Genomic DNA, 110,805 nt, shown 5'->3' with positions numbered 1-110,805 from the left:
CCCCGCGACGCAGGGCACGGGCAAGGCCACATCGCGTGCCAGCCGCTCGACCAGGTGATATTCGGCAGCGCTCAGGGCATTGAAGTCCGCATGCTTGAGCACACTCAGGTCGCTGGCCGTCATCGCCGCGTCGAAATCCACTTCCTTGTCCTGCATCTTCGGCGCCTGCCGGCCGAGGGACTGCTGCGGCGACAGCGCCTCGCGCACGCGCGGCCTGCGCTTGTCCGGCTCGGCCTTGCCTTCGGCGCTGGGTAGCAGTTGCGCCAGCAACTTGCTGGCGACCTCGGGATCGCGGAAGTACGCGTCGAACAGCTCTCGAAAGACGCCACGGTCCTGCTCGCGGCTGACCAGCACGGCCTCCAGCGCGGCGCCCAGGTCGGCCTTGCTCGCCACGCCCACCAGTTGCGCGGCTTGCTGGGCCAGCGCGATGCGCGCACTGTCCATGCGCACGCCGGCGCGGCGCAAGGCACGCCCGAACCCCGTGATGTTGCCGGCCAGCTTGCCACTGCGGGCATCGCCCAGCTGCACGGTCAATTCCCCTCTTGCGGCTTGAGCAGATCGGCGACCAGCTCACGCGAGAGTGCAGCCACGTCTTCCCGCTGCTTGAACAGGATGCCCACGGTGTCGGCCACCACCTCGGGGTCCACCACCAGCGTGTCCAGCGCGACCAGAGCCCGGGCCCATTCCACGCTTTCGGCGATGCCCGGAGCGCGCTGGAAACCGTGGGCGAAAGGCTGGCTGCGCAGCCGCCCGACGAAGGTCGCCACCTGCTGCGAGAGCGCATCGCCCGCTTCCGGCACCTGGGCCCGCACGATGGCCAGTTCACGCTCGCGCTCGGGATAGTCCAGCCAGTGATAAAGGCAGCGCCGCTTCACTGCATCGTGCAGTTCGCGCGTGCGGTTGCTGGTGAGGATGGTGATCGGCGTCGCCAGGGCGCGCACGGTGCCGATCTCGGGAATGCTCACCTGGTATTCGCCCAGGTATTCCAGCAGGAAGGCCTCGAAGGGCTCGTCGGCGCGGTCCACTTCATCGATCAGCAGCACCGCGCCGGGTTCGGGCGTTTGCAGCGCCTGCAGCAGCGGCCGGCGGATCAGGTAGCGCTCCTGGTAGACCTCGCGCTCGACCTGATTGGGGTTGACATGCCCCGAGCCGCCGGCGCCGTCCATCTCGGCGGCGCGCATATGGAGCAACTGCGCCGCGTAGTTCCACTCGTACAGCGCCTCCCGCAGCTCCATGCCGTCGTAGCACTGCAGCCGCAGCAGTTCGCGCTGAAGCGCGGTGGCCAGCGCCTTGGCCAGCTCGGTCTTGCCCACGCCGGGCTCGCCCTCCAGCAGCAAGGGGCGCTTGAGCTTGAGCGCCAGGAACACCGCCGTCGCCAGCCGCCGGTCGGCGAAATAACCCACCCCCTCCAGCGCCTGCGACAGCGCGTCGATGGAGGCGAGTGCCGGGATCACCTCGGGCTCAGGCCAAGGCCTTGGCGACGGCGCGCTGCGCCATCACGCTGATGAGATTGGCGCGGTATTCCGCTGATGCATGAAGGTCGCTCGATAACCCTTCAGCATCGATCTTCACCGCCTCCGCCGCGGCGGGCGTGAAGCTGCGGGTGAGCGCGTCTTCCAGTCCGGCGTGGCGGAACACGCCGTTGCCACCCCCGGTGACTGCCACCCGCACCTGGCCATTGAGCTTGCCGCTGTCGAACTGCGCGACGAACACGCCGATCAGCGGGAAGTTGCTGGCTTTCTGGCGAAACTTTTCGTAGGCCGCCCGCTTCGGGATCGAGAAGCGGATCGCGGTGATCAGTTCACCCTCCTCCAGCGCGGTGGCAAACATGCCCTGGAAGAAGTCGTCGGCGCCGATCTCCCGCTTGTTCGTGATCACTGTCGCACCCGAGGCCAGCACCGCGGCCGGGTAGCAGGCGGCCGGGTCGTTGTTGGCGACCGAACCGCCGATGGTGCCGAGTGCTCGCACCTGGCGGTCGCCGATGTGCGCTGCGAGGTCTGCCAGTGCGGGATAGGCGGCCCGAACCTCGGCGTTTTCTCCGACCTCGCAGTGGCGCGCCATGGCGCCGACGATCAGCGTATTGCCGTCCTTGCGGACGGCGGACAGTTCCTTGATGGCGCCCAGGTCGGCCAGTTGCCCGGGCTGCGACAGGCGCAGCTTCATCGAGGCCAGCAGTGTCTGGCCCCCGGCCAAGGGCTTGGCGCCGGCAGCGGTGAGCCGGGCGGCGTCGGCCAACGTGGAGGGACGTTCCAGGGTAAAGGCATACATGATCGGTTCCTTCCTGTTTCAGGGCGCCGGCCGGCCTTGCGTGGCGGCGGTGGTGGCGGGTTGCTGCGGCTCCTGCACCGGGCTCACGCTGCCCTTGCGCATCGCTTCCCATACCCGGTGCGGCGTGGCCGGCATATCGAAGTCCTTCACGCCCAGCGGTGCGAGCGCGTCGAGCACGGCGTTGATCACCGCCGGCGGCGAACCGATGGCCCCGGCCTCGCCACAGCCCTTGGTGCCCAGCGGGTTGTGGGTGCAAGGCGTGCAGACGGTGCCGATCCTGAACATCGGGAAGTCTTCGGCTCGCGGCATCGCGTAGTCCATGAAACTGCCGGTGAGCAGCTGCCCGGTCTCGCGGTCGTAGACGCAGTTTTCCATCAGGGCCTGGCCGATCCCCTGCACCAGCCCGCCGTGCACCTGGCCCTCGACGATCATCGGGTTGATGATGGTGCCGAAGTCGTCCACCGCGGTGAAGCGGTCGATCTTGACCTCGCCGGTCTGCTTGTCAACTTCCACTTCGCAGATGTAGGTGCCTGCGGGGAAGGTGAAGTTGGTGGGGTCGTAGAACGCGGTTTCGTTCAGGCCCGGCTCCAGCTTGTCCAGCGGGTAGTTGTGCGGCACGTAGGCCGTGAGCGCCACCTGGCCGAAGGGGATCTTCTTGTCGGTGCCCTTCACCGTGAACTCGCCGTTGGCGAAATCGATGTCGGCATCGCTGGCCTCCATCAAATGCGCCGCGATCTTCTTGGCCTTGGCCTCGATCTTGTCCAGCGCCTTCATGATGGCGGCGCCGCCGACCGAGATCGAGCGCGAGCCGTAGGTGCCCATGCCGAACGGCACCCGGCCCGTGTCGCCGTGCACCACGTCCACGTTCTCCACGGGAATGCCCAGGCGCGCCGCCACCACCTGCGCGAAGGTGGTTTCATGCCCCTGGCCGTGGCTGTGCGAGCCGGTGAACACCGTGACGCTGCCGGTGGGATGCACGCGGATCTCGCCGCACTCGAACAGCCCGGCACGCGCGCCGAGCGCACCGGCAATGTTGGAGGGCGCGATGCCGCAGGCCTCGATGTAGCTGGAATAGCCGATGCCGCGCAGCTTGCCCTGCGCCTCGCTCGCCGACTTGCGCGCGGCGAAGCCGTCCACTTCGGCCAGTGCCTGCGCCTTATCCATGCAGGCCTTGTAATCGCCCGTGTCGTACTGCAGCGCCACCGGAGTCTGGTACGGGAAAGTGGTGATGAAGTTGCGCTTGCGGATCTCGTCCTGTGCCAAGCCCAATTCCCAGGCGCAGCGCGATACCAGCCGCTCCAGCAGATAGGTGGCCTCGGGCCGGCCGGCGCCGCGGTACGCATCGACCGGCGCGGTATTGGTGAACCATGCATCCACTTCCACGTAGATCTGCGGCGTGGTGTACTGCCCGGCCAGCAGGGTCGCGTAAAGGATGGTGGGCACCGCGGTGGAAAAGGTCGACAGGTAAGCCCCGAGGTTGGCGTCGGTATGGACCTTCAGCGCCAGGAATTTCCCGTCCTTGTCCAGCGCCATCTCGGCGTGGCTCACGTGGTCGCGGCCATGCGCGTCCGACAAGAAGCTTTCCGAGCGATCGGCAGTCCACTTGATGTTGCGATTGAGATGCTTGGCCGCCCAGGTCAGGCACACGTCCTCGGCATACAGGAATATCTTGCTACCGAAACCACCGCCGACGTCCGGTGCGATCACCCGTACCTTGTGCTCGGGCAGGCCGAGCACGAAGGCCGTCATCAACAGCCGCTCGACATGCGGATTCTGGTTGGCGACATACAGCACGTATTCCTCGTTCGCGCGGTTGTAGCAACCGATCGCCACGCGCGGCTCGATCGCGTTGGGAATCAAACGGTTGTTCACGAGGTCGAGCTTGGTCACATGCGCGGCGTTCGCGAACGCGCCGTCCACCGCGGCCTTGTCGCCCAGCGCCCACTTGTAGCACTGGTTGTCCGGCGCTTCATCGTGGATGTTGACCCCGCTCTGCTTTTTCGCGGCATCCGCGACGTTGACGACAGCGCCCAGCACCTCGTAGTCCACGACCACGGCCTCGGCGGCATTGCGCGCCTGTTCCACCGTCTCGGCCACCACCATCGCAACATGGTCGCCCACGTAGCGCACCTTGTTGATCGCGAGGATCGGGTGCATGGGCTCCTTCATCGGCGTGCCGTCGGGGTTGTTGATCAACCAGCCGCAAGGCAGGCCGCCCATCTTTCCCTCGATGTCCTTGCCGGTGATGATGCCGACCACGCCGGGCATCTCATTCGCGGCCGAAGTGTCGACCGAGTTGAGTTTGGCGTGCGCGTGCGGCGAGCGCACGAAGATGGCGTGAGCCTGGTGGGCGACGCTCACGTCGTCGGTGTACTGGCCGGCGCCGGTCAGGAAGCGATAGTCTTCCTTGCGCCTGAGGGCCTCGCCGATGTGCGGCAGGCCTGCGAAGTCGGGTGCGCCCATGATGCTCTCCCTTTTCAAGCGCTGGCGGTGGCGACGGAAGCAGCGGCGCTCATGGCCTTGCCGCCCATCTGGACCGCCTTGACGATGTTCTGGTAGCCCGTGCAACGGCACATGTTGCCGTCCAGCAGGGCGCGGACTTCGGCCTCGCTGGCGTCGGGGTGGTGCTCGCACAGATCGATCGCGCTCATCACCATGCCCGGCGTGCAGAAACCGCATTGCAGGCCATGGCATTCCTTGAAGGCCGCCTGCATCGGATGCATGGTCCCATCTGCCGCGGCGACGCCTTCGATGGTCGTGACTTCCGCGCCCTGGTGCTGCACCGCCAGGGTATTGCACGATTTGATGGCGCGCCCGTTGACCATCACGGTGCAGGCGCCGCATTGAGCGGTGTCGCAGCCGACGTGGGTTCCGGTCAAGTGGAGGTGCTCGCGCAGCGCGTGCACGAGCAATGTGTTGGGAGGGACATCGAGCGACCTGTCTTTGCCGTTCACTTTGAATTGCACCTGCATGGCTTGTCTCCTGGAAAGTGCCGCGAATCATTGTGAACCCCGCTTCGGCCGAATACCTAGGCGAAACCCTAGTCCGCCGAACGGCAACCCACGAAATTCTCAAAATGGAACAATAGGTACTTGTGCGACTGATTCAAACTCCCGCCACCGCTGGACAGTCATGAACACCCTCCTCCCTCCGCCTGCCGAGCAACGCCTGCGGCAAATCGGCCTCGCGCGTCGCGCCGTGCTGGTGGAGGGCCGCCACGCTGGCGAAGCGATGCTGGACAGTGGCCCCGAGTTCGGCTGGATCGAGCGCTCCTGGCACCGTTGCCTGGCCAACGGCCAGCGCCCGGATCAACGCCTGGCGTTCGACGTGATCCCCGCGCAGGCGGCACGCCGCACCGAGGAAGCCAATCACGCATTGCTGCAGGCCGCGCGACCGGTGCTCGAGAAACTCGGCCGTGCCATTGCGAATAGCCGCTACTTTGCGATCCTGACCGACGCACAGGGCGTGGTCATCGACGTCAATGGACTGATCGACCGCGGCGATCCCCGTGCCCATCTGATCACGCGCATCGGCGTGGACCTGTCCGAACGGGCCGTGGGCACCACCGCCATCGGCGCGGCGCTGGCCGAATTGCGGCCCGTCTGGTTGCACCGCGGCGAACATTTTTTCGACGACACGGGCATGTACAGCTGCGCGGGTGCGCCGCTGTTCGGCCCCGAAGGCGAATGCGTCGGGATGCTGGACCTGACGGGGATCGATGCCGCCGAGCGCCCAGAGCTCAAGCATCTGGTGTCGCAGTGGGCGCGCAGCATCGAGAACGCGCTGGCGCTCGCCCGGCCGCACGCCCTGCTGTTGCGCGTCAATTGGCCGGGCCGGACCATGGGCGGTGACGGTGACGGCCTGGTCTGCCTGGACGGTGATGGCCGGTTGGCCTCGGCCAACCCGACAGCCCGCCAAATGATCTCGCAGCTCGCGGCCCCCGCTGCTGCTGCGCAGCATTGCGCAGACCTGTTCGCCATGCCCTGGGAGATGCTGTTCGATGCCGCCGGCCGCAAGGGCCCGATGGAAGTGCCGCTCTGGTCGGGCCTGACGCTCCAGGTCCTGGCGGTGCCCTGCGGCACGCCGGACGATCAACTTGCGTTGGACGCCAAGCGGTTGCCGCTGAAGGATCTGCAGACTGCGCTGATCCGCAAGGCCGTGGACGAGGCGCGTGGCAATGTCATGCAGGCGGCGCGCGTGCTCGGCATCAGCCGGGCCACCGTGTACCGCAAGCTTGGGCAAAAAAAGGGCCGGTAATTCGCGGCGCATGTCATTTCAAGGCGTTGGGAAAGAATAGCTGCTCGCCGCCGATCTTGTAGCCGGCGATGGCGGACTGGCCGGCCGGTCCCGTGACCCAGTCCACGTACTTCTGCGCATCCGCGACTTTCACGTGCGGATGTTTGGCGGGGTTGACCGCCATCACGCCATACTGGTTGAACAGCTTGGTGTCCCCTTGCACCAGCACGGCCAGATCCGCGCGGTTCTTGAAATTCAGCCAGGTACCGCGGTCGGTCAGCACATAGGCCCCCGACGAGGCGCCGATGTTCAGCGCCGGGCCCATGCCGCAGCCGCACTCCTTGTAGCCCGTACCCTTGTTCGCGGCCAGGCCGGCATTGTTCCAGTAACGCTGCTCGGCCGCGTGGGTGCCGCTTTTATCCCCGCGCGAGATGAACGGCGCATTGGCGGCGGCAATCTTTTTCAACGCCGCGCCGATGTCCTTGCCCCGGGTGGCTGCCGGATCGCCCTTGGGACCGACCAGCACGAAGTCGTTGTACATCACCGGATAGCGCTTGACGGCAAAGCCATCGGCCACGAACTTCTCCTCGGCCACCTGGTCGTGCACGAACAGCACGTCGGCATCGCCGCGCCGCGCCATGTCGATGGCCTGGCCGGTTCCCACGGCCACCACCTTGACGTCCAGACCGCTCGCCTTCTTGAATTCGGGCAAGAGGTGGGTGAACAGTCCCGACTGCTCGGTGGACGTGGTCGAGGCCATGGTGATCGTTTGCGCCTGTGCTCCGGCGAGCGTGGTCCCCAAGACCAGCGCGGCTATCCATTTCATGCCAATTCCCCCTTGAGGAAGAGATCGGCCTCGCGCGAAGTGCGCGCCAACAGCGGGCCGTCGAAGAATTCGTGCACCGGCAGGTCGGCCAGCACGCGTCCTTGCTCCAGGTACACCACGCGCGTTGCCAGCCGCCTGACCTGCCCGAGGTTGTGACTGGCAAAGACCAGTGTCATGCCGTCTTGCGCGAATTCAGCCAGCAGCGATTCCACCTCGCGCTTGGCATGGGGATCCAGGCTGGAAGTGGGCTCGTCCAGAAACAGGACATGAGGCTTGAGGCTCCAGGCCCGCGCCAGCGCCAGGCGCTGCTGCTGCCCGCCGGAAAGCCTTCTCGCAGGCCGCATCGCGACTTCGCCCAGTCCCACGCGGCCAAGCGCCAGCAGAGCCCGCTCCCTGGCCTGTCGCCACGGCGTGCCCCGAATCCACAGACCCAGGGCGACGTTGTTGAGCGCGCTGGTCATCAGCATGTAGGGACGCTGGAACACCATGGCCTGGCGCGCCGCGCTGTCGCGCAATACGGAGCCGCTGCTGGGCGCCAGCAGCCCGTGCAACACGCGCAGCAAGGTGCTCTTGCCGCTGCCGTTGGCGCCGACCAGCGCCAGCCGGTCGCCGGCCGCCACACGCAAGTCCACACCCCCCAGCGCCGTGACGGCGCCGAAATACACGTCCACGGTTTTTAGTTGCATCAGGCCACTCATCCGCGCGCTCCCTCCAGCAGCGGCACCCGGTCGTCCCTCCCGAGGCGCCAACGCCGCACCAGCGCGATCAGGGCATTGAGCGCCAGCACCACCCCCAGCAAGACGATGCCCAGCGCCAACGCCAGCGGCAGGTCGCCCTTGCTGGTTTCCAACGCGATGGCCGTGGTCATCACCCGTGTGAAGCCTTCGATATTGCCGCCCACGATCATCACGGCGCCGACCTCGGAGATGGCCCGGCCGAACGTGGCGATCACCACGGTGAGCAGCGCGTAGCGCTCGTCCCAGGCCAGCAGCAGGCTGCGCATGGCGGGGCCCGCGCCCAACGAGCGGAGTTGCTCGCCATTGGCGCGATCGACGTCCTCCACCACCTGCCGCGTCAGAGCCGCGGCCACCGGCAGCACCAGCACGGCCTGGGCCAGCACCATGGCCTTGAAAGAAAACAACCAGCCGAGAAAGCCCAGCGGCCCGGAACGCGACAGCAGCAGGTAGACCACCAGGCCGACCACCACCGACGGCAGGGCCAGCGCCGTATTGAGCAACGCGAGAATGGCGCCGCGCCCGGCAAAGCGCGCCACTCCCAACCAGGCGCCGAGCAGCAGGCCTGCGGCACAAGCCAGCACGCAGGCCGTGGCGCTGACGGCCAGCGAGCGCGTCACGATGGACCATAGAAGCGGGTCGGCCCCGGCTATGAGCTGGAAAGCCGTGGCGGCACTCTGCGAAAACGTATTCACGCAGCGATGCTAGCCGCTGGCCGCGCCAAGGCCTATTCGGAATCACGAGCTATGAAGCGGCGTGCATAGCGGCAGTCCGTGCGACATACTCGGCGCGTGCGCAAGATCCAACTTTCCTACACTTGGAACGGGCAGCAAGGCGATCGGCTGATCCGAAACGCCTTGATGGACCTGCTGTATTCGGTCAGGGAAAGCGGCTCGATTTCCGCTGCGGCCAAGGCACTGGGATTGTCTTACCGCCACGTCTGGGGCGAGCTCAAGCGCTGGGAAACCGCACTCGGCCAGCCGCTGATCGTCTGGGACAAAGGCCAGCCGGCCCGCCTGTCGCCCTTCGGCGACAAGCTGCTGTGGGCCGAGCGCCAGGCCCAGGCACGGCTGGCCCCGCAGATCGAGTCGCTGCATGCGGACCTGGAACGCGCCTTCGCCGTGGCGTTCGATCCGGCGGCCCATGTGCTCACCCTCTTCGCCAGCCACGATGATGCGCTGGCCGCATTGCGCGAACATGCGGCCTCCAACGCGCAGTTGCACCTGGACGTCCGCTTCTGCGGCAGCGTCGACGCGATCAGCGCACTCAACGAGGGCCGCTGCGCGGTGGCGGGCTTTCACACGCCGCCGCAACCCGCCGCCGGATCGCTGGCGCAACGCGCGTACCAGCCGCTGCTCAAACCGGGCCTGCACAAGCTGATTGGTTTTGCCCGCCGCAGCCAGGGCCTGATGGTGGCGCGCGGTAACCCCTTGGGCCTGGCCTCGATCGGCGATCTGGCCCGATCGCGAGCGCGCTTTGCCAACCGCGCACTGGGCACCGGCACGCGGGTGCTGTTCGAGGAATTGCTGGCCCAATCGCGGCTGACTCCCGGCGATATCACGGGCTACGGCAACACCGAACCCTCTCACGCCGCCGTGGCGCAGGCAGTGGCCTCCGGCGCGGCCGACGCCGGTTTGGGCATCGAGGCCGCGGCGCGTTCACGCGGGCTGGATTTCGTCCCGTTGCTCAAGGAGGACTATTACCTCGTGTGCCTCAAGGCGGCGTTGGACGAGCCGCCCGTCGGGGCCCTGCTTGACGTGCTGCGCAGCGGCGCGTGGCAGGCGAAGCTCGCGGCCTTGCCGGGATACGAGGCCAGTGCCTGCGGCGAGGTGCTCAGCTTGCGCAGGCAGTTGCCTTGGTGGGACCTTCCGGCTCGCTAGAGCGCGCAGGTACGGAAACCCACGAAGCCATCGTCGCGGTCGGGCAGTGCGAAGCCCCGGAACTTCGGATGCTTCATCCGCGAACGCGCCGCAAAGGATCCGCCCCGTTGCACGCGGGCCAGGCCGAGGCGCGGTTGTGCGGCCAGGTCGGTGTGTTCGCTCCAGGCATCGGGCTCGAAACCGGGCCAGGGCCGCAGGGTGCTGGCGGTCCACTCGCGCACATCGCCCCAGCGGAAACCCCGGCGCGAGGCGGTGTGCGCAGCCATCTCCCACTCCACCTCGGTCGCCAGCCGCCGACCCGCCCAGCGCGCCCAGGCGTCGGCCTCCCACCAGGTCACATGCATTGCGCTCTGGCTGGAGGACATCCGCGAGGATTTGCCGAACAGCGTCCGCATGACGGCGCCGCTCGCCGATCCGATCTGCTCCACGTAGCGTGGCCCGCGCCGGCCCTCCTGGTCGGCCTCGCGCTGCAGCCATTCCCAGCCCTGCGGCAACCAGAGCTCGGGGCGGTCGTAGCCACCATCGTCGACGAACTCCACGTACTGGCCCCAGTTCACCGGCTGGGCGTCGATCTCGAACTCGGGCACGTCGATCTCGTGCGCCCACTTCTCCGCATCGAACACGAAGCCGCCGGGCGATGAGCCGAGCAGCCAGCGCCCGGCGGGCACCAGCACGGGGTCGCGCGCCTGCACACCCACGGGCAGCGCCAGCTTGAGCGGCAGGCCGAGCGTCTGGGCCATCGTCACCAGCTGTTCGCAGCGAAGGTCTTCGTGAAAAAGGGCGACGCGGAAGAAGTACAAGCCCTGATCGTCTTCCGCCGTCTTGTCCAGGAGCTCGAGCGTGCTTTCCAGCGTGTCGAGCAGGTAGGCCCGTATGGCCTGGAAATCGGGCAACTGCAGCTGCCAGCGCGCCGCATGGGTTGCAATGGCCGGGTTGAACCACTGGTCGGCCATCGGTTCGATGGAGGCCAGCCGCACTGCGTCCGGCGGGCAGGCCGCCCCCAGGCTGCGCTGCGGGTTGCGGCCTATCCAGTACTCGGCCAGCCAGCCGATATGCCCGGCCAGCCACTGAGGCAACTCGAGTTCGGGACGGCAAGGCACGTCCAGCTTGCCTTCCGCCGCCGCCTGTTCATAGTGGGAGAGCAAATGCAAGCTGTGGTTGCGCGCATCCATCAATGCCAGCGACAACAGCTCGCGGCCGGCGTTGCGCATCGCCGGCGCGTCTATGGACGTAGGGGGTGCGTCCGGTGAAACGGTGGCCATAAGGCATTATGACTAGGCGATTCACCGGGAATACACCGTCAAAAAGCTGTCAGCTTGGCTTTTATAGTCAACACTAGAATTTCCTTACTACAAGACGGCCGGCGAACGACTGAAAAATCAGTCGGTGATCGACTTCGCGTGCGCAGGGAACTTCTTCACGGAGACAACATGCAGGCATTACTAAAGTTTTCCAAAGGCGTCGATTGGCTCAACGCCCAGATTGGCAAATACGTTATCTGGTTGATCCTCGCCTCCACGGTTATCAGCGGGGTCAACGCGGCGGTACGCAAGGGCTTCAACTACAGCTCCAACGCCTTCCTCGAGGTGCAGTGGTATCTGTTCGCGGCCGCTTTCCTGCTGGCCGCCGGCTACACACTGCTGAATGGCGAACACGTGAAGATCGACGTCATCTCCAGCCGCCTGTCCAAGCGCGGCCAGATCTGGATCGACATCATCGGCTTTACGCTGTTCCTCACTCCCGTCTGCCTGGCCATCCTCTGGTATGGCACGCCGTTCTTCCTCCAGGGCCTTCGCTCCGGGGAGATGTCCTCCAACGCCGGTGGCCTGATCCGCTGGCCCGTGTACATCATGATGCCGCTGGGCTTCGGACTGCTCATGCTGCAGGGCTTCTCGGAACTGATCAAGCGCGTCGCATTCCTCAAGGGCCTGATCGACGATCCCACGGCCAAGAAAATCGAGAAGACGGCCGAAGAAGAACTCGCTGAATCCATCCGACGCCTCGCCGAGCGCGAAGGCAAGGCCTGAACTAAAAGAACGAGGAATAAAAGATGGAGTTCTTCATTGCAAACCTGGCCCCGATCATGTTCGCGGGCCTTATCGTTTTCCTGCTGTTCGGCTTCCCGGTGGCCTTCAGCCTGGGCGCCTGCGGCCTGTTCTTCGCCATCATCGGCATCGAGCTCAACGTCCTGCCCGAATCGCTGCTGCAGGCCCTGCCGCTGCGCATCTTCGGCATCATGCAGAACGATACGCTGCTTGCCATTCCGTTCTTCACCTTGATGGGGCTGATCCTGGAGCGAAGCGGCATGGCCGAAGACCTGCTCGACACCATCGGCCAGCTGTTCGGTCCGGTGCGCGGCGGTTTGGCCCTGGCGGTGATTTTTGTGGGCGCCCTGCTTGCTGCCACCACGGGCGTGGTCGCGGCATCGGTGATCTCAATGGGCCTCATCTCCCTGCCCATCATGCTGCGCTACGGCTACGACCGCCGCCTGGCGACGGGCGTGATCGCGGCTTCGGGAACGCTAGCACAGATCATCCCGCCCTCGCTGGTGCTGATCATCCTGGCCGACCAGTTGGGGCGCAGCGTGGGCGATATGTACAAGGGCGCGTTCGTTCCCGGCTTCATCCTCACGGGCATGTATGCGCTTTACGTCGTCATCCTCGCGTTTATCAAGCCCCACTGGGTTCCGGCACTGCCGCTCGAAGCCCGGACCATTCGCGAGGACAGCGGCAAGGCGGGCCTGCCATCGCTGCTGGCGCTGACCGTGATTTCGACGGCCCTGGCCGTCACCCTGGGGAAAAACTACGCCGCTGTCGTCAGCTGGTGGACGGGCACGAAAGTGGACACCGTCGCCACCGACGAAACCATCGTGGTGTCCATGTGTGCCGGCGTGTTGTTCGCGTTCCTGATCGCGCTGATCAACAAGGTGACCCGCATGGGCCTGCTGTCGCGCATGGCCGAGCGCGTGACTTTCGTGCTGATCCCGCCGCTGCTGCTGATCTTCCTGGTGCTGGGCACCATCTTCCTGGGCATCGCCACCCCGACTGAAGGCGGAGCCATGGGTGCCCTGGGCGCCATCGTGATGGCTCTGGCGCGCAGGCGCCTGAGCTTCTCGCTGCTGCGCCAGGCACTGAACACCACCACCAAGCTGTCGTGCTTCGTGGTGTTCATCCTGATCGGCGCCACCATCTTCGGCCTGGTGTTCCAGGGCGTGGACGGGCCCAAGTGGGTGGAGCATCTGCTGTCAGGCCTGCCGGGCGGTCAGCTGGGCTTCCTGATCGTGGTCAACATCCTGATCTTCGTGCTGGCCTTCTTCCTCGACTTCTTCGAGCTGTCCTTCATCGTGGTGCCGCTGCTCGCGCCGGTGGCCGAAAAGCTGGGCATCGACCTGGTGTGGTTCGGCGTGCTGCTGGCCGTGAACATGCAGACTTCGTTCATGCACCCGCCCTTCGGCTTCGCGCTGTTCTACCTGCGCAGCGTGGCGCCCGATAAGGAATACAAGGACCGCGTCACCGGCAAGATGATCCCGCCCGTCACCACGATGCAGATCTACTGGGGGGCCGTACCCTTCGTGCTGATCCAGATCATCATGGTCGGCCTCATCATCGGCTTCCCCGGAATCGTCTCGAGCGGGCTGGACAAGGCGGAGAAGGTGGACCTGGAGAAAGTACGCATCCAGATGGAGGGCGACATGCTGCGCCAGGATTCACCCGGAAAGCTGCCGGAGGCCGGCGCCTTGCCCGACCCGGGCGCGGCACCCGGAACTCAAACGGACACCGACAAAGAGATGGACGAGCTGTTCAAGCAGCCGCCCGCCGACAAGAAGTAACCGAGGGGGGTTCGAGCCCCCCCAAAAAAGACAATGCCCCTGCCGCAGCGATGCGGGCCGGGGCATTTTTCTTGGGCGAACGCTTAGAACTTGACGGTGCTCATGTAGCTGTCATAGCGGAATTCGGAGAAGCGCGCCCACAGCAGCTGGTCGCGCTGGAAGGCCCGCATGTCCTGGTGGATCTTCTTGAACTCGGGTGATTTCGCCTCGTGCTCGGCAAAGACTTCCATCGAAGCCTTGTAGCCCGCATCCATCAGTTCCTTGGAGAAGGCCTTCAGCTGGGTCTTGGCGGCCACCAGGCGCTTCAGCGCCACCGGGTTGAGCGCATCGTACTTCGCGGTCATGTCACGGGCCGCCACACTGGTCGCGGCATCGACGATGGCCTGGTTCTCGGGCGACAGCGCCGCATAGGCCTTGGTGTTGACGAAGAACTCCAGCTCCGCACCACCTTCCCACCAACCGGGGTAGTAGTAGAACGGGGCCACCTTGTTGAAGCCCAGTTTCTCGTCGTCATAGGGGCCCACGAATTCTGTCGCATCGAGCGTGCCCTTCTCGAGCGCCTGGTACACGTCACCGGCAGGCATGTTCTGTGCGACTACGCCCAGCTTGGCCATGGCCTCGCCGAACAGGCCGCCACCCAGGCGCATCTTCAGACCCTTCAGGTCGCCCGGCCCCTTGATTTCCTTGCGGTACCAGCCGCCCATCTGCGTGCCGGTGTTGCCGGCGCTGCGGCTCTTGATGTTGTAGTTGGCGTAGAACGCGTCCATCAGCTTGCGGCCGTTGCCGTGCTCCATCCACGAGTCCATCTGGCGGGCCGTGAGCCCGAAGGGCACGGCGCAGCCGAAAGCGAATATCGAATTCTTGCCCGTGAAGTAGTAAGGCGCCGTTTGCGCCATTTCGATGGTGCCGTTCTGGATGCCGTCCACCACGCCGAAAGCGGGCATCAACTCACCCGCCGCATGGACGGACACCTCGAACTTGCCGCCCGACAGCGCGCGCACGGTCTTGGAGAACATTTCGGCGCTGCCGAAGATGGTGTCCAGCGACTTCGGGAAACTCGAAGCCAGCCGCCAGCGAACTGCAGCCTGCGCGTGTACGGCGGGTGCAATGCCGGTCGCCAGCACGCCGGCGATGCCGGCATTCTTGATAAGGGAACGACGATCCATGGATGAGTACTCCTGTTATTGGTGCCGCGGATAATGCTGCGCCTGGGATCGCGAAGCTTGCAAAAGGCTGGCACGCACATGCAGTGCTTGTACTTAAGAGGAAGCACTGACCAAACAAAAAGCCGCACAGTGTGCGGCTTTTTGCATGAGCTTAGAGCTTTGCCCTACAGTTTTTGCGACTGCATGAAGCGATCGAAGGTCGCCTCGGTGAAACGGAACCACAGGTTCTGGTCCGAGCGGAATTTCTGGTAGTCGGCATACACCTTGCGCCAGTTCTCGTTCTTGGCCGAAATCTCATCGTACAGGGACATCGACTGCTTGAACGCCGCAGCCATCACATCGGCCGGGAACGGGCGAAGCTTGGCGCCCGAGCCCACCAACTGCTTGAGTGCACCGGGGTTCTTCACGTCGTACTTGGCCTGCGTCTCCACGTGGGCGAAGGTGCTGGCCATTTCAACGATGGCCTTGTTCTCGGCCGACAATGCGTCGTAGGCCTTCTGGTTGACGTACAGGTCGAGCTGCAGCCCGCCTTCCCACCAGCCGGGGTAGTAGTAGAAAGGCGCAACCTTGTTGAATCCCAGCTTCTGGTCGTCGTAGGGCCCGATCCATTCAGCTGCATCGATCGTGCCTTTTTCCAGGGCTTGGTAGATTTCGCCGCCGGGGATGTTCTGCGGCACGCCACCCAGGCGCTCCAGCACCTTGCCGGCGAAGCCGCCGATGCGGAACTTCAGGCCCTTCAGGTCGGCGACGCTCTTGATTTCCTTGCGCATCCAGCCGCCCATTTGCGCGCCCGTGTTGCCGCAGGGAAAGCTGGTCATGTTGTACTTGGCATAGAACTCGCGCATCAGCTTCAAGCCGTTGCCCTCATAAGTCCACGCGCTCATCTGACGGCTGTTCAAGCCGAAAGGAATGGCGCCGCCGATGGCGAATGTCTCGTCCTTGCCGAAGAAATAGTAGGGGGCCGTGTGCGCGGCTTCCACGGTGCCGTTCTGGACGCCGTCCACGACGCCGAAGGCGGGCATCAGTTCACCGGCGGCGTGCACCGAAACGTCGAACCGGCCACCCGAGAGTGCCTTGACCTTCTGCGCGAACACTTCCGCCGCGCCATAGATGGTGTCGAGCGACTTCGGGAAGCTCGAGGCCAGGCGCCAACGCACCGCTGCCTGTGCATGCACGGCAGGCGCGACTCCGGCCGCGAGCACGCCGGCGATGCCGGCATTCTTGATGAGGGAACGACGATCCATGTATATCTCCTGTAAGTTCTAGGGCTGCAGTGCGTATGGACGCCGCGCGATGATGCGACGGCCCGCACTCTAAAGCCTTTCAAGCCACTTACGAAGAACTGCGTATGCGCGGCCGTGTCAGGAAATTGACACCCAAAAGAAAAGGGCCCCCGCAGGGGCCCTTCACATAGGCAAGTTGTTTACAACTTCTGCGATTGCATGAAGCGGTCGAAGGTGGCTTCGGTGAAGCGGAACCACAAGTTCTGATCGGCGCGGAACTTGGAGTAGTCGCCGTAGATCTTTTTCCAGTCCTCGTTCTTCCCATTGAGCTCTTCGTACAGGCCCATCGCTTCCTTGAAAGCAGCAGCCATCACGTCCTGCGGGAACGGACGCAACTTGGTGCCGGCGCCCACCAGCTGCTTCAGGGCAGCGGGGTTCAAGGCGTCGTACTTGGCCTGCATCACCACGTGGGCGTGGGCAGATGCCGACTCCACGATGGCCTTGTTCTCCGCCGACAGGGCATCGAAGGCCTTCTGGTTGATGAAGAAATCGAGCTGCGGGCCGCCTTCCCACCAGCCGGGGTAGTAGTAGTACGGAGCGACCTTGTTGAAGCCCAGCTTCTGGTCATCGTACGGGCCCACCCATTCGGCCGCGTCGATGGTGCCTTTTTCCAGCGCCTGGTAGATTTCTCCGCCGGGGATGTTCTGGGGCACGCCGCCGATGCGCTCAAGCACCTTGCCGCCGAAGCCGCCGATACGCATCTTCATGCCCTTGACGTCCTTGAGCGACTTGATTTCCTTACGGTACCAGCCGCCCATTTGGGCGCCCGTGTTGCCGCCGGGGAAATTGATCATGCTGTACTTGGCGTAGAACTCGCGCATCAGCTTCATGCCGTTGCCTTCATACATCCAGGCCGACATCTGGCGGCTGTTCAGGCCGAAGGGAATGGCGCAGCCCAGGCCGAAGGCCTCGTTCTTGCCGAAGAAGTAATAGGGAGCGGTGTGCGCAGCCTCGATGGTGCCCTGCTGCACGCCATCGACCACGCCGAATGCCGGCATCAACTCGCCGGCCGCGTGCACGGACACTTCAAACTTGCCGCCCGACATGGCCTTGACCTGTTTGGCGAACACTTCGGCCGCGCCGAATATCGTGTCAAGCGACTTGGGGAAGCTGGATGCCAGGCGCCAGCGAACTGCCGCTTGTGCGTGCACGGCCGGGGCCACGCCCGCTGCCAGCACACCGGCGATACCGGCGTTTTTAATGAGTGATCGACGATCCATGGATGCGCTCCTCTGCTAATGGATAAAACTTCTGAGAGACGAAGATCGGTGACAACTAAATGCTTGTCGCAATCTGCAGCCATTCTAGGAAGCGAAGCACTTAGGTATTCAGGGGTTTTCCCTTGCGCAATCTTTAGTGTCGTCGACGCCGTCAGCAAACTTTCAGGAACCGAAGTGTCGGCCTCGAGTCCGACAGAAGGGCCCGTCATCCCGGGCTTGACCCGGGATCCATGTTGGCGCGCCTACGCGGTGGATGCCGGATCGAGTCCGGCATGACAAGCAAGGCTGCCCGCTACGCGTCTGACTTCTAGCCGACGATCTTGAGTGCCGGCGGCGTGCGTTCGACCAGATCGCCGAAGCGTTGCAGCACCGAGGCTTCGATCCCCGCCGCATCCAGCCCCTGCAGCGCGAGGAGCTTGGCAGGATCGCCGTGCGCGATGAATTCATCGCGCAGGCCCAGTTGCAACACGGGCTTGGCCACGCCTGCGGCGTGGAGGGCCTCGCCGACGGCGCTGCCGGCGCCGCCCATCACGGCGCCCTCTTCCACCGTCACCAGCCCTTCATGCCGCGCCGCCACCTGCAGCAGCAACTCGATGTCCAGGGGCTTGGCCCAACGCATGTTCACCACCGTGGCATTGAGCCGCTCGGCGGCGGCCAGGGCCGGGTACAGCAAGGTGCCGAAGGCCAGGATGGCAACGCCTTTGCCTTCGCGCCGCACTTCGCCTTTGCCGAACGGCAGGGATTCAAGCCCCCGCTCGACCGCCACGCCGACGCCGGCACCGCGCGGATAGCGCACGGCCACAGGATGGTTCTGCTCGAAGGCACTGGTGAGCAGCTTGCGGCATTCGTTCTCGTCGGCGGGGCAGGCCACGCTGACGTTGGGGATGCAACGCAGATAGGGGATGTCATAGGCCCCCGCATGCGTGGGCCCGTCCGCGCCGACCACGCCCGCGCGATCCAACGCGAACACCACCGGCAGGTTCTGCAGGGCCACGTCGTGAATGAGCTGGTCGTAGCCGCGCTGCAGGAAGGTGGAGTAGATCGCCACCACGGGCTTGAGCCCTTCGCAGGCCAGACCGCCGGCAAAGGTCACGGCATGCTGTTCGGCGATGCCCACGTCGAAGTAGCGTTTGGGGAAGCGCTTGTCGAACTCCACCATGCCGGAGCCTTCGCGCATGGCGGGCGTGATCCCGACCAGGCGCTCGTCTTTCTCCGCCATGTCGCAAAGCCACTGGCCGAACACCTGCGTGAAGGTGAGCTTGGAAGGTGTGGCCGGCTTGACCAGGCCCACAGCCGGGTCAAACTTTCCCGGTCCGTGATAGGCCACCGGGTCGGCCTCGGCCAGCTTGTAGCCCTGGCCCTTGCGGGTCACCACGTGCAGGAACTGCGGCCCCTTCAGGTGCCTGATGTTTTCCAGCGTGGGGATGAGCGATTCCAGGTCGTGGCCGTCGATCGGCCCGATGTAGTTGAAGCCGAACTTCTCGAACAGCGTGGCCGGCACAACCATGCCCTTGGCGTGTTCCTCGAAGCGCTTGGCCAGCTCGAACAGGGGCGGTGCAACCTTCAGCACATTCTTGCCAACGTTCTTGGCTGCCGCGTAGAACTGGCCGCTCATGAGCTGGGCCAGGTAGCGGTTCAGCGCGCCCACCGGCGGACTGATCGACATGTCGTTGTCGTTCAGCACCACCAGCAAGTCGCAATCGGCAACGCCGCCGTTGTTCAATGCCTCGAAGGCCATGCCCGCGCTCATCGCGCCGTCGCCGATGATGGCCACGGCTTTGCGGTTCTCGCCCTTGTGCTTCGCGGCCAGGGCCATGCCCAGCGCCGCGGAAATGCTGGTGGACGAATGGGCCGTGCCGAATGTGTCGTACTCGCTTTCGCTGCGCTGGGGGAAGCCGGAGAGGCCGCCCAGCTGGCGCAGGCTGCTCATGCGATCGCGCCGGCCGGTCAGTATCTTGTGCGGATAGGTCTGGTGGCCCACGTCCCACACCAGCCTGTCGTACGGCGTATTGAAGACGTAGTGCAGGGCAATGGTCAGTTCCACCGTGCCGAGGTTGGAGCTGAGGTGGCCGCCGGTGCGCGACACGCTGTCCAGCACGAAGGCGCGCAGCTCGTCCGCCACCGTGCGCAGCTGGGCACGCGGCAGCTTGCGCAAGTCCGCGGGGTCGTTGATCGTTTCCAGCAAGGTGGCCATCGCTATCCGTTTTCCGTCAATTGTCCCGATTCACGACCATCATCGCCAGCGCCTGTAAAGCTTGTGTGTCGCGCAAGCTACTGGACGCGAGCGCCTGCAGGGCCTGGGCCAGCAGTTGCTGCGCATAGGTGCGCGAGCGCTCCAGGCCCAACAGGGAAACGTAGGTGGGCTTGTCCTGGGCCGCGTCCTTGCCGGCCGTCTTGCCCAGCGTCGCCGAATCGGCGGTGACATCCAGGATGTCGTCGATCACCTGGAACGCCAATCCCATCGCCGAGCCGTACACACGCAAGGCCGCGAGCTGCGCTGCGGTTGCGTCGCCGCAGGCCGCACCCATCATCACGCTGCCTTCGAGCAGCGCGCCGGTCTTGAGCCGATGCATCTCGCGTAGCTGGGCTTCGGTCAACGCGCGTCCGACGCTGGCGAGGTCGATGGCTTGGCCGCCGGCCATGCCCGCGTGGCCCGCCGCGCGCGCCAGCAGCCGGCACAAGGCCGCCTGGATCGCCGCCGGGATGCTTGCATCCTCGGGGGCGAGCAACTCGAAAGCCAGGGCCTGCAGCGCGTCGCCTGCCAGCAAAGCCTGGGCCTGGCCGAACTTGACGTGGACCGTGGGCTTGCCCCGGCGCAAGACATCGTTGTCCATGCAGGGCATGTCGTCGTGCACCAGCGAATAGGCATGAATGAGCTCGGTCGCGCAGGCGGCGCGCAATGCCGCAGCCTCGTTTCCATTGACGGCCTCGCTGGCCGCCAGCACCAGCAGCGGGCGAAGCCGCTTGCCGCCGTCGAGCACGGCATAGCGCATGGCCTCTCCCAGGCCGGCCGGCGCATCGGCCACCACCCACTCGGACAATGCCTGCTCCACGCGGTCCAGGCGAGCGGCGCTCCAGGCCCCCAGATTGAAATTCACTCCTGCGTCCACGGCTTGAGCGTGCCCTCGTCCAGCACCTTGATCTGGTTTTCCACGGCCTGCAACCGGTCGCGGCAGAACTGCAAGAGTTCGGCGCCCCGCTGGTAACCGGTCAGCAGCTGGTCCAAGGGCAACTGGCCCGACTCGATAAGGCTGACGAGCTGCTCAAGCTCTTCCAGGGCAGCTTCATAGCTGGCCGGGGTTTGGAAGGGGGGCTTGGGCATGATCATGAACGTGCAAAACCCTCAATTCTAGGGGACGGCACTGGCAGGGCTCGCGCAATGCGGACTTGATAGCCCGTACAACGCCCTCAACTCAAGCCCAAGGGTACAATCCCCTTCCCCTCCATCCGGCGGGCCACCCCGCTCATTGCTCTTTACACCTTCCTGCGCGAATCCACGGATATAGCGCTTCCCTGCCCCTTAATAGGGGGAGTCTCTAGGTCAGGTCACCCATGTCTGATTTAAGTCTTCAACTGCAGCAGGCCGCAAGCCAACTACCAGTTTCCAGTTACTTCGACGAGGCGCTTTTCCGGCGCGAGATGGAAGCCATCTTTCAGCAAGGGCCCCGCTATGTGGGGCACCAGCTTTCCGTTCCGAACCACGGCGACTACTACGCCCTGCCCCAGGAGGGCGAGGGCCGCGCATTGCTGCGCACGCCACGCGGCGTCGAGCTCATCTCCAATGTCTGCCGGCATCGCCAGGCGGTGATCCTGAAGGGCCGCGGCTCGATGCAATCGAACCCGGCCTCGGGAGGCAACATCGTGTGTCCTCTACACCGCTGGACCTACAGCGGGGGCAGCGCCAGCCCGGCGGGCACCTTGCTGGGCGCGCCGCATTTCCCCGAAGACCCATGCCTGAACCTCAACAACTACAAGTTGCAGGAATGGAACGGGCTGCTGTTCGAGGCCAATGGCAGGAACATCCAGGCCGAGCTGGCCGGGATGGGCCCGCGCGCGGACCTCGATTTCACAGGCATGGTGCTCGACCGGGTGGAGATGCACGAGTGCAACTACAACTGGAAGACCTTCATCGAGGTTTATCTCGAGGACTACCACGTCGGGCCGTTCCACCCGGGCCTGGGCAGCTTCGTGGCCTGTGACGACCTGCGCTGGGAGTTCAAGGACAACTACTCGGTGCAGACCGTGGGCGTGGCCAACCGCCTGGGCAAAGCCGGCAGCCCGGTGTACGAGCGCTGGCAGAACGCGCTGCTGCAATACCGCGACGGCAAGCAGCCCAAGTACGGCGCAATCTGGCTCACCTACTACCCGCACATCATGGTGGAGTGGTATCCGCACGTGCTCACGGTGTCCACGCTGCATCCGATGGGGCCGCAGAAGACCATGAACATGGTGGAGTTCTACTACCCGGAAGAGATCGCCGCTTTCGAGCGCGAATTCGTGGAGGCCCAGCAGGCGGCCTACATGGAAACCTGCGTCGAAGACGACGAGATCGCCCTGCGCATGGACGCGGGCCGCAAGGCCCTGATGCGCCGTGGCGACAACGAGGTCGGCCCCTACCAGAGCCCGATGGAAGACGGCATGCAGCACTTCCACGAGTGGTACCGCGACGCCATCGGCGCCAACGCCGCCCGCTACTACGCGTAGGGGGATGAGTCCCGGCGCGAAACGGCCTGACTGATGCAGGCCTTATGGATGGTTCTCGGCTCGTTGCTCTTCGCCACCATGGCGGTGTGCGTGAAGTACGCTTCGGCCTGGTTCAACAGCTCCGAACTGGTGTTCTACCGCGGCGTGCTGGGCATGGTCTTCATGTGGCTGCTGGCGCGCCAGCGGGGCGTGGCGCTGGCAACGAAGTATCCCGGCATGCACGCGTGGCGCAGCATAGTGGGCGTGATTTCGATGGGGGCATGGTTCTACGCCATCGCCTGGCTTCCGCTGGCCACCGCCATGACCCTGAACTACATGAGCAGCGTCTGGGTCGCGGCCTTCCTGGTGGGCGGCGCCCTCCTCGCCTGGAATCCGCGGACCGGCTCCGCCACTCCCAGGCAAGGCCCGCTGGTCCTCAGCGTGCTCGCCGGTTTTGCCGGGGTCATCATGATGCTGCGGCCCACGATAGAGCAGAACCAGGTCTTCGCCGGCGTCGTCGGCCTGATGTCGGGCCTCATCTCCGCTTTCGCCTACATGCAGGTGATGGCACTCGGCAAATTGGGCGAGCCCGACTCACGTACGGTGTTCTATTTCGCCGCCGGCTCAGCCGTGGCCGGCGCCATCGGGATGGCCATCACCGGGATTTCGCCCTGGGACTGGAAGCACGCCTTGTGGCTCCTGCCGGTGGGCATCCTGGCCTCGCTGGGCCAGCTGTGCATGACGCGGGCCTACCGGCAAGGGGCTACCTTGGTGGTGGCGAGCCTGCAGTACTTCGGGATCGTGTTCGGCGCCATCTACAGCGTCACGTTGTTCGGCGACACCATCACACCGTCGGGCTGGGCCGGGATGGCGTTGATCGTCGCCAGCGGCGTCGCCGCCACAGTGCTGCGGTCGCGGGCCGTGCCCAGTGCGCCGGCCGAAGAACACTGACGAGCGCAATCGCAGGATAATTCTGCGCATGTACAGCACGCTCATCTCCGTCGACCAGCTCAAATCCCTGCAGGCCAGCGGCGCCCCGCTGATGATCTTCGATTGCAGCTTCGACCTCATGAATCCGGCGGCGGGCGAAGAGCAGTATCGCAAGGCGCACATTCCCGGCGCCGTGTATGCCAACCTCGACACGGACTTGAGCGACAAAGGCGTGATCGACCCCGATGGCAAGCATCATCCGCATCCCGACGCAGCATCGGGCGGGCGCCATCCGCTGCCCAGCCGCGAGAAGTTCGCGATGTGGCTGTCGAGCGTGGGTTTCTCCAACGAGATGCAGGCCGTGGTGTACGACCGCAACGGCGCCAACTATTGCGGCCGGCTGTGGTGGATGCTCAAGTGGGCCGGCCACGAGGCGGTGGCTGTACTCGATGGCGGCCTGCAAGCCTGGGAAGCCGCGGGCGCTGAGCTGAGCGGTCGCGAAGAGCCGTCGCACTTCCAGTCGAATTTCGCGCTCGGCCGCGAGCTGCGTTCGCTCGCCACCACCAAGGACGTGCTCAGAAGGCTCGGCAAGGGCGGACAGACCGTCGTCGATGCGCGGTCCAACCCGCGCTTCAAGGGGGAGGTGGAGCCGTTCGACCCCGTGGCGGGCCATATTCCCGGAGCGTTGAACCGCCCGTCCACCCAGAACATAGACCCCGACGGCAAGTTCAAGCCCGCGGACCAGCTCAAGGCTGAATTCGAACAGCTGCTCGCCGGTCGTGACCCGGCCACGGTCGTACATCATTGCGGCAGCGGCGTCAGCGCCCTGCCCAACTTGATTGCGATGGAAGTGGCCGGCCTGGGCCCCACGGCGCTGTATGCGGGCAGCTGGAGCGAATGGTGCAGCGACCCCAAGCGCCCGGTGGAAAAAGGCTAGGCGTCTGCCCTACTCTTTGATATTCGCGGCTTTGACGATGCGGGCATAGCGTTCCTGCTCGCGCTGCACGAAGCGCGCGAACTCCGCCGGGCTGCCGCTGCCGCCGATCGCGCCCTGCTCCTGCATCTTGGTCCGCACCTCGTCCGAGCTCAACACCGCGTTGAGTTCGCGGTTCAACCGCTCCACCACGGCGGGCGGGGTCTGCGCCGGAGCGAACAGGCCGGTCCACGCCACCACGTCGAAGCCCTTGAAGCCGGGCGTCTCGGCCACCACCGGCACTTCAGGCAGCGCGGGCAGGCGCTTGTCGTCCGTCACGGCGATGCCTTTGATCTTCTTCGCCTGGATCTGCGGCGTGGCCGTGACGCTGACCAGCACCGCCAGGTCCACCTGGTTGCCGGCCACATCGGTAACGATCTGCGCGCCGCCGCGGTAGGGCACGTGGGTGATGAACACCTTGCCCTGGTCCTTGATCAATTCCATCGCCAGGTGCAAGACGGTGCCTATGCCCGAGGTGGCGTAGCTGAGCTTGCCCGGCTGCTCCTTGGCGAGCTTCAGCACCTCGGCCAGCGTATTGGCCGGCAGGCCGGGCCGGGCCACGAGAACCATGGGCGCGGTATTCACCAGACCGACCGGAGCCAGGTCTTTCAAGGTGTCGTACTTCACCGCGGCCGGATTCACGAGCCGGGCGATCGCCACCGGGCTGTCGGCTCCCATGACGAGCGTGTAGCCGTCCGGCGCGGCGTTCACGGCCTTGGCCACGCCGATGGTCCCGCCGGCGCCCGTGACGTTCTCGACCACGACCGATTGCTTCAGCCGTTCGGACAGCTTCTGCGCCACCAGCCGGGCCGATACATCGACGCTGCCGCCCGCGCTGAAGGGCACGATGATGGTGATGGGTTTGGCCGTCGGCCACGGCGCCTGGGCCTGGACGGCCCCAGGGCCAGCCAGGCCGGCGGCGGCGGCAAGGCTCAGGGCGATTCGTTTGAACATCATGAGGCTCCAGTTGCAGATTCCATGCCGGCACGCAGACTGTCGAAGCGCGCGCCCCATTCGGCGCGCATGCTTCGCCGTTCGCCCTCGTCGATCCAGGCCGCGTCGATGCCGTTGAGCATGAAGCCGCGCAGGTCGTCCAGGCCAAAGCCGAAGTCCCGCACCATCATGTGCCAGGCTTGCGTGGGCGTCACATGGTGCAGCGTGGGGTCGTCGGTATTGGGGTGGATGCGCAGGCCCAGCCCGGGCATGCGGCGTATCGGGTGGTCCAGCGCCCAGCGTTCGGGCGCCAGGGTGCGCAGATAGTACGAATTGGTCGGCACCACCGTGAAGACGATGCCGCGCTCGGCGCAGCGGGCGGCGAATTCCGGGTTGTCGATGACCGTGTAACCGTGGTCGATGCGATCGACCCCCAGCAGTTCCACAGCCGTACGCACGTTCGTCCAGGGCATGCCGAACTCACCGGCGTGCGCCGTGGTTTTCAGCCCGCCGGCGCGGGCATCGGCATAGGCTTGCGCGAACAGCTCCGGCGGCCGGTCCACCTCGCGGTAGTCGATGCCGATGCCGGGCACCTCCTCGCGGCGATTCGCGAGGACCCATCGGACCATTTCCACCGCCGCCTCGGGCGAGGCCTCCCGGTCGATGGCGGGCACCAGGCGTGCCGTGATGCCGAAGTCCACCTGCGCATCTGCAACCGCCCGCAGGATGGCTTGTTGCGCCAGCGGATACGCCATCCCGGACTGGCCCACGGTACCGGTCGGATTCCAGAAGAACTCGGCGTGGCGCACGTTGTGCGAGGCCGCGTCCTGCAGGTATTCGTAAGTGATGCGGTGCAGGTCGTCGGGGCCGCGCAGCAGCCATGCATCGAGCGCCCGCAGCACGCGCAGCACCCCCACCGGTTTCTCGCCACGCGTGTAGAAGGCCTCGATTTCCTCGGCGCTCAGCGGCGCCTTCTCCCGCCGCGCCAGTTCGGCAAACGTTTCGCGCCGCACCGTGCCCAGCAGGTGGCAGTGCAGCTCGGCCTTGGGGATGGCGCGCAGGAAGTCGGGCAGCGTCGGCATGGCGCCATCGTACCGAACTGCGGCCGCTCTAATGCGGCATGGCGGGCCGCGTGAGCTCCGGTGAACGCACATGTTCCGGCCGCGCGCCGACGCCCACGGCGTACGCCGGCAAGGCGCGCAGCGCCGGCCAGCGGTCCAGCAGCTTGAGCACCCACGGCACCTGCGGCGGCTGCGTGCTGTCCAGCAGCGGATTGATCAACCGGCTCTGGGCCGCCACCTGTACTGCCTGCGTCAGGCGCGTGGGCAGCATGCGGCGCCGCTGCACTTTGGCCAACAGCGGCGTGAGTCTCTCCGCCGAAACCCGCGCATCCGCAAGCGGTTCCGCCAGCACGTTCGCCGCCGCCACGGCGTCCTGGATCGCCAGGTTGATCCCCACGCCACCGATCGGCGACATCGCATGGGCTGCGTCCCCGATGCACAAGAGGCCGGGACGCCACCACCGCGTCAGACGGTCCACGCTCACGCTCAAGAGCTTGACGTCGTCCCAACTGGCCACCTGGGCCTTGATGCGATCGGCGAACAGCGGCACCAGCGCCACGATGTCGGCGCGGAACGCGTCGAGCCCGCGCTCGCGGATGGCCTCGCTGCCGCCCTTGTGGATCACGTAGGCGCACTGCCAATAAGTGCCACGGTCGATCATCGCCATGAAGCGCCCCGTGCCTATGCGCCCGCCACTGCCCGAGGGATCGGTCCGCAGCTTGATGATGCGCATCCACAGCACGTCGATGGGCGCGCCCAGGTCGCGTACCTGCAAGCCCGCCGCTTCGCGCACGGCGGATTTGCGGCCGTCGGCGCCGATCACCAGGTCGGCCTGGATCAGGACTTCGCCGGTGGTCGTGCGCGCCCGCACCCCGGTGATCCGGCCTGCCCGCTCGATCAGCCCAACCGCCTCGGTTTCCATGGAGAGCTGAAAGCCCGGGTAGAGCGCCGCCTCGTCGCGCAGGAAATCGAGAAATTCCCATTGCGGAACCATCGCTATGAAGCGGCAGCGCGTGCGCAGCCGCGAGAAGTCGGCGATCACCGACTCCGTGCCGCCAATGACCGCGCGAATGTCGTGCGCCTTGTCGTGCGGCCGCTGCAGGAAGGATTCGAGCAGCCCCAGTTCGTGCATCAACTGCAACGTGGAGGGGTGAACCGTGTCGCCGCGAAAGTCGCGCAGGAAATCCCCGTGCTTCTCGAGCACGGCGACGTCGACACCGGCGCGCGCGAGGAGGAGGCCCAGCATCATTCCCGCCGGACCGCCGCCGGCGATGCAACAACGAGTGGAAGACGGCGGCGAGAATCTCACCGCGCCAGCGTAACCGAAAGGAAGCGCTAGCGGGTAAGGGCGCGGGTATGCATCAGCGAGTCGGAGTGGTCGTGCTGCTGGTGGAGCCGGTCACGCCGCCGGTGCCCGAGCCCCCCATCGAACTGGTGCTGCCCGAAGTACCGCCACTGCCGGCCGTGCTGCCCGATCCGGAACCGGAACCCGTGCCGCTGCCGGACGGGCTGGTCGTGCTCGAGGAACTGCTCGAGCCCGTACCGGCGCCGGAACCGGCCGTACCCTCGCGCTTGTCGCAAGCACTCAGCGAGAGCGCGGCGACGACGGCCAGGGTTGCGGCGGCGCATTGAGTCAGAGACGTCTTCATCAGGAAACTCCTAAGAGAGAGGTTGTTAGAAATTCGAACGCAAACAACGGGAAACGGGCATGCTCAGCGTTTGCGCCCGCTCTCGGCTTTCGTCTTGCTCGTCTGTTTCATCGCGCCCTCGGCCGCTGTGCCGCGGCCGGTGTTGCCGCTTTCCTGAGTGCCCGCATCCTCGGCCTGCATGTCGGTGTTGGGGGTCATCTTGTTCTTGGTATCGACTTCCTTGGCACTGTCACGCGGCTCGCGGCCGCCGGATCGGGATTTGCTGCCCGGGTTCATCGTGGACTCCTGTGAAAGATGGGAGCACGTACTCTAAGCAGCGGGCCCAATCGCGGCTGTTATCACCTGTAAAGGTTGCCCATCCGCCCGCCTCGTCCTAGTCCACCGGAGGAGCTTCCCTGGGTCGGCGCTTCACCGTCCGCTCGTAAGCAGCCATCAGCGGCGTCACGGAAATCCCGTGCACGATGATGGAGGTCACGACCACGGACAGCGTCAATGCCGTCAGCTGATCGGCAAGCTCGCCGGACACGCCGTGGTTGATGGCGTACAACAGGTAGTACAGCGAGCCGATGCCGCGGATCCCGAACCAGCCGATCAGCCAGCGCTGGTTGCGGGAGCTGGACGACCTGAGCAGCCCCAGGCCCACTGCGGCCGGGCGGATCAGCAGCAACAGCAAAGGAACGAACCACCAAACAGCGTCGTGCCAACGCACCGACCACAGCAAGGCGCCGATGGTGATCACGACGGCCAGTTCGCCGATGCGCTCCACCTGCTGGTTGAAGCCCAGCACCGCCTGCGCCATGAACGCCGGTGCGTGCTGCGGATCCACGGCCACGGCTTCCGCGACGCTCTGGTCGGGATCGATGTTGGCTCGTTCTACCGCGTGCTGGCTGGCCTTGCCCGAGCCTTCCGATTGCTCCAGCTGACGCAGAGCCACGCCGGCCGCGAACACCGCCAGGAACCCGTACGCATGCAACAGCAGCGCAACACCGTAAGAGAGCGCTATCAAGCCCATCGCCAGGAAGTCGTCCAGGCCTACGGCCTCCTTGTGCTGGCGCCGGAGATAAAGCACCAGCCGCCCCACGGCCAAGCCGAGCAGCGCGCCGACACCCAGGCCGGCAAATGTGGCCCAGAGGCCATCCACGAGTACCCAGCGCCAGCCGAAGTCACCTATTTCATGCAGTCCGAGCAGACCCAGCCCGAGCATCACGAACGGAAACGCCGTGCCGTCGTTGAGTCCGCCTTCGCCGGTAAGCGCAAAGCGAAGCCGGTCGCGGTCGCCCGGGCGGTTCACCTGCACGTCCGACGCCAGCACCGGGTCCGTCGGCGCGAGGATGGCGCCCAGCAGGATGCAGGCGCCCAGCGGCAGGCCAAGAAAGAAGTAGGCGGCCGCCGCGATAGCCAACACCGTGAGCACCATCGAGGTCAGGGCGAGCCGCAGCGGCAGCACCCAACGCCGGTCGCGCAGCCCGGGACTGAGTTTGAGCCCGGCGGTGAACAGCGAGATCAGCACGATCACCTCCGTCAGCCGCTCGAGCAGCGCGGCGTGCTGCCGGACGTCCGCCCTCATCAGGTCCAGCCCCCAGGGGCTGACCGCCAGCCCCACCATCAGGTACAGCATGGCGGTGGAAAGCGGCAGCCGCGCCAACACCGTGGCGCTCAATGCCATGAGGACCAGCAGAAAACCGACGATGACCGACCAGAGGGCGAATTCCATACCCTATTGTTGGGCTGGAGCGCTCCGCCGTGTGTGAGGATTTGCCGCGACTTGGGCGCGCGTACTCAGAGGCAGCCCAGCGCGCCTGCCAGCGCCTTGCGGAAACTGGGGAACTTGTGCACATCGCTGTGCCCCGCGCCTTCCACGCAAAACAGTTGAGCTGCCGGTGCGGCTGTGCGCAGCGCGTGGCTGTGATGGATGCCGATCAGCTCGTCCTTGTCGCCGTGCACCAGCATCAAGGGCCCCTGCACGAGTGCAGCGTGTTCGGCAGTGTGCAGCGGATAGCGCAGCACCTGGCGCGGCACCCAGGGGTACAGCTCTTCCGCCAGCGCCCGCATGCTGCTGTAAGGCGAGACAAGCAAGGTGAGGTCGGGGGCGTGCCCCGCGGCGCACAGTTCCGCAGCCAGGCCGGCAGCCAGCGCGGTCCCCAGCGACTGGCCCGATATCACGACCCGCTTGCCTTCGTACTGGCTGGAAAATTCCTTCCACACGGCGCGCACGTCGGCGCGCAGCTGGTCTTCGCTGGCGATGCACCCGGTGCTCTTGCCATAGCCGCGGTAGTCGAACATGACCACGTCGAAATTCACCTCGCGGAAGGCATCCAGCTCCACCAGGCAATCGGTGAGATTGCCCGAATTGCCGTGCAGGAAGAACATCACGCCGCGCGGATCGGGCATGCGCAACTGGGCCGCTGAAAGCCTGGCGCCAGGCACTTCGATGGTAAATTCGTGCACGTCGGCATCGTCCACCAGCTTCTGGTCGGCCGGCAGCGGCGTGGGCTCGAACAGCAGGCGTTCCTGCCGGAACCACAGATACCCGATAGCGGCCGTGTACACGGCGGCGACGGCGGCTGCAACGCCAAGGGAGAACAACGCGTAGACCATGCTGTTCCCCCTTTTCATGATTTTGCAAGCTCCTTTACTACTGTGATGTGAGGATGCGCCGCGACAAACCTCAACCTTGTAGGAGTTCGGCTGCGAACGACGTAGGAACGTCGCGAAACGTTAACCCTGCATGGACTTGTAGAAATCTAAAGCAGCGACCCGAACAACGCCAAAGTGTGCTCGTGCAGCTTTTCGGTGATGGGGCGCGTCTTCCAGGCGTCATGGGTGACGCGCCGCGACTGCGCGAGGTCGGCTTCGAACACCCGCTTCTGGCGCGCCGCGAAGGCCGCGTCGTAGATATTCAGGTTGGCCTCGTCGTTCAAGCGGAACGAGCGCACATCGAAGTTGGTGGAGCCCACCGAGGTCATGAGGCCGTCTACGATCATCACCTTGCAGTGATACATGGTGGGCTGGTATTCGTACATCTGCACTCCCGCCTCCAGCAGGTCACCCCACAAGCCGCGGGATGCGCGCCGCACCGTTTCCGCGTCGATGTTCTTGCCGGGCGTGATGATGCGCACCTTCACGCCGCGTTGGACAGCGGAAATCAGCGCCTTGCGCGTGACGTCGTCCGGAACGAAGTAAGCGCTGGAGAGATCGATGCTGCGGGTGGCCGCGGTGATGGCCAGCAGGTACATCATCATCATGCTTTCGCTGCCGCCATTGGGCGAGCTGGCGAACATCTGTGCGCTCTCGGTGCCCACGGGCTTGAGTTCGGGAAAGTACTCCTTGCCGTGCAGCACCTTGCCGGTGGTCTTGCTCCAGTTGTCCAGCATCACGCTTTGCATCTGCGCCACCACCGGCCCTTCGACGCGGAAATGCGAGTCGCGCCAATGATCCGGGTCCTGGGCGTTGCCCGTCCAGATCTGCGCAATGCCGACGCCCCCGGTGAAACCCACTGCGCCGTCGACGATGAGCAGCTTGCGGTGGGTGCGGTTGTTGAGCCGGCCCAGGTTGTACCAGCGCAGAGGGTGGTATTTCTCCACCTGGACGCCAGCCGACTTCATCTTGTCCAGGAGCTCGTCGTCCATCTTGGCGCTCCCCACCCAGTCCAGCAGCACGTGGACCTTGACGCCGCTGCGCGCCCGCTCCGACAGCGCTTCGGCGAAGGCGTCGCCGATCTCGCCCGACCAGTAGATGTAGGTCTCGAAGAGGATGGTTCGCCTGGCGCCGCGAATGGCTTCCAACATCGACGGAAAGATGCCGTCGCCGTTGATGAGCTCGGTGGCCTTGTTGCCATCCACGATGGCCGGGCCCAACATCAGGCCCATCGCGCGCTTGAACTGCGGGTCGTCCACCGTGTACAGGTGGGGAATCTCCGTTTCGACCTTCCTGTCGGGCCCGCTGAAGTTGATGAAGACCAACACCACGAGGATGGTGAAAATGACGGTGGCGAGAATCAACTTCTTGTGCTTCACATGGCTTGGCGTTAGTGCCTGCCGATGCTACTTCGCCCGGCCGCGCCGTGGGGCCGGGCGGCTCATGAATGGAAATCGGCCTACAAGGGGAGGTACAAATCCCTCATCCGCTTGCGCTCCGCATCCCCCAGTCCCAATCCCTTCCGGAAGTACCCCTCCAGCCCGCCGTACTCCTCGTCCACGGCTTCGAAGGCGGCTTTCAGGAATTCCGGCTGCACTCGCCAGAGCACGGCCGCGACCTCCGGCGCCAGGCCAAAGCGCGAAGCATCCGGCATCCGCAGCCGGTCGTTGGTCAGCAGGTAATCCCGCATCACGTCCTCTTCGCCCACGCCCAGGCTGCGCAGGATCAGCGCCGCCGCGAAGCCCGTGCGGTCCTTGCCCGCCGTGCAATGGAACACGGTGGGCTCGTTCGATTCGAGCAAATGCCGGAACAGTTGGGCAAACTGGTACGAGTTGTGGCGCACGAAGCCGCGATAGGTGTCCTGCATGTGCCCCGCGACCTCGGCCGCGGTGAGCTTGTGGCCGGCTGCCATGAGATCACGCAGGACCTGGACGATCGTGGGCTCGATGGCCAGGGAGTGGACGGTGACGTCGGGGACGAGGCACTCGGCGGAGACACGTTCGTCGACCCCGCGCAAATCGAGAACGCGGCGGATGCCCAGGGACTGGATCTGCCGGGCGTCCGCTTCGTCCAGGGCTCCCAGGTGGTCGGAGCGGTAGAGGGACCCCTGCCGTACGTACGGCAGGGCGCGGAAGTTGCTGGCACCGTCGATGCTGAAATTTGGGGGCATGGGACCTATTCTAGGTAGCCCGGCAAACCCACAAAAAAGCCCGGCCGCTTTCGCGCCAGGCTTTCTTGTTCGAGCCTCGAAGGCTTACTTGCTGCTCTTGCTGCCGCTGGACTTCTTTTCGCCGCCCATGCTGCTGCGCTTGCTGCTGGCGCCGCCGCTGTTGCCCTTGGCGCGTTCGCTCTTCATTTCATTGGCCTGCATGCTGGCCTTGGCACCCTTGGTGGGGGCTTCCGGACGGCCACCGCTGCCGGCCGAGGACTTGGAATTACGCGATGCCATAGAGATGCTCCTTGGATAGTGATTCGCGGCCGGCGCAGAGTGCCCCAGCCACAGGTTGACTCTAGGAGGGGTTCGCGGGCTTTCTGTCGGCTGTGATTGCGCGTCGCTGTAGGACATGCCTTGTGCAGCCCTTTATCCCTCCAGTGTCCCGGCCAAGCTTTGCGCGGCGGCCAGGTGGTTGCGCAGTGTGAATAGCGTCCTGTCGATCCAGGCCAGCAGGTCGCGGTCCTTGGTCTCGCGCTTGGCCCTTTCGAACACGGCGATGTTCGTGCGATGGTCCTCTATGCCCACGACGCGGACATACCCGCTGTCGAAGGCCGCGCTAGGCGGCAGGCTGGCCAGGCGGTGCAGCTTGGTCTTCTTGTCCGCGGCAAGGCCCTTGGGCGGGGCCACGCCCTTGGCGCTCATCAACGCGACGAGCTCATTGTTGGCCTGGATGTGGTGGTTGACCATCATCTGGGCGTAGGCGCGCACTCCCGAATTCACCGCGCGTTCCGCCGCCAGCTTGGAGACTTCGACTTCATAGAAACCCTGGGTGGCGGCCTTGATCGCGAACTCGCGCTCGGCCGCGCTCAGGCGGGTCGAGGCCACGACAGCCGGCGCACCCGGACCCGCCCCCATGCCGGTCCGCATGCCGGGATAGCCGGCGCAACCTGCGCCGAGGACGGCGGCCAGCCCCAGGCTGGAAAGCAACACGGCCCGCGCCGCCGGATTCTTGCTCATTCATTTCTCCCTTGTTAGGCCCTGACCAATTTAGCCCTGCGCTGTGCTCGCGGTTGTTGGCAAATGTTTCCTTCTGGGGCATATTGCCGAGCTTGGGGAGGAAGCACATGACAGGCACGATCGCCACCGCCAGCGGCGGCAAACAGGTCGAGCGCAAGCTCAACGTTCGCCGCGACACGCTCGATTTCCGCGACCGCATGTTCGAGGCCACGCTGATCGAGGTACCTACCCACATCCCATTGGCCGCCTGGCGCAAGTTGCGCGTGCCCTTGCTGGACCAGGGGGAAGAAGGCGCCTGCACCGGCTTTGGCTTGGCCACGGTCGCCAACTATTTACTTTTACGCCGCAAGGTCGTTCCCGACAACGCCCCAGTGAGCGCGCGCATGCTCTACGAGATGGCGCGCCGGTACGACGAATGGCCCGGAGAGAACTACAGCGGCTCCAGCGCGCGCGGCGCCATGAAGGGGTGGCATAAGCACGGCGTCTGCCAGGAAGACGGCTGGCCGTACGGCCTGGGGCCCAAGGATCCCAAAGGCCTGACGCAGGCCCGCACGGCGGACGCGATGCGCAGGCCTTTGGGCGCATACCTGCGAGTGAACCACCGCGACCTGGTGGCCATGCACAGCGCCCTGGCCGAAGTGGGCGTGCTGTTCGCCTCGGCCACCGTTCACCAGGGCTGGTCGCAGGTGGACAGCAAGGGCGCCATCCCCTACCCCGCGCCGCTCTCGGGCGGCCACGCCTTCGCCATCGTCGCTTATGACAGCGAGGGGTTCTGGATCCAGAACTCGTGGGGGACCGGTTGGGGCATGGGCGGGTTCGCGCGCATCTCCTACGACGATTGGCTGGCCAACGGCACCGACGTCTGGGTGGCGCGGCTGGGTGCGCCCGTGGTGCTGCGGCTGAGCGAGTCGGCGGCCATCGCGCATTCAGTGGGAGCAGGCCGCTCTGCCGCCTACTCGTACAGCGACCTGCGGCCGCACGTGGTCAGCCTGGGCAACGACGGCGCGCTGCGGCCCGGAGGCGACTTCGGCACCTCGCCGGTTGAGCTTCAGCAGATCTTCAACGACGACATGCCGCGGGCCATGGCCGATTGGCCGGAGAAGCACGTGCTGCTCTATGCGCACGGCGGGCTGGTGGCCGAGCGCGATGCCATCCAGCGCCTGGCGGAGTACCGCGGCGCCATGCTCGACGCGCACATCTACCCCATCAGCTTCGTCTGGAACAGCGACTACTGGTCCACCATCACCAACGTCCTGCAGGACGCGATGCGCAGGCGCAGGCCCGAAGGAGTGCTGGGCGCCGCCAAGGACTTCCTGCTCGACCGGCTGGACGACACCCTGGAGATCCTGGCGCGCTCGCTGACCGGGAAGGCTTCGTGGGACGAGTTGAAGGAAAACGCGCTCGGCGCCACGCTGGACGGCGGGGGCGCGCTGGCGGCCATGGACCAGCTGGCTGCCCTGTTCAAACGCATGCCCTTCAAGCTGCACGTGGTGGGCCACAGCGCCGGCTCGATCTTTCATGCGCCGCTGGTGCGCCTGCTGACGGCGCCCGCCGGCCCCATCGCCTCGGGCTACCTGAAGGGCAAGACGGGCTATGGCATCGGGCTCGACACCTGCACCTTGTGGGCGCCGGCGTGCACCACCGAGCTATTCAAGCAGGCCTACCTGCCGGCGGTGCGCGAGCGCAGCATCGGCCGCTTCGCCCTGTTTGCGCTGGACGACAAGGCCGAGCAGGACGACAACGTCGCGAAAATCTACAACAAGTCCCTCCTGTACATGGTGTCGCGGGCGTTCGAGCAGAGCGCTTTCGGGCCCGGCACGCCCATCCTGGGCATGGAGAAATGGCTGGCCGCGGACGCGGAGTTGACGGCCCTGTTCACCAGTGGCCAGGCCGATCTGGTGTTCTCGCCCAACAGCAATCCCGAAGGGTCGATCACGGCCTCTCGCTCTACCGAGCACGGAGCGTTTGATGACGATGGCGCCACCGTGAAGGCGACGATGGCGCGCATGCTGGCAAGCGGCGCCGCGCAACCCGTCGCTGCACCCGCGCCCGATCTGCACTTCCACCACGGCAGCGGCTCACTGCGCAGCCGGCGCGAACAGATCGATCGCCAGTCGGCTGTGCGGGCTTAGCCGCCATGGATTGCGGGTCAGGCCCGCAATGACAATACTTATTTCCACGCCGCGCGAGCCCGCGCGCGCACTTGCAGCAGTGGCGTCTGGGGACGGGTTGGGTCCGTGCCCGGCGCCGCTTGCGGCCAGGTGATGCGCTCGAACTTCTCGGCCATGGCTTCGGTGATGAAGCGGGTTCGGGCGGCGTACATGTGCTTGTCTCCACCGCAGCCTTGCTGCGTGACGTAGAAGCGGTGCGGCACGATCAGGTGCAGGTGCTCCTTGGCGCGGGTCATGGCGACATACAGCAGGCGCCGCTCTTCCTCCAGTTCGTCCGCACTGCCGGTCGCCATGTCGCTGGGAATGCAGCCGTCCACCACATTGAGCACGTGCACCGCTTTCCACTCCTGGCCCTTGGCGCTGTGGATGGTGGACAGGATCAGGTAGTCCTCGTCCAGATGCGGCACGCCCGATTGGTCGCTGGTGGATTGCGGCGGATCCAGCGTCAGCTCGGTAAGGAAACGCTCGCGGCTGGCATAGCCCGCGGCCAGCCGCACCAGCTGGTCGACATCGAGCTTGCGTACCTGCGCGTCGTCGTGGATGCGCTCCAGCTGCGGCAGGTACCAGGCCTTGGCGAGTTCCAGATCGGCGGGCCAGGCCACATCGGGATTGCGCAACTGCGAGTAAAGCTGCACGAATTGCGCCCACTCCTGCTTCGCCTGCGCCGGCGCCTCGAACTGCTGCAAGGTCTGCGTAGGCTCTGCCGCTTCGCCCATCGCATCGAGCAAGCGCGTGGCCGTGGCCTGGCCGATGCCGGGAATGAGTTGCGCGACCCGGAAGCCCGCCATCCGCCCGCGCGGATTCTGCGCAAAGCGCAGGACCGCGAGCATGTCCTTGACGTGCGCCGCCTCCAGGAATTTCAGCCCTCCGAATTTCACGAAGGGAATGTTGCGGCGGGCAAGTTCCAGCTCGAGCGCCGCACTGTGCGTGCTGGTGCGAAAGAGCACGGCCTGGCTCTTGAGCGTGGAGCCCGCCTCCCGGTGGCGCAGCACCTGGTCGGCCACCCAACGCGCCTGTTCGGCCTCGTCCGGAACCAGCAGCAGCTGCGCCCTGTGGCTGGAGGCCTTGTCGGTCCAGAGATTCTTGGCGTGGCGCTCGCGCGCTTCGCCGATCACGGCGTTGCTGGCATCGAGAATGGCTTGGGTGCTGCGGTAATTGCGCTCCAGCGTGACGATGCGAGCCGGCTGGGTGAACTGTCCCGGAAAGTCGAGAATGTTGCGCACCGTGGCGCCGCGAAACGAGTAGATGCTCTGCGCGTCGTCGCCCACCACCGTCACGCCCTGTCCGGTCGGCTTCAGCGCCAGGATGATTTCCGATTGCAGGCGATTGGTGTCCTGGTATTCGTCCACCAGCAGATGGTCGAACCGCGCTCCCACTTCCTGCGCCAGCGTCGGCTCCGCCATCATCTCGGCCCAGAACAAGAGCAGGTCGTCGTAGTCCAGCACGTTCTGCTGCTGCTTGGCCTCGACATAGGCGCCGAAAAGTTTTTTCAGTTCGCTTTCCCACTGGCTGCACCAGGGGTAGGTGTCCTGCAGGACCTTGTCCAGCGGATCGCGGGTGTTGAGCACGCGCGAGTAGATGCCCAGGCACGTACCCTTCAGGGGAAAGCGGTTCTTGGTTTCCGAGAGGCCGATCTCATGCCGCACCATGCCCATCAGGTCCTCGGCGTCGCCGCGATCGTGGATGGTGAAGGATTCCTCCAGGCCTATGCGCCCCGCGTACTCGCGCAGCAGCCTCGCCCCGATGCTGTGGAAGGTGCCCGACCACGGCAGGTTGGGAAGCGACTGCGTTTGCGGCAAACCCAGTGCGCGCTGCAACACACCGCCGACGCGCCGCTCCATCTCCTGGGCCGCACGGCGGCTGAACGTGAGCAGCATCATCCGCTGCGGATCGGCCCCATGGCGTATCAGGTTGGCGACGCGGTGCGCCAGGGTATTGGTCTTGCCCGATCCCGCACCGGCGATGACAAGCAGAGGGCGGGTGTCTTCTGCGCCCTCGCCCGTGCCGTGCGCTGCCGCATCGCGCTGCTGCGCGTTGAGTTCGGCCAATGGATCGTTGGTGGGTGGCGTCGCTTGGGGGTACTGCATTTCAAGTCCGTCCCCTGTATATTAATACAGTGGACAACATCCTCGTAGGTTCCGCCTCCTGGACGGACAAGACCCTGATCGATTGCGGGCGCTTCTATCCCAAGGAATGCAAGAGCGCCGAGGCGCGGCTGCGCTACTACGCCACGCAATTTCCCATCGTCGAAGTCGACTCCAGTTACTACGGCATGCCCACGCCATCGAATGCGCAGTTATGGGCCGAGCGCACGCCCGCAGACTTCGTTTTCAACGTCAAGGCTTTCCGGTTGTTCACCGGCCACCAGACTTCGCCCATCGTCCTGCACAAGGACATCCAGCAGGCGCTCGGGCCCGACATGCCCAAGGCCCTCTACTACAAGGACGTACCGGCGGAAATCCGCAGCGAGTTGTGGCGCCGCTTCAGCGAGGCACTGGAGCCTTTGCGCCAGGCGGGCAAGCTCGGTGCCGTGCATTTCCAGTTCGCGCCCTGGCTGCTGCGCAATCGCGAAGGCCACGCCCACGTGCAGGAATGCGTAGCTCGCATGGAGGGCTTCTTGCTGGCCGTGGAATTTCGCAACCAGAGCTGGTTCGATGGCGCCCATGCAGGGAGCACCGTCGCCTTCGAGCGCGAACTGGGCGTGGTCCACACCATCGTGGACGGCCCCCAAGGTTTCGCGAACAGCGTGCCCGACGTCTGGGAAGTGACGCATCCCGAGCTGGCGCTGGTTCGCCTGCATGGACGCAATTACGAGACCTGGAATCACAAAGGCCCGGCGTCCTCCAGCCGTTTCAATTATTGGTATTCCGGCGAAGAACTGGCCGCGCTCAAGCCCGAAATACTCAAGGTCTCGCGCAAGGCCCGCAAAGTCCACGTGCTTTTCAACACCAACTACGAAGACCAGGGCCAGGTCAATGCCCGGCTGATGAGGCAACTGCTGAGGTAAACGGTAGGTAAAAGGTGTACAGCTGCCCGACAGGGAACTTGGGGACGCTAGACTTCTCGCAATCCTTTTGCATTCGGAGTCCCGATGAAGTTTTCGTATTCCCTGTCCGCTGCGCTGGTAGCCCTCATGTTCTCCGCAACGGCGGGCGCCCAGTTGAAGGCACCCAAGCAGGCCGCAGCGCCCACCAAGCCGGCCGCCGCCGCATCTGCCCCCTCGGCTGAAAATCCGAACGCCGAGAAAGAAAATGCCGGGAAACTTGCAGCTGCCGGCTGGCTGCTGCTGCTCGACCGCCGCGACTGGGGCCGGGCCTGGGAAACATCCAGCGCCATGTTCCGCAGTTCCGTGCCTCTTGCCGCCTGGATGGACGGCGTCCCGAAGGTGCGCGAACCCCTGGGCACTTTCGTTGAGCGCGCCCCGGCCAACTCGTCCTACAAGACCACGCTGGAAGGCCGGCCGGACGGCGAGTATGTGAGCGTCATCTTCCTGTCCAAATTCGACAAGAAGGAACTGCAGGAAGTGGTGACCACCGTACGCGAAGGCGACGGCAAATGGCGCGTCACCGGCTATTCGACGCGATAGGACGGGCTGCGACGGCTTTCGTCACGCCCAGTTGCATGGTGCCACCCGGCTGCTGCATGCCCAGCTTCGCCGGCCCCGCGCCCATGGACTGCGTGGCCTTGTTAACGGGCTGCGCCGCCACCTGACGTACGGGCTGCGCCGCGACAGCTTTCGCAGGCGCAACCGGTTTTGCCGATTTGACCTCGGCCGGCGTGCTTCGCTCGGCTGTGGCGAGGTGGTAGCGCAGCGTCGGGAGGGTTTGGTCAATCCACGCCTTGAGGGCCGGATCCCTCACCGTCTGGCTGGCCTTCTCATAGTGCTCGACCTCCTGCTGCTGGCTCTTCAGGGCCACCTCTTCCATGAACTCGCGGTCGAACTTCCTGCCATTCAACTTGCCCAGCCGGTTGAGCGTTTTTCTCTGGTCATTGTCGAGCATCGGCGGCGCCATGCCCCGCACATGCAGCATGTGCTGCAACGTGGTCGTGGCGGCGGCTTGATGGTTGACCTGCGCAGCGGCGAAGGAGCGCACGCCGGCGTCGTTGGACTTGCTCAGCGCCATGCGCGCGGCGTCGCCCTGGAAACGGCTGGCAGCCGCCGCATCCTTGAGGAATCGCCGTTCCTCGCGATGCTCCAGCGTCATTGGTTTGATGTTGACGGCTGCCGCTGCGGCGAAGAATGCGGGGCGCGGAGGCGCCGTCTTGGTCTCGGTTACTGCCGTGGCTGCGGCGGTCCACAGCATGGCCGACGCGGCGGCTACGACGCTAACGCTGACGCATTTCATGTGGGTTCCCCTGCAAGGTGCCCGCTCCGACTGATCGCAGGCGAGTACTTGATCTTGAGCAGCCGAACTGAGCAGGCATGTCGGAATCCGCCGGGTGGCGGTGTAGGACGGCCTGCCCAGGCATGGTGTAGGACTGCCCAGCCTTACTGAACGCGCAGGTCTTCACACACTGTTAGCACTCGGACCACAACGGCTTTACGTGCGTCGCCAATGATGAAATCACGCACAGGAGGTTGCTATGGGAAAGAGCATCTGGATCTCGGCCGCCGCTGCCGTCGGGCTCGGTTGCGGTGCAGCGCTGATCGCCACGCCAGCCTCGGCCCACGACTCGGTATACGTCGCGCCTCCGCCCGCCTATTACTACTCGCCCCCGCCGCAAGCCGTTTGGGTGCCGGGCCATTGGGAATGGGATGGCAACCGCCATGTCTGGGTGCATGGCCAGTATTGGCGCGGCGGTGGCGACCGCTGGGCCCATCGCGACGGCTGGTCGCGTCGCGACCGCGACCACGACGGCATCGCGGATCGCTACGATCGTGATCGCGACGGCGACGGCGTGCCGAACTGGCGCGACCGCGCGCCCAGCAATCCTTATCGCCGCTAAGCGCCTCTTCCGGCGCTCACTTTTTCTCGCTGCTCCACTTGAGCACGCTCAGCAGCGAACTGTAGTCATCGCGCCAGACTTGCACCCCGGGGTCTATTGCAATCTGCCTGGCAACCTCCTTGATTTCAGCCTTGTCGAAGAAGCTGGGATCGGCACTCATCAAAACCCACTTCGACTCGACGACTCGACGATCGGTTTTCTTCGGCAGCACCAGAGAAGCGCCATAACCAATGCTGTCTGCGGCGGCTTTCACGACCTGATCGAGATTCAGGTACCTGTTGGAGACGTGAACAGCGAGCGCGCCGCCAGGTTTCAGGTGCTTCAGATAATTGAGGAATGCCTCCCGCGTCAGCAGATGGATTGGCACCGCATCCCCGGTAAAGGCATCCACGATAAGCAAGTCGAATTGTTGCGACTCCTCCTTTTCAAGACTGAGTCGGGCATCCCCCAGGATCACATCGGAGCGAGCGGCAGTCAGGTCCAGATAGCTGAAGTGGGATCTCGCCACATCCACCACGAGGGGGTCAATCTCGTACATGCGGAAATAATCGCCGGTCCGGCCGTAGGTCAGCAGCGTCCCCACGCCAAGACCGATAATGCCCACCCTCATGGGCCTTTCGTTCTGCAGGGCGAGCAAGGCACGGCCGACACCACTCTCGGGGACGAAGTAAGCCGTGGCCTCGCGTTGCCGCTTGGGCGTGGTGAATTGCCCGCCATGGACGATTTCGCCGTGCTTCAGAACCCGGATCGCTTCTTCTCCTGTTCCGCCGCGGACGACTTTGAGCCTTCCGTAAAAGTTTCTCACAACGAGTTCTGCACGTTCATGTTCTGTCCAATGGAGCGTCACGCGTATAGCGACGAGACTGACCATCAGCAGGCCTACAAAGCTCCAGGCCAGCACTTTTTGGTGGCGCTGCACATGTTTCTCTTCGCTGGTTGCCAGTGACCACACGACGAATGCCGTCAGAATCAAGCCGATCGACAGCTCGTACTTGTCATTGAACCAATAGGGCGCCAGTGCACCGATGAAAACCCCGCCCATGGCGCCGCCTGTGGCGAGCAGCAGGTAGTAGCTCGTCAGGTGCTCCGGATGGGGCTGCTTCATGGCGAGTTCACCATGGCAAACCATGCACACGACCAACAATGCGGCCAGGTGGATCGACAGGTTGACGAGCACCGGAATGTGACCGGCGAGGAACGGCATGCCCGCCACGGCAAATAGGCTCAGCAAGAGGAGCGGCCTAAAGATTCTGCGATCATAAATTTGCCGCTGCCCGAAGCAAATGACGAACGATAAAAGATATAAGGCCAGGGGAATGACCCAGAGCAGCGGGACGGGCGCGATGTTCTCGGTCAGGTGACTGGTGATTGCCAGGAGCAGCATCGAAGGACAGGCCGCAAGGCCAATCCAGACCATGCGGGTGCTGATGGTCAGCTGCGTCTTGGGCGGGCCAACTCGTAAAGGCGCTGCGCTCAAGCGGCTGCCACGCCAAGCCAACAAGCCCGATGAAACGATGAAGGCAAGAAAAAGCAGTGACCACAGCCAGGCTTGCCAACGCGTGGGCATGAGAGGCTCCACCGCCACGGGGTAGGAAAGAAGAGCAACCAATGAGCCCAAATTCGACAGCGCAAAAAGGCGATAGGGAACTGCGTCGGGTCGCTCTCTGGCAAACCATGCCTGGACCAGAGGCCCCGTGGTCGACAAGACGAAATAAGGCAAGCCAACGCTGAATGTCAGAAGAAGCAGGATGCGAACCGTAGGGTCCTCGGCACCGGTGGGCCGGAACGCTTCGTTCAGGCTGAGCGGAAGAAGCAACAGGCTGAGTAGCAGCAGGCCGATATGCACCATCGCCTGTCCACGATGGGACAGATAGGTCACGATCCAGTGCGAGTACAGATACCCGGCGAGCAGCAGCACTTGGAAGAAAAGCATACAGGTGGTCCACACCGATGCCGAACCGCCAAACCAGGGCAGAATCATTTTCCCTACGATGGGCTGCATCTGAAACAACAGGAAGGCGCCCAGGAAAATGGTCAGCCCGTAATGCACCGCCAAAATATGGGTCGAGAACGCGCCCGCGACTCGCGCGTAGGCCCATTCGTTGGTTCTTGTCGTCATGCGTTTCTCCAAGACTTTGCGATGCCGGTTCGCATCACAAGTATTGGGCACTCGCCGTCCGAAAAGAAGGGCGATGGGTCCCAGACCGGGAAGACTTTTGTCCCGTCCGAATGGGTGACAAACTAACTAGGGCGCGGATTCAAGCTCGACAGTTGGCGCGCGATCGCGCAGCGACTTGATCATGTCGTGGTTTCGCTGGGCGTCCTCGAACTGGCGCTGCACCATGGCGTGAATCTCGGGCGGCAGGTTCTGCTTGAGCGCCTTGCGGTATCGCTCGAGCGCGGCGTCTTCGCCCCGTTCACATTCCGTCAACATCGTCTCGTCGCTGGCTCCACCAAACAGCCCGCGTAGTTGAATCCACACCCGGTGCGCTGTACCGCCCACGCTGCCGCCTTGTTCGACCTGGCCGCCCAACCGCTCGATTTGTTCCTGCAGTTCGGCCGCGGCCTCGCGGCAATCCTGGGCCCGGCGCCCAAACAAGGCACTCAAGGCAGGTGTCTTGGTGTGCTCGGCTGCCTCGCGAAATCCCAGTTCTCCGTCGCGCGCGTTTTCCAGCAACTCATTGAGCGCGCCAATCACATCCTCGGGAGTGGCGCTGCCATCCGTCGTGAACTCTCGCGCGTTGTGCGCGCGCTGCCACGCTGCACGGCTGGCCGCACGAGCCTGCTCCCACGAGAGGCTCGAGACGCCCTTGCGCACGGTCCAGTCCGTGGCCATGACACATTCCGCGGTGTCGAATTCACCGCCATAGTCGTGATAACCGGTCCATCCGATTTCGTAGGCGGGGCTGTAATCCTCGAAGTGACGGCCCTCTTCGAAGTAGGGCTCGCGGATATGCATCTCCCGCCAATACTGAATCTCGCTTTCCGGCATGCCGGACAAGCGATTGCTGGGGGCGTGCGTCAATGGTCTCTCGTCGGCCATGGCTGCTCCTCTTGCCTTTGCGCACGGCACATGGTGCCTCCGGCAGCCGACATGAAAGCCGGAGAAAGCCTCGCCCCCGTGTAGGACTCGTACGACTCAGTGGGAGTGCGCCAATCCGCTTACCACGGTGACAAGGCCGATGCCGACCAGGAGCCACGCAATCTGCGCGGCAGTCTCGCGCGCTGTCAGGCGTTTCTGCAGCTGCGGAATAAGGTCGGCGAGCGCCACATATATAAAGCTGCTGCTGGCCACTACCAGGAAGTAGGGCAGATACTCCTGCAGCCGGTCCACCAACCACCAGCCGATCAGCCCGCCCAAAGCGGTGACGGCGCCGGCCAGCGATACCTTGACCAGGGCCGCGCGGCGGTTGCGGCTGCTCAAGCGCAGCACCGCCAGGTCGCCGATGTGGTGGGGCACTTCGTGCGCCAGCACTGCCAGCGCCGCCACCAGCCCCAGGCGTATGTCCGCCATGAACGCCGAGGCGATCAGGATCCCGTCGCCGAAGCAGTGGACACTGTCGCCGGTCAATACGGCCCAGCCACCCGAGCGCACCGGCGCGTGGGCGTGGTGGTGGCCATGGTCATGGCCGTGGTTGTGGCCGTGCTCGTCGTCATGATGGTGTTCGTGCCCGTGGTGCCACAACTCCGCCTTATCTAATAGGAAGAAGAACACCACGCCCACCAGCAAGGTGGAAAACAACTCCTTGGCGCCCGCCTGGCTCTCGAAGGCCTCGGGCAGCAGGTGCATGAATGCAGTGGCCAGCAAGGCCCCCGCCGCCAGACTGAGCAGGTGCTGCGGGCCGACGCCCCCGGGGCCGGTGTCGGGCCGGGCCAGAAAGCCCAGGCGCATCAAGCCGGCGGCCAGCCATACGCTGCCGATGCCCGCGGCCAAGGTCGCGATCAGGATTGCTATCAAAGTCATGGCTTGCGGACGCGCACCGGGACGGTGCGGCCTTTTCCCTCAAAATTCTTGCCGGCAAGAGGCCGGTTCTGGCTTTATCTTAGCAATCGTGTCAAGGCTGGCAGAATCCCGGCTTCATCACAGGAGCCAAAACATGCCGACCTTGCGCGTAGAACTCATGGAAGGGCGCACGCCCGAGCAGAAGAAGAAGCTGGTGAAGGCGCTCACGCAAGCAGTCGTGGAAACGCTTGGCAGCAGCCCCGAATCGGTGGACGTGCTGCTCTACGACATCAAGCGCAGTGACTGGGCCACCGGCGGCGAGCTCTGGTCCGAAAAGAAATAGGCGAAAGCCGGATCAGACCGCCTTGTCCAGGCTGTGCCTGGTGGCGAACGCGTAGAGATCGAGGCGGCTGGACAGGCCCAGCTTGCTGTAGATCGACGTCAGATGATTGCGCAGCGTGTGCTCGCTGATGCACAAGCGGCTGGCGATGACCTTGCCCGGCGCGGAGGCATCTCCGGCCACGGCCGCGATGGTTTGCCGCTCCCGGCTGGTGAGTGTCGCGATCTTTGACTTCTGCGGGTCGTTTCTCTGAGCGGCCTTCTGCCTTGCCATCTCCAGGAATATCCGGCCGGCCGCGCCGCGGTCGATCCACAGTTCCCCCTCGTGCACTTTCTCGATGGCCTTGAGCAGGATCTGAGGCGGCTCACACTTCTTCACGACTCCACGGACACCGGCCATCACCACCCGATCCAGCAGAGCCAGGTCGTGCGAGGCGGTCAAGACGAGTAGCTTGGCCCGCACGCGTGCCTGAAGGTCTGCCACGGCCTCGACGCCATCGACTCCATCGAGATCCAGCACCACCACGTCGACCGGCTGTCGTTCCAGCAGAGGCAGGCTTTCCGCCACGACGGATGCAGTGGACACCACCTCGAACTGCGGATGCGCGCCTCGCACCATTTGCTCCAAGCCCCACCGTATCAACGGCAAGGCAACTAGATGAACCTTGATAGAGTGAGCGTGACCAACTGGCATGCGGAGCCTCATGAGTTAGTAACAGAAGGTCCTGATCGTAATGAGCTGTGCCCGACCATGCGCAAATGTCGAGCACTTTTTTCAATTATTTTCATAACGCGCAAATAAAAGCAGGTAATACGCAATACCTTGCTACCCATTGCTAAAGGTTTCGTATGGAAGAGCCACAGGCCTCCTAGGACATTCGTCACGCAAACCCCGCGGCGGCTCCCGCCGCACGACTAGAAAATCAGGCGAAACAACCCAATACGCTAGACGGGCCGCGCACCACACTGATACGCATGTTCGAAGAACAGCGTATTGAACCCCGTGAACGCCTGGCACTGCCGATCAAGCTCGGCGATGGGCTCCGCGCCATCACACGAGACATCAGCCCGACAGGACTGTTCTTCGAATTCGAAGGCGAGCGCCCCATGCGGGGCCTGGTCGATTTCGAGATGCACCTCATCGAGGCGGGCATGAAGTTCACCTCCGTTGGCGAAATCGTGCGCATCGAATATCGCGCGGGCAGGACCGGGGTTGCTGTCCGGCTGATGGCTCCCCGGTTGGAGCTCATCAATGACGGCAAGGCGGGGGCCGACAGTGTCTGACTCACCTATGTCATTTGTCCCGGCCGCACCAAGTTGGCAAGGGCGCATGTACTACCCAAATCGGGACCGAAAACCCATGTCGGCCAAGACCTCGCCGCGCATATTTGGTTCTCGGCCAAACAACAACGAGCCTAACCAATGAGAACCGTGTCTGTCGATTACCTGCACCCACTGCTGGGCGGCCTGGCCGCCAATCCGGGCATCGCGCTGGTCGTGCTGGTGATCGCAGCCGCAGTCATTGACGTGCGCAGCTACCGCATCCCCAACTGGTTGTCCGTGGGCGGGATGCTGATAGGCCTGGCCTGGAACACTGCCGTGGCCCCGCAAGCCCTTACTGGCTTGCTGTGGGCTCTCGGCGGGCTCGCGCTGGGCTTGGTGGTGCTGCTGCCCTTCTACGCCTTGAAGGTGATGGGCGCCGGCGACGTCAAGTTGATGGCGATGGTCGGTGCGTTCCTTGCATTTCCCGGGATCCTGTACGCCATCGTGTTCACCTTCATCGCCGGCGGCGCCGTCGCCGTGGCGTTCGCACTCGCGCACAGGTCGGCCGGACGAATGGCCGGCAATGTAGGCGAGATCGCCCGCTATATGGCGTTCGGAGCGATCAGCGGTGTTCGGCCCACGGTGTCTCTCGCCGGGGGCCCGTCCATCGGGAGACTGCCTTACGGCATCAGCATCGCCATAGGAACCATCGCATACGTGGTGGCACAGCAACTGGGTTACGCATAAGGCCGCGACCCAAATTTCATGGAGTTATTGAAATGAAAAACATGAAGGCCATTGGATTGTTGATCCTCGCGATCATCACGGGCCTGGCTGCGGCCGTCTACGCGGCAAGCTGGATCGCCCAGCGCGGCAACATCGCCTCGACCAAGGTGGTGGTAGCGGCGGTCGACATGGAGCTCGGCAGCAAGATAAATCCGCAGATGGTCCAGACCGTGGATTGGCCCAGCAGTTCCCTGCCGGACGGCGCCTTCAAAGACGGGAAGGATCTGGAGGAGCGGGTGGTGAAGGTCAGCGTGCAGCGCGGAGAGCCCATTTTGGAGCGCAAGCTGGCACCGGCCGGCACGAAAGGCGGACTGTCGGCGGTCATCGCCGACGGCAAGCGGGCCATGACCGTACGAGTCAACGATGTGGTCGGCGTCGCAGGCTTTGCGCTCCCGGGCAACTATGTGGACGTGATGGTCAACACGCAGCAAGACCGCGGCAATGGCCAGCAGGCGAGCCAGATCAGCATGACCGTCCTGGAAAAGGTGCTGGTGCTGGCCGTCGCCCAAGAGGCCGGCCGCGACGACACCAAGCCCAAGGTTGTCAGTGCCGTCACGCTGGAACTCGCGCCCGGCGACGCGGAGAAGCTCGACCTCGCCCGGAGCGTTGGCACCCTTTCCCTGGTGCTGCGCAACCAACTGGACAAGAACAACGTCGTCACAGCGGGCATCACCCGCGACCAGTTACTCGGCCTCAAGCAAACGGCCATCACGCCGGTCGCTGCGACGGCCCGTCCGATCCCGGTGGCCACGCGCCCTGCTGCGCCCTCCCGGCCCATCGCGGTGGTCAAGGCGAACTGCGTCGAAGTGATTCGCAACGGGACGCTGGCGATGAGCTGCTTCTGAGCGGCACAACGCCCCTTGAAGAACAACAACCCAGGGAGAACCCAAGTGCCACTCAACTACCGTCAATCGGCTATCGCCTTCGCGGCCTCCACGGCCCTCGCAGTTTCCGCGTTTGCCCAGACACCGCGGCCCAGTAGCCCGCAAGCGACTGCGTCCGCAAGAGCCGCCACGACCGCGACACCCGCGCCGACGGTAGCGTCGACAGCGCTCAAGCCCTGCACCTCGGTTGCGGTGGATCCGCCCACGTATCTGACGCTCGGCAAATCGCAGGTCGTCCGGCTCAATTTCCCGGTGGCGCGGATCGTGGTGGGCGGAGGCGCAGGAAGCCGGGCGGGACGTCCTGTCCAGGCAGGAGCGCCGGCCGGCACGCCGGGCGCCGCACCGCCTCCCGCCCCCGAGCGCGGTGGCGGACAGTCAGCGGATGGCGTCGCCGATACCGAGATCACATTGCTCAGCCCGACCGAACTGTTCTTCCTGGGCCGCAAGACGGGGTCGATGAATATCGTCTTGCAGAGTGCTGAGGGCCGTTGCGTCGTCAAGGACATCATCGTCACGATCGATCCGGACACGCTGCAGGCCAAACTCGTCGAGTTGATGCCCGATGAGAGCCGAGTCAAGGTGCGGGGTGCGGAAAACTCGCTGGTCCTCACGGGCAGCGTCACCGATCTGGTGAAGCTGGACCAGGTGCTGAGCCTCGCCGCTTCCTACGCGGACACGAAGAAGGTGGTGAACCTGCTTCGCATCACCGCGCCGCAGCAGGTGATGCTCGAGGTAAAGATCGCCGAAGTCAGCAAGAGCCTGCTCGACAAGCTGGGCTCCAGCGTCAATGTATCGCGCACCGCCAGCGGCGGGCTCAATACCTACTCGCTGATCTCCGATTTCCTGAGTGGCGGCAGCGGCCTGGTGCAGGCCTTGCGGATCGGCCGCGGCGTCCTCAACATCGACGGCCAGAAAAACGACGGGATTGTGCGGGTTCTGGCTGAGCCCAACATCATGGCGATCAGCGGGCAGGCGGCAAGCTTCCTGTCGGGCGGAAAAATCTTCATCCCGGTAGCGCAAACTCCCTCCGGCACCAACGGCATCACAACCATCACGCTGGAAGAAAAGGAATTCGGCGTGGGCCTCAAGTTCACGCCCACGGTGCTGGACGGCCGGGTCAATCTCAAGGTCATTTCGGAAGTGTCCGAGCTGTCGCAAACCGGGACGCCCTTCACGACCTTCGGCGGCGTCACCGCAGTCCTCCCGTCGATGACGACGCGCCGGGTGGATACCACGGTCCAACTAGGCGATGGGCAAAGCTTCGTCGTGGCCGGCCTGATCAAGAACAACATCACCGAAGCGGTCAACAAGTTTCCCGGCCTGGGCGAAGCACCGGTGGTTGGCGCGCTGTTCCGCTCTAGCGAATTCCAGAACGACCAGACCGAGCTCATGTTCGTGGTCACACCCCGGCTGGTCAAGCCGATTGGGGCGACGAACATCATGGTCCCCACCGACAACCACGTCGTCCCCAGCCGCACGGACCTGATGCTGAACGGCAGGGTCGAAGGAACGTCACCCACTCAACCCGTGACACCGTAATCAGAGAGAACGCCATGAAAAAACTCTTCATTGCTCTTGCACTCGTCCTGTTCGGCGGCTGCGCCAGTTCGCCGACACCCAACTACGACGCGAAGTTCGGCCAAGCGGTACGCCAGGCGCGCCAGATGATGATCATCAATCCGAACGCGGGTAGCAACCCGGACCCGATCGCCGGCATGGACGGCGTAGCGGCGAAGGAGGCAGCAGGCCGGTACCACGAATCGTTCAAGGCACCGCCTCCTGTCACGAACGTGATCAACATCGGCGGGGCTATCGGCGGCGGCGGCCGTTGACCGAACGATATTCCCAGCGCCTAACTTCAACCCCAGGGACGTCGCCCACAGACGGCAACAACCCAGAAAGGAGAGAAAGCACCATCCAAGACGACTGCCATACCCCCTTCTCTTTTCCCTTCACTTCAACCATTTTTTTTCAATTCAAGGTGAATCAATGAACAAGCTTTTCAACTCCATCCGCTCCTTTGCCATCGAAGAAGACGGCGCCCAAGTGATCGAGTACGCGCTGATCATCGCAGTGGTATCGATCGCGCTGGTGATCTTGCTGAGCGCACTGAACAACTCGGACATGAACACCTTCATCGACCGCGTTGGTAACTGCCTGACGATTGTGAACGGCTGCAAGTAAGTGTCCGGCTCGTGAAGGGGGTCCGCCTGACGACAGTCGGGCTCCCAACACGACTCACCTTCAACAAAAAACGTATCGCCAGCTTCATGTGACGGGTGACCCAAATGATGAAAGTCCTCAAATCCATCCGTTCCTTCGCGACCGATGAAGACGGCGCACAGGTTCTCGAGTACGCCCTGATCATCGCGGTCTTGTCGGTTGCGTTGGTCCTGACGCTGAAGCCACTGGTGAATTCCGGATATTTCGGCACCTTCCTTGCCCGCTTGGGCGCTTGCCTGACGACTGCTACCTGCATCTGAGAGACGCACACCCCTTTTGGAGCACCACAATGAACAACACCAATCGCCATCGCCAAAGGGGCGCCGTGATCATCACGGTGTGTCTCATGCTGCTGTTCCTGCTCGGCTTCATGGGGATCGCGCTGGACTTTGGTCGTCTGTTCATCGTGAAAACCGAGTTGCAGACCGCCATGGACAGTTGCGCCCTGTCGGCGGCCGGTGAGCTCGACGGACTCGCGGATTCGATCAATCGAGCCGGTAGCGCGGGCGAAACCGCAAGCAGTGTCAACCGGGTCAACCTGCAGTCGGGCAACTGGGACGGCAAGACCAAGCTCGCCGCGGCCGACATCATTTACCGGGACACGGCCTATCAGGTCACCACCAATCCCGCTCTTGCCAAGTACGCCGAGTGCACCCATACCCAGCCAAGCGTCCAGATGTGGCTGCTCCATATCCTGGGCGCCGTTTCCGGCAACACCACGGCTGCCCCGAGCGTGCGTGATGTGGCCGCGAGGGCCGTGGCCACGCGCGGCAGCACCCAGACCACCTGCCCGATCCCCGTCGCGCTCAAGCCCAAGACGACGGGCTGTGCGGGCGGCAATTGCGGCGCCCCGAACTACGGCTTCGCGGTCGGCGAATGGGTGACCCTACTGATGGGTCAAAACGTCGCCCAGGGAGGAGAGATCGGCTGGGCCAATCTGGACGGATCGAACAACGCCTCGGAAACGGAACGCGAAATGCTTGGCAGCTGCGGCACCCGGGTGGGCGATACGTTGGGAACACCGGGGGTGCAGACTGCGATCGCCGACGCCTGGAACTTCCGGTTTGGCATCTACAAGAACAGCGGCAACCCAGCCGTTCACCGTCCGGATCTCACGGGCTATGCCTATACCGCCAACAATTGGCCGAGCACTTTCAACGCATACGACGGCGCACCCGGCTCCGACCCGACCGGCACCGCGGCAAACTTCGTCACCAAGCGGCAAGACTTCGCATCCTGCGCGAATCAGGACCCGCGCACCAACAACCAGGCGGTCACGGTGTGCGAGGGCATCATCGCCCGGTCGCTCAACAGCTTCCAGAAGCTGGCGGCGCCTGGAGCCGCCGTCACGGGCGGACACCGCACCTACGGAATCAGCCGGCGCATCGTGCTCGTTCCGGTGATCAACCCATCGTCCAACGTCATCGACTACGCCTGCATGTTGATGCTGCAGCCGCTCAGCATTCCGATGACGAACGTGCAGCTGGAATACAGAGGCAATCCCTCCGCGCCCGGCACCCCCTGCACGACCTCCGGGATTCCAGGCGGCGTGGCCGGCCCGCTGGTTCCCGTCCTGGTGCGATAGGAGGACGCATGAACAAGTCACACCGCGGCGTTGCACTGGTCGAATTCGCACTAATGCTTCCTATGCTGTTGCTGCTAACAGTCATCACGACCGAATTCGGGCGGGCCATTTACCAGTACAACACCTTGGCCAAGTCGGTACGTGATGCGTCAAGGTATCTTTCGATGCAGACGCCCGGGACCCAGATGACCCAGGCGCGCAACCTGGTCGTCCATGGAAACCTGGCCGGTACCGGCCCTGTGCTGGTTGATGGTCTCAACGGGTCGAACGTGCCGAACCCCACCTGGCAAACCGCGGGGGCCGATCCGATCATCACGACCGTGACGGTCCAGGTCAGCGGATATACGTTCCGGCCGATGTTTTCGAGCGTGCTCGGCGTTCAATTCTTCTCAGGCGGCGGCATCACGTTCTCCGACATCCGAGCGACCATGCGCAGCCATGTAGAGCCCGTTGCACCATGAACCTGGCACCACTATGAAACCGAAACAATCAGGCGCCACCATCGTCGAGTTCATGTTGGTGCTGCTCCTTTTTTTGATGTTCACGTTCGGCATTCTGGACTTCGCGCGCATGCTTTTCACCTGGAACGCGGCTAACGAAGCCACGCGCGCGGGTGCCCGCTATGCGGTGGTCTGCGACCCCACCGGCGGCGAGGCCGACGTGCTGGCCACGATGCAGGGAGTGCTGCCGGATATCAGCACGATCAGTGTCGTATGGACACCTCCGTCCTGTGACCCGACAACCTGCATAGGCGTCACCGTCAGCATCACCGGCCTCAACTTCCAGTGGATCGCGCCGATGCCCGGATCCGCTTCCAAGTTGATACCAATGCCCCAGTTCTCCACATTCCTGACGCGCGAGGTGATGCGCCAGGACCCGAACAGCAACGCCATCTGCTCATGATTTAGAGGAGTTTCCATGAAAATCGTAGTGATCTCACCCAACAAGAATCACCTGGAGGCCATAGGAGGCGCGCTCCAGGGCCAGGGCCACACGGTCCTGCGCTTCGAAGGCGGCAAGAGCCGAATGCGCGAAATCGCCGAGCAGGAATTGCCCGAGCTGATGCTGGTCGACGGCATGTGCTGCGACACGCACGAGCTGGTGCATGTGGAACACGTGACTTCGCATCATCCAACCACCGCGGTGATCCTGCTTTGCTCCACCAATACGCCGGAGTTCCTGATCAACTCGATGCGCGCGGGAGTGCGCGAGGTTCTGCCCTCCCCGGCACCGGCGGCAGCTCTTGAGGCTGCGGTGAACCGGGTGGCAGCCAAGCTCGCAGGCGTTGCGGGACGCCGCCTGGGCAAGGTCCTGGCATTTATGTCTTGCAAAGGCGGCAGCGGCGCTACTTTCCTGGCCACCAACCTCGGCTGGCAGCTGGCGGAGACCAAGTCGGTACTGCTGATCGACCTGAACCTGCAGTTCGGCGACGCTCTCTCTTTCGTGCATGACGGAAAGGCGCCATCGACTCTCGCCGATGTGGCCAAGGACATTGGCCGCCTGGATGGCTCGCTACTCGCCGCGACCACCGTGAAGGTCGCGCCGAACTACAGCGTTCTTGCGGCGCCCGAAGATCTGGCCCATGCCATGGAGGTGAAGCCCGAGCACATCGAGGCCATCCTGAGCGTTGCTGTGACGCAGTACGACTTCGTCGTGCTCGACGTCTCGCGCGTGCTGGACACGTTGACCATCAAGGCCCTGGATCGCGCATGGCGCATCTTTGCCGTGTTGCAGTCCGGGCTACCCGACCTGCGCAACGCCAGCAAGCTGCTGGAGGCCTTCAGGTCGCTCGGCTACCCCGGCGACAAGACGGAGCTGATCATCAATCGCTTCGAAAGAACCAGCGAGATCGGCATCGAGCAGGTGCAGCGCTCACTGGGCAGCGTCCGTCTCAACACCGTGCCCAACTCGTGGAGGGAGGTGGTTGCGTCCATCAATCACGGGGATCCCTTGATGCGCAGCGCTCGCACTAATACGGTATCCAAGCACCTGGCCGACCTTGCGCTGATGATCAGCCCGAAGCAGCAGGAAGAAAACCGCGGCGGCCTGCTGGGCCGCATGTTCAGGAGAAGCTGAAATGTCGAGCATTCAACCTATCGTGACCCGGGTCGAGCCGACCATGACGTCGCTTCGCGCGAAGCTCAACGGCGGCGCTGCAGCCGAGTTTGCGGCGCCGGCGCCTGATGCCCCAGCAGCCGAGTCGTACAAGGCGTTGAAGGGCCGCATCCACCTGAAGCTACTGGAGATCGTCGACTTGCTCGCGTTGGAATCGCTGGCACCCAACGCCCTGCGGCAGGAGATCGCCACCATGGTCGAGCGCCTGCTTCAGGAAGAGCAGGCTGTCATCAATGACGCGGAGCGTGTTTCACTCATTCGCGACATCCAGCATGAAATGCTGGGATTCGGCCCTCTCGAATTGCTGATGGCGGATCCGGCGGTTTCGGACATCCTGGTCAATTCCTACCGGCAGGTTTATGTGGAGCGCAGGGGCCTCCTGGAGCTGACCAACGTCACTTTCACGGACGAAAAGCACTTACTGCGGATCATCGACAAGATCGTCTCGTTGGTCGGGCGTCGCATCGACGAGTCGAGCCCCATGGTGGACGCGCGCCTGCCGGACGGCTCGCGGGTCAACGCCGTGATTCCACCGGTCGCCATCGACGGTCCGATGATGTCGATCCGCCGATTCGCATTCATTCCGCTGAAGATGGAAAACCTGGTGGCCGAGCCACTCAAGACGCTCACCCCCGAGATGGCCGGTATGCTGCAAGGCCTCATCAAGGCGAAGGTGAACGTCCTCATCTCGGGAGGGACCGGCGCCGGCAAGACGACGCTGCTGAACATTCTGTCAGGTTACATCCCCGAGCAGGAGCGGGTGGTGACGATCGAAGACGCAGCCGAGCTCCAGATGCAGCAGCCGCACGTCGTCCGCCTGGAAACGCGCCCCATGAACATGGAAGGCAAGGGCGAGGTAACCCAGCGCGCCCTGGTACGCAACGCATTGCGGATGAGGCCCGACCGGATCGTGATCGGCGAGGTTCGCGGAGCCGAGGCGTTCGACATGCTGCAGGCGATGAACACCGGCCATGAAGGCTCGCTCACCACCATTCACGCCAACACGCCGCGCGACGCTATCGCGCGGCTGGAAAACATGATCGGGATGGCCAATTTGAACCTGCCGCACAAGGCTGCCCGCCAACAGATCGCTTCGGCCATCACCCTGGTGATCCAGGTCCTGCGCATGGTCGACGGGCGCCGTAAGGTGATGAGCATCCAGGAGATCACCGGCATGGAAGGCGAAGTCATCACCATGCAGGAAATCTTTACTTTTCGGCAGACCGGCCTGAGCTCCACCGGCATGGTGGAGGGGTACTTCCAGGCCACCGGCGTTCGGCCGAAGTTCAGCGAGCGCCTGAAGGCATTCGGCGTGGTCCTGCCCGATGCCATGTTCGATCCTACCCGGCACTATCAGTAAAACCAGGAGCTGATCATGCTCAAGACTCTCGCGGGCAATGACTTCCTCATCGTTACGGTGTTGGTATTCGTCGCCATCATGCTGGCGCTGGAAAGCCTGTACCTCATGTGGCGCGCGCAAAAAGGACCTGAAGCCCGAAAGTTCCACAACCGCCTTCGGGTTTTGACGGCTGTCAGGGACATAACCCCGGAAACCCAATTGCTCAAACAGCGGCTTCTCAGCGATCTGCCTCCGCTGGAGCGCCGGCTGCAAAGCCTTCCACGGGTACGCGGGCTGGACCGGTTCCTCCTGCAGTCCGATGTGGGTTGGAGCGTGTCCAGACTCATTCTCACCTGCATAGCCGCGGCCGCTGGAGGCTGGGTCGTCGCGGTTTCGGTGGCTCACCAGAGCCAGCTGGTTGGAGCAGTGGCAGCTGCCGTGCTGGGCGTAATCCCGATATGGTACGTGAGCCTCAAACGCGAGAAACGCCTCAAGAAGATCGAAGCTCAGTTGCCGGACGCCCTGGATTTGATCACCCGGGCGCTACGCGCGGGCCATGCCTTCTCCTCCGGTTTGAAAATGGCAGGGGAAGAAATGGCAGAGCCCATCGCTGCCGAGTTGCGGATTGTGCACGACGAAGTCAACTTCGGCGTGTCGCTGGAGCAGGCTCTGACACACCTCAGCGATCGGGTGCCTCTTACGGACCTGAGGTACTTCGTGGTGGCGGTGCTGATACAGCGCGATTCGGGCGGCAATCTGACTGAAGTCCTGGGCAATCTGAGCCGGCTCGTTCGCGAACGCGCCAAGCTGATGGCCAAGGTCAAGGTGCTGTCGGCCGAAGGTCGACTCTCGGCATGGATTCTCGCCATCATGCCGTTTGCGCTGGCCGGACTCCTGAACGTGATGAATCCCTCGTTCATGAGCCGACTGTGGACGGACCCCATCGGCATCTCGATGATCAAGTATCTGCTGGTGATGATGGCGATGGGCGTCCTCGTGCTACGCCGGATCGTTCGAATTCGCGTCTAGGAGGCCGCCATCATGATGACAATCTCAGCTCTCGTTTTTCTCGCCGTCTCCTTTGGGTTGGCCGCGGTATTCCTGTGGGTCGTGCCCTCCCGGACCGAGCAGCGGCTGCAAACCATCTCCACGGCAGGAGGACCGCTCGAAAAAAACCAGTGGACCGAATCGGTTCTCAAGGTAGTTGGGCCCCTTGCCAAGCTATCGGTGCCGACCGGCGAGTGGGAGACGTCTCCTTTGCGCCTGCGCTTCCTGAACGCGGGCATTCGCCATCAGGACGCGCGGCTCTTCTACTTTGCCGCAAAGACCTTCCTGCCGCTTTTCTTCTCGACGCTCGCTTACGTTTCGCTGCGCGGCGCGAGTCAAGGGCTGACGATGCTGTTCTACGTGCTGATGGCGGCATTGATCGGCTGCTACCTTCCGAACCTGCTGCTGCACCTGAAGATCAAGTCACGGCAACGCGAGATATTCGAGAACTTTCCCGACGCCGCAGACCTGATGCTGGTCTGTGTAGAAGCAGGCCTGGGTCTGGACGCAGGACTGACCAAGGTGACGGAAGAAATCAAGCGCAAGAGCGAGGCCCTGGCCGAAGAACTACACCTCACCAACCTGGAGATGCGCGCGGGCGCCACGCGCGAAAAATCACTGCGCAACCTGGCCCTGCGCACCGGCCTCGAAGAGATCGGCACCTTTGCCACCATGCTGACACAGGCTGACAAGTTTGGCACCAGTATTGGCGAATCCCTTCGCGTTTTCTCCGACGACCTGCGTCACAAGCGCCAGGTTCGTGCCGAGGAGAGCGCGGCCAAGATTCCGACCAAGATCCTCTTTCCGCTGGTGTTCTTCATCTTTCCCTCGGTGATCATGGTCATCCTGGGGCCCGCGGTCATCCAGATCATTCGCACCATGATTCCGTTGCTGGCCGGAACAAAATAGATGACGCAGGCCCATGAACTGACCTCTCCTGCAGTTGCAGGAAAAAGCCACGCGGGCAGGGGCGCCTCCTGGCTTTTTTCCTGGCCGCTGCTGGTGGGCATGGCGGTCTACCTGTTCAGCATCTCCCAAGGCAGGAAGCTGCTCCAGGATGGCGACACCTTGTGGCATATCGCGGCCGGCCAGTGGATACTGCAGCACGGCGCGATCCCCACCCATGACGTCTACTCGCACACCATGCGAGGCGCCGCCTGGACGGCGCACGAGTGGCTCGCCGAGATCATCCTGGCTGTCGCTCATCAAGCTGGCGGGTGGCCCCTGCTCGTGGCCATCACCGCATTGGCGTTTGCCGCGACGATTGCGCTGCTCACGCGCGCCCTGCTGAGATGGCTGGAGCCGATCTACGTCTTGCTGTTCGTCATGCTGGCGGTGGTCATGACGGTGAGCCACCTGCTCGCCCGGCCCCATGTGCTGGCCATGCCGTTGATGATGGTCTGGACCATCGAACTGGTGCATGCCAGCGAAGCCAACCGCGCACCGCGCCTGTGGCTGCTGCCGGTGATGACGTTGTGGGCTAACCTGCATGGCGGGTTCACTCTCGGTATTGCGCTGGCCTTCGCTTTTGCGTTCGAAGCGTTGCTTGCGGCCAGGCGTGAGCAACGGCTCGCCGTCAGCGCGAAATCCTGGGGGATTTTCCTGGTGCTGGCGGTGGGGAGCGCCCTTCTCACGCCGCATGGCGCACAAGGCCTCTGGTTCACGTGGCAGACCTTGTTCGAGAGCAGCTACGCCCTGGAACGTATTGGAGAGTGGCGGTCGCCCAATTTCCAGAAGTTCCAGCCTCTGGAGCTCTGGTTGCTGGGCGGACTCGCACTGGCCATGTACCAGGGATTGCGCCTTCCCCCCATCAGGCTGGCGCTGCTCCTGGTCCTGCTGCATCTTGCCTTGAAACACATCCGCAACGTCGAGCTGGTAGGACTGCTGGCTCCGCTGATCGTGGCCGTGCCCCTTGCAGCGCAGTGGCGCCAGGCGCAGCAGGCGAAGCAGCAACTGGAAGGCGTCGACCGCTTCTTTCGCAAGCTGGCTCAGCCAGCCGGCGATGGCGCCGTTTTTGTAAGCGTGCTGGTACTCGTGGCGGCGACGCTCTGGCTGGCGCGCATCCGCCCGGTCGAGCCTCCAGTGATGGCCGCCCCGGTGCTCGCCGTGCAGGCGGTACAGAAAGCGGGCATCAAGGGGCCCGTGCTGAACAGCTACGGCTGGGGCGGCTATTTGATCTACGTGGGCATTCCACCCTTCATCGATGGCCGGGCCGACGTCTACGGCGACAACTTCTTCAAGCAGTACAGCGAAGCGCTTGAACTCAGGTCGTCCGACGGCCTGCCGAACCTGCTCGCCAAATACAAGGTAGCCTGGACGCTGCTAAGCCCTGACAGCGCCGGGGTTGCCATGCTGGATCACCTGCCGCAGTGGCGCCGCCTCTATTCGGACGAATCCGCGGTTGTGCACGTGAACATGAATCCGGAAACTGCGCCCCAACAACCCGGCGCAATCAAGTGAAGGGAATGCAAGATGCCCACCCTCACGTCCTTTACTTCACCAAGGCAAAAGAAGATTTCCATCATCGTTCCCTTCTTCAACGAAGGCGGCGGCGTGGAGGTTTTTCACAAGGCCCTGGGGCCTGTGCTGGCAGGAATACTGAACTATCAGGTCGAGATCATCTGCGTCGATGACGGGAGCACGGACGACACGCTCGCAAGGCTGGTGGCCCTGGCGAGGCTGAGCCCGCAGTACAAGATCATCGAGTTGAGTCGAAACTTCGGCAAGGAAGCCGCACTGACCGCGGGCTTGGATAGCGCCGTCGGCGACGCGGTGGTAGCAATCGATGCGGATCTGCAGGATCCTCCTTCCCTGATTCATCAACTGGTTCACGTGTGGGAGAACGGCGCCGACGTGGTGCTGGCCCGGCGAGCCGACCGCAGCACCGACGGCTTCCTCAAGCGTAAGAGCGCGGAATGGTTCTATCGCCTGCACAACGTCGTTGCCGACATCGCCATCCCGCAAAACGTAGGTGACTTCAGGCTCATGGACCGGCGTGTGGTCGAGGCGCTCAAACGACTGCCCGAACGTCAGCGATTCATGAAGGGCCTGTTCTGCTGGGTCGGCTTCAAGACCGCCGTACTGGATTACGATCGCGCGCCCAGGGCCGTCGGCACCTCGAAGTTCGCGGGGTGGAAGCTATGGAATTTCGCCATCGAGGGCATCACGAGTTTCAGCACCACGCCGTTGCGGATCTGGACCTATGTCGGGTTTGTCAGCGCGATGCTGACGGCGCTGTACGCTGCCGTGGTCTTCATCAGGACGCTGCTGTTCGGCATCGAACTGCCGGGCTACGCGTCCCTGATGATCGTCATCCTTTTCTTCGGCAGCCTTAATCTCATCAGCCTGGGATTGGTCGGTGAATACATCGGGCGAATCTATATCGAGAGCAAGCAGCGCCCGATCTACATCATCAGGAACAAGTACGCCGGGGAAGCTCTTGCACGCGTGGCCAAGCCGGGCACCGGCCGGCGGTTGCGCAGTCGTCTGGGCCGCGGCGACACGTCGCCACTGAGCGTCAGGGAAGACCACATAAAGGCCGCAGCATGAGGGGGGCAACCATGGACATCAGAAGCGACACGGCAATTGCAAGCAACCCTCTGTTCGAGCTCCAGCAGACGCTCTATTCGTCCAGCAACTACACGAGGCGCCGGCTGCACCAAACCCGTTTGCAGTGGGTGACCAAGGCGATTGCAACCCATGCTCCGGCGATTCCGGCCTCCAGCGCGCTGGAGTACGGGCCTGGTTCGGGCATCTACCTGCCGATCCTGGCCCAGCATTGCGCCGAGGTCACAGCGGCCGATATCGAACAGGCGTACTTGTCGCAGATCCAGCCGCTGGCAAACGAGATGAAGCGCCTGAAACTGGTGGTGGATGACATCCAGGACTCCGGGATCGAAGACAACTCCTTCGGCCTGGTCTTGTGCAGCGAAGTGCTCGAGCACGTCCCGGATCCGGAACGTTCCCTGAAAACGCTGTACCGCATTCTCAAACCCGGCGGCATAGCCATAGTGACGACTCCGCAGCGCTATAGCCTGATGGAGCTTTCCTGCAAGGTTGCGTTCCTTCCCGGCATCATCCAGTTGGTGCGCCGCATCTACCGTGAGCCGGTTCTGCCGACCGGACACATCAGCCTGCGCACGCACAGCGCATTCAATGCCGCCATCGAGGACAGTGGATTCGTGTTCGTCGAGCACCGAAAATTCGGCCTGTATCTGCCCGTGTTGGCGGAATTCGGACGTGATTGGGGCGGGCGCGTCATTGAAGCGCTGGAGGACCGCCTCAGCAAGACACCGCTGAACCAGCTTTTCTGGACCCAGGCTTACGTACTGCGTAAACCCCGCGCATGACGGCACTGCTGTCCATCAAGCTGGTGCGTTATGCCGTGGTTGGCGCTTTGACGCTGGCCATCTACCTCGCATGCGGCGAGGTTGCGCATGGGCTCGCGCTGCCTCTGATCTGGCAAGCGTCCTTGCCTTTCATCGCCGCGGTCGCCTTCAACTATGTCTTGCAACGGGTTTGGGTCTTCGAGGACTCCAGGCCAACTGCTTCCAGCCTTCCCAAATACGGGGTCATGATTGTCATTGGCTACGTGATCAATCTTCTCGCCCTGGTCGCACTCTCGCCCCGAATGCCCCTGGTCATGGCCCAACTCACGGCGGCCACTCTCGTGGTAATCTCAAATGCCTTTTTTTCTTTCTTCTGGGTTTTCCTGACGCGCGGGGGTGGAGCCAACACCAGCGAGGCGAAAAACTCGGGATCATTTTGATAGGCCCGTCCGAAACCATGCCAGAACCGATGCCCTTCCGGCTTGTCCTCAGCGTGCTGCTTCTGCTAGGACTGTCAGCCTGCGCCAGCGAGCCACCTCGCCTGCCCGAGCCGCGCTGCCGGGCGGCCGGCGCCGAGTCTGAATTGGGCAAGACCGTGGACGACAAAGTGGCCGACGACGCGCGCTATGCCGCGGGTGCCATGCGCACACGGGTGATCCGGCCAGGCCAGGCCGTGACAATGGATGCGGATCCGCAACGCCTCAATATCGAGGTGGATGAGACCGGCCGAATCCGCAGGCTGCGCTGCGGTTGACCCGAAAGGCGCTAGTGCGCCTTTTCCCAGTTCTCCCCAATCCCTATCTCCGCCAGCAGCGGAACGCGCAACTCCGCGACGCCGGCCATGATGCGGGGGATTTCCGTTCGCAACCATTCCACCTCGTCCTCGGGCACCTCGAACACCAGTTCGTCGTGCACCTGCATGATCATCCGCGTCCTGCGCCCTTCTGCATCCAGCACGTCCTGCACCTTCACCATGGAAAGCTTGATGAGGTCGGCCGCGGTGCCCTGCATGGGCGCGTTGATCGCCTGGCGCTCGGCGCCGCCCCGGCGCGGGCCGTTGGGTGAATTGATTTCCGGCAGGTACAGGCGCCGGCCGAACACGGTTTCCACATAGCCCTTGCTCTTGGCCGACAGCCGCGTCTCGTCCATGTAGTTCTTGACGCCGGGATAGCGCTCGAAGTAGCGCTGGATGTAGTTCTTGGCCGCCGTGCCGTCGATGCCCAGGTTGCGCGCCAGCCCGAAAGCGCTCATGCCGTAGATGAGGCCGAAGTTGATCACCTTGGCATAGCGGCGCTGCTCGCTGCTGACCTGGTCGGGCGCAACGGCGAACACTTCCGCCGCCGTGGCCCGGTGCACGTCCATACCTTCCCGGAAAGCCCGCATCAGCGCGGCGTCTTCGCTCAGGTGCGCCATGATGCGCAACTCGATCTGGCTGTAGTCGGCGCTCGCGATCTTGTGGCCGGCGGGCGCAATGAAGGCCTCGCGCACGCGCCGGCCTTCCGCCGTCTTCACGGGGATGTTCTGCAGGTTCGGGTCGTTGCTGGACAGGCGCCCGGTGATGGCAACCGCTTGCGCGTAATGCGTGTGCACGCGGCCCGTCTTCGGGTGGGCCATCTGGGCCAGCTTGTCGGTGTACGTGCCCTTGAGCTTGGACAAGCCGCGGTGCTCCAGGAGCTTGGCGGGCAGCGGGTAGTCCTCCGCGAGCTTCTCCAGCACTTCTTCGTCGGTGCTCGGCACACCGCTAGGCGTTTTCTTGGTGACCGGCAGGCCCAGCTTGGTGAAGAGGATCTCGCCGATCTGCTTGGGCGAGCCCAGATTGAAAGGCTGGCCCGCGAGGTCGTGCGCTTCCTTCTCCAGCTGCATCATGCGTTGGCCCAGCTCGGCGCTTTGTTTGGCCAGCATGGGGCCGTCGATCATCACGCCGTTGCGCTCGATCCGGTACAAGGCCTCGCTGCTCTTGATCTCCAGGTCGTAGATGAAACTCAGCTTGCTGTCGGCCTGCAGCTTGGGCCACAGCGCCAGATGCACATCCAGGGTCTGGTCGGAGTCTTCACAGGAGTACTCGGCGGCTTTTTCCACGGACACCTGCGAGAACGGGATCTGGTGAGCGCCCTTGCCGGTGATGGTTTCGTAGTCGATGCCGCTGCGTCCCAGGTGGCGTTCGGCCAGGCTCGCCAGGCCATGCGGCTTGTGCACCTCCAGCACATAGCTTTGCAGCATGGTGTCATGGTCGTAGCCCTGCACCTCGATGCCGTGGTTGGCGAACACATGGCGGTCGTACTTGATGTGCTGGCCCAGCTTCTTTTTCTGCGGATTCTCCAGCCAGGGCTTGAGCCGCGCCAGGACTTCGTCGCGCGGCAACTGCTCGGGCGCATCGCCGTAGCTGTGGGCCAGCGGAATGTAGGCGGCCTCGCCCGGCTTGACGCTGAACGAAAGGCCGACAATCTCGGCCAGCATCTCGTCGAGCGAACTGGTCTCGGTGTCGATGGCAGCCAGCTCCGACGCCTCCAGGCGCGCCAGCCAGTCGTCGAACTGCGCCCAGGTGAAGATGGTGTCGTAGTGCAGGTTGGCGGCCTGCGACAGGCCCGACAGGTCGGGCTCTTCGAACAGGTCGCCAGCCCCAGCGCCCACCTTCTTCTTGCTGCGGTGCTCCGCGATCAGCTCGGGCGGAACTTCGTGGATCTCGAGCTGCTTGAACAGTCCCTTCAAGCCGTACTTCTCGTAGAAGGCCTTCAGCGCCTCCGTGTCCTGGCCCCCCGTGACGGCGATATCGTCCAGCGAAGGCAGGCCCGGGATGTGGTCCTTCAGGTCGCAATCCTTCTTGATCGTCAACAGCTCGCGGCCCTTGGGCAGCCAATCCAGCGCCCGGCGCAGGTTCTCGCCGACGGCGCCCTTGACCTCATGAGCGCGGGCCACCAGTGCATCGAGCGATCCGTATTCCTGCAACAGCTTCACCGCCGTCTTGGGACCGACCTTGTCGACGCCCGGCACGTTGTCCACCGAGTCGCCGACGAGCGTCTGGTAGTCCACCATCAGCCGGGGCGGCACGCCGAACTCGGCCTCGACCCCGGCGAGGTCGCGCTTGCGGTCGTTCATGGTGTCGATCACCGTGACGTTCTCGTTCACCAGCTGGCTCAAATCCTTGTCGCCGCTGGAGATGACGGTCTGATAGCCGTGTTCCGTGGCCATGCAAGCGAGCGTGCCGATCACGTCGTCGGCCTCCACGCCCGGCACGTTCAGCACCTTCCAGCCGAGCAGGCGCACCACCTCATGGATGGCGTCCACCTGCGAACGCAGGTCGGGCGGCATGGCCGAGCGGGTGGCCTTGTATTCCGGATAGATGACGTCGCGAAACGTCGGGCCGGGGGCGTCGAAAACGCAGGCCACGTAGTCGGCGCGCACGTCCTTGCGCAGCTTCTGCAGCATGTTGATCATGCCGCGGATGGCCCCGGTGGCCGGGCTGGTCGGGTCGCCCGGCACCGCCCGCAAGTCCGGCATGGCGTGGAAGGCACGGTACAGGTAGCTGGAACCGTCGACCAGCAGCACCACTTTGGGCGGCTGGTCCTGGGGGATTTCCTGTTGGGTCGGCGCATTCATGGGGGGCATTGTGCCTGCGCGCAGAGATGCCTTTGGCGCCATCTACAATCTCCCCATGCACCCCCGATTCCTGCTGCTCGCCCCCTTCCTGGTCTGCACGGCCCTGGCCGCCCAGACCGTGCCGGCCCCGCCGCTCGTGCAGGAGTCCCAGCAGACCGAAGGCCGCAAGAACCAGAAGGTCGAACGCATCCACATCGAGGACCGGGCGACGATCATCGACGAGGTTCGCTATGGCGGCCAGACGCAGAGCATCGTGGTGCAGCCCAAAGGGGGCATGCCGGAATACGAAAGCCAACCCACCGACCTGTCGCGCTCCCGGCCGACCGACCACCGCGACGGCATGAGCAGTGCCACCGGCAAGCGGGTGTGGAACTTCTTTAAATTCTGATGGCGGTCTTCACGGAAGTCTCGGAGAGCGAGGCCGGCGAGCTTGTGCGCGCGCTGGCCCTGGGCGAGCTGCGCGAACTGCGCGGCATCCAGGGTGGGATAGAGAACACCAACTACTTCCTGACGACGGACCGGGGCGAGTACGTGCTGACCCTGTTCGAGCGCCTGACGTTCGAGCAGCTGCCGTTCTACCTGCACCTGATGAAACACCTGGCGCAGCGCGGCATCCCGGTGCCCGAGCCCCAGGCGGTGCCCGCCAGTGCCAGCGCGGAAAATCCCGACGGCCAGATCCTGCACACGGTTTGCGGCAAGCCGGCAGCGGTGGTGGACAAGCTGCGCGGCCATAGCGAGCTGGCGCCCACGACCGCGCATTGCGCGGCGGTGGGTGACATGCTGGCGCGCATGCATCTGGCAGCGCGTGACTATCCCCGCAGCCAGCCCAACCTGCGCGGCATTTCCTGGTGGAACGAGACCGTGCCGGTGGTGCTGCCTTATGCGGACGCCTCGCAGGCTGCCCTGCTCAAGAGCGAACTGGCCTACCAAAACCATGTCGCCGCCGGCTCGGCCTATGCGGCCCTGCCCCGCGGCCCCATCCATGCCGACCTGTTCCGCGACAACGCCATGTTCGAGGAGGGCCGCCTCTCCGGCTTCTTCGATTTCTACTTCGCGGGCGTGGACAGCTGGCTGTTCGACATCGCCGTGTGCCTGAACGACTGGTGCGTCGACCTGGAAACCGGTGCCCACGAACCCCAACGGGCGGCGGCGTTCCTGCGCGCCTATGGCGGCGTCAGGCCGCTGGCTGCGGCGGAGCGCGAACTGCTGCCGGCCATGCTGCGTGCCGCCGCCCTGCGTTTCTGGATCTCGCGGCTGTGGGATTACCACCTGCCGCGCGAGGCGGCCATGCTCAAAGCCCACGATCCGAGCCACATCGAGCGGGTGCTGCGCCAGCGGGTCGCGCATCCGGCCTCCCGCGACTGATTCGCCCTTCACGGCCGGCCGAACTGGGCACTTGCGTTAAATTTGTCACGCAAGCGCCCTCCACGGCCGAGTTTTCCGCAATAAATCCGCGTCCACTGCGACTCTTCCTTCGTACCTGTCAATGAAACTCAACATTGTTCCCGCACGCATTGGCATCCAATGGGTCAAGCTCGGCATCCAAACCTTCTCCAAGCAGCCGCTGGCACTGGCCGGGCTGTTCTTCATGTACATGACGGCCGTGATCGTGGTGGCGATGATTCCCGTCGTGGGCGTGATCGTCGGAGGCATGCTGGTGCCGGCCGCGACCCTGGGCCTGATGGCTGCGACCGAAGAGGCGACCAAGGGCCGGTTTCCCATGCCGTCCGTGCTGATCAGCGCGTTCCGGGCGGGGCGCCAGCGGGTGCGGGCCATGCTGGTGCTGGGGGTGATCTACACCCTCGGCTCCATGGCGGTCACCAGCGTGGCTTCGCTGCTCACGGGCGGGGTTCCGGCGGCGGAGGGCGAGATCGACCTTGCCACCCTGCTGGCCCTGGCCTTGCACACGCCGCTGTTCCTGATGTTCTGGCACGCGCCCGCGCTGGTGCACTGGCATGGCGTCTCGCCGGTCAAGAGCCTTTTCTTCAGCGTCGTGGCCTGCCTGAGGAATTTCGGGGCGTTCCTCGTCTACGGCATGGCCTGGCTGGCCGTGTTCCTGGGCATCGGCTCGGCTTTCGGCCTGGTGGGTGCGCTGCTGGGCGGCGCCTCGATGGCGCGCGCCGTGATGATGCCGCTGGCCTTGCTGATGGCCGCGATGTTTTCCACCTCGATTTATTTCACCTTTCGTGACAGCTTCGTCGCCACGCCCGACCCCGAACAACAACCCCCCGGAGAGCCCATATGACACAGCACATCCTGCAAGGCCGTACCGAATCCGAATCCCTCTGGTTCCAGCGCCGGAGCTTTTTGCAGGCGGCGGCGGCCTGGACGGCCATGGGCGGTTTTGGCGCGGCGCAGGCGCAACGGCGCAGCAACATCGTGGACTTGCGCGGTGACGCAATGCTCAACGGCCAGCCGATGAATCCGCAGCAAACCATCCAGACGGGGGACAGCGTAGAAACCGGGCCCGGCTCCCACCTGGTGTTCGTCGTCGGCACCACGGCCTTCCAGGTGCGGCAGAACTCGCGCCTGACCATAGATCGCGGCGCCACACTCAATTCCGTCAGCGTGCTGCGCATGCTCACGGGCGCAGTGGCCAGCGTCTGGGGACGCGGCACCAGCCGCCAGATCGTCACCCCGACGTTGACCGCCGGCATCCGCGGCACGGGCGTCTACACCGAGGTGTTCCCGCAGCAGAACTATCGCAGCTACTTCTGCAACTGCTACGGCGAGGTGGAGATGGGCGCGGGGCCGGACAGGACCGTATCGCGCGCCGAGTACCACCAGTCGTTCTGGGGCGAGCCCGAAGCGAAGGACGGCCGCTTCCTGACGCCGGCCAAGGCGATCAACCATACCGACGAAGAGCTCGAATACCTGGCGCAACTCGTCAACCAGCGCACGGCCTGGCAGATCGCGGGCAAGAAGGGTGTGCTCGATGGCAGCGGGTACATGGACCAAAAGCCCGGGCAGGCGCATCCGCTGATGAAGTAACTGCGCCCGCGCGTCAGCGGGGCTGCAGTTCGCCATCCAGCTTCGCCAGCGCCCTGCGCGCCTCCTCGGCCGCGGGCCCCGACTCTTCGCCGTAGCGGCCCAGCATGTCCCGCAGCGCGTGACGCGCATCGGGCGCCGCGATTTGCGGCAGCCGGCACCAAACCACCAGCGCTTCCAGCTCGTGTTGCATCGCGCCCCGCGCACGGGCTTGTGCCATCGCGAAGTCCAACGCGACGGCAGCAGCTTCGGCATCGCCGCGCTCCAGCAGCAGCTCGCCGCGCACGCGCTGCAGTGGAGACAGCAGGCAATGCTCGCTGCCGCTGCGTGCCAGGGCCAAGCCCCGGTCGATGGACTTCATGGCCTCGTCGCTACGGCCCAGGGTGCGGCAGGCGTCCGCGTACATCTGGTGAAAGCCGGTCAGGCCCACGCGCAAGCCGATCTCGTCGCAGCGCTGGGCGGCGTCGCGCATGGCAGCCAGGCCCTCCTCTACCTCGCCCAGCGCCACCATTGCTCGCCCGTAGATCCAGCCATGGGCGCTGGGGCCACCGGCAAGCCAATGGCCTTCCACCAATTCGTAGATGCGCCGGGTCTTTTCCTTCACCTGCGCATACTCGCGCCCCATCGAATGCACGACGGCGGCCAGATGCAGCGCGATCGCCTGGGTCGGCGGGTGCCGGATGCGCTCGGCGGCAGCCTGTGCCCGGGCTATGAAGTCTCGCGCCCGGCTTGGACTTCCCATCCACCAGGTCAGCACGCCAAGGTAGCTGAGCGCCTCCACGCCGGGATCCTGCACGAAGAGCTCCGCGGACAGTGACTGCCCGGCTGCGGCGTAGGCCTCGAGCGCGGCTTCGAGATGGCGTCGTGCCCCCGGCAGGTCGCCTATGTGGGTGAGGGTCATGCCCAGCGCGCTGGATCCCGCCACGAGCAGGCTTGCATCGCCCGTGCTTACGCCAAGCGCGAGGATGCGTTCGGCAAGGCCACGCGCACGCTCCAGTTCGCCCCGGCCGAACGTCACCCACCACAGCCCGTGCAGCGCTCGCGCCTGGACGGGACTGGCCGGGAGCTGGTCGCACAGCACCTGGGCCCGGTCAAAAACGGCGCCAACCTCCGGACTCGAGAACACGGTCAGCTGCGCCAGCGACACGCCCTCGAGCACACGCAAGTCCAGCTCCATTGCCAGTCCGGCCTCGCCCGGCGGCAAAGCCGCCAATAGCTCCAGCCCGTGGCGCGCCGCGTGCAACGCCTCGCTCGGCGCAAATCGTCCGAGCGCGCGGGCTGCGCCGAGCTGCAAATAGAAGATGGCCCGGGGCAACTGCTGGCCACGTTCGAAGTGCATCGCGAGTTCGCCCGCTATCTCAACGGCGGCCCGGCCATGCAGCCGCTCCAAGGCCGCCGCCATTCGACGGTGCCAGTAAATGCGGCGTGCCTCACCAAGCGACTGGTAGAACACATGCCGGTACAGGGCGTGGTTGAACCCGTAGCGTGCCGCGGTCCGCCCGTCGCCCAGCTGACTGCTGCCCGCGCCGCGCAGCCACTGCTGCTGCGCCACCAGCGCATCGAAAGCTTCGCTCACCGCCTGCGGTTCGACCTCCAGGGCATCGGCCAGCGCGATGTCGGGAAATTCCGCGCCCGCCACGCTGGCCGCGCCCAGCCACTGCCGCAACTGCGCCGGCAACCGCGCGATCTGCTTCTCGACCACGCCAACGATGTTCGTCGGCACCGGCAGGTCAGCGCCGGACGGTTCCAGGCCGCCCTCCGCCTCCAGCGCATCGACAAGGTTGGCCACGAACAGCGGCAGGCCCTCGGTGTGCCTGTGCAGCCGGCGCACAAAGTTCTCGCTGAATTGGCGGCCGGGACTGTGGTTGGCGAGATAGTGCGCCACCTCGCGCTCCGAGAAAGCCTCCAGGTCGAGTTCGTCGCACAGACGGTGCAGCTTGAGCTCCTGGCGCAGGCCCTTGAGCGGATGATCGCCGGCGATGACTTCGGCGGGTCGGAAGCTCCCGATGACGAGCAGCCGCGCGGCACTGCGCTTGCGCGCCAGGTAACCGATCCATTGCACAGTCGCCTCATCGCTCCAGTGCAGATCTTCGAGCACCAGGACGAGCGGATGCGCCGCTGTGTGCCGGTCCATCAATTCACCCAACTCGCGCAACATGCGCTGTTGGGTGGCGCCGGCGACCTCTCTTTGCAGCTGCAGGCGATCCGAGTCGCGCAGGTACCAGGGCAACTGCACCAGCCAGGTGGGGGCGACGCAGCGCATCAGGTCCAGCAGGCCGGGCGCGGCGGGCGAGCGGCACAGCGCGTTCAGAGCCTCCAGTACCGGCATGTAGGGCTCGCCGGTGCCGTATTGCTCCACGCATTGGCCGACCGCCTGCGCAGTGGCGGGATGCTCCTCGAGGAAACGCGCGATCAACGTGCTCTTGCCGATGCCCGGCTCGCCCGCCACCAGCACCACCTGGCAGCGGCCCTGCGCTGCGCGTTCCAGGCGCTGGCGCAGGAAGGCGAGCGACTCTTCGCGGCCGACGAGGTGGGCGGCGACTGCCGGTGGCGCGGCCGAAGCGGAAGGCGCACGCAATGGCGCGATGAAACGGTAGCCTCGCCGTGGCGCCGTCTCGATGTAACGCGGCGTCTTCGGGTCATCGGCGAGGGCTGCCCGCAGCTGGCTGATGGTCGTCTTGAGCACCGACTCGCTGACATGGTGATGGCCCCAGACGGCGTCGAGGAGCGCGTCCTTCACGACGAGCCGCCCGTCCTGCCGCGCCAGCGCGCACAACACGGCAAAAGCGCGTGGCGGCAGATCCAGCGGAACCCCGTCCCGGTCGATGCGCGCATTGGCCTCGTCCAGGACGAACGCATCGAACTGAGCCAGCAGCGGTTGAGTATCTGCCAACGTAGCCCCCGGGGATTTTGCTTCACTCTAATGCAATCACCGGACTGAATCCAGACTGAAACCAGACCGTGCCGTGACGACTTTCACCCGCGCAAAACCTACGCTTGCGCCATGGTTCTGCATTCCCTTCCCAACTATTCCCAGTCCCGCTCCTACGTGTTGCAACTGCACCGGGACGCCGTGGCCGGGCAAGGCCGCCTGTTCGGCCGCATCGAACACATGGCTAGCGGCGCCAGCCTCGAGTTCGCATCGGGCCAAGCTCTGCTGGACTGGCTGGCCTTGCACCTGGCACACGCATCGTCCCCCGCCGCCGCTTCCGGAGATTCCTCGTCATGAAACCATTGCCTTGCATCCTTTCCTTGCTGATCAGCGCGTCGGTCGCGCTGCCCGCGCTCGCCGCGACGCCGGCCGCCGACGCCCGCTTGCCCGCCGCCTGGCACGAACCGCTGCCGCATGGCGGCGAGATCGCTGTTCTGAACCAGTGGTGGAGCCAGTTCGACGATCCGCTGCTCAGCCGGCTGATCGACGCCGCGCAAGGCGCCAGCCCCAATCTGGCCTCGGCCACATCGCGGATCGCCCAGGCGCAGGCCAACCGCACGAAAGCCGGCGCGGCCCTGCTGCCATCGCTCGACGGCAGCATCTCTGCTTCGCGCGGCCGCACCGAACTGGGTCAGCCGTTGGCAACCAGCACGTCCCACGGCCTGCAGATGGCCTGGGAAATCGACCTGTTTGGCGGCGGCCGAGCCGGAGCCCGGGCTGCCCAGGCGCGCCTGGAAGCCGCGCAAGCCGGCTGGCATGAGGCGCGCGTGGCCGTGGCCGCGGAAGTGGCGACCAGCTACGTGGGGCTGCGCGCCTGCGAGGCGCGCTTGGTGCAAACCGAAATCGACGTGGCCTCGCGGGAGGAGACCTCGCGCCTGACTGGCCTGAGCGCGCAGCACGGCCTGCAATCGCCCGGCAGCGCTGCGCTGGCCCGGGCCAGCGCAGCCCAGGGACGCGCCGGCGCCACCGCCCAGCGGGCCCAGTGCGCTTCGCTGGTGAAGGCGCTGGTGGCCTTGACCGCCTCCGACGAAGCTTCCTTGCGCGCCGAGTTGGCGGCCTCCACGGCGCGCCTGCCAAGCCCGGCACAGTTCGCCGTGGACAGTGTGCCGGCACGCGCGCTGGCGCAACGCCCGGACCTCTACGGCGCGGAGCGCGATCTGGTGGCCGCGGGCGCGGAATGGACGCAATCGAAAGCGCAAAGCTGGCCGCGCCTGATGCTGCAGGGCAACTTCGGCGGGATGCGCGCCGAAAGCGCGATGGGCAGCACGAGCGGTTCCATCTGGAGCTTCGGCCCCATCTCGCTGGTACTGCCCATCTTCGACGGAGGCCAGCGCCGGGCCAACACGAAGGCCGCGGAGGCACGCTACGAAGAGGCCGGCGCCGCTTACCGCGCCAAGTTGCGCACCGCCGTGCGCGAGGTCGAAGAAGCGCTCGTCAGCTTGCGCAGCGCCGCCGAGCGGGCCGAGGACGCACGCGCCGCCGCCGGAGGGTTTCGCATTTCGCTCCAGGCCGCCGACGCGCGGTACCGCGGCGGCCTGGCAAGCCTGTTCGAGCTGGAGGACGCTCGCCGCAGCGATGTGCAGGCGCAGACCGCGCTGATCGACCTGCAGCAAGAGCGCATTGCGGCCTGGATCGCGCTGTACCGCGCATTGGGCGGCGGCTGGGAGCCGACCGCATGAATTCCTCACCTTCAACCCCACGGAGAAGCCTTATGAACTCGCCCTACACCATGACGATGATCTGGACTGGCACCGTCGTGCTCAGCCTGGTTGCCACGGCCCTGCTCGTGCTCCGAGCGGAAGCCGGGGTCGAACCCAGCCCGGCCACAGCCGCTCCCGCGCTCACAGTCCGCCTGGCGCAACCGCAGCGTCAGGACCTGCCCCGGCAGCTCGATGCCAACGGGACAGTGACTGCCTGGCAGGAGGCGAGCGTCGGCTCGGAAGCCAACGGCCTGCGCTTGGCGGCAGTGCACGTGAACGTCGGTGACGAAGTCAAGCGCGGCCAGGTGCTCGCCACCTTCGCACCCGAAACCGTGCAGGCCGAACTGGCGCAGCTGGAGGCCGGCGTCGCCGAGGCGAAGGCCCAGGTGGCCGACGCCGCGGCGAACGCCGAACGCGCGCGGGCGCTGGCCGCCAGCGGCGCACTGAGCGCACAGCAGATCAACCAGTACCTGACCGCCGAGCAGACGGCACTGGCGCGGCTGGAAGCGCAGCGCTCGGCCGCCCGGGCCCAGCAGCTGCGCCTGGCCAAGACCCAGGTACTGGCCCCGGACAACGGCGTCATTTCCGCGCGCAGCGCGACCGCCGGCGCCGTGGTGCCGGCCGGGCAGGAGTTGTTCCGCCTGATCCGCGGTGGCCGCCTGGAATGGCGCGCGGAAGTCACGCCCGAAGAAGCCGTACGCATGAAGCCGGGATCGGCCGTGACGGTTCATGGCGCCGATGGCAGCAGCCTGCCGGCCCGCGTGCGGCAGGTGGCGCCCACCGTGGATGCGCGCACGCGCACCGCGCTCGTTTACGTGGACCTGCCGCCTTCGCACGCGCTGAAAGCCGGCATGTTCGCCCGCGGCGAGTTCGCCCTGGGCAGCTCCAGCGCCATCACCGTGCCGCAGCAGGCGGTAGTGATGCGCGACGGCTTCAGCTACGTGTTCAAGCTGCAGGGCGCAGATCACGTCAGCCAGGTCAAAGTGCGCACCGGCCGCCAACTGCGCGACAGCATCGAGGTGCTGGACGGCATCGGCGCCGACACCCAGTTCGTCGCCAGCGGCGCGGGCTTTCTCAACGACGGTGACTTTGTGAAGGTGGTGGGCCAATGAACTTCTCAGCCTATGCAATCCGCAACCCTGTAGTGGTGATCCTGCTCTTCGGCCTGCTCACGCTGGCCGGCCTGTGGGGCTTCAAGGCGAACCAGGTGCAGGAGTTCCCCGACGTCGAATTGCCGGTGGTGACGGTCAATGCCACGCTGGACGGCGCCGCGCCGGCCCAGCTGGAAACCGAGGTGGCGCGCAAGATCGAGGACTCTATCGCCAGCGTGCAGGGCATCAAGCACATCCACACCAGGGTGCTGGACGGCGAAGTGTCGATGACCGTGGAGTTCATCATCGAGAAGAACGCCTCCGACGCCGTGACCGAAGTGCGCGATGCCGTCAACCGCGTGCGGTCCGACCTGCCGGGCGACTTGAAAGAGCCCGTCATCAGCAAGGCCAGCACGGCCGGCCGCGTGGTGCAGGTGCTCTCCGCCTCGTCCGACACACTGGACGAACAGGAGGTGTCCTGGTTCGTCGACAACAAGATGACCAAGGCCCTGCTCTCGGTACCCGGTGTCGGCGCGGTGCGCCGCGTCGGCGGGGTGACTCGCGAGGTGCGGGTGGAACTGGACGCGATGAAGATGGCCGCACTGAATGTCTCCGCCATCGACGTGTCGCGGCGGCTCAAGCTCGTGCAACAGGAAGCCCCGGGCGGCCGCGGCGACGTCGGCGGCGCCGAGCAGAGCGTGCGCACCATCGCCACCGTCGGGACCGCGGACGAACTGGCGGCGCTGGAACTGCCGCTGGCCGATGGCCGCAAGATCCGCCTGGACCAGGTGGCACGCCTGGCCGACACCGTGGCCGAGCAGCGCAGCCTGGCATTGCAGGACGGACGGCGCGTGGTCGGCGTGGAGGTATTCCGCTCCAAGGGCGCCAGCGAACTCGCTGTCGCAGACGGTGTGCGCACCGCTCTGGCCAAGTTGTCGGCCGATTACCCGCAGCTGAGCCTGAAGCAGGTGGTGGACAACTCCGTGCCGGTGCAGGAGAACTTCGACGGCTCCATGCACCTGCTCTACGAGGGCGCGATACTGGCGATCCTGGTGGTGTGGTGGTTCCTGCGCGACTGGCGCGCGACCCTGGTCGCGGCCGCAGCCCTGCCGCTGTCCGCGATCCCCGCGTTCCTGGGCATGGCCGCCTTCGGCTTCACGCTGAACACGGTGACCTTGCTGGCTCTGGCACTGGTGGTCGGCATCCTGGTGGATGACGCCATCGTGGAAGTGGAAAACATTTCCCGCCATCTGAAGATGGGCAAGACTCCGATGCAGGCCGCCATGGAAGCTGCCGACGAGATCGGCCTGGCGGTGATCGCAACGACCTTTGCCCTGGTGGCGGTATTCCTGCCCACCGCCTTCATGGGCGGAATCCCGGGCAAGTTCTTCAAGCAATTCGGCTGGACGGCCGTGGTCGCGATCATGGCGTCGCTGGTGGTAGCGCGTTTCCTGACGCCCGTGATGGCGGCCTACCTGCTCAAGGGCGGCGTCCACGAGGAAGAACAGGACGGCCGGCTCATGCGCTGGTACATGCGGGCCATGCGCTGGTGCCTGCACCATCGCGGCATCACGGCCACGGCTGCGGGCCTGTTCTTCGTCGGCTCGGTCAGCCTGGTGATGTTGCTGCCGACCGGTTTCGTGCCTGCGGGCGACCGGGCCCAGACCCTGGTAAACATCGAGTTGCCTCCCGGCAGCACGCTGGCGGAAACGCACCAGATGGCCGAGCGCGCGCGTCTGGCGGCCGAGGACGTTCCTGAGGTGAAATCCGTGTTCAGCTCGGTGGGCGGCGGGTCCACCGGCGACGCCTTCGCGCCCGGCACGGCGGCCGAAGCCCGGCGCGCCGTGCTGACCATGACTTTGGCTCACCGTACCGAGCGCGAGACCTCGATCCGCGAGGTGGAGGCCCAGATCCGGAAACGGTTGGCTGAGTTGCCGGGTGCACGCTTCGGCGTTGGCGCCCAGGACAACGGTGTGAAGATGCAAATCGTGCTGCAGGGTGATGATCCGGCGCTGCTGGCGAGCGCGGCGCAGCGCGCCGAGCGCGAACTGCGCACGCTCAAGGGGATCGGCGGCGTCTCGTCGAGCGCCGGCCTGGCGCGCCCCGAGATCATCGTGCGACCCGACTTCGCCCGCGCCGCGGATCTGGGCGTGACGGCGGCCAGCATCGCCGAGACCGTGCGCGTGGCTACCGCCGGCGACTACAGCACCGGCCTGTCGAAACTCAACCTGAGCGAGCGCCAGGTCCCGGTACGCGTGAAGTTGCCCGATGCGGTGCGCGCCGACCTGGCCGCGTTGGGGCGCCTGACGGTGCCGGGCAAGGACGGTCCTGTGCTGTTGGCGAACGTGGCACGACTGAGCATGGATAGCGGGCCGGCCCAAATCGCGCGCCTGGACCGCCGGCGCAACGTGACACTCGACGTCGAGCTGGGTTCACGCGACCTGGGCGAACTGCACGAGGAAGCCCTGGCCCTGCCGGGACTGCGCCTGCTTCCGCCAGGAGTGAAGGTCGTGGAACTGGGGGACACACAGGAAATGGAAGCGCTGTTTGTCAGCTTCGGCATTGCAATGGCGGTGGGCGTGCTGTGCATCTGGGGTGTGCTGGTCCTGCTGTTCAAGGACTTCATGCAGCCGATCACCATCCTCGCGGCCTTGCCCCTGTCCATCGGAGGCGCCTTTGTCGGCTTGCTGGTGACGAACAGCGCCATGTCCATGCCCTCGATGATCGGCTTGATCATGTTGATGGGAGTGGTGACCAAGAACTCCATCCTGCTCGTCGAATATGCGATCGTCGCCCGGCGCCAGGGCATGAGCCGCCTTGATGCGCTGGTCGATGCCTGCCACAAGCGCAGCCGTCCGATCGTGATGACCACCATTGCCATGGGCGCGGGCATGCTGCCACTGGCGCTGGGCCTGGGCGCCGACCCGAGCTTCCGCGCGCCGATGGCGATTGCCGTACTGGGCGGGCTGGTGACCTCGACTTTGCTGAGCTTGCTGGTGGTACCGGCGGTGTTCACTTACATCGACGACGCGCAGCGCGCGCTGCGCCGGATGGTGCGCTATGGCAAGTTGCCGGTCTTGCTTCGCGCCACCCATACCTGAAGACGGCCGGCCTCATAAGCCACCTCATAGTTGCTGCGGATATATTCATCGACGACGTTTTTCCTGTCGTACTTGAACTTGTCCACTGAGGAATAGTTGGTCACCATGCATTGCGGACGGCGCACCTCGATGTCCCTCAGGGCCTCTGCAAAGTGAGTGTTCGTGCTCATGTTGCTCAACAGAAAAGAGTGGCGCGTTGGATTCAGCTTTCCCGTCTCAAAGTAGTACCCCGGCGCAAAGGGACCCGCATAGATGTACGGCGACGCCCCGCAGTTTTCCCGCACGTACCGCAGGGCGGGGTGTTGCGATTCCTCAAAGAGCGGCGTCGAAAATCTGGTGGCGACCACGACCGGAACCTGAAGATTCAGCAACAGGAGACCCGCCGCTATCCATATCAGAAAGAATCTCGAAGTTCGCGATCCAACAGGGGCTGCGCTCACCAACAGCGGAAAGAGCGCCAGCAACGGAAACAGGGTCAGCGTGATGTGGCTGAGATCGGGGCGTTGCAGCGCAGTCGCGAACAAGATGACTTGCAGCGACATCAAGAACCACACCACGCGACTGGAGCCATGACGCAGAAGCCAAGCCGCCGAAACAATGAGGGTAGCCACCAGCACAAACACAGAGAAATCGACCCGATTCACTTCCAGATAGTGATTCGCGGGGAAATAAATGAGGTTCTCGACCAGGAGGGATGCAGGCCAACAGAGCAGCATCCCCCCGACCGGAACCAGGAAGGCGATCAGGAAGGCGGCAGAGTTCTTCCACCTCGCCAGACCGCCATCGCCGCCGTGGAAGAGGCCCAGCAACAACACGGAGGTCGCCCCCACAACTGCGCCGCGATGCTGCAGGAACCACACGGCGACGCCGCAGATGAAACCACCAATGACCGCGTCAACCGTATTCCTTCGCAGAATGCTGCGGATGACGAAAAACGTGCTCCATACCACCAGGACAACATTGAACGTGTTGTGATTGATGGAGGGCCAGTAGCCCGAAAACAGGCAGAAGACGAAGGGCCCGAAGAGCATCGCCCACCGCGGAGCGGCCACCTGCCGTTCAGCAAGCACGAGTTGACTGATCCGCCAGACGCCGATGGCTGCACCGGAGATCGCCAGTATCCCGATCGACTTGGCAATCCAGTAGTGCGCACCAAACAATTTCCACGCGGCAGCTATGAGGTAAAAACTTCCTGGCGCGACGAACTCGAAGAAGTCCGTGTACAGCGTGCGTCCGTTCAGGATGCTCCAGGCGCCGTGAAGAATGAGCCCCTCATCGCTGTCGAGGAGATGCGTCGCGTGCAGTACGAGCAGCAGCGCTGAGCAAGCGAGCAAGAACGAGCCAGTCCAGAGTTGTTCGCTCGAGATGGACTGGGTTCTTTTCATCGGGCCAGCCGCGTCGCCAATTCCAGCAACCGCGGGCGCACTTCAGCCAGCAGGAATTCCGGCGAGAGGTTGATGCCCGGTCCGCCGCAGTTGATGGCCATGACCGAACGGCCGCCCGGCGGTTGGAACGCGATGGCGATGGCGTTCACATCCTTCTGCCATTCGCCGAAAGAAGTGCAGCAGCCCAGCTCGCGATACTCGTCCTGGGCGCGCTCCAGGCCATCGCGGATACCGGGCCAGGCCACGGCGTCCAGTTCGCGGATGCGCTCCATCAACTCGTTGCGCTCGGCCTCGCCGCACACAGCCAGGTAGGCGCGGCCCATCGCGGTGGTAGCCAGGGGGATGCGCGAGCCGACGTCCAGGCTCAAGGTCAGCGCGGACTCGCTGCGGCAGTTCTCCACGTAGATCATGCTGAGCCTGTCGCGCAGGCCCAGCGACACCATTGCATGCGAATGGTCCGCCAGTTCCTGCATCAAGGGGCGCGCGACCTCGCGCATGTCCATGCGCGCAAGCATCGCGCTGCCGAGCGCCAGCACGGCACTGCCCAGGCGGTATCCGGTGTTGCCGCTGCCGTCGTCGGCATGCTCCAGGTAGCCATGCTTGGTCAGGGTGTAGGTGAGGCGCGAGATGGTGGACTTGGGCAGGCCGCTGCGGCGCGCCAGTTCCTGGTTGCCCAGCATGCGATCGCGCGAGCGGAAGGCGCTCAGCACGTCGAGGCCGCGCGCGAGCGCCGTGACGAAGTGGCGGTCGGCCTTGGCGTTGACCGGGCGTTTCGGCGGGCGCTCGTCGGCCATGTCAGGTCACCGGGGTCAGCTTGGCCACCGACAAGGCCAGCCATTTGATGCCATGCCGGGGGAAATTCACCTGCGCGCGCGCATCGTCGCCCTGCCCTTCCAGCGACACCACCTTGCCCTCGCCGAACTTGGTGTGGAACACCTTCATGCCCGCGTGCAGGCCATGCGAAGGCGACTTCTGCATGGGGACCGGCGGGCTGGCAAAGGTGTCCTTGCTGAAACCCCCGCCCCCGCCGCCACGCGAGGTGGCATAGCCGGCGCCAAAGCCGAAGGCGGAGCCGCCGAAGCTCTGGTTCTTGGGCGTGAGCCATTTCATCGCGCCTTCGGGCAGCTCGTCGAAGAACCGGCTACGGATGTTGTAGCGCGTCTGGCCGTGCAGCAGCCGCGTCTGCGAATAGCTCAGGTACAGGCGCTTGCGCGCGCGGGTGATCGCCACGTACATCAGGCGCCGCTCTTCTTCCAGGCCCTCGTGCTCGGTCATCGAGCGCTCGCTGGGGAACAAGCCCTCTTCCAGGCCGCTGATGAAGACGCAGTCGAACTCCAGCCCCTTGGCCGAATGCACGGTCATGAGCTGGATCGCGTCCTGCCCGGCCTGGGCCTGGTTGTCCCCGGACTCGAGCGCCGCGTGGGTTAGGAATGCGGCCAGCGGCGACAGCGTTTCGCCGGTCTCGGCATCGGGCGGCACGTAATCGGGGGCCGGCTCATTTTCTTCGGGCAAGCTCGGATCCAGGCCCTGGCTGGCCGGCGACTGGCGCAGCGTTCCCGGGCCCAGTTCGTCCACCGGCAAGGCAACGGCGTCGCGCCCGAACCCTTCCTGGGTGACGAAACTCTCGGCCGCGTTGACCAGCTCCTCCAGGTTCTCCACCCGGTCGGCGCCTTCGCGCTCGCTCTTGTAGTGCTGGATGAGGCCCGACTCCTGCAACACCAGGTCGATGATCTCGCGCAGCGTGAGGTTGACCGTCTGCTCGCGCAGCACATCGATCTTGGCGACGAAAGACGTGAGGTTGGCGCCGGCCTTGCCGGTGGTGGCGCTCACGGCATCGTGCAGCGAACAGCCGGCAACGCGCGCTGCGTCCTGCAGCTGCTCGATGCTGCGCGCGCCGATGCCGCGCGGCGGGAAGTTCACGATGCGCAGGAAGCTGGTGTCGTCATGCGGATTCTCGAGCACGCGCAGGTAGGCCAACGCATGCTTGATTTCCGCCCGCTCGAAGAACCGCAGGCCGCCATAGACGCGATAAGGAACGGCGGCATTGAACAGCGCGGTTTCGATGACCCGGCTCTGGGCATTGCTGCGATAGAGCACGGCGATCTCGTTGCGCGGGGTGCCGCCCTCGGGACCATCGCCGCGCACCAGGTGCCGCATCTCCTCGACCATCCATTGCGCCTCGGCCAGGTCGGTCGGGGCCTCGTACACGCGCACGGGCTCGCCGGGTCCCTGGTCGGTACGCAGGTTCTTGCCCAGCCGGGTCTTGTTGTGGCTGATCAGTTCGTTGGCCGAATCCAGGATGTTGCTGTGGCTGCGGTAGTTCTGCTCCAGCTTGATCTGGTGCCTGACCTCGAACTCGCGCACGAAGTCGGCCATATTGCCCACCCGCGCGCCGCGAAAGGCGTAGATGCTCTGGTCGTCGTCGCCGACGGCAAACACCGAACTCTCAGGCCCGGCCAGCATCTTGATCCACGCGTACTGGAGCTTGTTGGTGTCCTGGAACTCGTCGATCAGGATGTGGCGGAAGCGCCGCTGGTAGTGCTCGCGGATCGGGTCGTTGTCGCGCAGCAGTTCGTAGCTGCGCAGCATCAGCTCCCCGAAATCGACCACGCCGTCGCGCTGGCACTGGTCTTCGTAGAGCTGGTAGATTTCGATCTTCTTGCGATCTTCTTCGCTGCGCACCTCGACCATGTTGGCACGCAGGCCATCTTCCTTGCAGCCGGAGATGAACCACTGCGTTTCCTTTGCCGGAAAGCGCTCCTCGTCCACGTTGAATTGCTTCATCAGACGCTTGATCGCCGAAAGCTGGTCCTGGGTATCCAGGATCTGAAAACTCTGCGGCAGGTTGGCCAGCTTGTAATGGGCCCGCAGGAAGCGGTTGCACAGGCCATGGAAGGTGCCGATCCACATGCCGCGCACATTGACCGGCAGCATGGCCTGCAGCCGTGTCATCATTTCCTTGGCGGCTTTGTTGGTAAATGTCACCGCCATCACGCCGCCGGGCGAGATCTGGCCGGTGGACAGCAGCCAGGCGATGCGGGTGGTGAGCACGCGCGTCTTGCCCGAGCCGGCGCCCGCCAGGATCAGCGCGTGCTCATTGGGCAGCGTGACGGCGGCCTGCTGTTCGGGATTGAGATTCTGGGTGAGCGGGGAACCCGCGGCGACTTCTGGGAACATAGGGCCATTGTAGGAAGTAGCCCGATGAACAAACTGTCACGACTCGCCATTCCTTTGTTCGGGCTCCTGGCCGCCGCCGGCGCCCAGGGGCAATCCTCCTGTGCCAGCGACGGCCTACCCCAGCCCGTGGCCTTGCTGGAACGATTCATCAGCGCCGATTGCGAGTCCTGCTGGAGCGACCCCAAGACCGCCAGGCCCGGGCGCGGCGAATTGGCGCTGGACTGGATCGTGCCGGGCAGCCGTGGCGACGATGCACCCCTCTCCGCCGCCGCCAGCCGTGACAGCTTGGAGCGGCTGCACGCGCTGGGCCGCAAGCCCCCGCTCCAGGCCGAGGCGTCGCGCCTGAAGCCGCGCCCCGACGGCAGCCAGCTGCGGGTGGCCCACGGCCTGCCATTCGACAACTACATCGGTACTTCCATTGAACTCAAGCCCGCTAGCGGCGGGCCCTGGAAAGCCTGGCTGCTGCTGGTGGAAACCGTCCCGTCCGGAACCGAAGGTTCGCCCGTGGAGCGCAACCTGGTGCGCAATGCGTTGCAGACCGCTTGGGATAACACCACCCAGCTATCGAAAGAAGAGCAAAACCGCCTCTTGGAGTCGCGGCCGATGAGCATCCCCGAAGGCGCCAATCGGGAACGGCTGCGGGTGGTGGGCTGGGTGGAAGACGCCCGTGGGCAGATCGTTGCGGCGGCGCAGAGCCGCTGCCGGCCGGCAGCACGCTAGCGGCTCTTGCCAGCCTTCGACTGCGCCAGGCTCTCCAGGGCTTGCAGCGCAACCTGCTGCTCCTCCGCATCCAGGAACGCCGTGCTGCGCATCCGCAGCCGCACCGCCGCAAGCGAGACGATGCCGGCCTTCAAGCCCGCACGAACCCAGCGCAGGTCGCGCGGCTCGCCCCGGGCGAGCTTGGACACTGCGGCGTCATTTGGCTCGAGAAAAGCGGCCGTCACCTCGCCTTGCTGGATTCTGATCAGCCTCTGCTCCCAACCGTCGGGCAGGGTGGGGAGCTTGGGTGATACCGGGTCGAGATAGATTCCGTGGCTGCGATGGTAGGGGCTGCCTTCACCCAGTTCGGCCTGCAAATCGAAAACACGCCCGGGATCGGTGGGGGTGTAGCAATCCGCATCGATAGACATGGTCATGTCCGCCGGAATGGCGGTCACCTGTGCCAAGCCTAAGACGGACAAGCTGCCCACCACGACGTAATCGCGGTGCCCACAGAGGCCGCGTGCTGCGTCCAGTAGTTGAAAAAGCGACGCCAGATTCACGAAACTCCGCCAACTCCGGCCGCCGTGAACGGAGAGTTTTGGCGCATCGCCCGCCCCCAGCCCTGCGCATCCGAGCACATTCGCTGCACGAGCTGCTTTACCGGCAGCGCCAGCCAGGCGCGCCAGCGTTGGATGTAGTCCGCGCTGCACAGTTGACCAGCTTCCCAGCGATCCACCTCGTGCAAGGCTGCCTCGACGCGCTTGCGCTGCTGCGGCGACGGTGCGCACAGCAGTTCGATCCCAAGTTCCTGGTGGGCGATCAAGCGGTGCAATTCCACTTGCTGCTGTGCTGCTCGTGCGGCACGACGCTCATCCAGCGGTTGATGTTGCAGCAACCACTGCGGCGGGACGATAGCGGCGACGAGTTTGCGGTGGCGCTCCACTCCGACGGGCCCAAGCGCAGCTCGTGCCAATACTTCGCCGAAGTTCTGCTTGACGTGGGATGCGGCTACCGTGTCCATTTGGAGATTTTAGACAATTTATGAGTTTTAGACAATTCTCGAAAAACCCCAGCCTCCTCGCGTCCATAAGGTCTATACGAATCGCCGGATCACGCCGCGGACAGCGGCGGGTAAAATCAATCACCGGGCCCAAGCATCTTGCGGCCCGGTTTGCGTTTCGGCCTTCCGCTGAAACCGGCCGGGCCACAGTCCAAGCGCTCACCTGTTCAACAAACAGCCCTCTGGAGCTTGGTATGGAAATCTTCGATTACGACAAAGTATTGCTGCTGCCGCGCAAGTGCCGCGTGGAAAGCCGCTCGGAATGCGACGCCGGCGTGGAGCTGGGCGGGCGCACCTTCCGCATCCCGGTGGTGCCGGCCAACATGAAAACCGTGGTGGACGAGAATATCTGCCTGTGGCTGGCGCAGAACGGCTACTTCTACGTGATGCACCGCTTCGACCTGGACAACGTGGCCTTCGTGCGCCAGATGCGCGCCAAGGGCGCGTATGCCTCGATTTCACTGGGCGTGAAAAAGGCCGACTACGACACCGTGGATCAGCTCGCGGCCGCGGGCCTGGTGCCCGAGTACGTGACCATCGACATCGCGCACGGCCATGCCGACACGGTGAAGAACATGATCTCCTACCTGAAGGAGAAGCTGCCCACCACCTTCATCATCGCCGGCAATGTGGCGACACCCGAGGCCATCATCGATCTGGAGAACTGGGGCGCCGACGCCACCAAGGTGGGGGTGGGCCCCGGCAAGGTCTGCATCACGCGCATGAAGACCGGCTTCGGCACCGGCGGCTGGCAGCTGTCGGCGCTGAAGTGGTGTGCCCGCGTGGCGACCAAACCCATCATTGCCGATGGCGGCATCCGCGAGCACGGCGACATCGCCAAGAGCGTGCGCTTCGGCGCGACCATGGTCATGATCGGCTCCATGCTGGCCGGCCACGAGGAGTCGCCGGGCCAGACCGTGGATGTGGATGGCAAGCTCTACAAGGAGTATTACGGCAGCGCGTCCGACTTCAACAAGGGCGAGTACAAGCACGTCGAAGGCAAACGCATCCTGGAGCCGGTCAAGGGCAAGCTGCCCGATACCCTGCGCGAGATGGAAGAAGACATCCAGAGCTCCATCAGCTACTCCGGTGGCAAGAGGCTGATGGACATCCGCAAGGTGAACTACGTGATCCTGGGCGGCGACAACGCCGGTGAACACTTGTTGATGTAGGGCTACGTGCCTTTGGCCAGCTTCAGCGCAAGCTGGTTGAGCCGATGGCCGGGCTGCGTCAGCGCTTCCAGCACGCTGAAATGATTCAAGCCGGGCAAGGTTTCGCACACCGGCACCCGGCTTTCGCCCCAGGCCTCGCGCATCACGCGGGCCTGGCGGTGAAACTCTTCACTCTCATCCCCGCCGGCCACGGCAAAAAGCTTTCCGTCCGCAGGTGCCGGCAGTAGCGCGGGACTGGCCTGGCGCACCTGCTGCGTCGTGAGCTTCAGTGAAGGCTGCAGAAACGGCGTGTGCATCATCGGCTCCAGGTCATGCACCCCCGAGATGGACAGCGCACCCTTGACCAGATCCGCCGGCAGCTCGCGGGCGTAGACCGGCCACAGGCAAGCCAGCATCATCGCCGCCAGGTGCCCCCCGGCGGAATGCCCCACGACCGTAATGCGATTCGGGTCGCCGCCATGCTTGGCGATGTGGCGCCAGGTCCAGGCCAGGGCCTGCACCATCTGCATGGTGATCTGCGGAATGGTCACGGCCGGGCACAGCGCGTAGTTGGGGACGACCACACAGAGTCCCTCGCGCGTGAGCGCGGGCGCGACGAAGGAGTGGTCGCGCTTGTCCAGCGACCGCCAGTAGCCGCCGTGGATGAAAACCACAACCGGGGCATCCGGCTTCGCCGTCGGGAAGATGTCCAAGTGTTCGTTGGGCCCACCGCCATAGCGCACGTCCAGCTCGCGCGGCTGCGTGCGCATCGCTTCGGCCGACTCGGCGGCCCAGCGCCTGAAGAAGCCGGGGTGCTCCGGCACCAGGTCGCGGTTGTTGTACATGCGGTCCAGCCAGGGGCCGTCGTGGCGAGTGCTCATCAGAGAAGTTTCCTTGTTCGTTGGGCGTATCTTGGCACAGCTTGCAAGCGCCCTTTTTTGGCTGTATTCTGTATACAGACTTCAAAAGCACATGACCGCCCACCTCGTCAAGATCGAAAGCGCGCCCGACCTCGTCGACCAGGTCTATCGCAGCCTGCTGGACGCGATCAGCGACGGATCGCTCGCCCCCGGCGAGCGCATCACCCAGGAAGACATCGCCGAAAAGCTGGCCGTCTCGCGCCAGCCGGTACTGCAGGCGCTGCGCTTGCTGAAGAAAGACGGCTTCGTGCGGGACGCGCCCGGCCGCGGCGTGTTGGTGGCCCCGCTGGACGCCGACTGGATCGCCAAGGTGTATCAAGTGCGCGGCTCGCTCGACGCGCTGGCCGCGCGGCTGGCGGCCCAGCAGCGCTTCCGCCTCGATCCCAAGCTGATCGAAGCGGGCCGCAAGGCGGCGCGCGGCAAGAACGTCAAGGCCATGATCGAGGCCGACCTGGCCTTTCACAACGCAATCTACGGCGCATCGGGCAACCCCCTGATCGAGCAGAGCGCCCAGCAGCATTGGCGGCACCTGCGCCGGGTGATGGGCGCCGTGCTGCAGCACTCCCGGCAGCGCGAGGCCCTGTGGGATGAACACGAAGCGATCGCCAAGGCGATCGCGGCGGGCAATGGCGATCGTGCCGCCCTGTTGATCGAAGAGCACAGCCAGCGCGCCAGCAAGAACCTGGCCGCGCGGCTGGCCCATGTCCTGAAGACCCAAGGAGACAAGACACCATGAAACTGACGAAAGAGCAACTCGAACAGTTCGACCGCGAAGGCTACCTGTTCTTCCCCGGGCAGTTCACGCGCGAGGAAATGAAGGCCCTGACTGACGAGGTCCCCGAGTTGTACAGCCGCCGCGAGGCCTACAACGTCCGCGAAAAGGGCAAGGAGGCTGTGCGCACGAACTTCGCCGCCCACATGTACAGCAAGCCGTTCGCCAAGCTCGCGCGCCATCCACGCATGGTCCAGCCGGTGATGGACCTCTTCGACGAAGAGGTGTACATGCACCAGTTCAAGATCAACGGCAAGATGGCCTTCGAAGGCGACGTCTGGCAGTGGCACCAGGACTACGGCACCTGGCTCAACGACGACATGATGCCCACCGAGCGGGCCATGAACGTCGCCATCTTCCTGGACGACGTCAACGAGTACAACGGCCCGCTGATGTTCATCCCCGGCAGCCACAAGAAGGGCGTGGTCGAGGCCAAGCACGACCTCACCACCACCAGCTATCCGCTTTGGACCGTGGACAACGACCTCATCGCGCAGCTGGTGGAACGCGCCGGCGGCAAGAACGGCGGCATCGTCAGCCCCAAGGGGCCGGCCGGTTCGATGATCCTTTTCCACAGCTGCCTGGTGCACGCGTCCAGCAGCAACCTCTCGCCGTGGAACCGCGTCAGCGTCTATCTGAGCCTGTGCGCCGTGTCCAACCACATCCGGCGTTTCAAGCGGCCCGAGTACATCGCCCACCGCGACTTCGCCCCCATCGAGTGCCTGCCGGACGATTGCCTGTTGAAGGACTATCCGGTGGATCTGCCATGGAAGAACGGCCTGCCGGCCAGCGCGCTGGAAACGACCGCCGTGCCGTTCGAAGAAATCAGAGAAGCAGCATGAGCCTTCATACCCAACTCCAGCAGCGCGCTGCCAAGGGCAAGCCGATACGCGTGGGCCTCATTGGCGCCGGCAAGTTCGGCTCGATGTACCTGGCCCAGATTCCGCGCACGCCGGGCGTCCACCTGGTGGGCATCGCCGACCTCTCGCCGGACGCAGCTCGCGCCAATCTGGCCCGGGTCGGCTGGAAGGCGGAGCAAACGCAAGCCGCATCGCTGGACCAGGCCCTCAAGTCCGGCGCCACCCACGTGGGCGAGGACTGGCAGGCCCTGGTTCGCCATCCCGCCATCGACGTCATCGTCGAATGCACCGGGCACCCGATCGCGGCGGTAGACCACTGCCTCGAAGCTTTCACCCATGGCAAACACGTGGTGAACGTCACCGTGGAAGCCGATGCGTTCTGCGGGCCGCTGCTGGCGCGCAAGGCCGCCGAGGCCGGCGTGATCTATTCGCTCGCGTTCGGCGACCAGCCCGCGCTGATCTGCGACCTGGTGGACTGGGCGCGGACCTGCGGTTTCCCGGTGGTCGCCGCCGGGCGCGGCCACAAGTGGCTGCCGCACTTCAGCGAATCGACGCCCGAAACGGTATGGGGCTATTACGGCCTCACGCCCGAGCAGGCCCAACGCGGCGGTCTCAACCCCAAGATGTTCAACAGTTTCCTGGACGGCTCCAAGCCTTCCATTGAAAGCACCGCCGTGGCCAACGCCACCGGCCTGGGCGTGCCGAGCAACGGCCTGCTCTACCCGCCGGCCAGCGTGGAAGACATCCCCTTCGTCACCCGGCCGATCATCGAAGGCGGCGTGCTGGAGCGCAAGGGCATGGTCGAAGTCATCTCCTCGCTCGAGACCAACGGACGCAAGATCCCCTACGACATCCGCATGGGCGTGTGGGTCACTGTCGAGGCCGAGACCGAGTACATCAAGAACTGCTTCGAGGAATACAACGCCCACACCGACCCGACCGGGCGCTATTTCACGCTCTACAAGCGCTGGCACCTGATCGGCCTGGAAGTCGGCATGTCGGTCGCCAGCGTGGCGCTGCGCGGCGAAGCGACGGGCGTCGCCACCTGCTGGAACGCCGACGTCGTGGCCACAGCCAAGCGCGACCTGGCGCCGGGCGACGTGCTCGACGGTGAAGGCGGCTACACGGTATGGGGCAAGCTGCTGCCGGCCGAGAAGTCGAGCCGTATGGGCGGGCTGCCCCTGGGCTTGGCCCACAGCGTCAAGGTGATACGGCCGGTGAAAAAGGGGCAGAGCCTGAGCTGGGCGGACGTCGCCATGGACACCACGACGCACGCCTACAAGATCCGAAAACAGATGGAGGCGATGTTCGCCGCGGCCCCGGAAAAAACCACGCTTCCAGTTTTGGCATAATACGGATTGTTCCCCGCGCGAGTAACTTGTTTTGCTAAACTACGCGTTGCTGTGGGGGGGTAGCTCAGCTGGGAGAGCGTCGCGTTCGCAATGCGAAGGTCGGGAGTTCGATCCTCCTCCTCTCCACCACAGCCTCTTTTTTGTCGATTTCAGTGGGCTCTTAGCTCAGTTGGTAGAGCAGCGGACTCTTAATCCGTAGGTCGAGTGTTCGAGTCACTCAGGGCCCACCACTGAAACCCTTTCGGGGACACGCCGGCCAGCTATCAATTTGGTAGCTGGCCGGTTTTGTTTTCGGCCACGGTGACAGTTATGGAACGGCGCTTTTTGGCGAGCCGTTGACCCACACAGCTCTAGGGTTCCCGCCTACACAGGCTCAGCAGTTTCAGCTCCAAAGTAGGGACTCTACATGCCATGTAGAGACTCCAAGTTAGAGGCCGATCCCGGCCTCTTTTTTTTGCCCTATTTCTTTCCCCCACCGCTGCCGCCGCCCACACCGGGACCGCCGGGACCACCGGTACCGCCACCGCCGCCTACACCACCGCCATTGCCATTGTTGCCACCGCCGTTTCCACCACCATTGCCGTTGCCATTGCCATTGCCCCCGCCACCAATCGGATTGCCCGCACATGATGCTGGCGCAGCACGTGAGCCCAGCAATTGGGCGACGCGGGTGCTCAAGTCACAAAAGTCTGGCTTTACCGCAAGCAGCTGAACGACAAGGCCAAGCGAAACAACGGCCAGGAGCAACGCATATTCGATAACGCCGGCGCCGTTTTCATCTGTAAAGAATCGGCTGCTCGCTGCGATCATGGGGCGCTCCTTATTGGGGTTTGCCCCACGTTACGCTCGATTCGCATTGACTGCAACAGCCGAGCTTGCCTACCCGCACCTGCAGGCCTGGTCCAACATGCTCGCGGAGCGCCCGGCCGTCCAGCGCCTCTTGCCGGCGTAACGCGCTTGCTGATGGTTTGCAAAGGCCGCGTTCAAAGCCGCGAGCGCCTCGTCGCTTCTGCGCTGGAGGTCCCATACCTTCGCCTCCAGTTGAACGACGAGGTCCCTGCCGCCAACATTGCAGCTGCGAGCCTTGCGCAATTCCGATTGCGCCGCGCATAGTGCGTCGTGGAGGTTTCTCCACGCCAACAGTCTGTTCTCGAGGTCAAGCATATATTCACTCTCGATGGTTGCCCGGGCGGGCAGTCACCTCTGTACGGCACGCCTGGGCGCACCATCTGACGCAATGGCGGGTGCGCCGTCATGCGAACGCGGCACTGTGTGCTGCGCTTGAATCCAGCGTCGGGCGTCCAGCACCGCACCTTGAATCGTGAGGCTCGGCATCGACCTGAGGAGACCATTCAGCGCCTTGCGAGCCTGACCATGGCCTTGGTCTGCCGCGACCTTCAACCATCTGAAGGCCTCGCGTTCTCGTCCCGGCGATTGCTGGTCTTCCGCCCCGAACAAGGCCAAGGCAAGGGCGAACTGTCCTTGCGCATCGCCGGCCTCTGCTGCCTTCGCGAGATACCGCTGCGATGCGTCTGCCTCTTTCGCGATATCCAGGAGCACTCCCATCTGGTACAGCGCCGCCGGCTCGCCCTCTGACGAGAGCCTCTGAATCTCGCTGACGCTTCTGGAATATCTCTCCCTTGCCGCATGCTCCAGCGTCGCTTGCAAGACGCGATCATTCACGAACTGATGGTCGCTCACCAGCCCACGCCGCTTCATCTCGGACATGAGCCTCGCCATGGCCGCGAGCGCTGCGTCGTACTGCTCAGCGCCGGCCGTTGCGGCGATTGCAAGACGATTCTCTTGGACTGCGCGCAAGCGGACCAGTTCGCCATCCGTGCTTCGCGAGCAGTCCCTGCGCAAGATCCTGAGAGCAATTAACACAACGAGCAACACCAGCGCGGCCATTAGAGCTGAGGCGAGTTCCATAGATGCTCCTTTTCGAGGACATGGGCTAAAGCTTAGTTGTTGCTCTTGTTACGTGAGTAGGAGATATGTCCTTATTTTTGACACTTTGAAACGCGACGCAGGAACGCTCCTACATCCTCTCGGCCAAGGGCCTTACGCCGCTGCGATTTGCATGCCTATTGAGCCCCTTTTCGCGCGGCGCAACCCTGACAGAAAACCGGGACATTTGTCCCGCGCATGTGTGACAAAACTTTGCCAAAAAAGAGAGGATCGTCCCTCGTGTCGCCGTCGTCCGCCTTCCAGACTTCACAAACCATTCAGGGAGCAGACGATGAACGCATTCAACCGAAGACTTGCCATCACAGCCCTCTCGGCCGCGCTGGCCAGTGCGGCAGGTATTACGTGGGCACGCGGTAGTGGCTCGGCTGGGCCTGGCGGACCCGGCGGACCCGGCACGGGCAACAGCGGCAATGGCGTGGGCAACACCGGTCCGGGCAACCAGGGCAACGACGGCAGCAACGGCAACGCCGGCGGCGGCGGCTCCAGTGGCGGCGGCTCCAGTGGCGGCGGCTCCGGTGGCGGCGGCTCCGGTGGCAGTGGCTCCGGTGCCGGCGGCTCTGGTGCCGGCGGCGCTGGTGCCGGTGCCGGTGCCGGTGCCGGTGGCGCTGGTGCCGGTGCCGGTGGCGGTGGCGCTGGTGCCGGTGGCGGTGGCTCTGGTGCCGGCGGCTCTGGTGCCGGCGGCTCTGGTGCCGGCGGCTCTGGTGCCGGCGGCTCTGGTGCCGGCGGCTCTGGTGCCGGCGGCTCTGGTGCCAGTGGCTCTGGTGCCAGTGGTTCTGGTGCCGGTGGTTCTGGTGCCGGTGGCTCTGGCGCCGGTTCCGGTGCTGGGGACTCTGCGGGCCCAGGCGGCCCCGGAGCGGGTGGTGCCCCTGGCCCGTCTGGTTCGGGAGACGCGGTGGTCTTCGGAAACGTGCCGGCGGGCCCAGCGACGGCCGCCGCGCCGGGTAACGGCCCGACCCCCACTTCTTCGGTCGCTTCCTCGTCACCGCAATGGGTGGAGAAAAAGGCGCTAGCCGACCAAACACCACCCACTTCGCATATGGGAGCGGGGCCTGATCAGATCGGCCCAGCGAAGCAGTAGAGACGCCGGCCAGCTATCTTTTTGATAGCTGGCCGTTTTCGCTTTGTACTCCCGCTGCGCCGCCGTAGCTTCTCGACCGGTACGTCACATTGCTAGCGTCGTTGCCAGCGGTATCACCGTTAGCGCACTAACTAACTATTAGTGCACTAACGGTCGCGCATGAAACTAGGTACCGTGAACAGGGTACATCCAACTCGGGACGTTCCTCCCCGTATCGAAAGGGCATTGCAACCATGAAGGTGGCTGCGCACCAACCTATCGTTTAGGCCGCGCGAGGCAGTGTCTTGAACAGCAGTTCTCCATGTTGCGTCGCGCTACTGCAGGTCCCCGCTTTTGACATCTCAACCGCTAAGGAGCTCTCCATGATTGCGCGACAAACTCTCAAAACCATCTTCACGCTACTCGTCGGACTTTGTTCCGCGGGGGTTGCCGGCATTGCCTCCGCCCAAGGCACGCCTTCGTCCAAGGCAACCTTCGCCTATAGCGAACTGATTTCCTTGCCTTCGTGCAGCAGCACCAGCGGGGGCTGCGGCAGCATCAGCGACGACAGCGGCTGGAAGTCGATCCTGAAACAGAAAATCAAGCTGGCCAACCAGAAGGATCTGTTCATGGGCGCGTCGCTCCAGTGCGGCATCGTCACCGACACAACCGTGAAAAGCCTGAACGGTTCCGAGGACTCGGCCGAGGCCCGCGGAACCATCCGGGTGCGGATCAAGATCACGACGCCTACGGGGGGGGTGGTCTATGCCGAGCCGAACAGTGGGCGCAATGCAACGGGCGCGGCGGACGCCGACGGCGTGGTGTTCTGCGACCGCATCCAGACCCTCAGGGCCAGGTTCTCGGGTCTGAACTGCACGGCGAACCTGACGACCGGCGCCGTGACCTGCAGCACCCCGGAAGAGCTGCAATTGATCCTCAAGACCTTGAACGCCAACGCTTTCAACTTCGTCGCGCCGGACCTCGCGTCGGGTGTTCACACCGTCGAAGTGCAAGCCAGGTCATCTGCCGCTACGGGCGCCACCGGTCTGAACGGATCCCTCGCCTCCGCCAACGCTTTCATCGGCGCGGGTTCGGTGGCCGTTGAATCGGTCCGCATGATCAAGGGCAACGACGGCACCACGCTTGCCATCGACTAAGTAGTGGTCGCCCAAGTGCCAGAGGAGTTGAGCTTAGCGCTCGACCCCTCTGGACAAGTCGAAGTACACCATCATCGAGGCCGTCACAGGCCTCATTTCGGGGAGGCTGCAATGAAGCATGGTTCGACGACCCTGGTCAGTGTCCTTGCCCTGGCGATAGTGACGGCATGTGGTGGCGGCGGCTCCGGCGGAATTACCGACCTCCAAGCCGTAACTGCAGCAGCCCCACCACCCCCAACGGCAGAGCGAGTAGTAACGATAGTCGGTCGCGAGCGCGTGGCCACCAACGCCCCTCCCGCGGCAAACACAATCCAGGCGAGGCCGGATCCGGTCCCACGCATCGACCCGCTGGTGGTCCAGGGCGTGCAAGCCGAATTGGACAAGATCGAACGCGCCCTAAGCCTTATCGACGATAGCAAGGTCGAAAAACACGAGGCACTTGAAATAGTACGCGACGCGCGCGCGGAACTGCAGAAAACCCGGCCCAACAAGCTCAAACTTCGCAGCCTTCTCGGCGGCCTCGTTCAGGGCGTGCAGACGTTGGACGGCGTCAGGAGTGCGGGCGATTTCCTGGGTCGACTGGTCCCGATGGTCTGACCTGGCCCGCCAACAAACGTAAGTTTTGCGGCTGAGCTTGGGATGGCGGTAACAGCCAAGTTGGGCGGCTCGTGCCCCGCTTGGACCCTCCCTCAGCCATACCCGCATGCCTTGTTGAGCTCAGTACCTGCGCGTGTCTCATCCATTTCCTGAACGGATGAGCAGTGGTCCAGACGCGGGAAAAAGTCTCGCCGGCAAGGCCCCTCTCAGGGTAAACATCTACGAGATTCCGTTACCTTTGTAGGCGGCCATCCGCGCGAATGTCGGACGGTTCCTACTACAGTCGGCTTTCTCGCTGAGGTTGGCCCTGCGCCCACCCGCCATCGCCGCATACGCGGCGAATCGCGGAGGCCGGTCCATAAAGCCCCAGCTCATCTTTCAACAGGTGGAAGGAATGGCGTCGAGCCAGCCGGAAGCCCCCAATCCCTTACATATTGTTGAACATGAGAAGACGTCTATTTCTCCATTCCAGCTCTGCCGCCGCGGTGGCCTACGCACTGACCGGTTGCGGCGGCGGCGGTGGCGGGGGCAGTGCCTCCGTCGCGGCTACGGCTGGCCCAGCCTTGGCAAACTCCGCCCCCGCCACCACGGCGGCCGCCTCGGGAAGCGGTTATGCCTTCGGTTCCCGCCTGGAGGCGTACGCAGCCGGCATCCTGCCGAGCAAGAGCAAGCAGTCCATGGATGCCGTGCTGACGAAGCAGTACGACGCCTGGAAGGCAGCGAACGTGGTTTCGGCCAATTCGGTCGTGGCGGGCGGCTACGCCGTGCAGTTCTCCAATCGCACCTACATCGCGGTATCCGAAGGCATGGGCTACGGCATGCTGCTGGCCGTGCTGTTTGCGGGGCATGACCCCCAGGCCAAGGCGGTGTTCGACGGCATGCTGGCCATGGTGCGCGCCCGCCCGGCATACGCCACCGGCTACCCCGCCCTGATGGAATGGCGCATCAACGCCGACGGCACTTCCGCGGGCGAAGGCTGGAACGCCATGGACGGCGACCTCGATATCGCCATGGCCCTGCTGATGGCGGACCGGCAATGGGGCTCGGGCGGAACCTGGAACTACAAATCCGAAGGTATCGCCACCATCAACGCCATGAAGGCGTGGAACATGAAGCCGGACGGCACGACCAAGGGCCTGCCCAACGCGAACAACAACCGGACGTCCGACTACATGATCGGCCACTTCCGGGCGTTCAAGAAAGCAACCGGCGATGGCATCTGGGACCTGGCCGTGACTCGCGCCTATGAACTCCTCGACGAGATGCAGACGAAGTTCTCGCCGGGCGTGGGCCTGATGCCGGACTTCGTGATCAACACGCACGCCTCGCCCTCGCCGTCCACCGGCTACATCGGTGACATGAACGACAAGGAAGGCTACTTCTGGTGGAATGCCTGTCGCAATCCGTGGCGCTTCGCTTCCGACTACCTGCTGTCGGGCGACGCCCGTTTTGCCTTGGTGACCGGCCGGATGATCGACTTCTTCAAGTCCAGCTCCGGTGGCGACCCGATGAACATCGGAACCGGCTACGCCCTCGACGGGACCAAGCTGACCGGTGGCAACAGCGCGGCGTACCACGGCCCCATCTGCGCCGGCGCCTGCGTGGACGCGCGCTTCCAGACCTTCCTCGACGCGATGTGGGACTGGAACGCGAGCCACCTCACCACCGGTTACTACGACGGCGAAATCCAGCTCCTGAGCATGGTCGTGGCCTCCGGCAACTGGTGGACGCCCTAAAGAGTTAGACTTACGCGCTTCGTGAATCCCGAAGCCAATCAACTCTGGCGCGCACCGCGCTGGGCCCTAGCCGTCCTGCTTGCCTTGCTTGGCATGCTGGGGCCCTTTTCCATCGACACCTACATCCCGGCGTTCTCTGGCATTGCCAAGGCGCTGGGCGCCACGCCGGTGCAGATGCAGCAGACGCTGTCGGCTTACCTGTTCGGGTTTGCCTTCATGAACCTGTTCCACGGGGCGCTGGCCGACAGTTTCGGCCGGCGCCCTGTGGTGCTCTGGGGCATCGCCGTGTTCACGCTGGCGTCGGCCGGTTGCGCCCTGTCGCAGACAATCGGCCAGCTGGTCTTCTTCCGCGGGTTGCAGGGGCTGTCCACCGGCGCGGGCATCGTGGTGTCGCGCGCCATCATCCGCGACATGTTCCCGCCGGCGCAGGCGCAGAAGGTGATGAGCCAGGTCACTATCTATTTCGGCGTGGCACCAGCCATCGCGCCCATCATCGGCGGCTGGCTGTTCGTCCACGCCGGCTGGCACAGCATCTTCTGGTTCCTGACGGCGGTGGGGGTGGCACTGTGGACGGCGAACTTCAAGCTGCTGCCCGAGACGCTGCACGTCACGCACCGCCAACCGTTCAACGTGCGCAACCTGATGCAAGGCTATTGGGAGCTGTGTTCGAACCCGCGTTTCCTGCTGCTGGCGCTGGCCAGCGGCATTCCCTTCAACGGCATGTTCCTGTACGTGCTGGCGGCGCCTGAGTTTCTGGGCACGCACCTCCACCTGGCGCCGACGGAGTTCTATTGGTTCTTCGTGCTCACCATCGCCGGCATCATGGGCGGCTCCTGGTACAGCGGGCGGCTGGCGGGAATGATTTCGCCGCGGCGCCAGATCCGTTATGGGTTCACGATCATGCTCGTGGTGTCGCTGGGCAACGTGGCCGCGAATTACCTGATGGTGGCCAGCGCCAGCTGGGCGCTGATACCGATCGCGGTGTTCGCCTTCGGCTGGGCCCTGATGGTGCCCGTGGTCACGCTGCTGGTGCTGGACATGTTCCCGGAGCGCCGCGGCCTGGCCTCGTCCTTGCAGGCCGTGATCGGGTCCACGGCCAACGGCATCGCCGCCGGAGCGATCGCCCCCTTGGTCATGCATTCCACGCGCGCGCTCGCGATCACGTCATTGCTGATGATGAGCGTGGGCTTGTTCGCCTGGATCTTCGTGCACCGCCGCTGGCCGGAAACCGGCCGGGCGGTGACCGCGGCCGCATAGTGCTACTTTCCGCGCAACCGCGACATCTGGTCCAGCGCCTCCTGCATGTCGCGCCCGTACTCGGCAAGGTAGCGGTCGCGCTCCTCGCTCTGCCATTCCGCCGGTGAAAAATCCTGCGTGTTGTAGCGTTTGCTCTGGTGCACCACGCCGGGCTGGCGCGGCATCATCGCGCGATCGGGGAAGGTGTCGGGCTGCAGCAGAAAGCCTTCGACGTCGACGAGCCGCAGCGGAAACACCGGGTTCTTGTCGTGCACCAGCACGCCGGCCAATGAAAGCTTGAATTCCGCCGCCCCGGCCGGCACCATTTCGTTGAACTGCAGCAAGGCGAACGGCTGGCCTGTCGCGTCGTACACCCGTCCGCTGGCCACATACCTACCCGAGGTTTTCACCTGGGCCTTGAGGTAGAAGTTCAGCGAGCCCTCTTCCAACGCCTCGCGCACGCCGGCCCAGGTGGCGGGCGCCGCCGGGCCGTAGATCACGTCGAAAGCCACGGCGCCCCGCTCCCCGTTGGCTGTCACCTGGACCAGTACACGGATCGTTCCTGCGTGGCTGCCAAAGCCCTGCGCTGCGGGCACCAGCCGCGCGCTGTACTTTCCGTCGGCCGCCACCTCGTCGGGGCCGGCACCGTCATCCACGAAGGGAACCTCGGCCTGGATGATGGCGATCAGCGCCGTGGTATCCGGCATGGACTGGGCCGCGGAGCGGTTGACGACCAACGGAACTGCCCGCCCCTCCTCGTCCACGGCCTCGATGGTGAACTTGGCGGAGTCGGCCCCGGCCACGAACACCTGCGACTGCGAAGTGCGCAGGCGCAGGCCCTTCACGGGCTTGCCCGAGGCCTCGCGCATCGGCAATTCTTCAACGACGGGTTCAAACGGCCGCACCTGGTCTGGATGCTCTTCGATGAGGCGGGATTCGGGCGGATAGCGGGTGGCGTCCCGGTAGCTGGTATAGACCTGCTCGGCGCGCACGTAACGCTGCTGCCACAGCACCAGCTGCTGCTGACGCGCCGCCAGTCCGGCCGCACTGAAAGGACCGCCGGCCGTGCCCTGGACCGGGCGCGATGCGCCGCCGGCTGCGGTTTGGGCCGTTGAGGCCGGGCCGCCGCCTTGGGATTCAGTGAGCGCCGTGTCGGCGGCCAACCACTGCCAGCCGAGCAGACCTGCCAGTGCAGCCGATGCGGCCCCGGCGAGCGCCCAGCGCCGGGATCGGCTCATTTAGCCAGGCTTTCCATATCGGCTCGGAGCCTTGACACGACACCGCTCCAGTTGCGCCTGGTGTAGTGGTCAAGCGCTTCGGCATCGTCGCGGAAGCTCACCGAGTGGTAGCTCCACTTGGCCCTGCCGCCCTCGTTGGGGCCCGAACCCAGCGTGAGGTTGTTGCAGAACCAGTCGGACGGATTGCAGAAGCTGGCGCCGCCGCTGCCGGACACGCCACCGGCCGAGTGATAGGCCACGACTTCGTCGTCCTGGCCCGGCAGGGTGATCGAGTACAGCGCGCCCTTGGCGCCCGCATACATATAGAACCACTTGGCGCGCGTCTGGTTGTGGTCGTACATCGCACGTGCGGTGGATGTCTTCAGGTCGGCCGTGAGCGGGTCCGCGACTGCCCAACTGCCCAGGTTCGCGAGCTCGGTCCCACCGGCCGCCCCCGCGGCAACGCCTACCCACTTGATGTTCCAGCCCGTCTGCGTGCCGCCCGTGCTGCCGCACACGCCCGAGCCGTCGGGAGCGGCGTTCTTGACTTCACGGGTGGTGCCGCCGAACAGCGACAGTGCGTAACCGATCTGCAGGTCGCCGGCGCTGTGCGCTGCGACATAGCACCAGTTGGTGCCGGTGCAGTAGCAATCCAGCGCGTCGCGAATGCGAAAGTTCTGGGTGGAGATGCGGTTGAAGCCGTCCCAGTTGACCGACCTCTTGTTCACCCCGGCAGCAGCTTCGGGCGGCCCCCAGTAGGTGAAGTCCAGGTGATTGCCGACGGCGCCGCCGCCATTGCGCCCATTGATCCAAAGGGAGTAGTTGGCGGCGTAGACCAAGCTCGCCACGCAGGCCAGCGCCACCGCCATGCCCACCATCGTTCGTACGGGATGCCGCATGACGGTCGCTCCTTCAAAAAACTTCCGGATGGAAATTTTTTTCCTGCGCGAGGTCGCGGCAAACCGTACAAACCCGTGACGAGCAGGCTTTGCGGTAGCGCGGCGCTCACCTCATCTCAACGATGGGGTGAGCTCTGATAACGCCTTAGTTTGCCGGCTTGTACGGGCGCTTCTTGATGTCGCGGGGCACGAACACCTTGCCGCCGTTGCCGGGCTTGGCCGGCTTGGCGAAGGTGGCCGGTGCACGGGGTGCGAAATCGCCACGCGGCGCGAAGCCGTCGTTGTTGCGCACGCCGAAGCCTTCGTTGCGGCCGCCGCCACCGAAGTCGCCGAAGCCGGGCTTGCGGCCGTAGCCGTCGTTGCCACGGCGCTGGTCGAAGCCGCCGCCGCCGCCGCCACCGCCGAAACCGCCGGTGCGCGGTGCGCCGAACTTGCGGTCACGCGAATGGTTGTCGCGGCTGCCACGGCCGGCGAAGTCGCCGCCCGGACGGCCGCCTTGCGGGGCGCGCTGCTGCGGCTCCATCCCGGGCACGGTTTCGGCCTTGAACGGCTGCTTCGTGTAGCCCTCGATGTCGAAGATCTTGCGGCGGTCGCGGAATTCGGCGAACGTCACGGCCAGGCCGTCGCGGCCGGCACGGCCGGTGCGGCCGATGCGGTGGGTGTAATCCTCGGCCTTCATCGGCAAGCCGAAGTTGAAGACGTGGGTGATGGTGGGCACATCGATGCCGCGGGCGGCGACGTCGGTGGCGACCAGCACTTGCACATGGCCCTGGCGCAGCGCCATCAGGCGGCGATTACGAAGGCCCTGGCTCAGGGCACCGTGCAGCGCGACGGCGTCGAAGCCGGCTTGCTGCAGATCATTGGCCAAACCATCGCACTCGATCTGGGTGCTGGCGAACACGATGGCCTGGTTGATCGTGGTGTCGCGCAGCCAGTGGTCCAGCAGCTTGCGCTTGTGCTGGGCGTTGTCGGCCCAGAACAGCACCTGCTTGATGTTGACGTGCTTTTGCTGCGGATTGTCGACCTGGATCCGGCGCGGCTCGCGCATCACGCGGGTCGCCAGTTGCTGGATGCGCGGCGCGAACGTGGCGCTGAACATCATCGTCTGCTTGCGCGCGATGGTGAGCTGGTTGACTTCGGCCAGGTCGTCGGCGAAGCCCAGGTCGAGCATGCGGTCGGCCTCGTCCACGACGAGGAACTGCACCTTGTCCAGCTTGATCTGCATCGAGCGCTGCAGGTCCAGCAGGCGGCCGGGCGTCGCGACCACGAGGTCGGCGTTTTGCAGCCTGGCGATCTGCATCTGGTAGGGCATGCCGCCGACCACGTTGGCGACGCGCAGGCCGCGGCAATGGCGGACCAGGTCGATGGCGTCATTGGCCACCTGCTGCGCGAGTTCGCGCGTGGGGCACAGGATCAGGGCGCCGGGGGTGGCGGCCTTGAAGTTGCGCGAGCTGGTCGGGTCCTTGCGCTTCGGGCGCTTGGGCGCTTCTTCGCCGCGGGCCAGGGCCTCGGCGGTTTCGCGCTCGAAGTCCAGGCGCTGCTTGGTCTCGGCATCGGCTTGCTGCTTCAGCAGCGTGTGCAGCACGGGCAGCAGGAAGGCCGCGGTCTTGCCGCTGCCGGTCTGGCTGGAGACCATCAGGTCGATGTGCGCTGCGGCTGCGTCGTCCGAAGGCAGGGCCAGGGGGATGGTCTGTTCCTGCACGGCGGTGGGCTGGGTGAAGCCCAGGTCCTCGACGGCGCGAATCAGTTCGGACGCGAGGCCCATCTTCAGGAAGCCATTGGGGGCCAGCGGCACGGCTTGCGCCACCACGTCGGAGGAGATATCAAGAGTTTGCACAGGCGCAAAGTCGCCCTGCACTTCAAAAGTGTCGGTCATTTATTTATTCACTCACACGCATACGCCGCCGAGGGGGTGGCGTTGTCGTCTATGGTTAAAAAACATCAACCATCAAACGACTATCAGGGCCTAGGCCGCTGGAGGCTCGTCAGCGCTGTTGAGCGCGTCCTGCGCCGTGAGGCGCGTTCCTGTATCTCAGGAATGAGCGGAGTGTGAAGGAGGATGCACGATGACTGCCTAATGCAGCCAAGCTGTCGATTATCGCACGTTCAGGGTTTTCCCGCAACCGGCTCAGTCGCCGTCAGCTTGAGGAAGTGCTCACGATAGTGGACAAGCTCATCGATGGACTCGTGCACGTCGGCCAGCGCCGTGTGTTTCTGCTGCTTCTTGAACGAGTTGTAGACATCGGGCCGCCACCGCTTGGCCAGTTCCTTGAGCGTGCTCACGTCCACGTTGCGATAGTGGAAGAAGGCTTCCAGCTTGGGCATGTACTTCACCAGGAAGCGCCGGTCCTGGCTGATGCTGTTGCCGCACATGGGCGTGCTGCCCTTGGGCGCGTACTTCGCCAGGAATTCCAGGATCTGCTGTTCGGCCTGCGCCTCGGTGACAGTCGAAGCCTTCACCTTGTCGATCAGTCCGCTGCGCCCATGGGTGCCCTTGTTCCAGGCATCCATTTTGTCCAGTTGGGCATCGCTCTGATGGATCACCAGCACCGGGCCTTCTATCCTGAGCGTGAGGTCGGCGCCCGTCACGATGACCGCGATTTCGATGAGGCGGTCGGTCTCGGGATCGAGCCCGGTCATTTCACAGTCGAGCCAGATCAGGTTCTGGTCGCTTTTTGCAAGGGTGGCTGGGGTTGGCGCGGCGGTTTCTGACATTTTGCGATTGTCGCCTATGCCCTAAACTTGGACGCAATGAACGCTTCCTACACACTGACCCTGGCCTTCGCCGCCTTCCTGCTGGCAAGCCTGGGCGTCAAGTTCTGGCTGGCCTCCCGCCAGATCCGCCATGTCGCCCGGCATCGCGATGCCGTTCCGGCAGCATTCGCCGGCACCGTGACCCTGCCCGCCCACCAGAAGGCGGCCGACTACACGATCACCAAGACGCGCTTCGGCCTGATCGAACTCGCCTTCGGCGCCGCCGTGCTGCTGGGCTGGACGCTGCTGGGCGGCCTGGACGTCCTCAACCGGGCGTTGCTGGGCTGGCTGGGCGCCGGCATGACGCAGCAGTTGGCCTTGCTGGCTTGCTTCGCGCTGATCGGCGGCATCCTCGAGCTGCCGTTGACGCTGTACCAGACCTTCGTCATCGAGGAGCGCTTCGGCTTCAACAAGATGAGCTTCAAGCTCTGGCTGGTCGACCTGTTCAAGTCGGTCTTGCTTGGCGCGGCCATCGGACTGCCGATCATGGCCCTGATCCTTTGGCTCATGGGCGCAACCGGCAGCCTGTGGTGGCTATGGGCCTGGGCCGTATGGATGGGCTTCAACCTGCTGCTGCTGGTGATCTACCCGACCTTCATCGCGCCTCTTTTCAACAAGTTCAAACCACTGGACGACGAAACGCTGAAAGCGCGGGTGACCGAACTGATGCGCCGCTGCGGATTCGCGGCCAAGGGCCTGTTCGTCATGGACGGCAGCAAGCGCAGCGCCCACGCCAATGCCTACTTCACCGGTTTCGGTGCGGCCAAGCGCGTGGTGTTCTACGACACCCTTTTGTCCAAGCTCTCGCCCGACGAGGTGGATGCCGTGCTCGCGCACGAACTCGGCCATTTCAAGCACAAGCACATCATCAAGCGCATCGCCGGTATGTTCGCGTTGAGCCTGGCCGGTTTTGCCCTGCTGGGCTGGCTGTCGACGCAGCTCTGGTTCTATACCGGGCTGGGCGTGCGCCCTAACCTGGACGGGCCGAACGACGCCCTGGCGCTGCTGCTGTTCATGCTGGCCGTGCCGGTGTTCTCGTTCTTCATTTCGCCCGTGTTCGCGCGGCTGTCGCGCAAGCACGAGTTCGAGGCCGACGCCTACGCGGTGCAGCAAACCAGCGGCAAGGACCTGTCCACGGCGCTGCTGAAGCTGTACGAGGACAATGCCTCCACGCTGACGCCCGATCCGGTCTTCGTGAAGTTCTACTATTCGCACCCGCCGGCCTCCGAGCGGCTGGCGCGCATGACTGCGGGGAGTTTCGTATGAGCACCATGCTGAAGAAGAAGGACTGGTCGCTGTTGCCGCGCCGCGCGCTGACAGGGCCCGAGATCGTCACGCGGCTGGCGGCGGCGCCGGGCTGGAAACTCACCGGCGACGGCGCCGACGTGGCCATCGAGAAGACCTACACCTTCGGGAACTACTACGAGACGATCTCGTTCGTCAACGCCGTGGCCTTCATCGCCAACGCCGAGGACCATCACCCGGACCTTTCCGTCCACTACAACCGCTGCGTCGTGCGCTTCAATACGCACGACGTGAAGGGCCTGTCCGAGACCGATTTCGAGTGCGCGTCGCAGGTCGACGCGCTGCTGGCATGAGGGTGGTTTCTTGACCGAGCGCGCGGCGCTCGATCGCGGGCTGGTGGTGGCGAGCCACGGACGCCACTGCGTCGTCGAAACCCCGGAAGGCAAGCGCCTGATTTGCCACCCGCGCGGCAAGAAGAGCCAGGCCGTGGTCGGCGACCGCGTGCTGTGGCAAGGCTCACACGACGAAGGAACGATCGAGAAGGTCGAAGAGCGGCGCAACCTGTTCTACCGGCAGGATGAAATCCGCACCAAATCCTTCGCGGCCAATCTCGACCAGGTCCTGATCCTTATCGCCGCCACGCCCGAGTTCTCCGAAAGCCAGCTGGCGCGGGCACTGATCGCCGCCGAAGCGGAGCGCATCGCGCCGGTGATCGCGTTGAACAAGAGCGACCTGGTGGAGCCGTTCGAGCGCGCCTGGGCTCGTCTCCAGCCTTACCAGCGCATGCACTATGGCGTGTTGCCGCTGTCGCTCAAGCACTCCAGCCAGGTCGACCGGGACCATCTGCTCAAGCACCTGGAGGGCAAGACCACCCTGGTGCTCGGCCCCTCGGGCGCGGGCAAGAGCACGCTGATCAACCTGCTGGCGCCGGGCGCCCTGGTCGTGACCGGTGAGATTTCCCAGGCATTGAACTCCGGCAAGCACACCACGACCAGCACCGCCTTGTACTGGGTCGACAAGAAAAGCGGCACCGCGCTCATCGACTCGCCGGGGTTCCAGGAGTTCGGCCTGAACCACATCGAGCCCATGCAGTTGGCGGGGTGCATGCCCGACCTGAAAGCCCACATGGGCAACTGCAAGTTCTACAACTGCACCCACCTGCATGAACCGGGCTGCGGCGTGATCGCAGCCGTGGGTTCGGACGCGAACACCGAAGGCATCACGCCCTCGCGCTACCGGATCTACAAAGAGCTGTTCGCCGAACTGTCGCAGCCGGAGCGGTTCTAGGGTCCAGGCGCTAGCCCAGCAGGCGCGCCAACGTCAGCAGCGCCAGCAAGACCATCCACAGCACGACCGACCGCCACACCAGGCCAACGATGCTGCGCAGGTGCCCGACCTCCGCCTCGCGGCCGGGCGTGCTCTCGGTGTCGTCCATGGTGGCCTGGGTGCCATTGGCGGAATGGGCCGACTTCAGCGCCTCGCCGCCCAAGCGCACATTGACGGCGCCGGAGGTGGCGGCCAGGATGACGCCGTCGTTGTCGTTGGGAAATCGCTGTGCGTAATTGCGCCAGCAATCGATCGCGTCCTCGAAGCTCCCGACGACGGCGAACGCCAGCGCCGTGATGCGGGCGGGCAGCCAGTCGATAGCGGCCCAGGCCCGGGCCGCGGCGGACTGCAGGGCCACGCTGGCAGGCTGGGTCTGCGTGCGGTTGCGGTGCTTCCAGTAGCGCGCGACGAACTCGCTCATGCGGTACAGGATCGCACCGGCAGGCCCGAAGCCGAAAGCGGCCAGCACCGAGAACCAGGCCAGCACGCCGAACACATGGCGGTGTGCTGCCAGCACCGAATACTCGATCACATGGCGCACGATCTCGCTGCGCGGCAACTCGCTGGCATCGACCTGCTGCCATTGCGCCAGCAGCTCGCGGGCGGTGTCCTCGTCACCGGCGTCGAGCGCATCGCGGATATTGGTGAAGTGATGGCTGAACTGCCGGAACCCCAGCGTCACGTACAGGACCGCCACGCTCCACACCACGGCGAAGGGCCATCCCAGCGTGAGCGCCAGCGCCCAATGCACCGCCACGGCGGCAACGGCGGGTAGGAGCACCGCCACCGTCCAGGCCACCCAGCCATGGTGCGGCTTGCCCGCGTCGAAGTTCCTGCTCGCCCACCGGGCCCAGCCCCGCAGAGAAGCGTGGATCGGGTTGTGCCGCGCCAGGGGACGCACCTGCTCCAAAAGCAGCGCGAACAGGATGGCGAAGAAGCTCATGCGGCAATCATAAAGCCGCCGCCCAAAAAAGCCGGCTAGGCGGCCAGGAATCGGTAGAAGTTGCGCAGCATGGCGGCGGTGGCGCCCCAGACGAAGCGCTCGGTGGTTCCGTCCATGTACGGCATGGAGAACCACTCGCGGCGCGCGCCGGCCCACTCGATCGCATGCCGGTGGTGGTGGGCGGGGTTCATCAGGAAGTCCAGCGGCACCTCGAACGCATCCGCAACCTCGAAGGCGTTGAGCGTCAGCTTGTGATCGGGATTCACCAGGGCCACGACCGGCGTGATGATGAATTGCGTGCCGGTGGTGTAGGTCGGCATCTGGCCGATCACTTCCACCATGCCGGGGGCAAGCCCGATCTCCTCGTGCGCCTCGCGCAGCGCGGTGTGCGCCTCGTCAATGTCGGTGTCGTCGCGCTTGCCACCGGGGAAAGCGACCTGCCCCGAATGCGTGGACAGGTGCGTGGTGCGTTCGGTCAGCAGGATTGTGGGCCGCTCGCGCATTACGATGGGGACCAGCACGGCGGCCCTGGCGGATCGTCGCTCGGCGATCCTGGGCTCGTTCCAGACCTCCGGCTCCCAATTCGGCGGGTCCCGAAACCGCTCGCGCAACGCCTTCGGCGCCAGCGCTTCCGGCCGCACCGCAGGCAGGTGCGTGTCGATGCCGATCACCGGCACCGTGCGGGGATCGAAATTCGGCAGCTTGGACAGCGGCACGTAGGTGGGGGCGGGACTGATGGGCATGGGCCAGAATGAGAAAAGCCGCCACGAGCACGAAGCTGCGGCGGCTCTTCGCGGGGCGCTTGCTTACTGGGCGGCGGCCAGCTTGCTGGGCAGCTTTTCCTTGATACGGGCCGACTTGCCGCTGCGCTCGCGCAGGTAGTACAGCTTGGCACGGCGCACATCGCCGCGGCGCTTGACTTCGATGCCGGCGATCAGCGGGCTGTAGGTCTGGAACGTACGCTCCACGCCTTCGCCGCTGGAGATCTTGCGCACCGTGAAGCCGCTGTTCAGGCCGCGGTTGCGCTTGGCGATGACGACGCCTTCGTAGGCCTGCACGCGCTTGCGGGTGCCTTCAACGACGTTCACGCTGACTATGACGGTGTCGCCGGGGGCGAATACGGGAATTTTCTTGCCCAGGCGGGCAATCTCTTCCTGTTCCAGGGTTTCGATGAGATTCATGGTTTTTTACCTCTGTGATCGTGCCCGCGCTACGCTAGGGGCGGCATTCGAACGCTTGGAAGCGTTGCGAGCCGCGGCCGGGCAGAGGATCGAAAAGCCTCTGATTATAAACAACTCAAGGCAGCTTGCTCAAGAGCGCCTCATCGGCCTTCGACAGGCGCCCGGCGGCGCGGGCGGCGGCGATCAAGTCCGGGCGGTGCCGGGCCGTGATCTCCAGGCGCCGGTCGCGGCGCCAGCGCTCGATCTGGACATGGTGGCCGGAGAGCAGCTCGGGTGGGGCCTTGAGCCCCTCCCACTCCTCCGGACGGGTGTAATGCGGGCAATCCAGCAGCCCGTCCAGCGCCGGGTTGAAGCTGTCGAACTGGTGGCTGTCCTCGTCGCCCAGCACCCCCGGCTGCAGCCGGGCAACCGCATCCAGCAGGGCCATGGCCGCAATCTCTCCGCCGGAAAGCACGAAATCCCCCAGGCTGATCTGGACATCGACGTGGCGGTCGATGAAGCGCTGATCCACGCCTTCGTAACGTCCGCAGACCAGCACCGCGCCCTGGCCGGCCGACCAGCCCTCCACCCCCGCGTGGTCCAGCTTGGCGCCGATCGGTGAGAACAGCACCACCGGCGCGGCATCGCCACGCTGCGCCTTGATAGCGGCCAGGCACTGCGCCAGCGGGCCGGCCAGCATGACCATGCCGGGCCCGCCGCCGAAGGGCCGGTCGTCGACGCGGCGGTAGTTGCCTTCGGCGAAATCACGGGGATTCCACAGATGAACATCGACCTGCTTGGACTCGTAGGCGCGCCGGGTCACGCCGCTGGCCAGGAAAGGCGCGAACAGCTCGGGGAACAGCGTGATGACGTCGAAGCGCATGACGCCAATGTTAGTAGTCGGCTTGCCAGTCGACCGTGATCTTCTTGCCTGGCAGGTCCACCCCGTCGACATAGGCGGAAACGAAGGGAATCATCCGTTCCATCGCCTTGCCGTCCTCGGTGTAGTCGAGCACCAGCACGGTTTGCGGGCCGGTGGAGAGCAACTCTTTGACCTGGCCCAACGCCACGCCCTCGCGATTGACCACCTGAAGGCCGATCAGGTCGACCCAGTAGTACTCGTCGGTGCTTGCCGTGGGAAAGCTGGAGCGCGGAATGAAGATTCGCGCGCCCTTGAGCGCCTCGGCGGCGCTGCGGTCATCGACCTCGTGGGCACTGGCGACGATGGTGTCAGAATGCTCCTTGGCCTCGCGCACGCGCAGGAGCACGGTTCCCGTGAAGGTCTTCGTACCCCTCTCGGTGGGCAGCAGGTACCAGCGCTTGGAAGAAAAAAGCGCCTCGGGGGAGGCGCTGTGGGGCAGGACCTTGAACCAGCCCTTGATGCCCCATGCATCGGCGATGCGCCCGACTTCGATGGCGTCCGCCGGCAGTTCGGCGGGATCCAGACCTGGCAGCGCGGCTGCCGGACGCCCGGGCGTCACCGTCTTAAGCTGCCTTGGCGGCGGCTTGCTTGAGCAAACGCTCGACGGTCGGCGAGGCTTGCGCGCCTACGCCGCGCCAGTACGTCAGGCGGTCCTGGGCGATGCGGATGCTTTCCTCGTTTTCCTTGGCGATCGGGTTGTAGAAACCCAGGCGCTCGATGAAGCGGCCGTCGCGGCGGGTACGCTTGTCGGCAACGACGATGTTGAAGAACGGGCGGGCTTTCGCGCCGCCGCGGGAGAGTCGAATGACGACCATGATTTATCCTTGGGTGGAGGAAGAAAAATTCTTCCAAAATCTTTCCAGCGTTGAGACACGCGCTAATGGCCACCCGGCCAGCGACACGCTGTAGAGCCCACGATTATAGCGTTTTGAACATATGAGCACCATCCGACCCAGCCGCGACTCCGATTTACCCGCGATCGCGGCGATTTATTCGCACCATGTGCTCAACAGTACGGGCACCTTCGAAACCACGCCGCCCACCGAGAGCGAGATGGCAACGCGCCGCGCCGACGTGCTGGCCAAGGGCCTGCCCTACCTCGTGGCCGAGGACGGCGGGCAGGTGCTGGGCTTTGCCTATTGCCAGTGGTTCAAGCCGCGCCCGGCTTATCGCTTTTCGGCCGAGGACTCGATCTACCTGCACCCGGATGCCGCCGGCAAGGGCCTGGGCAAGGTGTTGCTCGCCGAACTGGCCCGCCAGGCGGAAGCAGGCGGGATCCGCAAGCTGATAGCGGTGATCGGTGACTCGAACAACGCCGGCTCCGTCGGCGTGCACCGCGCTCTCGGCTTCTCGCCCGTGGGCACGATCAAGTCCTGCGGCTGGAAGTTCGGCAAATGGCTGGACATGGTGATGATGGAAAAAACCCTGGGCGAAGGTGACGCCACCCCACCCGAACCCGCCGCCCGATGAAAAACAAGACCTTCGCCGCCTGGCTCGCCTTCCTGGGTGGGCCGCTGGGCCTGCACCGCTTCTACCTGCATGGCATCAAGGACCTGCTGGGTTGGGCCTTGCCGATCCCCGCGGCACTGGGCCTGTATGGCATCCAGCGCCTGCAACGCTATGGCGTGGACGACCAGTGGAGCTGGGCGCTGATACCGCTACTGGGCTTCACCATCGCCGGCTGCGCCCTCACGGCGATCGTCTACGGGCTGACGACGCGGGAAAAATGGAACGCACGTTTCAACCCGGGCGCCAACGAGGATGCAGCGGCGGGCGGCACCAACTGGTTCACGATAGCCGCCGTCGTGTTTTCATTGCTGATCGGCACCACGGTGCTGATGGCCAGCATCGTCTACAGCTTCCAGCACTACTTCGAATACCAGGTCGAAGAAGGCCGCAAGATTTCCCAATGATCAGAATATCTGCAGGCTGACCCAGTAGGCGATCGCCGCGACGAAGGCGCTGGCGGGAATGGTGAAGATCCAGGCCCAGACGATGTTGCCGGCCACGCCCCAGCGCACGGCGCTGGCGCGCTGGGTGGAGCCGACGCCGACGATGGCGCCGGTGATCGTGTGCGTAGTGGAAACCGGGATGCCCAGCGCCGTTGCCAGGAACAACGTGATGGCGCCGCCGGTTTCCGCGCAAAAGCCCCCCACGGGCCGCAGCTTGGTGATCTTCTGGCCCATGGTCTTGACGATGCGCCAGCCACCGAACATGGTGCCGGCCGCGATCGCGAAGTAGCAGCTGATGATCACCCAGGTAGGCGGGCTCTTGTCACCGACAGCCACATAGCCCGTCGCGATCAACAGCATCCAGATGATGCCGATGGTCTTTTGCGCGTCATTGCCGCCGTGGCCCAGGCTGTAGGCGCCGGCCGAAACCAGCTGCAGGCGGCGGAACCAGCTGTCCACGCGCGACGGCGTGGCACGCCGGAAAACATTGGCCACCAGCACCATCATCAGCGACCCGAGCAGGAAGCCGAGGGTGGGCGACACGAAGATGAACAGCACGGTCTTCCAGATGCCGGCGGCGATCAGAGCGCCGGCTCCCGCTTTGGCGATCACCGCGCCGACGATGCCGCCGATCAGGGCATGCGAGGAACTGCTGGGGATGCCGTAGTACCAGGTCAGGAAATTCCAGGTGACCGCGCCCACCAGCGCCCCGAACACCACGTGGGTGTCCACCACGCCGGGCTCGACGATGCCCTTGCCCACGGTGGCCGCCACACTCAGGTGGAAGATGAAGATGGCGACCAGGTTGAAGAACGCGGCGAACAGCACGGCATGGCTTGGCTTCAGCACGCCCGTGGAAACGACGGTGGCGATCGAGTTCGCCGCGTCGTGAAAGCCATTCATGAAGTCGAATGCCAGTGCCAGCGCCACCAGCAGGAACACCACCCACAGGGCGGCTTGCGCGGTTTGCATAAGCCCTGCCCCGGCTTCAGGAATGCTCGAGGACGATGCCCTCGATCACGTTGGCCACATCCTCGCACTTGTCGGTGATGGTCTCGAGCAGCTCGTAGATCGCCTTGAGCTTGATGACCTCGCGCACGTCGGGCTCTTCCCGGAATAGCTTGCTCATGGCGGCGCGCATCACCCGGTCGGCATCCGACTCGAGCTTGTCGATCTCCTCGCAGGTCTTGAGCGCGGCCTCGGCCGTGGCGGGATCCGCCAGCTTGCCAATCATGTACACGGCTTCCTTGACCCGGTCGCAGCATTTGACGCTCAGGTCCGTGAGGCGCGTGATTTCCTCGGTCATGTGGCGCACGTCGTACAAGGCCATGGTTTCGGCCGAATCCTGGATCAGGTCGGCGACGTCGTCCATGGTGTTGATCAGCTTGTGGATCTGGTCCCGGTCGATCGGCGTGATGAAGGTCTTGTGGATCAACCGGTTCACCTCGTGGGTGACGCGATCGGCCGCCTTCTCCGCGTTGTCCACGTCGCGGTTGTACTGCTCGCGCAGGTGCAGGTCGTTGTAATTGGCCACCAGATGGGAGAAGGCGCGCGCCGCCTCCACGATCCTGTCGGCGTGCTGGTTGAACATCTCGAAGAAATTGCCTTCGCGCGGCAGCAGCTTGCCAAACAGCATTCTGGCTCCTGTTGTTATGACGGTACTTTGACTGCGGCGAGTGTAACTGCCACCGCAATCGGGGATACCTCAGGCATTGCGGAATATGAAATACACCGCGCCCACCATGCACAGCGCCGCCCACAGGTAATCCAGCTTGAAGGGCTCTTTCAGGTAGAACACCGCAAACGGAACGAAGACGGCGAGGGTGATGACTTCCTGCATGATCTTGAGTTGTCCCACGGAAAAGCCGGCCTCGCGAAAGCCGATGCGGTTGGCCGGTACCTGGAGCAGGTATTCGGCCAGGGCGATGCCCCAGCTCGCGAGGGCTGCGAAGTACCAGGGCGACGTGGCCAGGTTCTTGAGGTGCCCGTACCAGGCCATCGTCATGAACACATTGGAAGCCGCCAGCAGCAAGATCGTCTGCAGCGAAAACGGAAGGGATTGAAGCGCGGTCATGCAGCGATTATCCGAAGAACCAATCTATGCGGATGAGCATTTGCTGGTGCTGGACAAACCGGCCGGTCTGCTTTGCGTTCCGGGGCGCGGCGCGGACAAGCAGGATTGCCTTTCCCTCCGTGTCCAGCGGGCCTTTCCCGATGCGCTGGTCGTGCACCGCCTGGACATGGCTACTTCGGGCCTGTGGCTGATGGCGCGGGGCGGCCCGACCCAGCGCGCCCTGGGCGACGCCTTCGCGGCGCGCCAGGTGGGCAAGCGCTACGTGGCCGTGCTGGCCGGCCGGCTGGGCAGGTCCCTGCCGGCGGACCCATGGGCCATGATCGACCTGCCCATCGCGGCCGACTGGCCCAACCGGCCGCGCCGCATCATCGAGCCGGAGCGCGGCAAGCCGAGCCAGACGCGCTGGCGGGTCCTCGCGTACGAGGCGCAAGCGGATGTCACGCGGGTCGAGCTCGAGCCCCTGACGGGGCGATCGCACCAGCTGCGGGTGCACCTCCAAGCCCTGGGTCACCCCATCCTGGGCGATACGCTGTACGCGCCGCCCGAGGTCCAGGCGCTGGCACCTCGGCTGTTGCTGCACGCGACCGAACTGCGATTCACCCATCCGGTCACCGGCGCGCCGATGGCCTTCACCAGCCCGGCGCCTTTCTGAACGGGACGGAACTTGGATTCCCGCATCCGGTCTGAACACCATGTCATCTACCCTGCCAAACCGGCGCAAGGTCGCCGCCGCCCTGGTTGCCTTGCCGGTCGTGTGGAAAGGGCTTCGAGCCCAGCCGGCCACGGCCCGGCAGCCGACACCTTCGCAGACCGAAGGACCGTTCTATCCGGTGAGCCTGCCCAAGGACTCGGATTTCGATTTGCTGCGCAACGGCACGCTGGACTACGGCCGCGGCCAGCCTGCGTGGGTGGAAGGCCGGGTCGTTGACCTGCAGGGCAAGCCCGTTGCCGGCGCCGTGGTCGAGATCTGGCAATGCGACGAGGCCGGGCACTACCACCATCCCGGCGACGGCGGCCGGGCCGACCCCGCTTTCCAGGGCTTTGGCCGCGTGACCGTGGGCGCTGACGGCCAGTATCGTTTCCGCACCATACGACCGGTCGCCTACAGCAGTCGCACGCCGCACATCCACGTGAAGGTCAAGCTGGCATCGCGCGAGCTGTTGACGACCCAGTTGTACGTGGCGGGCGATCCGCACAACGAGCGCGACTTCCTGTGGCGCAACCTGAGGCCGGAGGCCCGCGCGGCGCTGACGGTGCCGTTCCAGCAGGGCGGTGACGGTTTGCGCGCCAACTTCCCCATCGTGCTGGCGACTTGAGCAGCAAG

At 64.7% G+C, this 110,805-nt stretch carries 111 protein-coding genes and 2 tRNA genes (1 of these 113 only partly in view); 59 read left to right on the top strand and 54 right to left on the bottom strand.

The window, feature by feature from the left end; translation table 11 throughout:
• The 5 genes in view from HNE04_RS07785 to HNE04_RS07765 are tightly spaced (at most 18 nt apart) and all read right to left on the bottom strand, a layout consistent with a single transcriptional unit that may run on beyond the window.
• A protein-coding gene (locus HNE04_RS07785) for a vWA domain-containing protein (protein ID WP_328700293.1) crosses the window boundary here: on the bottom strand, positions 1-528 show its start. It extends 666 nt beyond the left edge of the window; 528 of the gene's 1,194 nt are visible here — the first part of the coding sequence; it begins with the start codon at positions 526-528; its stop codon lies beyond the left edge, outside the window.
• Positions 529-530: 2 nt separating this feature from the next.
• Positions 531-1,454 (bottom strand): AAA family ATPase, encoded by a 924-nt coding sequence (locus HNE04_RS07780; RefSeq protein WP_172217966.1) that lies wholly within the window; start codon positions 1,452-1,454, stop codon positions 531-533.
• Between the two features lie 7 nt (positions 1,455-1,461).
• Positions 1,462-2,268 (bottom strand): FAD binding domain-containing protein, encoded by an 807-nt coding sequence (locus HNE04_RS07775; RefSeq protein WP_172217965.1) that lies wholly within the window; start codon positions 2,266-2,268, stop codon positions 1,462-1,464.
• A gap of 18 nt (positions 2,269-2,286) precedes the next feature.
• Entirely contained in the window at positions 2,287-4,731 is a 2,445-nt protein-coding gene (locus HNE04_RS07770) for a xanthine dehydrogenase family protein molybdopterin-binding subunit (protein ID WP_172217964.1), read from the bottom strand.
• A gap of 14 nt (positions 4,732-4,745) precedes the next feature.
• Complete coding sequence (locus HNE04_RS07765; protein WP_172217963.1) at positions 4,746-5,240, bottom strand: (2Fe-2S)-binding protein; 495 nt, start codon at positions 5,238-5,240, stop codon at positions 4,746-4,748.
• A gap of 160 nt (positions 5,241-5,400) precedes the next feature.
• Here HNE04_RS07765 and HNE04_RS07760 point away from each other — a divergent pair, with 160 nt between their 5' ends.
• The gene (locus HNE04_RS07760; protein WP_172217962.1) at positions 5,401-6,525 is read left to right on the top strand and encodes a helix-turn-helix domain-containing protein; all 1,125 of its coding nucleotides are present in this window, start codon (positions 5,401-5,403) and stop codon (positions 6,523-6,525) included.
• Positions 6,526-6,538: 13 nt separating this feature from the next.
• Here the strand turns inward: HNE04_RS07760 and HNE04_RS07755 are convergent, their stop codons facing one another.
• From HNE04_RS07755 to HNE04_RS07745, 3 genes are read right to left on the bottom strand one after another with little or no spacing between them, the layout of a single operon-like run.
• Positions 6,539-7,330, bottom strand: a complete 792-nt coding sequence (locus HNE04_RS07755; protein WP_172217961.1) for a substrate-binding domain-containing protein — start codon at positions 7,328-7,330, stop codon at positions 6,539-6,541.
• A complete protein-coding gene (locus HNE04_RS07750; RefSeq protein WP_172217960.1) occupies positions 7,327-8,028 on the bottom strand; it encodes an ABC transporter ATP-binding protein in 702 nt (233 codons plus the stop codon). The genes HNE04_RS07755 and HNE04_RS07750 overlap by 4 nt, the downstream gene beginning before the upstream one ends.
• Positions 8,025-8,759 carry an ABC transporter permease gene (locus tag HNE04_RS07745; RefSeq protein ID WP_172217959.1) on the bottom strand — a complete coding sequence of 245 codons (735 nt, stop codon included), beginning with the start codon at positions 8,757-8,759 and terminating at the stop codon, positions 8,025-8,027. The genes HNE04_RS07750 and HNE04_RS07745 overlap by 4 nt, the downstream gene beginning before the upstream one ends.
• Positions 8,760-8,855: 96 nt before the next feature.
• On the opposite strand from HNE04_RS07745, the gene HNE04_RS07740 reads away from it, so the two are divergent.
• Complete coding sequence (locus tag HNE04_RS07740) at positions 8,856-9,944, top strand: substrate-binding domain-containing protein (RefSeq protein WP_172217958.1); 1,089 nt, start codon at positions 8,856-8,858, stop codon at positions 9,942-9,944.
• Here HNE04_RS07740 and HNE04_RS07735 read toward each other — a convergent pair.
• Positions 9,941-11,206 (bottom strand): SUMF1/EgtB/PvdO family nonheme iron enzyme, encoded by a 1,266-nt coding sequence (locus tag HNE04_RS07735; RefSeq protein ID WP_172217957.1) that lies wholly within the window; start codon positions 11,204-11,206, stop codon positions 9,941-9,943. The genes HNE04_RS07740 and HNE04_RS07735 overlap by 4 nt on opposite strands.
• A 168-nt stretch (positions 11,207-11,374) precedes the next feature.
• Here HNE04_RS07735 and HNE04_RS07730 point away from each other — a divergent pair, with 168 nt between their 5' ends.
• Positions 11,375-11,971, top strand: a complete 597-nt coding sequence (locus HNE04_RS07730) for a TRAP transporter small permease subunit (RefSeq protein WP_172217956.1) — start codon at positions 11,375-11,377, stop codon at positions 11,969-11,971.
• 23 nt (positions 11,972-11,994) lie between these two features.
• Positions 11,995-13,773 (top strand): TRAP transporter large permease, encoded by a 1,779-nt coding sequence (locus HNE04_RS07725; RefSeq protein WP_172217955.1) that lies wholly within the window; start codon positions 11,995-11,997, stop codon positions 13,771-13,773.
• A gap of 83 nt (positions 13,774-13,856) precedes the next feature.
• Here the strand turns inward: HNE04_RS07725 and HNE04_RS07720 are convergent, their stop codons facing one another.
• From HNE04_RS07720 to xseB, 6 genes are all read right to left on the bottom strand, one after another.
• Positions 13,857-14,939, bottom strand: a complete 1,083-nt coding sequence (locus tag HNE04_RS07720) for a TRAP transporter substrate-binding protein (protein ID WP_172217954.1) — start codon at positions 14,937-14,939, stop codon at positions 13,857-13,859.
• A gap of 164 nt (positions 14,940-15,103) precedes the next feature.
• The gene (locus HNE04_RS07715) at positions 15,104-16,183 is read right to left on the bottom strand and encodes a TRAP transporter substrate-binding protein (protein WP_172217953.1); all 1,080 of its coding nucleotides are present in this window, start codon (positions 16,181-16,183) and stop codon (positions 15,104-15,106) included.
• 179 nt (positions 16,184-16,362) lie between these two features.
• Positions 16,363-17,442: a TRAP transporter substrate-binding protein gene (locus tag HNE04_RS07710; protein ID WP_172217952.1), complete on the bottom strand. Its 1,080-nt coding sequence runs from the start codon at positions 17,440-17,442 to the stop codon at positions 16,363-16,365.
• A gap of 307 nt (positions 17,443-17,749) precedes the next feature.
• Positions 17,750-19,636: a 1-deoxy-D-xylulose-5-phosphate synthase gene (gene dxs, locus HNE04_RS07705; protein ID WP_172217951.1), complete on the bottom strand. Its 1,887-nt coding sequence runs from the start codon at positions 19,634-19,636 to the stop codon at positions 17,750-17,752.
• A gap of 16 nt (positions 19,637-19,652) precedes the next feature.
• Complete coding sequence (locus HNE04_RS07700; RefSeq protein ID WP_172217950.1) at positions 19,653-20,540, bottom strand: polyprenyl synthetase family protein; 888 nt, start codon at positions 20,538-20,540, stop codon at positions 19,653-19,655.
• Positions 20,537-20,764 carry an exodeoxyribonuclease VII small subunit gene (gene xseB, locus HNE04_RS07695; RefSeq protein ID WP_172217949.1) on the bottom strand — a complete coding sequence of 76 codons (228 nt, stop codon included), beginning with the start codon at positions 20,762-20,764 and terminating at the stop codon, positions 20,537-20,539. The genes HNE04_RS07700 and xseB overlap by 4 nt, the downstream gene beginning before the upstream one ends.
• A 230-nt stretch (positions 20,765-20,994) precedes the next feature.
• On the opposite strand from xseB, the gene HNE04_RS07690 reads away from it, so the two are divergent.
• Genes HNE04_RS07690 through HNE04_RS07680 form a run of 3 tightly spaced genes read left to right on the top strand, consistent with a single transcriptional unit; the run spans position 20,995 to position 23,992 of the window.
• Positions 20,995-22,146: an aromatic ring-hydroxylating oxygenase subunit alpha gene (locus HNE04_RS07690; protein ID WP_172217948.1), complete on the top strand. Its 1,152-nt coding sequence runs from the start codon at positions 20,995-20,997 to the stop codon at positions 22,144-22,146.
• A gap of 33 nt (positions 22,147-22,179) precedes the next feature.
• Entirely contained in the window at positions 22,180-23,076 is an 897-nt protein-coding gene (locus HNE04_RS07685) for a DMT family transporter (protein WP_172217947.1), read from the top strand.
• A gap of 28 nt (positions 23,077-23,104) precedes the next feature.
• Positions 23,105-23,992 (top strand): sulfurtransferase, encoded by an 888-nt coding sequence (locus tag HNE04_RS07680; protein ID WP_172217946.1) that lies wholly within the window; start codon positions 23,105-23,107, stop codon positions 23,990-23,992.
• 9 nt (positions 23,993-24,001) lie between these two features.
• Here the strand turns inward: HNE04_RS07680 and HNE04_RS07675 are convergent, their stop codons facing one another.
• Genes HNE04_RS07675 through HNE04_RS07665 form a run of 3 tightly spaced genes read right to left on the bottom strand, consistent with a single transcriptional unit; the run spans position 24,002 to position 27,331 of the window.
• The gene (locus tag HNE04_RS07675; protein ID WP_172217945.1) at positions 24,002-24,985 is read right to left on the bottom strand and encodes a Bug family tripartite tricarboxylate transporter substrate binding protein; all 984 of its coding nucleotides are present in this window, start codon (positions 24,983-24,985) and stop codon (positions 24,002-24,004) included.
• Complete coding sequence (gene add, locus HNE04_RS07670; RefSeq protein WP_172217944.1) at positions 24,982-26,043, bottom strand: adenosine deaminase; 1,062 nt, start codon at positions 26,041-26,043, stop codon at positions 24,982-24,984. The genes HNE04_RS07675 and add overlap by 4 nt, the downstream gene beginning before the upstream one ends.
• A 28-nt stretch (positions 26,044-26,071) precedes the next feature.
• Entirely contained in the window at positions 26,072-27,331 is a 1,260-nt protein-coding gene (locus tag HNE04_RS07665; protein ID WP_328700281.1) for an FAD-dependent oxidoreductase, read from the bottom strand.
• Positions 27,332-27,378: 47 nt separating this feature from the next.
• Here HNE04_RS07665 and HNE04_RS07660 point away from each other — a divergent pair, with 47 nt between their 5' ends.
• Positions 27,379-27,654, top strand: coding sequence for a hypothetical protein (locus tag HNE04_RS07660; RefSeq protein ID WP_172217942.1), 276 nt, complete (start codon positions 27,379-27,381; stop codon positions 27,652-27,654).
• An 80-nt stretch (positions 27,655-27,734) separates the two neighbouring features.
• Here HNE04_RS07660 and HNE04_RS07655 read toward each other — a convergent pair whose 3' ends face one another.
• The 7 genes from HNE04_RS07655 to HNE04_RS07625 all read right to left on the bottom strand — a co-directional run bounded on the left by HNE04_RS07655 (position 27,735) and on the right by HNE04_RS07625 (position 33,480).
• Positions 27,735-27,947, bottom strand: coding sequence for a hypothetical protein (locus HNE04_RS07655; RefSeq protein WP_172217941.1), 213 nt, complete (start codon positions 27,945-27,947; stop codon positions 27,735-27,737).
• 97 nt (positions 27,948-28,044) lie between these two features.
• The gene (locus HNE04_RS07650; RefSeq protein WP_172217940.1) at positions 28,045-29,385 is read right to left on the bottom strand and encodes a cation:proton antiporter; all 1,341 of its coding nucleotides are present in this window, start codon (positions 29,383-29,385) and stop codon (positions 28,045-28,047) included.
• Positions 29,386-29,450: 65 nt separating this feature from the next.
• Positions 29,451-30,287, bottom strand: coding sequence for an alpha/beta hydrolase (locus HNE04_RS07645; RefSeq protein ID WP_172217939.1), 837 nt, complete (start codon positions 30,285-30,287; stop codon positions 29,451-29,453).
• A 128-nt stretch (positions 30,288-30,415) separates the two neighbouring features.
• The gene (cls, locus tag HNE04_RS07640; protein WP_172217938.1) at positions 30,416-31,687 is read right to left on the bottom strand and encodes a cardiolipin synthase; all 1,272 of its coding nucleotides are present in this window, start codon (positions 31,685-31,687) and stop codon (positions 30,416-30,418) included.
• An 80-nt stretch (positions 31,688-31,767) separates the two neighbouring features.
• Positions 31,768-32,478, bottom strand: coding sequence for a tyrosine-protein phosphatase (locus HNE04_RS07635; RefSeq protein WP_172217937.1), 711 nt, complete (start codon positions 32,476-32,478; stop codon positions 31,768-31,770).
• An 84-nt stretch (positions 32,479-32,562) separates the two neighbouring features.
• Entirely contained in the window at positions 32,563-32,757 is a 195-nt protein-coding gene (locus HNE04_RS07630; protein WP_172217936.1) for a hypothetical protein, read from the bottom strand.
• A gap of 132 nt (positions 32,758-32,889) precedes the next feature.
• Complete coding sequence (locus HNE04_RS07625; RefSeq protein ID WP_172217935.1) at positions 32,890-33,480, bottom strand: DUF4142 domain-containing protein; 591 nt, start codon at positions 33,478-33,480, stop codon at positions 32,890-32,892.
• Between the two features lie 107 nt (positions 33,481-33,587).
• On the opposite strand from HNE04_RS07625, the gene HNE04_RS07620 reads away from it, so the two are divergent.
• The gene (locus HNE04_RS07620; protein ID WP_172217934.1) at positions 33,588-35,612 is read left to right on the top strand and encodes a C1 family peptidase; all 2,025 of its coding nucleotides are present in this window, start codon (positions 33,588-33,590) and stop codon (positions 35,610-35,612) included.
• Between the two features lie 38 nt (positions 35,613-35,650).
• Here HNE04_RS07620 and HNE04_RS07615 read toward each other — a convergent pair whose 3' ends face one another.
• Positions 35,651-37,738 (bottom strand): ATP-dependent helicase, encoded by a 2,088-nt coding sequence (locus HNE04_RS07615; RefSeq protein WP_172217933.1) that lies wholly within the window; start codon positions 37,736-37,738, stop codon positions 35,651-35,653.
• A 29-nt stretch (positions 37,739-37,767) separates the two neighbouring features.
• Here HNE04_RS07615 and HNE04_RS07610 point away from each other — a divergent pair, with 29 nt between their 5' ends.
• Positions 37,768-38,658, top strand: a complete 891-nt coding sequence (locus HNE04_RS07610; RefSeq protein ID WP_328700280.1) for a DUF72 domain-containing protein — start codon at positions 37,768-37,770, stop codon at positions 38,656-38,658.
• An 84-nt stretch (positions 38,659-38,742) separates the two neighbouring features.
• Positions 38,743-39,237 carry a DUF4019 domain-containing protein gene (locus HNE04_RS07605; RefSeq protein WP_172217931.1) on the top strand — a complete coding sequence of 165 codons (495 nt, stop codon included), beginning with the start codon at positions 38,743-38,745 and terminating at the stop codon, positions 39,235-39,237.
• Here HNE04_RS07605 and HNE04_RS07600 read toward each other — a convergent pair.
• The gene (locus HNE04_RS07600; RefSeq protein WP_172217930.1) at positions 39,215-39,997 is read right to left on the bottom strand and encodes a DUF4142 domain-containing protein; all 783 of its coding nucleotides are present in this window, start codon (positions 39,995-39,997) and stop codon (positions 39,215-39,217) included. The genes HNE04_RS07605 and HNE04_RS07600 overlap by 23 nt on opposite strands.
• 238 nt (positions 39,998-40,235) lie before the next feature.
• Between HNE04_RS07600 and HNE04_RS07595 the strand changes: the two genes are divergently transcribed.
• Entirely contained in the window at positions 40,236-40,598 is a 363-nt protein-coding gene (locus HNE04_RS07595) for a YXWGXW repeat-containing protein (RefSeq protein ID WP_172217929.1), read from the top strand.
• Positions 40,599-40,614: 16 nt separating this feature from the next.
• On the opposite strand, the gene HNE04_RS07590 is transcribed toward HNE04_RS07595, so the two are convergent.
• The 3 genes from HNE04_RS07590 to HNE04_RS07580 form a co-directional block, all read right to left on the bottom strand.
• Positions 40,615-42,717, bottom strand: coding sequence for a fused MFS/spermidine synthase (locus HNE04_RS07590; RefSeq protein WP_172217928.1), 2,103 nt, complete (start codon positions 42,715-42,717; stop codon positions 40,615-40,617).
• Between the two features lie 126 nt (positions 42,718-42,843).
• Entirely contained in the window at positions 42,844-43,641 is a 798-nt protein-coding gene (locus HNE04_RS07585; protein WP_172217927.1) for a PA2169 family four-helix-bundle protein, read from the bottom strand.
• A 96-nt stretch (positions 43,642-43,737) separates the two neighbouring features.
• Complete coding sequence (locus HNE04_RS07580) at positions 43,738-44,562, bottom strand: ZIP family metal transporter (RefSeq protein ID WP_172217926.1); 825 nt, start codon at positions 44,560-44,562, stop codon at positions 43,738-43,740.
• Here HNE04_RS07580 and HNE04_RS28285 point away from each other — a divergent pair.
• Positions 44,519-44,884, top strand: a complete 366-nt coding sequence (locus HNE04_RS28285) for a 4-oxalocrotonate tautomerase (RefSeq protein WP_328700279.1) — start codon at positions 44,519-44,521, stop codon at positions 44,882-44,884. The two genes, HNE04_RS07580 and HNE04_RS28285, sit on opposite strands and share 44 nt — an antisense overlap.
• A 12-nt stretch (positions 44,885-44,896) precedes the next feature.
• Here HNE04_RS28285 and HNE04_RS07570 read toward each other — a convergent pair whose 3' ends face one another.
• The gene (locus HNE04_RS07570) at positions 44,897-45,574 is read right to left on the bottom strand and encodes a response regulator (protein ID WP_172217925.1); all 678 of its coding nucleotides are present in this window, start codon (positions 45,572-45,574) and stop codon (positions 44,897-44,899) included.
• A gap of 281 nt (positions 45,575-45,855) precedes the next feature.
• On the opposite strand from HNE04_RS07570, the gene HNE04_RS07565 reads away from it, so the two are divergent.
• From HNE04_RS07565 to HNE04_RS07475, 19 genes are all read left to right on the top strand, one after another.
• Positions 45,856-46,164, top strand: coding sequence for a PilZ domain-containing protein (locus HNE04_RS07565; RefSeq protein ID WP_172217924.1), 309 nt, complete (start codon positions 45,856-45,858; stop codon positions 46,162-46,164).
• 138 nt (positions 46,165-46,302) lie between these two features.
• Positions 46,303-46,890: an A24 family peptidase gene (locus HNE04_RS07560; RefSeq protein ID WP_172217923.1), complete on the top strand. Its 588-nt coding sequence runs from the start codon at positions 46,303-46,305 to the stop codon at positions 46,888-46,890.
• Positions 46,891-46,922: 32 nt separating this feature from the next.
• Complete coding sequence (cpaB, locus tag HNE04_RS07555; RefSeq protein ID WP_172217922.1) at positions 46,923-47,774, top strand: Flp pilus assembly protein CpaB; 852 nt, start codon at positions 46,923-46,925, stop codon at positions 47,772-47,774.
• Positions 47,775-47,819: 45 nt separating this feature from the next.
• Positions 47,820-49,352 (top strand): type II and III secretion system protein family protein, encoded by a 1,533-nt coding sequence (locus tag HNE04_RS07550; RefSeq protein ID WP_328700278.1) that lies wholly within the window; start codon positions 47,820-47,822, stop codon positions 49,350-49,352.
• 14 nt (positions 49,353-49,366) lie between these two features.
• On the top strand, positions 49,367-49,645 hold the full coding sequence (locus HNE04_RS07545; RefSeq protein ID WP_172217921.1) for a hypothetical protein: 279 nt from the start codon (positions 49,367-49,369) through the stop codon (positions 49,643-49,645).
• 157 nt (positions 49,646-49,802) lie between these two features.
• Positions 49,803-49,997: a Flp family type IVb pilin gene (locus HNE04_RS07540; RefSeq protein ID WP_172217920.1), complete on the top strand. Its 195-nt coding sequence runs from the start codon at positions 49,803-49,805 to the stop codon at positions 49,995-49,997.
• A 104-nt stretch (positions 49,998-50,101) separates the two neighbouring features.
• Entirely contained in the window at positions 50,102-50,296 is a 195-nt protein-coding gene (locus HNE04_RS07535) for a Flp family type IVb pilin (protein ID WP_172217919.1), read from the top strand.
• A 29-nt stretch (positions 50,297-50,325) separates the two neighbouring features.
• Positions 50,326-51,621 (top strand): pilus assembly protein TadG-related protein, encoded by a 1,296-nt coding sequence (locus HNE04_RS07530; RefSeq protein ID WP_172217918.1) that lies wholly within the window; start codon positions 50,326-50,328, stop codon positions 51,619-51,621.
• Between the two features lie 8 nt (positions 51,622-51,629).
• The gene (locus HNE04_RS07525; RefSeq protein ID WP_172217917.1) at positions 51,630-52,082 is read left to right on the top strand and encodes a TadE/TadG family type IV pilus assembly protein; all 453 of its coding nucleotides are present in this window, start codon (positions 51,630-51,632) and stop codon (positions 52,080-52,082) included.
• A gap of 13 nt (positions 52,083-52,095) precedes the next feature.
• Positions 52,096-52,524 carry a TadE/TadG family type IV pilus assembly protein gene (locus tag HNE04_RS07520; RefSeq protein WP_172217916.1) on the top strand — a complete coding sequence of 143 codons (429 nt, stop codon included), beginning with the start codon at positions 52,096-52,098 and terminating at the stop codon, positions 52,522-52,524.
• A gap of 15 nt (positions 52,525-52,539) precedes the next feature.
• Positions 52,540-53,697, top strand: a complete 1,158-nt coding sequence (locus HNE04_RS07515) for an AAA family ATPase (RefSeq protein WP_172217915.1) — start codon at positions 52,540-52,542, stop codon at positions 53,695-53,697.
• A 43-nt stretch (positions 53,698-53,740) separates the two neighbouring features.
• Positions 53,741-55,096: a CpaF family protein gene (locus tag HNE04_RS07510; protein ID WP_172218124.1), complete on the top strand. Its 1,356-nt coding sequence runs from the start codon at positions 53,741-53,743 to the stop codon at positions 55,094-55,096.
• Between the two features lie 15 nt (positions 55,097-55,111).
• Positions 55,112-56,104, top strand: a complete 993-nt coding sequence (locus HNE04_RS07505; protein ID WP_172217914.1) for a type II secretion system F family protein — start codon at positions 55,112-55,114, stop codon at positions 56,102-56,104.
• A gap of 12 nt (positions 56,105-56,116) precedes the next feature.
• Positions 56,117-57,031 carry a type II secretion system F family protein gene (locus tag HNE04_RS07500; protein ID WP_172217913.1) on the top strand — a complete coding sequence of 305 codons (915 nt, stop codon included), beginning with the start codon at positions 56,117-56,119 and terminating at the stop codon, positions 57,029-57,031.
• Entirely contained in the window at positions 57,032-58,582 is a 1,551-nt protein-coding gene (locus HNE04_RS07495; RefSeq protein ID WP_172217912.1) for a hypothetical protein, read from the top strand.
• A gap of 12 nt (positions 58,583-58,594) precedes the next feature.
• Positions 58,595-59,671, top strand: coding sequence for a glycosyltransferase family 2 protein (locus HNE04_RS07490; RefSeq protein ID WP_172217911.1), 1,077 nt, complete (start codon positions 58,595-58,597; stop codon positions 59,669-59,671).
• 11 nt (positions 59,672-59,682) lie between these two features.
• Positions 59,683-60,471: a methyltransferase domain-containing protein gene (locus HNE04_RS07485; RefSeq protein WP_172217910.1), complete on the top strand. Its 789-nt coding sequence runs from the start codon at positions 59,683-59,685 to the stop codon at positions 60,469-60,471.
• Positions 60,468-60,890 (top strand): GtrA family protein, encoded by a 423-nt coding sequence (locus HNE04_RS07480; protein WP_172217909.1) that lies wholly within the window; start codon positions 60,468-60,470, stop codon positions 60,888-60,890. The genes HNE04_RS07485 and HNE04_RS07480 overlap by 4 nt, the downstream gene beginning before the upstream one ends.
• Positions 60,891-60,919: 29 nt before the next feature.
• Positions 60,920-61,204: an I78 family peptidase inhibitor gene (locus HNE04_RS07475; protein WP_172218123.1), complete on the top strand. Its 285-nt coding sequence runs from the start codon at positions 60,920-60,922 to the stop codon at positions 61,202-61,204.
• 11 nt (positions 61,205-61,215) lie between these two features.
• Here the strand turns inward: HNE04_RS07475 and polA are convergent, their stop codons facing one another.
• Positions 61,216-64,047, bottom strand: a complete 2,832-nt coding sequence (polA, locus tag HNE04_RS07470) for a DNA polymerase I (RefSeq protein WP_172217908.1) — start codon at positions 64,045-64,047, stop codon at positions 61,216-61,218.
• Between the two features lie 55 nt (positions 64,048-64,102).
• On the opposite strand from polA, the gene HNE04_RS07465 reads away from it, so the two are divergent.
• The 4 genes from HNE04_RS07465 (at position 64,103) to HNE04_RS07450 (ending at position 67,038) form a co-directional block, all read left to right on the top strand.
• The gene (locus HNE04_RS07465; protein WP_172217907.1) at positions 64,103-64,435 is read left to right on the top strand and encodes a hypothetical protein; all 333 of its coding nucleotides are present in this window, start codon (positions 64,103-64,105) and stop codon (positions 64,433-64,435) included.
• Positions 64,435-65,412 (top strand): homoserine kinase, encoded by a 978-nt coding sequence (locus HNE04_RS07460; RefSeq protein ID WP_172217906.1) that lies wholly within the window; start codon positions 64,435-64,437, stop codon positions 65,410-65,412. Before HNE04_RS07465 ends, HNE04_RS07460 begins: the two co-directional genes overlap by 1 nt.
• A 121-nt stretch (positions 65,413-65,533) precedes the next feature.
• Complete coding sequence (locus tag HNE04_RS07455; protein WP_172217905.1) at positions 65,534-66,292, top strand: BPSS1780 family membrane protein; 759 nt, start codon at positions 65,534-65,536, stop codon at positions 66,290-66,292.
• A complete protein-coding gene (locus tag HNE04_RS07450) occupies positions 66,289-67,038 on the top strand; it encodes a twin-arginine translocation signal domain-containing protein (protein WP_172217904.1) in 750 nt (249 codons plus the stop codon). Before HNE04_RS07455 ends, HNE04_RS07450 begins: the two co-directional genes overlap by 4 nt.
• A 13-nt stretch (positions 67,039-67,051) precedes the next feature.
• Here the strand turns inward: HNE04_RS07450 and HNE04_RS07445 are convergent, their stop codons facing one another.
• The gene (locus tag HNE04_RS07445) at positions 67,052-69,928 is read right to left on the bottom strand and encodes an ATP-binding protein (protein WP_172217903.1); all 2,877 of its coding nucleotides are present in this window, start codon (positions 69,926-69,928) and stop codon (positions 67,052-67,054) included.
• Positions 69,929-70,039: 111 nt separating this feature from the next.
• On the opposite strand from HNE04_RS07445, the gene HNE04_RS07440 reads away from it, so the two are divergent.
• Genes HNE04_RS07440 through HNE04_RS07425 form a run of 4 tightly spaced genes read left to right on the top strand, consistent with a single transcriptional unit; the run spans position 70,040 to position 75,859 of the window.
• A complete protein-coding gene (locus HNE04_RS07440) occupies positions 70,040-70,264 on the top strand; it encodes a hypothetical protein (protein WP_172217902.1) in 225 nt (74 codons plus the stop codon).
• Entirely contained in the window at positions 70,261-71,646 is a 1,386-nt protein-coding gene (locus HNE04_RS07435; protein WP_172217901.1) for an efflux transporter outer membrane subunit, read from the top strand. The genes HNE04_RS07440 and HNE04_RS07435 overlap by 4 nt, the downstream gene beginning before the upstream one ends.
• Before the next feature lie 32 nt (positions 71,647-71,678).
• Entirely contained in the window at positions 71,679-72,779 is a 1,101-nt protein-coding gene (locus tag HNE04_RS07430; RefSeq protein WP_172217900.1) for an efflux RND transporter periplasmic adaptor subunit, read from the top strand.
• Positions 72,776-75,859 (top strand): efflux RND transporter permease subunit, encoded by a 3,084-nt coding sequence (locus HNE04_RS07425; RefSeq protein WP_172217899.1) that lies wholly within the window; start codon positions 72,776-72,778, stop codon positions 75,857-75,859. Before HNE04_RS07430 ends, HNE04_RS07425 begins: the two co-directional genes overlap by 4 nt.
• Here the strand turns inward: HNE04_RS07425 and HNE04_RS07420 are convergent.
• The 3 genes from HNE04_RS07420 to HNE04_RS07410 are packed head-to-tail and all read right to left on the bottom strand — an operon-like array spanning position 75,817 to position 80,421.
• Positions 75,817-77,244, bottom strand: coding sequence for an ArnT family glycosyltransferase (locus tag HNE04_RS07420; RefSeq protein ID WP_172217898.1), 1,428 nt, complete (start codon positions 77,242-77,244; stop codon positions 75,817-75,819). The genes HNE04_RS07425 and HNE04_RS07420 overlap by 43 nt on opposite strands.
• Complete coding sequence (locus HNE04_RS07415) at positions 77,241-78,038, bottom strand: IclR family transcriptional regulator (protein WP_172217897.1); 798 nt, start codon at positions 78,036-78,038, stop codon at positions 77,241-77,243. Before HNE04_RS07415 ends, HNE04_RS07420 begins: the two co-directional genes overlap by 4 nt.
• Position 78,039: 1 nt before the next feature.
• Positions 78,040-80,421 (bottom strand): UvrD-helicase domain-containing protein, encoded by a 2,382-nt coding sequence (locus HNE04_RS07410; RefSeq protein WP_172217896.1) that lies wholly within the window; start codon positions 80,419-80,421, stop codon positions 78,040-78,042.
• Positions 80,422-80,445: 24 nt separating this feature from the next.
• Between HNE04_RS07410 and HNE04_RS07405 the strand changes: the two genes are divergently transcribed.
• Positions 80,446-81,141 (top strand): hypothetical protein, encoded by a 696-nt coding sequence (locus tag HNE04_RS07405; protein WP_172217895.1) that lies wholly within the window; start codon positions 80,446-80,448, stop codon positions 81,139-81,141.
• Here HNE04_RS07405 and HNE04_RS07400 read toward each other — a convergent pair.
• Positions 81,138-81,683, bottom strand: coding sequence for a DUF6036 family nucleotidyltransferase (locus HNE04_RS07400; RefSeq protein ID WP_172217894.1), 546 nt, complete (start codon positions 81,681-81,683; stop codon positions 81,138-81,140). The genes HNE04_RS07405 and HNE04_RS07400 overlap by 4 nt on opposite strands.
• Entirely contained in the window at positions 81,680-82,144 is a 465-nt protein-coding gene (locus tag HNE04_RS07395; RefSeq protein WP_172217893.1) for a type II toxin-antitoxin system Phd/YefM family antitoxin, read from the bottom strand. The genes HNE04_RS07400 and HNE04_RS07395 overlap by 4 nt, the downstream gene beginning before the upstream one ends.
• Positions 82,145-82,377: 233 nt before the next feature.
• On the opposite strand from HNE04_RS07395, the gene HNE04_RS07390 reads away from it, so the two are divergent.
• On the top strand, positions 82,378-83,355 hold the full coding sequence (locus HNE04_RS07390) for a GMP reductase (protein ID WP_172217892.1): 978 nt from the start codon (positions 82,378-82,380) through the stop codon (positions 83,353-83,355).
• A 2-nt stretch (positions 83,356-83,357) separates the two neighbouring features.
• Here the strand turns inward: HNE04_RS07390 and HNE04_RS07385 are convergent, their stop codons facing one another.
• Positions 83,358-84,215: an alpha/beta hydrolase gene (locus HNE04_RS07385; RefSeq protein ID WP_172217891.1), complete on the bottom strand. Its 858-nt coding sequence runs from the start codon at positions 84,213-84,215 to the stop codon at positions 83,358-83,360.
• Positions 84,216-84,306: 91 nt separating this feature from the next.
• Between HNE04_RS07385 and HNE04_RS07380 the strand changes: the two genes are divergently transcribed.
• The 5 genes from HNE04_RS07380 to HNE04_RS07360 all read left to right on the top strand — a co-directional run bounded on the left by HNE04_RS07380 (position 84,307) and on the right by HNE04_RS07360 (position 87,468).
• Positions 84,307-84,990, top strand: coding sequence for a GntR family transcriptional regulator (locus HNE04_RS07380; RefSeq protein WP_172217890.1), 684 nt, complete (start codon positions 84,307-84,309; stop codon positions 84,988-84,990).
• Positions 84,987-85,868: a phytanoyl-CoA dioxygenase family protein gene (locus HNE04_RS07375; RefSeq protein WP_172217889.1), complete on the top strand. Its 882-nt coding sequence runs from the start codon at positions 84,987-84,989 to the stop codon at positions 85,866-85,868. The genes HNE04_RS07380 and HNE04_RS07375 overlap by 4 nt, the downstream gene beginning before the upstream one ends.
• Positions 85,865-87,238, top strand: a complete 1,374-nt coding sequence (locus HNE04_RS07370; RefSeq protein ID WP_172217888.1) for an NAD(P)H-dependent oxidoreductase — start codon at positions 85,865-85,867, stop codon at positions 87,236-87,238. Before HNE04_RS07375 ends, HNE04_RS07370 begins: the two co-directional genes overlap by 4 nt.
• A gap of 53 nt (positions 87,239-87,291) precedes the next feature.
• Positions 87,292-87,367 (top strand) — tRNA-Ala (locus HNE04_RS07365).
• Between the two features lie 25 nt (positions 87,368-87,392).
• Positions 87,393-87,468: transfer RNA gene (locus tag HNE04_RS07360), tRNA-Lys, on the top strand.
• Positions 87,469-87,697: 229 nt separating this feature from the next.
• On the opposite strand, the gene HNE04_RS07355 is transcribed toward HNE04_RS07360, so the two are convergent.
• Together HNE04_RS07355 and HNE04_RS07350 are read right to left on the bottom strand one after the other, a co-directional pair.
• Positions 87,698-88,048 carry a Flp family type IVb pilin gene (locus HNE04_RS07355; RefSeq protein WP_172217887.1) on the bottom strand — a complete coding sequence of 117 codons (351 nt, stop codon included), beginning with the start codon at positions 88,046-88,048 and terminating at the stop codon, positions 87,698-87,700.
• Between the two features lie 387 nt (positions 88,049-88,435).
• A complete protein-coding gene (locus HNE04_RS07350) occupies positions 88,436-89,167 on the bottom strand; it encodes a sel1 repeat family protein (protein ID WP_172217886.1) in 732 nt (243 codons plus the stop codon).
• Between the two features lie 524 nt (positions 89,168-89,691).
• On the opposite strand from HNE04_RS07350, the gene HNE04_RS28280 reads away from it, so the two are divergent.
• The 5 genes from HNE04_RS28280 (at position 89,692) to HNE04_RS07325 (ending at position 95,010) form a co-directional block, all read left to right on the top strand.
• Positions 89,692-90,216 carry a hypothetical protein gene (locus HNE04_RS28280; RefSeq protein WP_172217885.1) on the top strand — a complete coding sequence of 175 codons (525 nt, stop codon included), beginning with the start codon at positions 89,692-89,694 and terminating at the stop codon, positions 90,214-90,216.
• A gap of 430 nt (positions 90,217-90,646) precedes the next feature.
• Entirely contained in the window at positions 90,647-91,420 is a 774-nt protein-coding gene (locus tag HNE04_RS07340; RefSeq protein WP_172217884.1) for a hypothetical protein, read from the top strand.
• 276 nt (positions 91,421-91,696) lie between these two features.
• Positions 91,697-92,017, top strand: coding sequence for a hypothetical protein (locus HNE04_RS07335; protein WP_172217883.1), 321 nt, complete (start codon positions 91,697-91,699; stop codon positions 92,015-92,017).
• Between the two features lie 443 nt (positions 92,018-92,460).
• Complete coding sequence (locus HNE04_RS07330; protein ID WP_172217882.1) at positions 92,461-93,753, top strand: glycosyl hydrolase family 8; 1,293 nt, start codon at positions 92,461-92,463, stop codon at positions 93,751-93,753.
• Between the two features lie 21 nt (positions 93,754-93,774).
• Positions 93,775-95,010: a multidrug effflux MFS transporter gene (locus HNE04_RS07325; RefSeq protein WP_172217881.1), complete on the top strand. Its 1,236-nt coding sequence runs from the start codon at positions 93,775-93,777 to the stop codon at positions 95,008-95,010.
• A gap of 2 nt (positions 95,011-95,012) precedes the next feature.
• On the opposite strand, the gene HNE04_RS07320 is transcribed toward HNE04_RS07325, so the two are convergent.
• The 4 genes from HNE04_RS07320 to orn form a co-directional block, all read right to left on the bottom strand.
• The gene (locus HNE04_RS07320; protein WP_172217880.1) at positions 95,013-96,227 is read right to left on the bottom strand and encodes a choice-of-anchor X domain-containing protein; all 1,215 of its coding nucleotides are present in this window, start codon (positions 96,225-96,227) and stop codon (positions 95,013-95,015) included.
• Positions 96,224-97,105 (bottom strand): hypothetical protein, encoded by an 882-nt coding sequence (locus tag HNE04_RS07315; protein ID WP_172217879.1) that lies wholly within the window; start codon positions 97,103-97,105, stop codon positions 96,224-96,226. Before HNE04_RS07315 ends, HNE04_RS07320 begins: the two co-directional genes overlap by 4 nt.
• A 145-nt stretch (positions 97,106-97,250) precedes the next feature.
• Positions 97,251-98,981 (bottom strand): DEAD/DEAH box helicase, encoded by a 1,731-nt coding sequence (locus HNE04_RS07310; protein ID WP_172217878.1) that lies wholly within the window; start codon positions 98,979-98,981, stop codon positions 97,251-97,253.
• Between the two features lie 230 nt (positions 98,982-99,211).
• Complete coding sequence (gene orn, locus HNE04_RS07305; protein WP_172217877.1) at positions 99,212-99,820, bottom strand: oligoribonuclease; 609 nt, start codon at positions 99,818-99,820, stop codon at positions 99,212-99,214.
• A 36-nt stretch (positions 99,821-99,856) separates the two neighbouring features.
• Here orn and HNE04_RS07300 point away from each other — a divergent pair, with 36 nt between their 5' ends.
• From HNE04_RS07300 to rsgA, 3 genes are read left to right on the top strand one after another with little or no spacing between them, the layout of a single operon-like run.
• Positions 99,857-101,125 carry a M48 family metallopeptidase gene (locus HNE04_RS07300; RefSeq protein ID WP_172217876.1) on the top strand — a complete coding sequence of 423 codons (1,269 nt, stop codon included), beginning with the start codon at positions 99,857-99,859 and terminating at the stop codon, positions 101,123-101,125.
• Positions 101,122-101,457: a 4a-hydroxytetrahydrobiopterin dehydratase gene (locus HNE04_RS07295; RefSeq protein WP_172217875.1), complete on the top strand. Its 336-nt coding sequence runs from the start codon at positions 101,122-101,124 to the stop codon at positions 101,455-101,457. Before HNE04_RS07300 ends, HNE04_RS07295 begins: the two co-directional genes overlap by 4 nt.
• A gap of 10 nt (positions 101,458-101,467) precedes the next feature.
• A complete protein-coding gene (rsgA, locus tag HNE04_RS07290) occupies positions 101,468-102,391 on the top strand; it encodes a ribosome small subunit-dependent GTPase A (protein WP_172217874.1) in 924 nt (307 codons plus the stop codon).
• A gap of 10 nt (positions 102,392-102,401) precedes the next feature.
• On the opposite strand, the gene HNE04_RS07285 is transcribed toward rsgA, so the two are convergent.
• The 6 genes from HNE04_RS07285 to rpsP form a co-directional block, all read right to left on the bottom strand.
• Positions 102,402-103,373: a CobD/CbiB family protein gene (locus HNE04_RS07285; RefSeq protein WP_172217873.1), complete on the bottom strand. Its 972-nt coding sequence runs from the start codon at positions 103,371-103,373 to the stop codon at positions 102,402-102,404.
• Between the two features lie 35 nt (positions 103,374-103,408).
• Positions 103,409-104,116, bottom strand: a complete 708-nt coding sequence (locus HNE04_RS07280) for a CoA pyrophosphatase (RefSeq protein WP_172217872.1) — start codon at positions 104,114-104,116, stop codon at positions 103,409-103,411.
• Between the two features lie 63 nt (positions 104,117-104,179).
• Positions 104,180-104,554 (bottom strand): 50S ribosomal protein L19, encoded by a 375-nt coding sequence (gene rplS, locus HNE04_RS07275; protein WP_172217871.1) that lies wholly within the window; start codon positions 104,552-104,554, stop codon positions 104,180-104,182.
• Between the two features lie 115 nt (positions 104,555-104,669).
• Positions 104,670-105,416, bottom strand: a complete 747-nt coding sequence (gene trmD, locus HNE04_RS07270; protein WP_172217870.1) for a tRNA (guanosine(37)-N1)-methyltransferase TrmD — start codon at positions 105,414-105,416, stop codon at positions 104,670-104,672.
• Positions 105,417-105,426: 10 nt separating this feature from the next.
• Positions 105,427-106,014 (bottom strand): ribosome maturation factor RimM, encoded by a 588-nt coding sequence (gene rimM, locus HNE04_RS07265; protein ID WP_172217869.1) that lies wholly within the window; start codon positions 106,012-106,014, stop codon positions 105,427-105,429.
• Positions 106,015-106,018: 4 nt separating this feature from the next.
• Positions 106,019-106,270: a 30S ribosomal protein S16 gene (gene rpsP, locus HNE04_RS07260; RefSeq protein ID WP_172217868.1), complete on the bottom strand. Its 252-nt coding sequence runs from the start codon at positions 106,268-106,270 to the stop codon at positions 106,019-106,021.
• A 121-nt stretch (positions 106,271-106,391) separates the two neighbouring features.
• On the opposite strand from rpsP, the gene HNE04_RS07255 reads away from it, so the two are divergent.
• Both HNE04_RS07255 and HNE04_RS07250 read left to right on the top strand, forming a co-directional pair.
• Positions 106,392-106,925, top strand: a complete 534-nt coding sequence (locus tag HNE04_RS07255) for a GNAT family N-acetyltransferase (protein WP_172217867.1) — start codon at positions 106,392-106,394, stop codon at positions 106,923-106,925.
• Entirely contained in the window at positions 106,922-107,368 is a 447-nt protein-coding gene (locus tag HNE04_RS07250) for a TM2 domain-containing protein (protein WP_172217866.1), read from the top strand. Before HNE04_RS07255 ends, HNE04_RS07250 begins: the two co-directional genes overlap by 4 nt.
• Here the strand turns inward: HNE04_RS07250 and HNE04_RS07245 are convergent, their stop codons facing one another.
• The 3 genes from HNE04_RS07245 to HNE04_RS07235 form a co-directional block, all read right to left on the bottom strand.
• Positions 107,369-108,379, bottom strand: a complete 1,011-nt coding sequence (locus HNE04_RS07245; protein WP_172217865.1) for an inorganic phosphate transporter — start codon at positions 108,377-108,379, stop codon at positions 107,369-107,371.
• Between the two features lie 16 nt (positions 108,380-108,395).
• Positions 108,396-109,043 (bottom strand): DUF47 domain-containing protein, encoded by a 648-nt coding sequence (locus HNE04_RS07240; protein WP_172217864.1) that lies wholly within the window; start codon positions 109,041-109,043, stop codon positions 108,396-108,398.
• Between the two features lie 69 nt (positions 109,044-109,112).
• Entirely contained in the window at positions 109,113-109,481 is a 369-nt protein-coding gene (locus tag HNE04_RS07235) for a DMT family protein (protein ID WP_172217863.1), read from the bottom strand.
• Here HNE04_RS07235 and HNE04_RS07230 point away from each other — a divergent pair.
• Both HNE04_RS07230 and HNE04_RS07225 read left to right on the top strand, forming a co-directional pair.
• A complete protein-coding gene (locus HNE04_RS07230; RefSeq protein WP_172217862.1) occupies positions 109,480-110,133 on the top strand; it encodes an RluA family pseudouridine synthase in 654 nt (217 codons plus the stop codon). The genes HNE04_RS07235 and HNE04_RS07230 overlap by 2 nt on opposite strands.
• A 40-nt stretch (positions 110,134-110,173) precedes the next feature.
• Complete coding sequence (locus tag HNE04_RS07225) at positions 110,174-110,797, top strand: dioxygenase family protein (RefSeq protein ID WP_172217861.1); 624 nt, start codon at positions 110,174-110,176, stop codon at positions 110,795-110,797.
• The last annotated feature ends 8 nt before the right edge of the window (positions 110,798-110,805 follow it).

It is taken from the genome of Caenimonas soli, assembly GCF_013155545.1.
GTDB classification, from domain to species: Bacteria; Pseudomonadota; Gammaproteobacteria; order Burkholderiales; family Burkholderiaceae_C; genus Ramlibacter; species Ramlibacter soli.
This window is presented reverse-complemented; position numbering and strand designations above follow the sequence as displayed.

Excerpts from the sequence above, each read along its gene's own strand:
- HNE04_RS07775 (WP_172217965.1), bottom strand. The coding sequence starts at position 2,268 with ATGTATGCCTTTACCCTGGAACGTCCCTCCACGTTGGCCGACGCCGCC.
- HNE04_RS07770 (WP_172217964.1), bottom strand. The coding sequence starts at position 4,731 with ATGGGCGCACCCGACTTCGCAGGCCTGCCGCACATCGGCGAGGCCCTC.
- HNE04_RS07765 (WP_172217963.1), bottom strand. The coding sequence starts at position 5,240 with ATGCAGGTGCAATTCAAAGTGAACGGCAAAGACAGGTCGCTCGATGTC.
- HNE04_RS07760 (WP_172217962.1), top strand. The coding sequence starts at position 5,401 with ATGAACACCCTCCTCCCTCCGCCTGCCGAGCAACGCCTGCGGCAAATC.
- HNE04_RS07755 (WP_172217961.1), bottom strand. The coding sequence starts at position 7,330 with ATGAAATGGATAGCCGCGCTGGTCTTGGGGACCACGCTCGCCGGAGCA.
- HNE04_RS07750 (WP_172217960.1), bottom strand. The coding sequence starts at position 8,028 with ATGAGTGGCCTGATGCAACTAAAAACCGTGGACGTGTATTTCGGCGCC.
- HNE04_RS07735 (WP_172217957.1), bottom strand. The coding sequence starts at position 11,206 with ATGGCCACCGTTTCACCGGACGCACCCCCTACGTCCATAGACGCGCCG.
- HNE04_RS07730 (WP_172217956.1), top strand. The coding sequence starts at position 11,375 with ATGCAGGCATTACTAAAGTTTTCCAAAGGCGTCGATTGGCTCAACGCC.
- HNE04_RS07725 (WP_172217955.1), top strand. The coding sequence starts at position 11,995 with ATGGAGTTCTTCATTGCAAACCTGGCCCCGATCATGTTCGCGGGCCTT.
- HNE04_RS07720 (WP_172217954.1), bottom strand. The coding sequence starts at position 14,939 with ATGGATCGTCGTTCCCTTATCAAGAATGCCGGCATCGCCGGCGTGCTG.
- HNE04_RS07715 (WP_172217953.1), bottom strand. The coding sequence starts at position 16,183 with ATGGATCGTCGTTCCCTCATCAAGAATGCCGGCATCGCCGGCGTGCTC.
- HNE04_RS07710 (WP_172217952.1), bottom strand. The coding sequence starts at position 17,442 with ATGGATCGTCGATCACTCATTAAAAACGCCGGTATCGCCGGTGTGCTG.
- dxs (WP_172217951.1), bottom strand. The coding sequence starts at position 19,636 with ATGGCCACCTTGCTGGAAACGATCAACGACCCCGCGGACTTGCGCAAG.
- xseB (WP_172217949.1), bottom strand. The coding sequence starts at position 20,764 with ATGCCCAAGCCCCCCTTCCAAACCCCGGCCAGCTATGAAGCTGCCCTG.
- HNE04_RS07690 (WP_172217948.1), top strand. The coding sequence starts at position 20,995 with ATGTCTGATTTAAGTCTTCAACTGCAGCAGGCCGCAAGCCAACTACCA.
- HNE04_RS07685 (WP_172217947.1), top strand. The coding sequence starts at position 22,180 with ATGCAGGCCTTATGGATGGTTCTCGGCTCGTTGCTCTTCGCCACCATG.
- HNE04_RS07680 (WP_172217946.1), top strand. The coding sequence starts at position 23,105 with ATGTACAGCACGCTCATCTCCGTCGACCAGCTCAAATCCCTGCAGGCC.
- HNE04_RS07675 (WP_172217945.1), bottom strand. The coding sequence starts at position 24,985 with ATGATGTTCAAACGAATCGCCCTGAGCCTTGCCGCCGCCGCCGGCCTG.
- add (WP_172217944.1), bottom strand. The coding sequence starts at position 26,043 with ATGCCGACGCTGCCCGACTTCCTGCGCGCCATCCCCAAGGCCGAGCTG.
- HNE04_RS07660 (WP_172217942.1), top strand. The coding sequence starts at position 27,379 with ATGCATCAGCGAGTCGGAGTGGTCGTGCTGCTGGTGGAGCCGGTCACG.
- HNE04_RS07655 (WP_172217941.1), bottom strand. The coding sequence starts at position 27,947 with ATGAACCCGGGCAGCAAATCCCGATCCGGCGGCCGCGAGCCGCGTGAC.
- HNE04_RS07650 (WP_172217940.1), bottom strand. The coding sequence starts at position 29,385 with ATGGAATTCGCCCTCTGGTCGGTCATCGTCGGTTTTCTGCTGGTCCTC.
- HNE04_RS07645 (WP_172217939.1), bottom strand. The coding sequence starts at position 30,287 with ATGAAAAGGGGGAACAGCATGGTCTACGCGTTGTTCTCCCTTGGCGTT.
- HNE04_RS07635 (WP_172217937.1), bottom strand. The coding sequence starts at position 32,478 with ATGCCCCCAAATTTCAGCATCGACGGTGCCAGCAACTTCCGCGCCCTG.
- HNE04_RS07630 (WP_172217936.1), bottom strand. The coding sequence starts at position 32,757 with ATGGCATCGCGTAATTCCAAGTCCTCGGCCGGCAGCGGTGGCCGTCCG.
- HNE04_RS07625 (WP_172217935.1), bottom strand. The coding sequence starts at position 33,480 with ATGAGCAAGAATCCGGCGGCGCGGGCCGTGTTGCTTTCCAGCCTGGGG.
- HNE04_RS07620 (WP_172217934.1), top strand. The coding sequence starts at position 33,588 with ATGACAGGCACGATCGCCACCGCCAGCGGCGGCAAACAGGTCGAGCGC.
- HNE04_RS07615 (WP_172217933.1), bottom strand. The coding sequence starts at position 37,738 with ATGCAGTACCCCCAAGCGACGCCACCCACCAACGATCCATTGGCCGAA.
- HNE04_RS07605 (WP_172217931.1), top strand. The coding sequence starts at position 38,743 with ATGAAGTTTTCGTATTCCCTGTCCGCTGCGCTGGTAGCCCTCATGTTC.
- HNE04_RS07600 (WP_172217930.1), bottom strand. The coding sequence starts at position 39,997 with ATGAAATGCGTCAGCGTTAGCGTCGTAGCCGCCGCGTCGGCCATGCTG.
- HNE04_RS07595 (WP_172217929.1), top strand. The coding sequence starts at position 40,236 with ATGGGAAAGAGCATCTGGATCTCGGCCGCCGCTGCCGTCGGGCTCGGT.
- HNE04_RS07590 (WP_172217928.1), bottom strand. The coding sequence starts at position 42,717 with ATGACGACAAGAACCAACGAATGGGCCTACGCGCGAGTCGCGGGCGCG.
- HNE04_RS07585 (WP_172217927.1), bottom strand. The coding sequence starts at position 43,641 with ATGGCCGACGAGAGACCATTGACGCACGCCCCCAGCAATCGCTTGTCC.
- HNE04_RS28285 (WP_328700279.1), top strand. The coding sequence starts at position 44,519 with ATGCCCGCGGCCAAGGTCGCGATCAGGATTGCTATCAAAGTCATGGCT.
- HNE04_RS07580 (WP_172217926.1), bottom strand. The coding sequence starts at position 44,562 with ATGACTTTGATAGCAATCCTGATCGCGACCTTGGCCGCGGGCATCGGC.
- HNE04_RS07570 (WP_172217925.1), bottom strand. The coding sequence starts at position 45,574 with ATGCCAGTTGGTCACGCTCACTCTATCAAGGTTCATCTAGTTGCCTTG.
- HNE04_RS07565 (WP_172217924.1), top strand. The coding sequence starts at position 45,856 with ATGTTCGAAGAACAGCGTATTGAACCCCGTGAACGCCTGGCACTGCCG.
- HNE04_RS07560 (WP_172217923.1), top strand. The coding sequence starts at position 46,303 with ATGAGAACCGTGTCTGTCGATTACCTGCACCCACTGCTGGGCGGCCTG.
- cpaB (WP_172217922.1), top strand. The coding sequence starts at position 46,923 with ATGAAAAACATGAAGGCCATTGGATTGTTGATCCTCGCGATCATCACG.
- HNE04_RS07545 (WP_172217921.1), top strand. The coding sequence starts at position 49,367 with ATGAAAAAACTCTTCATTGCTCTTGCACTCGTCCTGTTCGGCGGCTGC.
- HNE04_RS07540 (WP_172217920.1), top strand. The coding sequence starts at position 49,803 with ATGAACAAGCTTTTCAACTCCATCCGCTCCTTTGCCATCGAAGAAGAC.
- HNE04_RS07535 (WP_172217919.1), top strand. The coding sequence starts at position 50,102 with ATGATGAAAGTCCTCAAATCCATCCGTTCCTTCGCGACCGATGAAGAC.
- HNE04_RS07530 (WP_172217918.1), top strand. The coding sequence starts at position 50,326 with ATGAACAACACCAATCGCCATCGCCAAAGGGGCGCCGTGATCATCACG.
- HNE04_RS07525 (WP_172217917.1), top strand. The coding sequence starts at position 51,630 with ATGAACAAGTCACACCGCGGCGTTGCACTGGTCGAATTCGCACTAATG.
- HNE04_RS07520 (WP_172217916.1), top strand. The coding sequence starts at position 52,096 with ATGAAACCGAAACAATCAGGCGCCACCATCGTCGAGTTCATGTTGGTG.
- HNE04_RS07515 (WP_172217915.1), top strand. The coding sequence starts at position 52,540 with ATGAAAATCGTAGTGATCTCACCCAACAAGAATCACCTGGAGGCCATA.
- HNE04_RS07510 (WP_172218124.1), top strand. The coding sequence starts at position 53,741 with ATGACGTCGCTTCGCGCGAAGCTCAACGGCGGCGCTGCAGCCGAGTTT.
- HNE04_RS07505 (WP_172217914.1), top strand. The coding sequence starts at position 55,112 with ATGCTCAAGACTCTCGCGGGCAATGACTTCCTCATCGTTACGGTGTTG.
- HNE04_RS07500 (WP_172217913.1), top strand. The coding sequence starts at position 56,117 with ATGATGACAATCTCAGCTCTCGTTTTTCTCGCCGTCTCCTTTGGGTTG.
- HNE04_RS07495 (WP_172217912.1), top strand. The coding sequence starts at position 57,032 with ATGACGCAGGCCCATGAACTGACCTCTCCTGCAGTTGCAGGAAAAAGC.
- HNE04_RS07490 (WP_172217911.1), top strand. The coding sequence starts at position 58,595 with ATGCCCACCCTCACGTCCTTTACTTCACCAAGGCAAAAGAAGATTTCC.
- HNE04_RS07485 (WP_172217910.1), top strand. The coding sequence starts at position 59,683 with ATGGACATCAGAAGCGACACGGCAATTGCAAGCAACCCTCTGTTCGAG.
- HNE04_RS07480 (WP_172217909.1), top strand. The coding sequence starts at position 60,468 with ATGACGGCACTGCTGTCCATCAAGCTGGTGCGTTATGCCGTGGTTGGC.
- HNE04_RS07475 (WP_172218123.1), top strand. The coding sequence starts at position 60,920 with ATGCCCTTCCGGCTTGTCCTCAGCGTGCTGCTTCTGCTAGGACTGTCA.
- polA (WP_172217908.1), bottom strand. The coding sequence starts at position 64,047 with ATGAATGCGCCGACCCAACAGGAAATCCCCCAGGACCAGCCGCCCAAA.
- HNE04_RS07465 (WP_172217907.1), top strand. The coding sequence starts at position 64,103 with ATGCACCCCCGATTCCTGCTGCTCGCCCCCTTCCTGGTCTGCACGGCC.
- HNE04_RS07460 (WP_172217906.1), top strand. The coding sequence starts at position 64,435 with ATGGCGGTCTTCACGGAAGTCTCGGAGAGCGAGGCCGGCGAGCTTGTG.
- HNE04_RS07455 (WP_172217905.1), top strand. The coding sequence starts at position 65,534 with ATGAAACTCAACATTGTTCCCGCACGCATTGGCATCCAATGGGTCAAG.
- HNE04_RS07450 (WP_172217904.1), top strand. The coding sequence starts at position 66,289 with ATGACACAGCACATCCTGCAAGGCCGTACCGAATCCGAATCCCTCTGG.
- HNE04_RS07440 (WP_172217902.1), top strand. The coding sequence starts at position 70,040 with ATGGTTCTGCATTCCCTTCCCAACTATTCCCAGTCCCGCTCCTACGTG.
- HNE04_RS07435 (WP_172217901.1), top strand. The coding sequence starts at position 70,261 with ATGAAACCATTGCCTTGCATCCTTTCCTTGCTGATCAGCGCGTCGGTC.
- HNE04_RS07430 (WP_172217900.1), top strand. The coding sequence starts at position 71,679 with ATGAACTCGCCCTACACCATGACGATGATCTGGACTGGCACCGTCGTG.
- HNE04_RS07425 (WP_172217899.1), top strand. The coding sequence starts at position 72,776 with ATGAACTTCTCAGCCTATGCAATCCGCAACCCTGTAGTGGTGATCCTG.
- HNE04_RS07420 (WP_172217898.1), bottom strand. The coding sequence starts at position 77,244 with ATGAAAAGAACCCAGTCCATCTCGAGCGAACAACTCTGGACTGGCTCG.
- HNE04_RS07415 (WP_172217897.1), bottom strand. The coding sequence starts at position 78,038 with ATGGCCGACGAGCGCCCGCCGAAACGCCCGGTCAACGCCAAGGCCGAC.
- HNE04_RS07410 (WP_172217896.1), bottom strand. The coding sequence starts at position 80,421 with ATGTTCCCAGAAGTCGCCGCGGGTTCCCCGCTCACCCAGAATCTCAAT.
- HNE04_RS07405 (WP_172217895.1), top strand. The coding sequence starts at position 80,446 with ATGAACAAACTGTCACGACTCGCCATTCCTTTGTTCGGGCTCCTGGCC.
- HNE04_RS07395 (WP_172217893.1), bottom strand. The coding sequence starts at position 82,144 with ATGGACACGGTAGCCGCATCCCACGTCAAGCAGAACTTCGGCGAAGTA.
- HNE04_RS07390 (WP_172217892.1), top strand. The coding sequence starts at position 82,378 with ATGGAAATCTTCGATTACGACAAAGTATTGCTGCTGCCGCGCAAGTGC.
- HNE04_RS07385 (WP_172217891.1), bottom strand. The coding sequence starts at position 84,215 with ATGAGCACTCGCCACGACGGCCCCTGGCTGGACCGCATGTACAACAAC.
- HNE04_RS07380 (WP_172217890.1), top strand. The coding sequence starts at position 84,307 with ATGACCGCCCACCTCGTCAAGATCGAAAGCGCGCCCGACCTCGTCGAC.
- HNE04_RS07375 (WP_172217889.1), top strand. The coding sequence starts at position 84,987 with ATGAAACTGACGAAAGAGCAACTCGAACAGTTCGACCGCGAAGGCTAC.
- HNE04_RS07370 (WP_172217888.1), top strand. The coding sequence starts at position 85,865 with ATGAGCCTTCATACCCAACTCCAGCAGCGCGCTGCCAAGGGCAAGCCG.
- HNE04_RS07355 (WP_172217887.1), bottom strand. The coding sequence starts at position 88,048 with ATGATCGCAGCGAGCAGCCGATTCTTTACAGATGAAAACGGCGCCGGC.
- HNE04_RS07350 (WP_172217886.1), bottom strand. The coding sequence starts at position 89,167 with ATGGAACTCGCCTCAGCTCTAATGGCCGCGCTGGTGTTGCTCGTTGTG.
- HNE04_RS07340 (WP_172217884.1), top strand. The coding sequence starts at position 90,647 with ATGATTGCGCGACAAACTCTCAAAACCATCTTCACGCTACTCGTCGGA.
- HNE04_RS07330 (WP_172217882.1), top strand. The coding sequence starts at position 92,461 with ATGAGAAGACGTCTATTTCTCCATTCCAGCTCTGCCGCCGCGGTGGCC.
- HNE04_RS07320 (WP_172217880.1), bottom strand. The coding sequence starts at position 96,227 with ATGAGCCGATCCCGGCGCTGGGCGCTCGCCGGGGCCGCATCGGCTGCA.
- HNE04_RS07315 (WP_172217879.1), bottom strand. The coding sequence starts at position 97,105 with ATGCGGCATCCCGTACGAACGATGGTGGGCATGGCGGTGGCGCTGGCC.
- HNE04_RS07310 (WP_172217878.1), bottom strand. The coding sequence starts at position 98,981 with ATGACCGACACTTTTGAAGTGCAGGGCGACTTTGCGCCTGTGCAAACT.
- orn (WP_172217877.1), bottom strand. The coding sequence starts at position 99,820 with ATGTCAGAAACCGCCGCGCCAACCCCAGCCACCCTTGCAAAAAGCGAC.
- HNE04_RS07300 (WP_172217876.1), top strand. The coding sequence starts at position 99,857 with ATGAACGCTTCCTACACACTGACCCTGGCCTTCGCCGCCTTCCTGCTG.
- HNE04_RS07295 (WP_172217875.1), top strand. The coding sequence starts at position 101,122 with ATGAGCACCATGCTGAAGAAGAAGGACTGGTCGCTGTTGCCGCGCCGC.
- HNE04_RS07285 (WP_172217873.1), bottom strand. The coding sequence starts at position 103,373 with ATGAGCTTCTTCGCCATCCTGTTCGCGCTGCTTTTGGAGCAGGTGCGT.
- HNE04_RS07280 (WP_172217872.1), bottom strand. The coding sequence starts at position 104,116 with ATGCCCATCAGTCCCGCCCCCACCTACGTGCCGCTGTCCAAGCTGCCG.
- rplS (WP_172217871.1), bottom strand. The coding sequence starts at position 104,554 with ATGAATCTCATCGAAACCCTGGAACAGGAAGAGATTGCCCGCCTGGGC.
- trmD (WP_172217870.1), bottom strand. The coding sequence starts at position 105,416 with ATGCGCTTCGACGTCATCACGCTGTTCCCCGAGCTGTTCGCGCCTTTC.
- rpsP (WP_172217868.1), bottom strand. The coding sequence starts at position 106,270 with ATGGTCGTCATTCGACTCTCCCGCGGCGGCGCGAAAGCCCGCCCGTTC.
- HNE04_RS07255 (WP_172217867.1), top strand. The coding sequence starts at position 106,392 with ATGAGCACCATCCGACCCAGCCGCGACTCCGATTTACCCGCGATCGCG.
- HNE04_RS07250 (WP_172217866.1), top strand. The coding sequence starts at position 106,922 with ATGAAAAACAAGACCTTCGCCGCCTGGCTCGCCTTCCTGGGTGGGCCG.
- HNE04_RS07245 (WP_172217865.1), bottom strand. The coding sequence starts at position 108,379 with ATGCAAACCGCGCAAGCCGCCCTGTGGGTGGTGTTCCTGCTGGTGGCG.
- HNE04_RS07240 (WP_172217864.1), bottom strand. The coding sequence starts at position 109,043 with ATGCTGTTTGGCAAGCTGCTGCCGCGCGAAGGCAATTTCTTCGAGATG.
- HNE04_RS07230 (WP_172217862.1), top strand. The coding sequence starts at position 109,480 with ATGCAGCGATTATCCGAAGAACCAATCTATGCGGATGAGCATTTGCTG.
- HNE04_RS07235 (WP_172217863.1), bottom strand. The coding sequence starts at position 109,481 with ATGACCGCGCTTCAATCCCTTCCGTTTTCGCTGCAGACGATCTTGCTG.
- HNE04_RS07225 (WP_172217861.1), top strand. The coding sequence starts at position 110,174 with ATGTCATCTACCCTGCCAAACCGGCGCAAGGTCGCCGCCGCCCTGGTT.